The sequence below is a fragment of the Reyranella sp. genome, from assembly GCF_004297405.1.
Lineage (GTDB): Bacteria > Pseudomonadota > Alphaproteobacteria > Reyranellales > Reyranellaceae > Reyranella.
In genome coordinates this window covers 115,344-226,751 of the sequence record NZ_SCVC01000012.1, presented here as the reverse complement: position 1 = coordinate 226,751, position 111,408 = coordinate 115,344, and the positions used below count along the sequence as shown (strand labels likewise).

Sequence of the window (111,408 nt, the reverse complement as noted above, 5' to 3'; positions counted from 1 at the left end):
GAGCCCAGCGCTTTCGGAACTGCCTTGCTGGCATGGTCACAGAGCAACAGCAGCGGTGCCTTGCCCTTCTCATTCACGACGGAAAAGGGCGGCGGATCGCCGGGCCCCAGCAGTTGTTGCATCGAGCCCCTATAGTGCGAAGATCGCACAAATGAAAGATGCTGACGCCCGCGCCCTGCTGCGCGCCATGTTCGACGCCGCCCTGGACGTCGCCCGCCCCGAAACCTGTCTCGCCCCCTTCATCGCCAAGCTGCAGCCGCCGAAAGGCAGGACGATCGTCATTGGCGCCGGCAAGGCGAGCGCTGCCATGGCCAAGGCAGTCGAGGATCAATGGCCGCATCCGCTCGAGGGCCTCGTCGTGACGCGCTACGGCTATGGCGAATCCTGCAAGCGCATCGAGATCGTCGAAGCCTCGCATCCGGTGCCGGATGCGAAGGGACGCGAGGCGGCCCGTCGCATCCTCGAGCGCGTGCAGGGGCTCGGCGCCGACGATCGCGTGCTCTGCCTCATCTCCGGCGGGGCCTCGGCGTTGCTGTCCCTGCCCAGCCCCGGCCTCACCCTGGAAGACAAGCAGGAGGTCAATCGCGCGCTCCTGAAGTCGGGCGCCAACATCGTCGAGATGAACACGGTGCGAAAGCATCTCTCCATGATCAAGGGCGGACGGCTCGCCATCGCTGCGCAACCCGCGCAGGTGCTGTCATGGCTGATCTCCGACGTACCCAACGACGACCCCGGCGTGATCGGCTCCGGCCCGACTGTTGCCGACAAGACGAGCTTCGCAGATGCGCTCGCGGTCCTCGCCAAATACCGCCTCGATCCGCCAGCCTCGGTCCTCGCCCACCTGAAGGCGGGTGCAGCCGGCAAGGTCGATGAAACGCCCAAGCCCGGCGATCCTCGGCTGACCAACGTCGAGACCATCATGGTTGCCACGCCGAAGCGCTCGCTCGAAGCCGCCGCGACCGTCGCCCGTCAGCACGGCTGCGAAGTGATCATGCTGGGCGACAATCTCGAAGGCGAGGCGCGCGAGCTTGGGGCTGCTCACGCCAAACAGGCGGTCGACCTTTTGAAGCGCGGGGGCAAGCCGGTCGTGATCCTGTCCGGCGGCGAGACCACCGTGACGGTGCGTGGCAAGGGTCGCGGCGGACGCAATGTCGAGTATCTGATGGCCGAGGCCATCGCCGTGAGCGGCACGCCCGGTATCTGGGGCCTGGCCGCGGACACTGACGGCGTCGACGGTGCGGAAGATATTGCCGGTGCGATCTTCGCCCCCGACACGCTGGCCCGCGCGCGCGCCAAGGGCCATGATCCACAGGCGATGCTCGACGACAATGACGGCCACGGCTTCTTCGGCCTGTTAGGTGACAGTCTCGTCACCGGCCCCACCCGCACCAACGTCAATGACTTCAGAGTCACCTTGATCGCCCCATGACGACCTATCCCGGATCCTGCCATTGCGGCGCGGTGAAGATCACTTTCACGTCGGCCAAAAAGCCCGAGGAGATGCGGGTTGGTCGCTGCGCCTGCAGCTTCTGCCGTCGCCACGGTGCGCGCACGATGGGTGACCCCGCTGGATCGGTGGAATTCCGCGCGGCTCCCGATACCCTGTCGCGCTATCGCTTCGGCCTCGGCATCACGGACTATCTGCTGTGCGCGAAATGCGGTGCTTATGTCGGCGCCGTCATGCCCGACGACGGCAAGGCCATCGGCATCGTCAACGTCAATTCCCTCGATATTCGCGATACGTTCGATCCCGCCCCGCCATTGCACCACTATGATGGCGAGGACGAAGAGCGGCGCCGTGCACGGCGTCGAAAGTTCTGGATGCCAGTAACGATCATCGCCTAACGTCGGGCCATGGCTATTCTCGGAGTGATCGCCGACGATTTCACCGGCGCGACCGATATCGCGGGCATGCTGGTCAAGAACGGCATGCGCACCATCCAGACCATCGGCGTTCCTGCCAAGGGCACGATTCCCGACGATGTCGATGCCGTGGTCGTCGCGCTCAAAACGCGCTCCATCCCGGCGAAGGAAGCGGTTTCCCAATCGCTCGATGCGCTGAAGGCATTGCAGGCAGCGGGCTGTGTCCGCTTCTTCTTCAAATACTGCTCGACCTTCGACTCGACCGATGCCGGCAATATCGGCCCAGTGGGAGATGCGCTGCTCGATGCGCTGAAGGCCAAGCGGGCGATCTACTGTCCCGCCTTCCCCGAGAACAACCGAACCATTTTCTTCGGCCACCTCTTCGTCGGCGACGTGCTGCTGTCGGACTCGCACATGCGCCACCATCCGCTGACGCCGATGACGGACGCCAGCCTGGTCCGCGTGCTGGCGCGCCAGACCAAACACAAGGTTGGACTGACTCCGCTGAAGCAAGTGCAGGCAGGTTCCGCAAGTCTGCGCGCCGCGCTCGACAAGCTCGCCTCCGACGGCGTGCGCCACGTCGTTGTCGATGCCGTGGCTGACACGGACCTCGGCATCATCGGCGAGGCCATCGGCGACGATGTGCTGGTGACAGGCGGCTCGGGCGTAGCACTCGGCCTGCCTGCCGCCTATCGCCGCCGCGGCCTGCTAACCCACAAGGCCGGCGCCGATGCCCTGCCAAAGGTCGCGGGTGCCGCTGCGGTCCTTGCGGGCTCCTGCTCCGCCGCGACGCTGGGCCAGATCGCCGCCTTCAAGGGAGCGCATCTGGCACTCGACACCGACGCGATCTGCCGCGGCGAGGATGTCGCCGCCGCGGCGCTGGCCTGGGCCAAGGGCAAGCTCGGCAACGGGCCGATCCTGCTCTCGGCCAGTGACAAGCCCGAAGCCGTGAAGGCACTGCAAGCCAAGTACGGCATCGAGAAATCGAGCCACGCAATCGAGAAGACCATGGCGGCGCTGGCGCGTGGTCTGGTCGAGGCCGGAGTTGGTCGAATGGTCGTCGCGGGCGGCGAGACCTCGGGCGCGGTGGTCGGCGCTCTCGACGTCACCGCGCTGCGGATCGGCCCCGAGATCGATCCCGGCGTACCCTGGACCGCCTCGGTCGCCAAGAAGCCGATGCTGCTGGCCTTGAAGTCCGGCAATTTCGGCGCCCCCGATTTCTTCACCAAAGCCTTCGAGCGCCTATGAGCACTGCCGAAAGCAAGATGCGCGACGCCATTTGTGCGTTGGGCGCCAAGCTCGCCGCCCGCGGCCTCTGCCCCGGCACGTCGGGCAATATCAGCGCCCGTGTCGCAGACGGCTGGCTGATGACGCCGACCAACTCCTCGCTCGGCGAGCTCGAACCCGGCCAACTCTCCAAGCTCGACCTCTCGGGCAAGCATGTCGCTGGCGATCCGCCGACCAAGGAAGCCTTGCTCCATCGTTCGGTTTACGACGTGCGCCCCAAGGACGGGGCCATCGTGCACCTTCATTGCACGCACGCGGTGGCGATCTCCTGCCTCGATCCGTCGTGCCACCACAATCAGGAAAGCACACTGCCGCCCATCACCCCCTACTTCGTGATGCGGGTCGGCAAGTTGCCGCTCGTGCCCTACTACAAGCCGGGCGATCCCAAGCTCGCCGATGCCATCCGCGACTACGCCAAGGGCCATCGCGCCGTTCTGCTGGCCAATCACGGGCCGGTTGTCGCCGGGACCTCGCTGTCGGCAGCCTCCGCCTCAATCGAGGAGCTGGAGGAGACGGCAAAACTTCACTTGCTCCTGCAGGGCTTCAAAGTGCGCACCCTCTCGGACGGCCAGGTGCGCGACGTCGAAGAAGCCTTCCCCTCCTGACTGGATCAACAGAATGCCCAAGCTCGCCGCCAATCTTTCGTGGATCTACCAGGAGGTCCCGTTCCTGCAGCGCTTCGGCGCCGCCGCGGCGCATGGCTTCAAGGCCGTCGAGATCCTGTTTCCCTATGAAGCGCCGGCTGCCGATATCGCGGCCGAGCTCAAGAAGCACAAGCTGACACAGGCATTGTTCAACCTGCCGCCGGGCGATGCCAGCAAGGGCGAGCGCGGCCTGGCTGCCTTGCCCGGCCGCGAAGCCGAATTCGCAGCTGCACTCGAGAAGGCGCTCGACTACGCCCAGGTGCTGGAATGCCGGACCCTGCACGTCATGTCAGGCATGATTGCTCCGGGTGCGGATACCAAGGCGATGCACCGCACCTTCGTGTCGAACCTCAAAAAGGTCTGCGACCGCACGGCCAAGAGCGACATCACGATCGTTCTGGAGCCGATCAACCATCGCGATATTCCAGGCTACTTCACCAACACCACAGACCAGGTGAAAGCGATCATTGACGAGGTCGGTGCACCGCACCTTCGCCTGCAACTCGATCTCTATCACCTGCAGGTGACGGAAGGCGATCTGCAGAAGCGGACGGAACGGCTGTTCCCTATCACCTCCCACGTGCAGATCGCCGGCAACCCCGACCGCAACGAACCCGATATCGGCGAAGTGAACCACCTCTACCTGCTCGATGTGCTCGATCGGCTGGGTTACGACGGCTATGTCGGCCTGGAATACAAGCCCAAGACGACTACAGGGGCTGGTCTCGGCTGGGCTGCCAAATACGGCATCAAGGCCTGAATCATGGCGGACAAGAACACTCCCGTCGTTGCATTCGTGGGCCTGGGCTCGATGGGCCTCGGCATGGCCAAGAACCTGCTGAAGCATGGGCACAAGGTGATCGGCGTCGATCCCAGCGCCGCCGCACGCGAGGCCTTCGCCGCTGCCGGCGGCAGCATTGCCAGCACACCCGCCGAAGCCGCGAAGCAGGCCGATGTCGTCATCGTCGCTGTCGTGAACGCCCAGCAGGTCGAGACGGTGCTCTACGGCGACAGCGGTGCGGTAACGGCCCTGCGCAAGGGTGGCCTTGTCATGCAGTGCGCCAGCTGCCCCGCGGCCTTCATCCGCAAACTCGACGAACGCCTCACAGCGAGTGGCCACGACCTGCTGGATGCCCCGATGTCCGGTGGCCGAGCGAGAGCGGAGTCGGGTGAACTCACCTTCATGTCGTCGGGCAATGCCAAGGCCTTTGCCACGGCAGAATCGATCCTGTCGGCAACCTCCGCCAAGGTCTTTCGCCTCGGCGACAAGGCTGGCATCGGCTCGCTGGTGAAGACCGTGAACCAGCTCCTGGCGGGCGTGCACATCGCAACAGCCGCAGAGGCGATGGCACTCGCGGCCAAGGCCGGTGCCGATACGCGCGCCGTCTACGAGGTGATTTCGGCCAGCGCCGGCAATTCCTGGATGTTCGGCAATCGGGTGCCGCACATGCTGGACGACGACTACTCCCCGCTTTCAGCCGTAGAGATTTTCGTGAAGGACCTCGGCCTCGTCCTCGACACCGGCCACGAGCTGCGCCTGCCACTGCCGCTCGCAGCTGCGGCACATCAGCTTTTTATCGCGGCTGCGGGCGCGGGTTGGGGCAAGCTGGATGACGCCGCCGTCGTCAAGGTCTACGAACAAGCAGGCGACTTCAAAGTGTCGTCGCCGAAGAAGTAGACTGGGACCATGCATCGGGATCGCTTTACCAAGATCGTCGCCACGCTCGGCCCCGCCACATCGAGCCTCGAACGCCTCCGTACGCTGTTCGAAGCCGGCGCCGACGTCTTTCGCCTGAACTTCAGCCACGGCCAGCCCGAGGATCACCGGCAGCGGGTCGATCAACTGCGTGCCCTGGAGAAAGAGTTCAAGCACCCGATCGCCATCCTGATGGATCTGCAGGGACCCAAGCTCCGCCTCGGTACCTTTGCCAAGGGACCGATGGTCCTGAAGAAGGGCCAGAAGCTGCGCTTCGACATGGATCCTGCTCCGGGTACGGCCAAGCGCATCCCGCTGCTGCATCCGGAGATCTTCAAGGCTGCCGAGCCCGGCGGCGTACTGCTGGTCGACGACGGCAAGGTTCGCCTGCGCATCGTCGCGCACGATGCCGACACCATTGATGCCGAGGTCGAGGTCGCGGGCCCGATCAGCGATCGCAAGGGCGTCAACCTGCCCAACCTGATCCTGCCCGTCTCGGCGATGACGCCGAAGGATCACAAGGACCTGACCTTCGGCCTGTCGCTCGGCGTGGATTGGGTGGCACTGTCTTTCGTGCAGCGCGCACACGATATCGCCGAACTGAAGAAACTCGTAGCCGGCCGTGCCGCCGTCATGGCCAAGCTCGAGAAACCGCAGGCGATCGAGCATCTCGACGAGATCATCGAGCAGAGCGACGGCATCATGGTGGCGCGTGGCGATCTCGGCGTGGAAATGCCGCCCGAGGCCGTGCCGCCGCTACAGAAGCGCATCCTCGCTGCCTGCCGTGTCGCGGGGCGCCCCGCGATCGTGGCAACGCAGATGCTCGACTCGATGGTTCATTCGCCGACGCCGACGCGCGCCGAAGTCTCCGACGTGGCAACGGCCGTCTATGACGGCGCGGACGCGGTGATGCTCTCTGCCGAGTCGGCGTCGGGCGACTACCCAGTCGAGGCGGTCACGATCATGGATCGCATCCTGAAGAGCGTCGAAGCCGATCCGCTCTATCGCCGCCTGATGGATGCGAGTCGGCGCGAACCCGAGGCCACCACCGCCGACGCGATCAGCGCCGCCGCGCGGCAATGCGCCCACACGCTCTCCGCCGCAGCGATCGTCACCTACACCAACACCGGTTCGACCACCCTGCGCGCCGCGCGCGAGCGGCCCGACGTGCGCATTCTCTGCCTGACGCCCAATCTCGACACGGCGCGGCGCATGACGCTCACCTGGGGCGTCCACCCCGTGCAAACCGAGGACGCCCACAATTTTGCCGATATGGTGCAGCGCGCTGTCCGCGTCGCCCGCCAGGAGGAAATTGCCAAGGAAGGCGAGCGGCTGGTCATCACCGCAGGGGTCCCCTTCGGTACGCCGGGTGCCACAAACATTCTTCGAATTGCCTATGTCTAGCCTCTTCTGGGACGGAATGCGGAGGGAAGAAGGATCATTCCTTTCCGTAGATATTCCGGACCAGATTCGAGAGGCCAATCGTGGAAAACGGCCAGAACAGCACCCAGCGCAAGGCAGCAGCCGCCGTAGGCAAATTCCGTGGTAACCGGCTGACCTGGATTGATTATCTCGTCATCGCCGCGACGGTCCTGACCTTCGCCGTCGTCGCCGATGCCGCGCTGGGACGCGCCAAGGCATCCGTGCCGCCGAAGCCCACCAACACCGTTACGGCGATGGTCAGCCAGCTCCCCGACGATCCGGGCCTGATCAAGGCAAGATTGAGGCTGGCGGCCGGTCTCTAACCGCCGCCTCAGCCCTTCGGGCGCTTGTCGATCACGCGCCTCGCCTTGCCCAGCGAGCGTTCAATTGAGCCGGGCGGCATGACATCAACGGTGGCGGAGAGGCCACACATCCCCTTCAGACGCTGTATCAGCTCCCGAACTGACCGTGCTTCTGCCTGACCGCCGAGCGGCGAGCGCGCTTCGACCCTGACCAGAAGATCGTCGAGCGCCCCGGTTCGCGAAAGCTCGATGAGATAATGGCCGCTTAGCGCCGGGTCGCGCAGGATCTGCTCCTCGACTTGGCTCGGGAAGAGATTGACACCACGCACGATCAACATGTCGTCACTGCGTCCGGTGATCTTGGCCATCCGCCGCATCGCCGTCGCCGAGCCCGGAAGCAGCCGGGTGAGATCGCGCGTTCGATAGCGGATCACCGGCATCGCCTCTTTGGTCAACGTCGTGAAGACGAGTTCGCCGGGCTCGCCATCGGCCACCGGCGCGCCGGTCTCGGGATCGACGATCTCGGGATAGAAATGATCCTCCCAGATCGTCGGCCCGTCCTTGGTCTCGACGAACTCGCAGGCCACACCCGGCCCCATCACTTCGCTGAGACCGTAGATGTCGACGGCATCGATGCCCAGGCGACGCTCGATCTCGGCGCGCATGGCTTCGGTCCAGGGTTCGGCGCCAAAGATGCCGATGCGCATCGCCGTCTCGCGTGGGTCGATCCCCTGCCGCTCGAACTCCTCGGCGATCGCCAGCATGTAGGATGGCGTCATCAGCACGACCCGCGCACCGAATTCGCGGATGAGCTGGACCTGGCGCTCGCCGAAGCCGCCCGACATCGGCACGACCGTGCAGCCGAGTCGCTCCGCGCCGTAATGCGCGCCGAGGCCGCCGGTGAACAGACCGTAGCCATAGGCATTGTGGATGATGTCGCCCGGCCGGGCGCCGCCGGCATGGAGCGAGCGCGCCATCAGCTCGCCCCAGGTTGCGATGTCATGGGCCGAATAACCGACCACTGTCGGCCGACCTGTCGTGCCACTCGATGCATGCACGCGTACGCAGCGTTCGCGCGGTATCGCCAGCATTCCGTAGGGATAGGCGTCGCGCAGGTCGCTCTTGGCCGTGAAGGGAAAGCGCTTCAGATCGTCCAGCGTGCGCAGGTGATCGGGATGGACGCCTACGGCTTCGCACTTCGCGCGGTACGGCGCCTGATTGTCGTAGGCATGCCGCAGCGCCGTCCGCAGCCGCTCGAGCTGCGTTGCCCGCAAGGCGTCGAGCGACAGCTTCGTCTCGGGAAAGAGGTCGCTCGTCATTTGCTATCAAAGCCGAAGCGGCGATAGGCGTAGCCCAGACCGATCAGCGCCGCGCCGAGGCCCAGGAAGGAGAAGACGCGCAAGAGACCCTGCAGGCCCGCCATGTCGATCAGGAACACCTTGGCGACCACGATGCAGACCAGCACCATGCCAGCATGCCGGAACGCTGCGGCCTTGCGCACGAAACCCAAGGCCAGCAGGGCGACGCCGAACAGCAGCCAGACGATCGAATAGGTGTAGAGCTCCAGCCCATCTGCGTCGAAGCCAGGTCGCTCGAACGAGGGGTCGAAGAAGTGACGCACCTCGAACGAGACATAGACGAAGGCCAGGATCGAGGCCGTCACCTCGGTCAGGATGTCTGCCCGGCGGTCCGGCTCGACATCGATCCACTGTCGCGCCAGCCCTGCCATCACGGCAGGCACCGCATAGGCGAGCAGCAGACCGTTGGCGATGGGCAGATGGCCGACACCGGCAGGCTCGAACACGGGATTGGCGATCACGACCTGCACGACCAGCACGAGAAGCGCTGCCGCTACCCCACTCAGGCGCCAGGCCCATAGCGCCACCGGGTCGTGGCCACGGCGCGCCCACCATAGCGCCGCCAGCGCGAAGCCGCCCCAGACCAGCACGTAGAATGCCCGCTCCATGAAGCTGGAGCCGAGCATGTCCATCGCCGTGGGCTGGAAGATGCTCCTCACTTCCAAAGTCAGAAGGACGAAGACGAGGAGCGCCGTGGCGGCCTCGACGGCGCGCACGAGGCGAACGTCGCCCGTCGGGCGCAGGAAGCGCAGCGCAACCATCAGGGCGGCGATCGAGATGCCGTATCCCCAGAGGATCCAGTTGAGGATTGGCGTGAGTCCCAGCGGATACTTCAGGATCTCGGGGTTCAGCACGAAGCGTACGACCACGACCGCCAGCAGCGGCCAGCAAAGCTGGCGCAACGACACCAGACCGAGATGGGCCGCAATAGCGGCGACCGCTGCCAGTTCGATGGCATAGGCCACCGTGATCCACTCGCGATTGAGTTCGAGCGGGATCGCTGCACCGATGAAGAAGGCGACGCCGGCGGCGAGAAAACCCAAGGCCTCGGTTGCACCGGGCATGGTCTCGCGCCACCGCACCAGCCGCTCGGCCCCCACCAGGAACGGTGCAGCAAGCCCAATGCTGATCAAGCCCCAGGAGCCACTCGTCCCGCGCAGCACGTACCAGCTCAACAGGAAGTGCGAGAGCGCCGCGGCCACCGAAAGAGCAGCCCAGAATCCGGGCCGCGCCGCGTTCCACAAGAGAGCAAAGGCGCCGGCCGCATAGAGGCCGCCGAACCCGACCGCGAGCCAGCCAAAGCGTGCATCGCTCCATTCGGCCGGCACATCGTGCGAGGACAGCCACCACAGGGCCAACGCCGCCAGCGACAGGACCGGCGCCAAAACGGCTGCATACTGGAAGCGCGGCGTCCAACGGCCCAAGGCGAACGCGCCGACACCGTGCAGCGCAAGGGCTGCCCAGCCGGTCGTCTGCCGGCCGCCATCCTGCACGATCAGGGCGACGAGCAGCGCACCGGTGATGCCGATCGCCGACCAGACGAGTGCTGCAATATCTCGAGGAGAATTCTCGTCCTCGCCCATCCGCCGCCAGGTGGCCCAGACGAACAGTCCCGACACGCCCACCAGGAACAGGCCGACCCAATGGAGTTCCGACATGTCGGTCCCCATCAGCATCCAGGCGAACGTCCACAACACGGCGCCAGCCAGCACACCCCAGCCCAGGAGCCACCAGCCGCGCACGCGGATGACGCCCAGCGTGCCCGCTGCGATGGCAAACAGGTAACCAAACAACACCGGCGTATTGGGTTCCTGGCTGCCGATGACGGCGGGGCTCGCAAAACCGCCGACGAAGGCAAGCGCCGCGACCAGAATGCCGTGACGCAACGAGAGCCCCATGCCGAAGGCCGTGAGCGCCGCCGCCGCACCGCCTGCAGCAAACTTGGAAACCATGCCGTAGAGGGCAACGGCTGCGAACAGGGAGCCATAGAGGGCTGCCACACCGGCCGCCGCCAGTGCCTGCGCCACGCGATCGTCCTTGCTCCGCAGCTTTTCGGCACCGCCGATCAGCGCGAAGCCAAAGAGCGCGGCCAGGATTACCCGCACCTCGGGCGAGAGATAGCCCTCCTCGATCGAGTAGCGAACGAGGAAGATCGCCGCGAGCGCCAATGTGATCGCGCCGATCCACAGGAAGGCCCGCGCGCCCAGACGCTGTTCCCACCCCGCCGAAACAGGCGCGACAGCCGGCACGGGGGGTGACGGAGTGCTTTCGATGGTGACGGTTGCGGGCTCCGGTGGCGTCTCCGGCTCGAATGGTGCACCAGGCGGCGGTACCGCTTCGATGGGGACTGTCGGAGGTTCAATCGCCGGCGCGGCGAAGGGTGGCGGCAGAGCTTCGCCGGCGGCCAACTGGCGCCTGATCGTCGCCAGCTCAGAGGCCAGCCGTTCGTTCTGCGCGCGCAGGCCCGAGGTACGAACCAGCGCGATGATGGCGATCAGTGGCGTGCCAAGCGCCCAGGCGATCCCGATCAGGACGAGAAATATCTCTTCCACAAAAACCTCGGGATCGCCGTTGCCTGGATCCTACTCGGCCGCGACGCGAGTGGCCTGGGCGGCAAAGGCCGCGCGACTGTCCTTCGCGACAATGCCGCGCTTCACCACCATCCGGTGGTTCTCCTTGCGGGCCGCCCGCTTGATGTCGGCCAAGACATCGCCATCGCACACCACGAAGTCGGCAATGTTGCCTTCCTTGATGCGGCCATGGTCGCCGAGCCGCATCAGGTCGGCAGCGCTGGCGGTCGCAAAGAACAACGAATCGCGCGCCGAAATGCCGATGTCGCACATGAACTCGAGCTCGCGTGCATTCTCGCCGTGGCGATTGTGCGGCGTGCCCGCATCGGTGCCCATCGCGATACGGCCGCCGGCCGAATAGTACATCTTGGTCGCCTCGATGTGACGATCATAGACGCGCCGGCTCTTCTCGATCACATAGTCGGGAATCGAGCGGTCGCCCTCGTCGTAGCCCTTGAGGATGTTCTTCACTGCGGCGAGCGTCGGCACCAGCCACACGCCGCGCTCCTTCATTTCGCGACAGCATTCTTCGTCCATGAAGATGCCGTGCTCAATGGAATCGATGCCGCCCCGCACGGCATTCAGGATGCCGAGCGCGCCCTGGGCGTGGCTGGCGCAGCATTTATGGAAGCGATGTGCCTCGCTGATGCCGGCCTTCATCTCTTCGGGGCTGTAGTGTGCGTCTTCCGGATTGACGCCTGGCGTCATCACGCCGCCGGTCGCCATGATCTTCACCAGGTCGGAGCCGGCGTGGACCTGCTCGCGCACCGCCTTCACGACCTCGTCGACACCATCGGCGACGCGGCCAGTGCGATTGCCGTGACCACCGGTCATGCAGATCATGCGGCCGGCGCAGCGCATGGTCGGCCCCAGGAAGCGGCCGGCATTCATGGCGTCGCGAATCGCGAACTCGATGTAGTCCTTGCCGCCGCAATCACGTACCGCGGTGATGCCGCCTTCGAGCGTGCGCTGCATGAATTCCATGCCGCGCACCGCGATCTGCGCAGCGCTCAGCCGGTCCTGCACGGCGCCGGGATTGCCCTCGGCGCCGGACAGCGAGTGGACGTGGCAGTCGATCATGCCGGGAATGAGCGTACCGCCCGACGTATCGACCCGTTCGCCCGCAAAGCCCTTGAACTCGCCTGCAGCTGCAACGCGCTTGATGCGGCCACCCTCTTCCAGCACCGCCTGCCCGTCTTGCACCTTCTCGCCGTCGAACAGGCGTCCGCCGACATACAACGTGGCCATTTCCTACTCCTTCGGAGATTATGATCCGGCAATGTGCATCCGGGCCGATGACGCGGCAAGCGCGACGCTAATGGCCGGCCGTGCGTTGTCCGCAGTCCAGCGGATCTGACGGCGCGTCGCCACCCAACGCCCTGAGGCGCGCGATTTCACTGTCTATGCCCTGGATATGCGGATTGTACTTGCGCGCCAGTTCGAAGGCCGCAATCGCGCGACCGTTCTCGCCCATCTCCGCGCGGATCATGCCAAGGCCCGAGTAGGCACCGAAGTGACGCGGCTCGCGCTTCACCGTCTCGCAGATGTCGGCCAGCGATGCCGGAAAGTTACCCATCAACCAATGCACGGTGGCCCGCTTGTTCCAGGCTTCCGGCAAATCAGGAGCCACCGCGATCAGCCGCGTGAATGCGTCAACGGCGGTCTGGTATTCGCGCTGTTGCATCTCGGCCACGCCACGCAGCATCAGCTCGCGCTGACTCATATCCGGAACCATGGTCCACTGCTCCCAGATCGCCGCTTCCAGCGCCTGGACCGCCGACGGATCTGTAGCGGTTTGCAGCTTGGCGAACAGTGTGTCGAGCATGGTGTTGCTCCCAGGGTTCTGTGCCAGCGCGTTCACCCCCAGCATCAGGCCGATCAGGGCGGCGAGGCAAGGGCGAAGGAGCGTCACGGCGGCTCTGGCTGTTGGTTTCTAGCGAAAGGCCGCCGGCCTCGGTCCGCCGGTCGCCCAGTCGAGCAGCTCGACCGTGTGGGCAATCGGAATCCCGGTACCCGACGCGATATTTCCGATACAGCCGAAATTGCCGGCAGCGATCACGTCGGGCTTCATACTCTCGATGTTCGCCACCTTGCGGTCGCGCAAACGACGCGACAACTCGGGCTGCAGCACTTGATAGGTGCCGGCCCAGCCACAGCAGAGATGGCCTTCGGGTACGTCCTTCACGACGAAGCCCGCGTCGCGCAGCAGCTTCTTGGGTGGTTCGATGACCTTCTGCCCGTGCTGCATCGAGCAGGCCGCATGATAGGCGACGGTGAGTTTCTGCGGAGTCACGTTTACGAGACCAACCTCCGCCATGACCTCGCTCACATCCTTGGCAAGCCGGGCGACTTGCAGCGCCTTCTCATGCCACTCCGGCTCGTCGGCCAGCATGTTGCCATAGTCCTTCACCGTCGTGCCGCAGCCCGAGGCGTTGATCACAATGGCATCGAGGCCAGCGCCATCGATCTCACGCAGCCAGGCCGTGATGTTGCGCTTGGCGAGCTCGATCGCCTCTTCGTTGCGGCCGACATGCAGTACCGAGGAACCACAGCAGCCCGAACCCGCGACATTCACCACTTCGATGTCGTGGCGCGTCAGCAGCCGTACCGTTGCCTCGTTCACCTCGGGCGCCAGCACCTGCTGGCCGCATCCCGGCATCAAGGCCACCCGCTTGCGGCGCAGCCCCTTGGCCGGAAAAGTCTGCGGGCGATCTACCGACGACGGCGGCGCCAGCCGGTCCGGCACGGCTTCCAGCATGGCGCGCAGGCGGCGCAGGAAGGTGGCGCCCCCCGCATCAGTGCTCGTCGACGGCAGGATTGGCGCCAGTGGCTTGGCAAGCCGTCCCAGAATCATGGCCCAGCGGAAAAGACCGGGCCGCGGCATCAACCACGCCAGCACATTGCGCATCAGTCGGTCGGGTAATGACCGCTTGTAGCTTTCCTCGATGCGATGCCGGCCATGGTCGACCAGGTGCATGTAGTTCACACCCGAGGGACAGGTCGTCATGCACGACAGGCACGACAGGCAGCGATCGACGTGCCGCACTTCCTGTGCTGTCGGTGCACGATTCCCTTCGAGCATCGCCTTGATGAGATAGATGCGGCCACGCGGACTGTCGCGCTCGTCGCCTAGCAACACGAAGGTCGGACAGGTCGCCGTGCAGAAGCCGCAGTGGACGCACTTGCGCAGGATATGCTCGCTGCGGGCGGTCTCATGATCGGCAAGTTGGGCCAGAGTGAAGTTGGTCTGCATGGTCAGCCCATCCGCCCTGGATTGAAGAGCGCCTTGGGATCGAAGCTCTCCTTCACGCGCGCCGACAGGGCCGCCAGCGCCGGCGATTGCGGCTGGAAGACAGGAACCGCCGCACGCACCGCTTCCGGAGCACGAATAAGCGTCGCATGACCGCCGGATGCACCAATGGCGCCGCGCACAAGGACATGATCGGCATCGGCACTGGCCGGCAATGCTAACCAGATCATGCCGCCGGACCAATCATAGAAGGCTTCGGCTGCGCGGCATTCGACGCGGACTCTCGCCACGATGGCCGGTCCTTCGGTCGGCGGGCAGGAGATTTTCCAGACGACGTCGTTTGCCGCGGCCTTGAGCGGCGCCACATCGCGCACCTCGCGCCAGAAGGTGCGGCTTTCGAGCGTGCCGAGTTCCTCCATTCGCGTGCCGCTATCAGCCAACAGCTCGCGCAGGCCCCTGAGGCGCGCCTCGACCGAGGGTGCCACTCCTTCGATGCGCAGGGCCGTCTTGCCCGGCAGATGTGCGGCGCCCGAAACCTCGTGTGGGCTGCCCATGGCCACACACATCGCCTTCACGGCCGCCTCATCAGCGAGGCCCAGCAGAAGCAGCGTGCGGGTCTGGTCGGGCGCGGGCAACACCTTCACCGACACTTCGTCGAGCACGGCCAGAGTGCCCCAGGACCCGGCGATGATCTTGGAGAGGTCGTAGCCGGTGACGTTCTTCATCACCTTGCCGCCGGACTTGAAGCTCTCGCCGCGGCCGTTGACGCCGTTGAACCCGAGGAGGTGATCGCGTGCCGCACCGGCCGAAAGACGGCGCGGACCGGCAAGATTGCCCATCACGGCACCAACGAGCGTCCCCTCGCCGGCCGGTCGGCCCAACAGTGGCCCGAGGTCGGGTGGCTCGAAGGCCAGCATCTGGTTGCGTTGCGCCAACAGAGCCTCGACGTCCTTGAGGGGCGTGCCGGCGCGCAAGGTCACGACCAACTCCTCCGGCGCATAGTCGATCACGCCGGAGAGGCCGGACAGATCGAGCACCTGATCGCAGACCATCGGCTTGCCGAGCGCGAGCTTGGCGCCGCTCCCGCGAACGTCGAGCGTCGTCCCCTCGTTCAGCGCCCATTCCACCGCCTGCCGCAGCTCCTTCGCGTCGCGCGGCTTGATCGTACTTGCCATCTTTTAGAACCGCGGAATGTCGGGGAACGGTATCTTGTTCTGTGTCACGATCAGCCGACCAAGCTCGGCGCAACGCCGCAGCTTGGGGAACACCTTGCCGGGATTGAGCAGGTGGTCGGGATCGAAGGCGCATTTCACGCGCATCTGCTGATCGAGATCGATCTCGGTGAATTGCTCGCCCATCAGGTCGCGCTTCTCGATGCCCACTCCGTGCTCGCCGGTCAGGACGCCGCCGACCCGCACGCAGAGGCGCAGGATGTCCGCGCCGAACTCTTCGCAGCGGCGCAGCTCGTCGGGGTTGTTGGCGTCGAACAGGATGAGCGGATGGAGGTTGCCGTCGCCGGCATGGAAGACGTTGACGACGCGCAGGCCGTGCTGTTTCGACATCCGGCGCATCTCGCCCAGCACTTCGACCAGCTTGCCGCGCGGCACCGAGCCATCGAGACACATATAGTCCGGCGAGATCTGGCCGACAGCCGGGAAGGCCGCCTTGCGGCCCGCCCAGAACAGCACCCTCTCCTGCTCGTCGTTGCTGACGCGCACGGTCGTGGCGCCACGGCCGCGGGCGATTTCGGCAACGCGGTCGACCAAATGGTCGACCTCGACCGACGGACCATCGAGTTCGACGATCAGCAGCCCTTCGGCATCGAGCGGATAGCCGGCGCCGACATAGGCCTCGGCGCACTTCACCGCATCCTTGTCCATCATCTCCATGCCGCCGGGGATGATGCCGGATGCGATGACGGCAGCGACGCAATCGGCAGCACCGGCCTCGGTCGGAAAGCCCAGGAGCACGGCGCGCGCCGTCGCAGGCTTGCGCAGCAGGCGCACCGTCACTTCGGTAACGACGCCCAGCAGACCTTCGGACCCGGTCATCAGGCCCAGCATGTCATAGCCGCCGGCATCGAGATGCTTGCCGCCCAGCCGCACGACCTCGCCTGTCATCAGCACCATCTCGATGCCGAGCAGGTTGTTGGTGGTGAGGCCGTACTTCAGGCAGTGCACGCCGCCGGAATTCTCCGCGACGTTGCCGCCGATCGAGCAGGCGATCTGCGAGCTGGGATCGGGCGCGTAGTAGAAGCCCTCGTGCTCGACCGCCTTGGTGATGCCGAGGTTGGTGACGCCGGGCTGCACGCGGGCGCAGCGGTTAGCATAGTCGATCTCGAGCACGCGGTTGAACTTGCCGAGACCCAGCAGGATCGCATCACCCACCGGCATCGAGCCGCCGGACAGCGACGTCCCCGCGCCGCGCGGCACGACCTTGACCTTGTTGTCCTGACAATAACGCAGGATGGCGGAGACCTGCGCGACCGTCTCGGGCAGGACGACGACCAGCGGCATCTGGCGATAGGCCGACAGGGCGTCGCACTCGTAGGGACGCATGCCATCGAGATCGTCGATCACGCCCTCGCCGGGCACGATGGCTTGCAACGCCGAGACGATCTCTGAACGACGGGAAAGAATGGCAGGATCGAGCGGCGGCATCTGCATGCTTCGCTCATACGCCAAATGAAAAAGCGGCGGAAGCCAAAGGCCTCCGCCGCTTTGTTCATGAAGACGCGAACCGCGTTCAGCCGGCCAGTTAGCCCTGGCGAGCCTTGAAGCGCGGGTTGGTCTTGTTGATCACGTAAACGCGGCCCTTGCGGCGCACGATGCGGCAGTCCTTGTGACGGGCCTTCACCGACTTGAGAGAATGACGGATCTTCATGGTCCTAACTCAACAAAAAGCCCCGGCCGAGCCGGGGGAATTCCGAAAGCGGGCGGAAAATACGGACCGGCGCCCGATCCGTCAACCCGTTGTTTTCACATTGGTTTTCCACCCAACTTGCCCGCCATCCGGGACGGGCTTTCTACTCGCTCAAGGACAGATTCGTCAATATTTAGAGGGGCTTACGACTTGCCTTCTGGTTCCGGAGTTCCGTGACACAGGCCACGCTGAGTTCAAGGCTTCGGCTCAGGAAGTCGGCAACGACCTCGAGATCGGCCGCGCTGTACTGCGACCAGAGCCCGAACATGCGCTTCTGCAGGGGTGCGTAGACCTTCTCGATATCGCCGATCGAGCCCTTCCGGATGCGGACGAGGACGCGGCGGCGGTCGGCCGGATCGTCGACCCGCTCGACATAGCCTGCCCGCTCCATCCGGTCGATCAACGCCGTTACCGCCCCCGACGTCAGGCCGGTGGCGGCCGCAAGTTCGCCCGCCGAGACGCGACCCTGGAGCTGGATCAGATCGAGGCATTCGAGGTCTGTCGTGTTGAGACCAAACCGCGCCGCCACAGTCTGGCTGACGATGACGCTCTGCGCGCCCATGCGTCGGACCACGTCTCCGACCCGGCGCACCAGTTCGGCGTGGGCCTCGCCTTTCTTCTTCGCGGCCATCGCCTCAGCCCAACCGTGCCGCGGCAACGAAGGCCGTCAGCATGCCGCCACAGGTGATCAGGTCGAGCGGCAGGCGCAGCCGGCTGCGCCGCGTCCAGGCCACCGCTTTCGATTCGCTAACCGCGGCCGGATCAGCCTTCTCGAAGGCAAGCGCCTTGGGGATGAAGTCGAAGCCTGACCAGATGCGCATGATGGCATGGCTGGCGAGCGCGACCAACAGCGGGTCGCGGACAGCAGGCTGCGACCAGGCGAAAACGAGAGCGACGATCAGCGTGACCTCGAAGGCGACATGGATCGAAATCCAGAAGCGCTTGCGCGAGATACCACCGCGCGCCGGTTGGATAAGGTCCGGCCGCTTGGGCCAGAACGGATCGACCACCAGGAATTCATAAAGGCCGCCACCCACGCTCGCCAAGGCGAACGCAGCGGCCAGTGCCACGGCAATGAGCATGATCCTCTCGGGTTCGAGAGCTAATTAATTATCTTAATTATAAAGATACTTTATCATCAAATCATCGGCAATGACCTCATCGACGACGGTTCCTGATAGAGTGCGGTCACAGACAAGGAGACCATCATGCCGTCACTCACCCTCGCCCAGGCCAACAAGATCGTGGAAGCCGCCCTCGCCAAGGCGCGCGAGATGAAGATCAAGCCGCTGGCGGTGGCGGTGCTCGATTCCTCGGGCCACCTGAAGTCGCTGCAGCGCGAGGACGAGGCCAGCATGTTCCGGGTCGATGTCGCGATGGGCAAGGCCTGGGCCTCCGTCGGTATGGGTGCCTCCAGCCGCACCTTGCTGGGCCGCGCCAAGGAGAACCCGCAATTCTACGGCGCGCTGGCAGCGACGGCGCAGGGCAAGTTCCTGCCTCAGACCGGTGCCGTTCTGATCAAGGACGCAGCCGGCAACATTCTGGGCGCCGCGGGCGCCAGTGGCGGCACGGGCGACGAAGACGAGGGGGCCTGCATTGCCGGCGTCCAGGCTGCAGGACTGGTCGCAGGCTGAAAGTCAGCCCGCGCCATCGGCAAAGGCGATGAGGTTCTCATCAGGATCCTTCACGATGAAGACGCGCGCTCCCCAGGGCTCTGTCCGCAGACGCTGATGGAAGGGCGTTTCCGTTCTTTCGAACTCAAGAAACAACAGCTTGGCATCGTCGACCGTCAGCGTCGCCGACAATGCCTCGGGTTCGCCGGCGCGAAAGTCCTTGTCGAACACCGCGCCAGCGACCTTGCGGAGATTGAGGCGGCCGCCGTCGCGACAGACCTGAGCGTAGAAAAGCGGCTGCCCGTAGGAGAAAGCAAGCCGGAAGCCGAGCTTTTCGACATAGAAGCGGCACGACGTTTCCATGTCGGTCACGAAAAGCTGCGGCTCGGCGGCGAGGATGACGGACGTGCGGAGCGACGATTCTGCTGAAGCTGTCATGATTTCGATCTCTTTGATCAGCGCAGACCAGGTCTCGAACCCGTGTTTTCTGGCAACGAGTTCCTGAGCATCGTTCAGCTTGAAGCCGGCCCGCAGGATCTCGCTGTCGGTCAGATCTCGAAAGTGGGGCAACATCGACCTGATCTGCGCCGCGACGGGATAGTACCCTTCGCGGTGCCACTTCAGGTATCGCTTCGCCTGCTTCCTCAGATTCTCGATGTTCGGCATAGGCGCGCACTACGGTTGGTCTTATCGTAGGCGGGCAATGCCCCTCCGGCCCGTGGCCGATGCGCCCTACAGCAACACGAAGATGCTAACGGGAGGCGATCTCCAGCGTCAACAGACGACTAGGCTTTTCCAGGACGCAGGCGGATCAGCACGTCCAGCACCAGGATGAGCACGACCTTGCCTTCGGTATCGGTCAGCTCCGTCCTGAAGATTGCGACGGCATCGCGTCGTTCTGGCCTGAGCGTGATCTTTTGGATCTCCGACCGGCCGGTGAGCTTGGTGCCGGGACGAACCGGCGCGGGCAATCGGACCTCGATGCTACGCCCCACGATTGCCGCAACCTTGGACCAGACCGCTTCCACGATGAGCCGTTGGTAGATCGCAATCGTATTGAAGCCGCTGGCGATGAGCCCGCCGAAAGGTCCGGCCGCCGCAGCTTCGGAATCGGTATGGATCGGCACAGGATCGTACTGCCGCGCGAACTGCAGGATCTCCGCTTCGCTTATGGTGTACTCGCCGAGCTGGAATTGCTGACCTTCGGTGAGGTCTTCTGCGTACAGCATTGCTTCTTTTCTCTTCTGTGAGCTGCCGGTCGATAGTCCCCATCGTTCATCGCACGGCTTGCGAAGACAATAACCTTGCAGGTAATCCCAGGCTGCCGAGTTAGCGCAGTGCGGCACGCAATGCCGACGCGACTCCTCCAGGATTCTCGACGATCATTCCATGTCCGGCCTGCGGCACGACACCGATACCCACACCCTGCTGCGGCAGACGTTCGGTGTCGGGATCCGGCAGGGAGGCTTCGCCGAAAATGATCGTTCTCGGCATCTTCATCGCATAGAGCAGTTCGCGCCATGTCGGCGTGCCACCGGCGACGAGCGACGTCGCACTGCGATGCACGGCATATGGCGCACTAATGGACATCGAAGCGGCCCAGATTCCATTTCCCTCCGTCCGCGCGGCTTTCACCAGATCTCGATGCCCATACGCTACGTAGTCGGCTTCTGGCATGGCCGCCACCTTGCGGCTGAACGTGCCTCCACCTGGATCGAGGTTCGGTTCGCCCATCACGAGATGCCGGACGCAATCACCCAGCAGCGCAGCGGCGACGATCGCGACGGCGCCGCCCATGCTGTGGCCGTATAGATCCAGCGAGTCCGGCGCGAGATTGGTTACAAGTTCCGCTACCGTGCGCGCATGGTCCTCGACCGTATAGCCGAAGCCGTCGGGGCGATCGCTGAAGCCTGATCCCAAAAAGTCGAGAAGCACCATGCGCCGACCGGCCAGGGCGGGGTCGGACGCGATGCGCGGATAGTCGCTGGACGAGGCACAGCCCAGGCCATGGAGCATGATCAACGGGCGACCATCGCCGGGAATGTCATGGTAGCGAAGGCAGCTCCCGACGCTTTGCAGCACAAGCGATTTCATGGGCTTGCTCTCTTGCCTTTCACCCGATCGCAGGCCTGGAGATCCGCGGTCCGAATCAAGCCTACTCCTCCGGCTCGGTGCTGAACTCGAGGGGATGGCCGGCGCTGCGGCCCATGTCATTGGCTTCGGTTGTCTTCGACTCGGCGATGTCGCGCGTATAAGTCGCGACCACGCAGACGCCAAGTTGATGCGCCGTCATCATGACGCGATAGGACTGCTCCTCGGTCATGCGGAACACGGCCTTCAGCACCACAACGACGAACTCGCGCGGCGTGTAGTCGTCGTTGAGAAGGATCACCTTGTAGAGCGGCGGCTGCTTGGTCTTGGTCCGCTCCACGGCCTGCGGCTTGGTGTCGATATCGCTCATCGGCCCCTCCTCCGCCTTGTCTATTAATACTCCTCGTCGAGAAAGCGTTGCACCAGCCGGTCGGCACGGCTGCGGTCGGTGAACTGCAGGTGCCGTGCCAGGTTGCGTGTCGACGAGGCGAGGTAGAAGCGCTCGTACTGCTCATTGCGGCTGGCCAACGCACTGCCGGCAAAATCCCAGGCCAGCCGGAAGATGCGGATACGCTCCTCCGCCGCCATGCCCTTGGCACCCGGCAGGTAGCGGTCGATCAGCGGCCGCAGGCCGGGATCGGCGAGTTGGGCGGCCGTCGGCGCCGCCAGCAAATTGTGGGAGCCGATCAGGCGCAGGATCTCGTTCACTCGGGGGAACCAGAGCGGCAAGGCGGCCCGCAGGGCATGAAGCGGGCGGATGCCGCAGGTCCAGAGGCCGGTCGGCCATTCCTTCGCCTCGGCCTCCGCCGCCACGATCGCCGAGCGCGTGAACTCGGCATAGGTCCAGATCTCACCGATCAGACGTTGCGTCTCGGGATCGACCGCATTGATCGACGCCGCCATGCGCAGCGCTAGCCCCCAGGCGAAGTCGAGCTTGGTCCAAGCCCGGATCATGGTCTGCTGCATGATGTTGGGCTGCCAGCTCGAGGTCATCACCGTGTTGTAGGTGGTGAGGTTGCAATCGATGAACAGCCGGTCGCGCGGCACCTCCACGTCATCGAAGATCACGAAGGCATCCTGCTCGTCGAAGCGGCCCGAGAGCGGATGGTCGAAGCGATTGCCGGGCGCCGACATTGAATCGCGGCAGAGGAACTTAAGTCCTGGCGTGCCCATCGGCACGCAGAACGAAAGCGCATAGTCGTCGGCGCCCTGCGGCAGTGGTGCTGCGGGATAGACCGCAATCTCGTCCGCGAACGGTGCCAGCGTGGCCAGCACCCGCGCACCGCGGACGACGATGCCGTGCTCCGTCTCGCCGACCTTGCGCAACGCGTGTGCGTTGCCGGCCGAGGGCGCATCGCCGGTCGCCTTGTCGACAGTGGGCTGGACGATTGTGTGTGTCAGCGCGATGTCGCCGCGGCGCAGGACCTTCTGATAGGCGACCAGCCGCTCCGCGCCCGCTTCGTTGCCGTTGGTACTCCATTCGTCCGACCGGCCGGCGAAGCCAGCATAGGTGACGTTCATATAGTCGGGCGTCCGGCCCATCAGACCGACCGAATATTCGGCCACCTGCCGCAGCGCCTGGTGCCGCCGCGCCAGATCATCGCGCGATTGGGGAATCACGTGGCTTACAGGAATCGCCTCGCCTGTCTCGGGGTCGGAGGCGAGACAGATGTCGGAGTGCTCGTGATGGAGATCGTAGACGTCGGCCAAGGCATGGGCGGCGCCCCGCAGCTTGGGATGGTCGACGACATCGGCGATCCGCTCACCATCGACCCAGACTTCACGATGGCCGCGAAGCCCCTTCAGGAATTGCTCGCCCGTCCGTGCCGGCATGCCCGTCCCCCGACCTCACCCAATGCCGTCCCTACCTTGCGTCAGAATTTTCGCAGATATCAAGCGGGTTGAGACGAGGTCGGAGCTGCTGCTGCAGGCAGTCGGTCCGTCGCCAACTACCCTTTGGGCATCGTCTCGGCCAGTGGAGGCAGCTTCACGACCTTGGCGTACCAGGCTTCGAGTTGGGGATGGCCGGGCCGCCACGGCTCGTTAGCGAAGCGGAAGTCGAGATAGCCCAGCGCGCAGCCGACGGTGATCTCGCCGATCGTCTTCAGCTCACCGAACGACGCCGCTTCCTTCTCCAATGTGTCGATGGCACGGCTCACCTTGCCACGCTGCAGTTCGATGTACGCTTTACGGCCGTCATCCTGCGGCAGTGCGATCTCGCGGCGACGTGGCTGGCTCGCATCCATGATGCCATCGCCCAGCGCCTGCTGACGCAACGCATTCCAGCGCGCCGCCCCTGCAGCCGGAAAGAGCTTGGCCGCGCTGCCGACACTGTCGAGATACTCGCAGATCACCGGGCTGTCGTAGAGCATCAGGCCATCGTCGGTCACGAAGCTCGGCACCTTGGACAGCGGATTGAACGGCAGCAGAGCCGGATCGGTCGTGCCAACGGTCCAGCGCTCGATCTTGTCGTTGAGGCCGCGCGCAATTGCGCAAGCCATGACCTTGCGGACATACGGACTTGCAGCAGAGTAGGCGATCTTCATGGGGTTCCCTCTTGTCCTTGCTGGGATCGGCGCGCACGCTACCCGGCGCATGGGAGCAACGCCATGAATTTTCAGACCGAGAAGCTCGGCGGCCATATGGCGGCAGCGGTGAGCGGCGTCGATCTCAATCGCCTGCCGGATGTCGCGACGCAGCAAGCGCTGATCGATGTGCTGCACGACAATCTCGTGCTCTGCATTCGCGACCAGAATCTCAAGCCACCCGCCTTCCTCGACGCCATGTCGCGGTTCGGAACGCCGATGCTGCGAAAGCAGCTCGCCAGGACGCCCGAATGCGCCGAGGTCAACATCATCTCGAGTGAAGATCGCGACGTGCTGGGTGACGGCAAGAAGATCGTGAACGGCGCCAACTGGCATACCGACGACAGCTTCATGCGGGAGCCCTGCTCGCTCACCATGCTCTACGGCGTAGAGGTACCGTCCCGCGGCGGCGACACGCAGTTCACCAACATGTACGCCGCCTATAGCGACCTTCCGGCCGAAACCCGAGCACGCATTGATCCGCTGAAGGTGATCCACAAATACAGTTCGAGCCGTAAGCTCAGCCGTATTTCGACGCGGCCGGCCGAGGAGATGGCCGCCATGCCGGAGGCGACGCATCCCCTGGTGCGAACGCACCCCGAGACGAGGCGCAAGTCGCTCTATCTCAATCCCAACCGCATGGAACAGATCGTGGGGCTCGATCGCGCCGAAAGCGACCAGCTGCTCGACGAGCTGATCGCCCATGCCACGCAGCCGAAATACCAGTACCGCCATGTCTGGCGTCAGGGCGACATTGTGATCTGGGACAATCGCTGCACGATGCACAAGGCCAACGCCGACTATCCCGAAGGTGAGCGGCGTTTGATGCATCGGGTCATCGTCGCCGGTACGGAGCCGTTCTAGGCCTCCAGCAGGACGCAGTGCTCCGGTGAAAAGGAGAGCGTTACGGGGGCGCCCTCGGCCAAAAGATTCACCGGCGGACGGCGCACGATCAAAGCGCCCACGGCGCTGTCGATGACATACTGCACGAAATCGCCGTGAAACAGACGCTGGCGCACCTTGCCGGGCACATGGTTGTCGCCGGACCGCGGTTCGAGATCGATGTAGGCGGTGCGCACCGCGACTTCACTTTCGTTGCCATGCGGCTTGTGTGGCGCCATGACCTTCAGCGTCGGACCACCCTCGACGGCAAACAGCCCCTCGCCTACCGGTTTGCCTTTGATCAAGTTCGCCGAGCCTACGAAATCGGCGACGAAGCGGCTGCGCGGCTTGTTGTAGATCTCCTCCGGCGTGCCGATCTGCTCGATCACGCCCACGTTCATCACGATGACGCGGTCGGAAATGGCGAGCGCTTCCTCCTGGTCGTGGGTGACATAAACAGACGTGATGCCGAGCCGCCGCTGCAGTTCACGCAGCTCGACCCGCATCTCGGCACGCAACTTGGCGTCGAGATTGGAGAGCGGCTCGTCGAACAGCACGACCGTCGGCGAGAAGGCAATGGCGCGGGCCAGCGCCACCCTCTGCTGCTGGCCGCCCGACAGTTTTGAGGCACCGCGGTCGGCAAGATGGCGCATCTGCACCAGGTCGAGGGCGCGCTCGACGTTGGCCTTGATCTCGTCGGCGCCGAGTTTTCGCACGCGCAGGCCGTAGGCGACGTTGTCGAACACGCTCATGTGCGGCCACACGGCGTAGGACTGGAACACCATGGAGACGCCGCGCTGCTCGGTCTGGACGTTCTTGCGCTGCGAGGAGTCGTACATCGTCTGGCCGTCGATGCTGATGCGGCCACCCGACGGCTGCTCGAGGCCTGCGACAGCGCGCAAGGTCGTGGTCTTGCCGCAGCCCGACGGACCGAGGAGCGTCAGATGCTCACCGCGGCCGACCGTGAAGCTCACGCCATTCACTGCCACCTGGTCGCCGTAGCGCACGACCAGGTCCTTCACTTCGATACGCGTCACGCTCACTGCAGCTCCTTGGTCATGCCGCGCGCCACGCGGAACAGGATGATCAACGCCACGATCACGGTGAAGGTCTGGATCAACGCCATCGCTGCCGTGAGTTCCGTACCGCTGGTGGCAAAGGCGTTGACGATCGACGGCGCGATCACCTTGGCGTTGGGTCCCATCAGGAAGGCCGAGGCGCCGAGTTCACGCACGCAGGCCATGAAGATCAGCAGCCATGCCGCCAGGATGCCGGGCTTGAGCAGCGGCAAGGTGACGGTGCGCATCTGATAGCCCCATGAGGCGCCGCAGACACGTGCGCATTCCTCCAGACTCTTGTCGATCTGCAGCACCACGCCGGCCAGCGTACGCACGCCGAGCGGCAGCATGACCGTGAAGTAGGCCAGCGCCAGAAGCCACAGGGTGCCGTAGAGGCCGACCGGGATGTTGAGCCATGCCCATAGCAGCGCTAGGCCGAACACGAGGCGCGGCACGGCCTGCGGGAACATGACGAGATACTCGATCGCCCCGCGGCCGCGCAGGTTGGAGCGATAGATGATCCATACCAGCACCGACATGATCGCCACCCCCACCGTGGCGACGCCCAAGCCCAGCATGATGCTGTTGAACAGCGCCGTACGCACTGGACCCAGTGACAGCGCGATCTCGTAGTTGGCGAGGGTCCACTGCGCCTGGTGCAGGAGCACGGTGGCGAAGCGCTGCAGCGAGGTCATGAGGAGGGCTGCGATCGGGAACACCACTGCCAGCGCCACGTAGAGCGCGCAAACGCTGAACAGCACCCAGGCGAGCCGCCCCATGTCCATCGGCCGGGGCCGGAACGCCTTGCCGGTGATGGTGGCAAAGCTGCCGCGGGCGATCACACGGCGATAGAAGGTCAGCATGCCGAACATGACGACGAACAGCGAGAGCCCCATGGCCGAGGCGCGGCCGTAGTCCGGCGGATAGGCGAGCGTCGAATCCCAGATCGCCGTGGTGATGACGTAGATGCGGCCGGGAATGCCGAGCACCAGGGCTGCGGCGAACGAGCCCAGCATCTCGGCGAAGACGAACAGCATGGCGCCCAGTACGCCCGGCATGACCAGCGGCAAGGTCACGGTCAGCGTGGTGCGAAGCTTGGAAGCGCCCATGACGCGCGCCGACTCCTCGAGCGCCGGATCCATCGACTTCATCGAGGCCGAGATCATGACGAAGGCCACGGTGCCCTCGAACAGCGCCATGACCCAGGCGATACCGAAGTGGGTGTAGATGTCGGCGATGTCGCCGGTGCCGCCAACTGCCTTCCACAACTGGTTGATGAAGCCGCTCTTGGGTCCAGCGATCACCGCCCAGGCGAGCGCACCCACGAGCGGCGTCATGTAATAGGGCAACTCCATCAGCCGTTCGAGCTTCTCGCGTCCCGGCACGTTGGTGCGGGTCAGGATCCAGGCGAGCGTGAAGCCGATCAGGATGGCCATCACCGTGGCCATCACGGCGATGACGACCGTGTTCCACACGGTCTTGAAGTCCTCCTTGAAGATCGAGACGTAGTTGGCGAAGCCGAATTCGACCGGCGGAAATGCCATGGGGTCGCCGACGTTCAGCGACTCCTCGACCAGGAAGACCATCGGCAGCAGGACCAGGAAGCCCACGATCCCAAGAACCGCGAGCGTCGTCAGGGCCTGCCCGTTGATGCGCGGGCGCAGAACGCCCCTCAATCCGTCAGCCAATGCCTAGCGCCCGGTACCGACGATGCGGTTCCACTCCTTGGCGAAGGACGGACGGTCCTTCTCGAAGGCGTTCCAGTCGGCCGGTGAGAGCAGTTTCATCTTGCTCAGCGGCACGGTATCGCTGCCACCCGGCGGCGGCACGTCGGCCCGTGGCGAGTGGAGCAGCAGGGCTTCGGCCAGCGCCTTCTGGCCGATCGGCGAGAGGAACCAGTCCATGAACAGTTCGGCAGCGTTGGGATGCGGCGCCTGATCGACGATGCCGTAGGTCTCGGGCACGGCCGGCACGCCGGTATCCGGGAACACGAAGGCGAGTGGCGCCCCCTTGGCCTTGAACTCGATGTAACCCGAATACTGCGCGCCCATGATGATCTTGTCCTGGCCGTCGACCAGGCGGCCGTACTGCTGGACGTAGGAGTCGAAGGCGCGCGGCTTCTGGTCACCGAACTTCTTGAAGTAGTCCATGCCGAGGATCGGCAGCAGCATGTACCACACGCCATGCTGCAGGCCGGAGTTCGACACCTTGACGTTGATCGAGTCCTTCCACTTCGGATCGAGCAGGTCTTCCCACTTCTTCGGCGCGTCTGCCGCCGACACCTGGTTGGGGTTGTAGGCGATGCCGGCCATGATGACCGAGCCCCAGGTCCAGAACCCCTCGGGCTGGCTCTTCGCCTCCTTCGGGAAGAACTGCATCTCGGGCGAGACGTACTGGCGGAAGCCGCCCTTGCGCTGGAAGTCCAGGATCATGCCCATGTCGGAGATCTGGATGACGTCGACGAGATACGACTTGGCCTGACGCTCAGACAGCACCTTGGCATAGAGCGCGCCCGCCTGCAGTCGGACGTAGCTCGTCTTGATCTTGGGAAACATCTTGTTGAAGGCGGCGAGCAGCTTGACCTGGCCCTGCTCCGGATCGGTCGAGTAAAGGGTGAAGGCGCCTTCGGCTTCCGCCTTGCCGATGTCGGCGCAGGTCTTGAAGCCTTCCATCTGTTGCGGCTTCTCGCAAACTTTGGGCTTGGCCTGGGCTTGAGCATTGGCGGGCGACCATCCGGCCCAGGCGACGGCACAAAGCACCGCAGCCATGGCAGCAAGCGTCTTCATAATATCCTCCCGATGCACTCTTGTTACTTGGAGCGTAACGGTGGCTGTCTGGAGGTTCAATCGTTCGATTCAGTCATCGCTTGCATAGGCTGACGTGTCCGTCACGTAACCTGCAGCGATATCAGCAGCGAGCGCTTTACGATCACGCTTCCCTGGATCGCCGTGGCCACCACCGCCCGGCGTGCCTAGCGAAACAGTATCGCCTTTGTTCAACACATACTGTTTCTTGGGATCGGTCCGCACATCATTGATCCGCAGTTCGCCCGGCGCACCGTCCTTGCCGCCTTCGATGCCAAAGGCCGGAAAGACTGTCCGCTCCGCGAGAAAGGACACTGCAATCGGCGTCTCGCTGCGGCTCTCGATCAGGATTTCCTGCCCCAGCCCGCCGCGATGACGTCCCGCACCTCCTGAATCGGTGCGCAGTTTCTTGTGATGAAAGCGCAAGGGCGCGATGTGTTCGCTGATCTCGATCGACGTGGACGATACGTTCGATGGCCAACTGAGACAGGTCACGCCGTCGCCGCGCGTGTTGCCCCCCATGCCGCCATTGTAGAAGAACATGTTGGCGTAAGGCTTGCCGCCGCCCTGCCCGTTTGCATCCCGCACGCCGGACTGGTTCATACCCCACATCGGCGAACCGCAGGCCGCCATCACGCGCTCCGGCACGATCTGGCCCAGGCAACCAAACACCAGCATTGGCACATAGTGGCCGATCAGCATGCGCGAGCCGCCGGGAGCTGGAAACTGCGGATTGACGATACAGCCCGGTGGCGCCTTGAGCGTGATCGGTCGCCACGCGCCTTCGTTGTTGGGCAAGTTGGGACTGGTGCAGACCTTCACCCCATACATCGCCATCGCATTCGTGTAGCAGAGCGCACAGTTGATCGCCCGATCGACCTGCGCGTCGGTGCCGGCGAAATCCATCTCGATCTCGTCGCCCGTGATCGTCAGGGCGAGTTTCATCGTGATGGGCTTGTCGTGCACGCCGTCCGTCTTGAGTTCGCTGTGGTAGGTGCCGTCCGGCAGCTCGCGGATCGCCGCCCGCATCGCCGTCTCGCAGCGGCCCTGAATCTCCCGCGCGAGATCCGTGAGATCAGGCAGGCCATAGCTCTCCATCAGCACGTGCAGCCGGTCTTCCATCAGGTCGAGCGCCACGACCTGCGCCCAGAGGTCGCCCATCGTCTGATCGGGGGTTCGCACGTTCTTGCGGATGATGGTGACCAGGGTCTCGTCGGTCTTACCGGCCGCAATCATCTTCATGGGGGGAATCTGCAACCCCTCCTCGAAGACCTCACGCGGCTCCGGACTTCTGATCTTGCCACCGATGTCCGGCGCATGCGCGGTGGTGGCACTGAAGGCCACCAACCTGCCGTCGCGGAAGATCGGCTTGGCCAAGGTGATGTCGGGCAGATGTCCGGTGCCCAGCCAGATGTCATTGGTGATCAGCACATCGCCCGGTTCAAGCTTGTCGGGCGGAAAGAACCTCAGGAAGTGTTTCACCGTTTCCGGCAGAGTGCCGATGAAGCTCGGAATGCTCTCGCTTGCCTGCACGAGCGACTGGCCCGCAGCATCGGTGATGACGCAGGAAAAGTCGTAGCTCTCCCGCACCAGGGTCGAGAAGCTGGTGCGCACCATCGCGGCGGCCGCCTCGTCGACCATGGAGATCAGACGCCGCCACAAGAGTTCGAGTTCGATCGGATCAAACGTGCGCGCCATCACACGACCTCCGCCAGGATCGACCCATCAGGCAGCAGGCGCGCCGTGGCGCCCGGTCCGACGATGAAAGTGCTCTCATTTTCCTCGAAGACGGCCGGCCCATCGATGCGTACCCCGGGCTCCAGGGCGTAGCGATCCCAGACCTGCGTCGAGAGAGACTTTCCGACATCGGGGAAGAAGACCGGTCGCATGCCCTTGCGCGCCGACGCGGAGGGATGCCGCGGCAGTTCGAGTGCGCCGCCGCTGCCCGGCATCAGCGCACTGACGGAAAGGCGCAGAGCGACGAACTGAATGGCGGCGCCCGGAGGCGTTCGAGCGAACAACGCCTTGTAGGCCGCTTCAAAGGCCGTCTTTACGCTGGACGCATCCAGCCTGTCGGGCAGCACAACGGTGATCTCGCTGCCTTGGCCGATGTAGCGCATGTCGGCCAGACGTCGACTGTTGCGGCTGTCGACATCCGCACCTGTTAGGCGCAACACGTCGAGCGCTTCCTTTTCCAGAGCCGCAAAGGTGTGGTCGGCAGTCGAGAGGTCTGCACCGGCAAGAGCAACGTTGAAGCTCGTCACGCGATCGACGCGTGCCGGCGCCATGAGCATGCCGATCGTGCTGCCGGCCCCGGCTCCGGGCGGACAGACCACGCGGGTCACACCAAGCTTGCGCGCAACATGCCAGGCGTGGACCGGCCCGGCACCACCAGTGGCCAGCAAAGCGTATTCGGCCGGCACTCGACCGCGTTCGGCAATGGCAACGCGCGCGGCGCCGGCCATGTTCTCGTTCACGACGTCGTGCACACCGAACGCCGCGCGGCTCTCTTCGACGCCAAGTGCGGCGGCGAGCCTGCCGAATGCAGCCGTGGTGGCTGCATTGTCGATCTCCATGGCGCCGCCCAGGAAGAAGCCAGCATTGAGATAGCCAAGGCTCAAGTCCGCGTCGGTGACTGTCGCCTCCGTGCCGCCACGTCCGTAGCAAGCGGGGCCCGGCTGGGCGCCACTGCTCTCCGGCCCCACGTTCAAAGTTCCGAGATCACTCTTGTGCGCGATCGAGCCGCCACCGGCGCCGATCTCGATCAGCTCGACGGTCGCGATCTGAATCGGCAGACCTGAGCCGCGCAAGAAGCGCTTCTCGCGGGCCGCTTCGAAGCCGTAGGCGACCAGCGGTTCGCCGTCATCGACCAGAGCAAGCTTGGCGGTCGTGCCGCCCATGTCGAAGGCCAGCACGCGGTCGAGGCCGGCATTTCGACCAAACCAGGCGCCCGCCAACGCGCCGGCAGCGGGGCCGCTCTCCAGAAGCTGCACCGGCGCCCGCCGCGCTTCGGCCACGTGAGTAAGCCCGCCATTGGACAACATGAGGAACAGGCCACCCGGAATGCCCTCGCCGCGCAGCGCCTGCTCCAGCCGATCGAGGTAGATTTCTGCCAGCGGCCGAACATAGGCGTTGGCCACCGTGGTGCTGGCCCGCGAATACTCGCGGATCTCGGGCGCGATATCGGACGACAGTGAGATCGACAGGTGCTGGAACCGCTCGGCGACCGCCGCCGCAATCGCCCGTTCGTGTGCCGGATTGGCATAGGAATGCAGGAAGCAGATCGCCAGGCTCTCGATGCCCTGCTCAACCAGTGCCGCCACCTCGCCGAGCGCTGCCTCGACATCGAGCGCTTTCTCGACACTGCCATCCGGCGCCAGTCGCTCCATCGCCTCGCGCCGCCACGGTCGGGGCACGATCGGCTTGGGCATCTCGATGAAGAGATCGTAGAGCTCGTACTTTCGCTCGCGCGCGATCTCCAGAACGTCGGCGAAGCCTGCCGTTGTGAGCAACGCGGTCTTCGCCCCCTTGCGCTCGATCAGTGCATTGGTGAAGAGCGTCGTGGCGTGTACGACGCGCCCGATCTGATCTGGCCTCGCTCCCGCTTTCTCGAGCACGCGCCGCGTCCCTTCGAGCGCTCCACGCGCCGGATCGTCGGGCGTCGTGCTCTCCTTCCAGATGATGGCGCGGCCATTCCGCGGATCGTGAATGACGAGATCGGTGAAGGTTCCCCCAATGTCGATCCCGAGGGACAGCGGCGCACTCATTACTCGTCCTTTACTACTGGGCTCTGACATTGCCTTCCTTGGCGACCTTACCCCAGCGCTCACGGTCCTTCAGGATATAAGCGGCGAAAGCTTCCGGGCCCTGCCCTATCGGCTCGAGCCCTTGCTTGGCCAAAGCTTCGGCATTCTTCGGGTCCGACATCGCCTCGAGGAAGAGCTTGGCAAGCGCATTCTTGATATCGGCCGGCAATCCAGCAGGGCCCATCAGGCCGAACCAGTTGTTGATGTCGAGCGCAGGAATGTCCTTCGTCAGCAGCGGCAGTTCGGGCGCCAGCGCAGAGGGCTTGGTCGAAGCCAGTGCCAGCACGCGGACCTTGCCGCCACGCGCCTGACCAATCAGCTCCGATATGTTGCCGAAGAAAAGGTCGACCTGCCCGGCGGCGACATCGGCGATTGCCGGCGCACCGCCGCGATAGGGAATGTGATTGAGCTTCAGGCCACCCGCTTCGGCGGCCAGGAATTCCGCGCCGAGCTGGTTGGTAGAGCCGAGTCCTGTCGACGCGTACGTAACCTTGCCCGGACTAGCCTTGGCATAGGCAACCAGCTCGGGAACGGTCTTGAAGGGCGCATCGACGCGCACGATCAGCGCCATCGGCACGCCGACCAGATTGCAGATGGGAACCAGCTCCTTGTCCAGATCGAGCGGGATCTGCGAGCCCGGCACGACCGGCCCGACGGCGAGCTGCCCCATGATCCCGATACCGACCGTATAGCCATCGGGCGGCGACTGGGCGACGGCTTTCAGGGCAATGAATCCACCGGCGCCTGTCTTGTTGTCGACGACGACCGTATAGCCATGCAGCCGCTGGATCGCATCGGCCGCCAGCCGTGCAGCAATGTCGGCGGTACCGCCGGGTGCGTAGCCCACCAGGATTTTGATCGGGTGCTTGGGCACCCATTGCTGCGCATGGGCAGAAGCGGCAGCAAGAACGAGCGGAGCGGCCAGCAGACTTCGGCGGTACATCGCGATCCCCCAAATCTCCGAGCTGAGCGTCGAGCAAGCCTCGTGCCGGGTCAAGTTTATGAGGCTTGAGATGAAACGCTCTTCCGCTAGTCTCCGCGCCGCATGTCCCTTACCCATCCCGCTGCCGACTTGTGGACGCTGATCTCCGGCATCGCCGACGAGACGCCCCAGGCTCCGGCCTTTGTTCATGGCGATCGCGTGCTGAGCTTCGCGGAGCTGGTCGACTGCGCCAAGCGGGCCGCCCAGGGCCTGGCCGATCTGGGCGTCGGCCCGGGCGACCGGGTGGCGCTTTGGCTACCCAATACGCCTGCCTACCCTGTTCTCTTGTTCGCTTGCTCACGGTTGGGCGCCATCGCCGTTGCCGTGAACACACGTTATCGCGCGGTCGAAGTGGCGGACATCGTGGACCGCTCAGGAGCCAAGGTGCTGGCCTGCGCACCGGGCTTCCGCAGCATCGACTTTCTCGCGATCCTGGCTGACATCGAACCCAATGCGCTCGACAGGCTCTCTGCCCTCGTGACGGTTGGCGACGAGCCCACATCGATACCACCGGCGATCGAACGTCTGCGGCGCGTGCCCTTCGAGCGGTTGTTGTCGCGGCCCCGGCTTGGCGTGAACCATGCGCGAGCAAGCGCGCCCTGCAACATCTTCACCACGTCGGGCACGACGAGCGCGCCGAAGTTCGTGCTGCATCGTCAGGGTGCCATCGCCGGTCACGCCCAGCAGGTCGCGCGGAGCTTCGGCTTCGCTGCACCGGGAACGGTGTCGCTTTCCGTTCTGCCGCTGTGCGGCGTCTTCGGCTTCAATCAGACAATGGCGACTTTGGCCGCCGGCAGGCCCAGTGTTTTGGTGGAGTCCTATGAAATCGCCGAGATCGCCCGCCTCGTCGAGCGGCACAGGCCGACGACCATGTTTGGCAGCGACGATATGTACGCTCGCCTGCTCGATGCCGTGCCTGGCGATCGCCCTTTCCCGTCGATCAAATGGGCCGGCTATGCCGCCTTCAATGCAGCGCTCGACGATCTGCCGGAAAAAGCCGAACAACGCGGCCTCGTGCTCTGCGGCCTCTATGGAATGAGCGAGGTACAGGCGCTCTATTCCGTGCAGCCGGTAGACGCCACCGTGGCCCGGCGCAAGAAAGGTGGCGGCGTGCCGACCTCGCCGTTGGCGCACATACGGGTGCGCGATCCCGACAATGGCGAGCTGTTGGGTGTCGGCCAACCTGGCGCGCTGGAATGTGCGGGGCCATCGTTGATGGCCGGTTACTATGGCAACGATAAAGCCACCGCCGAAACCGTCACGGCCGACGGCTATGTCAGGACCGGCGATCTTGCCGAGCTCGACGGCCACGGTGGCTTCACGTTCCTCAGTCGTATGGGCGACGTGCTACGGCTCTCGGGCTTCCTGGTGAACCCGCTCGAGATCGAGACCCATCTGCAGAAGTTGCCGGGCATCACGGGATGCCAAACCATCGCCGTCGCCCGTCCCGATGGCGTGCGCGCCGTCTCCTTCGTGATCCTGGCGCCCGGCACGAGCCTCGACGAAGCCGCCGCGATCGCACACTGCAAGCGCGGGCTCGCCAACTACAAAGTGCCGCTGCGCATCTTCGCGATCGACGATTTCCCCAAGACGCCATCGCCCAACGGCTTCAAGATCCAGCGCAACCGGCTGCGCGACATGGCGCTGGAACGGCTGAAGAGCTGAAGCGACACTCGTTCAGAACGACAATTCGAGGGAGAGAACGATGGCCAAGCGCAAGAGCGTCAACTACCCGGGCTATACCCACCAGAACCCGATCCCCAATGCCAGCCGGATCGGCAACATCTTGATGTCGAGCATCATGAACGGCACCGAGCCCGGAACGCGCAACGTGCCGCCGGATCTCGCGAGCCAGGTCGTCAACATCTTCAAGCACATCAAGCTCTGCGTCGAAGCCGCTGGCGGCACGCCCGACGACATCATCAAGATCAACTTCTGGATGAAGCAGCCTTCGACCGGACGCGGCGCGCTGAACGACGAATGGGTAAAGATGTTCCCCGACGAGGCGTCGCGGCCGGCGCGTCACACCCTGCAACTCTCTGGTGACAGCCCGCATCAGGTGACCTGCGACTTCACCGCTGTGATCGGCGGTTAGTCCCAGGCCTACCGGCCGGGGATCCGCAGGTCGGCAACAGATGAGCCGACGAAGGTCTGCGGCTGCGACGGCTGGCGAACGCCCATGCGTTGCTCCAGCCCCGTCACACAGGCGCGCGTTGCCTGGGCAAGCTGGCCCCAGGTCGACGCACCGTCGAACTGCTGCAACAGGCACTGATCATAATAGGTGAAACGATCGCCCGCGCCGCAGCCGAAGCTCACGCGATCGGCTGCTGCTGCGGTCAGCACGACGCGATTGGGTTGGCGCATCGCTGGCGTCAGGAAGACGCCGCTGTGGCAGGCTGAGACGACGACGACCGTCGGCCGCGTGCCGCAGCCGGCATCGAGTGCATTGTCCAAGGTGCCGGCGCCCAGCATGCCATTGGCCGCCTTGAGCACGACGCCGCGCTCGTCACCATGACTGGTGATGAACACCAGGCAGGCCTCGCCGCCCCCGCTCCGCAGCGCTGAAGATATATTGGCCGCACTCGCCACCTGCGCCGATGGATTGCGCCGGGGGTCGGAGGTGAGCACGCGGATGTCGCGTACGCCTCGTGCCGTCAACTTATCGCGCAGTGCATCGATGCCGTTGTCGAAGGCCGGGCTGTTGTTGTCCCCGGCGATCAGGACGGCACGCCAGCGCGACGCAGGCACGGAGCTGGTCTCTGGCGCGGCGGCGATCGCAGTGCCTCGGGTCGACGGTGGCGGCCCGCCGCTCGCCTCCGGCGTGCAGGCAGCGATCGTTCCGACAATGGCGATCAAAGCCGCAATGCGCAGCGTCATGCCCGGGACTCCCTGATCAGACTTATCGAACTCACGCCGGCCGGGTTGGTTGCGCGCCCACCATGCGCAAGGCCATGTCGGCGTAGAGATTGGCCATCTGCTCCTCGGTCAGATCGCCGCCAGGACCGTACCATTTGGAAACGTGAGTGCACTGGTCGAGGAGTGCCATGGCGATCGCCTTGAAATCGTTGCGGCCATCGACCTGGGGAGGATCGAAGACGCCGCGCTTCACGCCTTCGACAAAAATCGCGACGACAATGTCGCGTATGGCTCGACGGCTGCGGCGAATATCGGCGACACGCTCAGCGTCCAACCAGCCGATCTCGCGATTGGCGACCAGCGCTTCGATCCTGAGGCGGCAGTGCCGCACAACATAGACGCGCACGAAGGCCGCGAGCTGGGCACGCGGGTCGTCGCCGGCCCCTGCCACGGCCTGCTTGCACTGACGCTCCAGCTCCCCCTGTGTCGAGGTGATGATGTCGTGCAGCAGCTCGTCTTTCGACTTGAAGTGGTTGTAGAGCGCCCCCTGGGTCAGGCCGCAGGCCTTCATGATGTCGCGAACCGTCACCACCGGGTAACCGCGCTCGGCGAACTGGGCAAAGGCCGCGGCACGGATCGCCTCGACCGGTGCTCGTGACTCGCGCTCGGCAACGGCAGGCGCCTCGGCCTCCTCCCGCACCGGCTTGCGCTTGGTCATCGGGCACCTCCGGCCATTTGTTCGACGATGCGCCATGCCAGCTCGGCGGGAGGACGCACCATCTTGCCCGATTCGGCGGCCCGAACATTGGAGGCCGTGCCGTCGAGTGAGCGAGCGTAGACTCCCTGGCGGATACAGGAGACGCGGAAAAGATTGTAGGCCATGTAGAAATCCCAGAGCGCGGTCGCCGGCACCGGCCGTTTCGAGAGGCTGCAGTAGTAGGCCACCATCTCGGCCTCGGTCGGCAGGCCAAGGTCAGCGAGATCGTGCCCCAACAGGCCCCCCCAATCCTTGGGCGTGCGCCAGAGCATGCAGAGATAGGACAGCTCGGCCAGCGGATCACCGAGGGTCGAGATCTCCCAGTCGATGATGCCCAGCACCCGCGGCTCGCTGGCATGGAAGATCATGTTGTCGAGCCGGTAGTCGCCATGGACCAGCACTGTCTCGTCGTTCGGCGGCAGGTTCGCCGGTAGCCAGTCAAGCAATCGGTCCATCGCTTCGATCTGCTCGGTTTCGGAGGCTTTGTACTGCTTGCCCCAGCGTGAAATCTGGCGGGCGACGTAGCTGCCCGGCCGGCCGAAATCGCCAAGGCCCAGCGCCACATGATCGACAGCGTGCAGGCGGGCCAGGGTCTCGAACTTGGCGCGATAGATCGCCAGCCGCCCCTCCTTGGGAACATCCGGCAGCAGTGGATCCCACAGCACGCGGCCGTCGCAATACTCCATGATGTAGAAGGCCGTTCCGACGACGCTCTCGTCCTCGCAGAGCGCATAGGCCCGTGGCGTCGGCACATTGGTCCGGTTCAGGGCCGAGATGACGCGGAATTCACGGTCGACGGCATGGGCCGACGGCAGGAGCTTGCCCGGCGGCTTGCGGCGCAGGACATAACGGCGGCCGCCGCCGTCTGTCAGCCGGTAAGTCGGATTGGACTGGCCGCCCTTGAACTGTTCGACACGGACCGGCGCCACGAAGCCTTCGACGTTGGCGGACATGAAGCGGCCAAGCGACTGTTCGTCGAAGCGATGCTTCTCCTGCACTTCCATCGTGCCGATGTATTCCGCGCCTTTTCTTGCCACCCTGATGCCCCTGAACAGTCATTCATATTGGCCAGGAGTTTGCTCGTCTGGCGAGGTGCATGCAATATCGACCAACGGGGACAGGGTGCGCCCGAGCTGATTTCGGCTTATCCACCAGGCATTTGGCTGGCACCGCTGGCCACCGGCGTGGCAGAAACCTGATCGATTTCACTGGCCGTCGGTACCGCTCAGGCCACGATCCTCGTCACATCGCCTACCACAGCCGCCGCCACTGGCGCGCAGGCACCATCGACTGGGTTCTCTTTCGCGCTTGGCTACCGGCGCTGCTCGCTGGAATTGCAGTCGGCCTGATTCTAGTTCCCTTCGCGGCGGCCAGAGTGGTCACGATGTTGTTCGCCGTCGTGTCAGCAAGGCTTGCGCTCAAAAATGGCAATCGGTGACAGGTTCGTCATCGCGCGAAGCCTGCCGAGAGGAGTTCTTTCTCAAGCTGCACCGACCGTGGTCGGCGGACTCGCGGCTGCCGTAGGCGTGGGTGGTGGAACTTTAAGCACGCCAGTGCTTGCTCTTTTCTCCGTTCCCCTCAAACGCGCCATCGGCGCGGGAGCGCTCTTCAATCTCGTGATTTCCTTGCCGGACACGATCGTCTTTCTAACCATCGACCGTCCGGCTGAGGATCGTCCGGTCGACGCGCTGGGCGATGTGGCATTGTTTTGCGTTGCGGCCTTGTCGATCCCTGCGCTCTTTGTCGCGCCTGCAGTGGCGAGCTGGTCGACACGCGCGCCGGTCGCGCTTCTGCGGTGCTTGTTTGCACTTTGTCTGGCCGTCATCGCAGCTCGAGTGATGTTTCGATAACCAACTTGCCACTTGATCTGCACTTGGCACTTGGGCAAAGCGGCCGAATTGTGTTTATCTGTTGGCGTAACGGCCCTGTGGGTTCGGGCCCAACATCACAATGAAGACTACGCGTTTCTGGGAGGCGTCGTTGAATCGATTCCTAAGCAAGGACTTTTTGTCCGGGCTGATGTTCATTGGCTTCGGCTTGCTGGCTTTGTATTTCGGCCAGAAGCTCGCCTTGGGCACGCCTGTCCGCATGGGCCCGGGCTATGTCCCGCGCATGCTCTCACTCGTCCTTGTCGGGCTGGGTGTTCTGATCTGCATCGTTGCCATGGTCTCAGGCAGCGACCCTGTCGAGAAGCCGAAGTGGAAGCCTATCACTCTGGTGACCATTGGCATCGTCTGCTTCGCGCTCCTTTTCGAGCGGGCCGGCCTGATCCCGGCGCTGATCGTGCTGATCCTGATCGCCTCGCTGGCCAATGAGGAATTCAAGCTCGTCGAGGTGATCGGCAATATGGTGGCCCTCTCCGTGTTGTGCACTCTCGTCTTCAAAGTGGGACTCGGGATGAATATCTCCATCCTGCGTGGGGTGTGGTGACATGGAACTGTTCGACAACCTCGCGCTGGGTTTTAGCGTCGCTTTCTCCTTTCAGAATCTGGCTTATGCACTGCTAGGCTGCCTCCTCGGCACGCTGATCGGCGTGCTGCCGGGTATCGGTCCCGTGGCGACCATCGCCATGCTGCTGCCGATCACCTTCCACCTGCCGCCGACAGCCTCGCTGATTATGCTGGCTGGCATCTACTACGGTGCTTCATACGGCGGCTCGACGACGTCGATCCTGGTCAACCTGCCCGGTGAATCGGCCTCGGTGGTAACCTGTCTCGACGGCTATCAGATGGCGCGCAACGGTCGTGCCGGTGCAGCCTTGTCGATCTCGGCAGTCGGTTCCTTCTTTGCCGGCACCGTCGGCACGGCCATCATCGTGATGTTCGCCGAACCACTCACCCGGATGGCGCAGAAGTTCGGTCCGGCCGATTACTGTTCGCTGATGGCACTGGGTCTTGTCGCCGCCGTCATCCTGGCCAGCGGCTCGGTGATCAAGGCCATCGCCATGATCTTCCTCGGCCTGCTGTTCGGCCTGGTCGGTACCGACGTCAACACCGGTGCTCAGCGCTTCACCCTCGACATGCCTGAGCTCAGCGACGGCATCGACTTCGCACCGATCGCCATGGGAATCTTCGGCATCGCCGAGATCGTAGTAAACCTCGAACGACATCTGACGCGCACCGGCGGTGCCATCAAGGTGAACTCGCTGTGGCCGACGGCAGAGGAAATCCGGCGTGCCATCCCGGCGGCGCTGCGTGGTACCTTCCTCGGCGCGGCGCTCGGCGTACTGCCCGGTGGTGGCCCGACGCTCGGCGCCTTCTCCTCGTATACCCTGGAGAAGAAGATCTCGAAGAACCCTAGCAAGTTCGGCAAGGGTGCAGTCGAAGGCGTGGCGGCGCCCGAAGCGGCCAACAATGCCGCGGCGCAAACGTCGTTCATCCCCATGCTGACCCTCGGCATCCCGTCCAATGCGGTGATGGCCTTGATGGTCGGCGCCATGATCATCCAGGGCATCCAGCCGGGCCCCGAGGTCATGACCAAGAAGCCGGACCTCTTCTGGGGCATGATCGCCTCGATGTGGATCGGCAACGCCATGCTGGTCGTTATCAACCTGCCGATGATCGGCATTTGGGTGAAGCTGCTGACGGTGCCGTACCGCTTCCTGGCGCCGGCGATCCTGCTCTTCTGCTGCATCGGCGCCTACAGCCTGCAGAACAGTACCTTCCACGTGATGCAGGTCGCCGTCTTCGGCGTGCTGGGCTACATCTTCGTGCGCTTGGGCTGCGAGGGCGCGCCGTTCCTGCTGGGACTGGTGCTGGGACCGCAGATGGAGGAATACTTCCGGCGTGCCATGCTGCTGTCGCGTGGTGATCCGATGGTCTTCCTCGAACGTCCGATCAGCCTCGGCCTGCTCATCACCACGGCCCTGCTGCTGATCCTGATGGCCTTGCCCAGCTTCAAGAAAGCGCGCGAGGAGGCCTTCCAGGAAGAGGGTTGATCCCTCTTCCCCTAACGGGAGTAGTAGATGTCCGACCTGCCCAAGCGAGTGTCGATCGACGAGGAAGGCCCTCGCGAGGGCTTCCAGTCGGAGAAGAAGGCGATCCCGGTCGCCGACAAGGTCCGCCTCATCGAGGCACTGGCGGACGCAGGTCTCAAACGCATCGCCTGCGTCTCCTACGTCAATCCAAAGCGTGTACCGACCATGGCCGACGCCGAAGAAGTGGCGACGGCGATCCGGCAGAAGCCCGGCGTGCAGTACGCCGCCCTGTGGCTGAATCAGCAGGGCCTGGAGCGGGCGCTGCGTGGGCCGCTGCATGTTGACGGCGGCGTCAGGGTCACGGCCTCCGACACCTTCTCGCTGAAGAACATCGGCAAATCGGTTCCCGACGCGATGGTCGAGCAGCGTATGTCGCTCAAGACCTTCAAGGACCGCGGCATGCCCGTCGAATGGGGCATCATCCTCGGCGCCTTCGGCTGCAACTACGAGGGCGAGCTTTCGTCCGACCTGATCCTGCAGCGTGTCCAGCTCGCCCTCGACGAGGCCGAACTGGCGGGCTTCAAGCTCAAGGGCATCAAGCTCACCGACGCGATGGGCTGGGCAACGCCACAATCCGTCGAACGCCTGATCGGTGCCATCCGCAGCAAGTGGCCGGAACTCGAAATCGCCCTCCATCTCCACGACACGCGCGGCACTGGCATGGCCGCGGCCTATGCGGGCCTGCGCCTCGGCGTCACTAAGTTCGATGCCTCGATCGCCGGCCTGGGCGGCTGCCCCTTCGCCGCAACCGACGGCGCCGTCGGCAATATCTGCACCGAGGACTTCGCCTACATGTGCGAGGAGATGGGTGTCGACACCGGCCTCGATGTCGAGAAGCTGATCGAGGTCGCCAAGATCGCCGAGGACGTCGTTGGTCGTCCCCTGCCCGGTCATGTCATGCGCGGCGGCACGCTCAAGGCCGCCAAGGCGCGCGGCCGCCAGAGGGCCGCTGCGTGACCACCCGCGCGGAAGGTGCGACCGTCCCCGACTCGACTTATGTCGATGTCGCGGACGTGCCATGGCAGCCGACGCGCTTTGCCGGGATCGACTCCAAGGTCCTGATGGAGAACAAAGAGACCGGCCTGTCGACCGTGCTGATGCGTTGGGCGCCAGGCACGCGCCTTCCAAAACATGAACATGTCGCCATCGAACAGACTTTTGTGCTCGAAGGCTCCTTCGCCGATCATGCCGGTGTCTGCCGTGCCGGCAACTATGTCTGGCGTCGCGCCGGCAGCCGTCACGATGCCTGGACGGACGAAGGCTGCCTCATGCTTGCAATCTTCCTGAAGCCCAACACCTTCTTCGATTGAACACCTCCCCCCGAGTTGGCAACATGCTCGGGTGATCGACGCCGGAAACAAGGTGCGACACAGGGAGGAAAAATCATGAACCGTCGCACCGTCGTTACGGGCGCCGCATTGGCGCTGCTCATCTCCAGTCCGGCGTTTAGCCAGGCATTACCCAAGGAAATGTCCTGGACCGCCTATGATACAGGCTCTTCGGGCTTCAATATCGCTGTCGCCATCGGCCAGCAGTTCAAACAGAAACTAGGAACCGACGTCCGCGTGCTGCCCTCGGGCAACGACACGGGCCGCCTCGCCCCTGTCAAAGCCAACCGCGCCATCATCTCGCAGATGGGAATCGGCACCTACTTCGCCCAGGAAGGCGTCTTCGAGTTCGGCGCCAAAAGCTGGGGCCCGCAAGCCAGCCGGCTGTTGATGGCCGCCACGGCCTGCAATGGCCTCAGCCTCGCCGTCGCCAAGGATACTGGCGCAAAGGAAATCAAGGATCTCAAGGGCAAGCGGCTCGGCGTCGTTGTCGGCTCGCCGGCGCTAACGCAGGGGGCAATCGCCCTGCTCGCCTTCGGCAACCTCACCGAGAAGGACGTCACGCTCGTCCAGTTTTCGTCTAACAATGCGATGTGGAAAGGCTTCATCAACAACGAAGCCGATATCGCCCTCTCGTCGACGATCTCCGGTCAGTCGAAGGAGGCCGATTCCTCGCCGCGTGGCGTGATCTTCCCGGCCATGCCGGCCGATGACAAGGCAGGATGGGCGCGCGTTCACAAGAAGGCGCCCTACTTCGTCGCCCACAAGGCGACGTGCGGCGTCGGCGGTCCGTCGCCGCAGACACCCGTCACGATGGCAAGTTACGCCTATCCGATCTTCATGACCTATGCAGATCGGCCGGCCGACACGATCTACGCGATCACCAAGGCGATGATCGACACCTACGACGACTACAAGACCGGTGCACCCGGTGCCGAAGGCATGGCGCTGTCGTTGCAGAACCTGACCTGGGTCGTGCCCTATCACGACGGCACCATCCGCGCCTTCAAGGAGAAAGGCGTCTGGACCGATGCCGCGCAGAAGCACAACGATAATCTGGTGAAGCGTCAGCAGGTCATGATGGATGCCTGGAAGGCCTATTCGGCCAACGGCCCGTCCGACGACAAGGCTTTTCTCGAAGGCTGGATGAAGGCGCGCGCGGCTGCACTTCAGAAAGCTGGCATGGATGTGATTTTCGAACAGTAGTCCGGGAGTTGAGAGTGATGGCGTATGGGTTCCGTGGCGCTGCCGTAGTGGCGGCAGTGGCGATGGCGTGTGTCGGCAGTGCAGTGGCGCAGGACGCCAAGCTCCCCGGAACACTTACGATGACGGCTTACGAGACCGGCTCCAATGCCTTCAATCAGGCAGTGGCCGTCGGCCAGATGCTGAAGAACAAGTACGGTACCGACCTGCGGATACTGCCTGCCGGTAACGATGTGGCCCGGCTGGGCCCGTTGCGTGCTGGCCGGGCGCAGGCCTCTGCCATGGGCGTCGGCGTCTACTATGCGCAGGAAGGCGTGCTCGAGTTCGCCACCAAGGAATGGGGGCCGCAAAGCCTGCAACTCCTGTTGTCGGCGACGACCTGCAGCGGCCAGGCTTTGGCCATCGCCAGGGATCTCGGCGTCACCCAGGTCAAAGATCTCAAGGGCAGGCGCATGGGCTGGGTGGTCGGCTCGCCCGCCGTCAACCAGAGCCTGCTCGGCCTGATCGCCTTCGGCGGTCTCACGAAGGCCGACGTGAAGCCCGTCGAATATTCGAGTTACGGCGCGATGATGAAGGGCCTGGTGAACAACGAAGTCGATATCGTCTTCGCGTCGACCATCTCCGGTCAGGCCAAGGAAGCCGAGAATTCGCCGCGCGGCATCATGTGGCCGGCAATGCCCGCCTCCGATACGGCGGGATGGGAGCGCCTGCAGAAGCTTGCGCCCTACTTCTATCCGCACAAATCGACCTGTGGCGCCGGCTATGCCAAGGGCGAGACCATCGAGGTGGCGGTCTATCCCTACCCGATCTTCATGGCCTACGCCTCGCAACCCGCCGATCTGGTGCATGCGCTGACCAAGGCGATGATCGTGAACTACGATTCCTACAAGGACTCCGTAGTCGGCGTCGACGGCCTCGAAGCCAAGCGCCAGAACCAGAAGTGGATTGTGCCCTACCATCCGGGCGCCGTCCGCGCCCTGAAGGAAGCCGGCGTCTGGACCGACGAGGGACAGAAGAACAACGACACGCTGATCGCCCGCCAGAAGGTCCTGGCCGAGGCCTGGGCGGCCTATCTCAAAACCAATCCGCCCGACGACAAGGAAGCCTTCCGCAAGGGCTGGATGGAGACTCGGCGGACGGCACTCACGAAGGCCGGCCAGCCCGTAGGGTTCGACGAATAAGGAAAGCATTTCATGACCGATCAGGTGACGCGGGTCGTTTTCGACGACCCGCATCAGGCGGCCCCGACTGAAGCCGAGACGATGCGGGTCCGCCCCCTGGTCGGCGTATGGCGATGGGCTCTGGTCGTCCTGACGGCGATTACGATCTTCCTCTGCATCAACCAGCAGTTCGCGTTGCGCTTCTTCGTAGGCTTCACGCCACTCAACACGGAGTATTTCTACCTCCTGATCCTCTGCATGCTGCCTTTCACGTTCGTGATCTTCCCCGGCAGCTCCAGGGCATCTCTCGATCGTATTGCCTGGTACGACGTCGTGCTGTTCCTGGGCACAGCGGCGGCATCGTTCTACCTGATGCTGAACGTCCGCAAGGCAGCCGAACTCGGTTGGGAGTTTGGCGACCCGCCGCAGTCGATCATCTGGACCGGCTTCTTCATGTGGGCGGTGCTGATGGAGGCACTGCGCCGCACCGGTGGTTGGGGCCTGCTGCTGAGTGTCTTCCCGTTCACCGTCTATCCGATGTTCGCAGGGGCATGGTGGCTGGGACCGCTCAAGGGTAACCAGTCGACGCTCGACCAGACCACCGCCTATCACATGTTGTCGACCGAAAGCCTGCTCGGGATTCCCGTTCAGGCGTTCGCCGACACCGTGATCGGCTTCCTGGTGTTCGGCACGGCGCTGATGGTGACCGGCGCCGGCAAGTTCTTCATCAACCTGTCTTTCGCCATTTGCGGCACTCTGCGCGGAGGCGCCGCCAAAGTATGCATCGTGGCGTCGGGCCTGCTCGGCATGATGTCGGGAAGCATCGTCAGCAACGTCCTGACGGCCGGCACCATGACCATTCCCACGATGAAGCGCACAGGCTTCACGCCGAGCTATGCCGGCGCCATCGAAGCGTGCGCCTCGACCGGTGCCGTGCTGTCGCCGCCGTTGCTGGGCGCCACTGCTTTCGTCATGGCCCAGTTCATGGGAACCACCTACGCCGAAGTTGCGTTGGCGGCGGTCATTCCGACGGCGCTGTTCTATATCGGTCTTTATTTCCAGGTCGATTCGTACGCGGCGAGGCGCGGTCTCAAGGGCCTGGACAAGAGCGAGCTTCCCAATGCGTGGGATGCGATCAAGGAAGGTTGGTACTACGTCTTCGTCGTCGGCCTGCTGGTCGTCATGCTGCTTTACTTCAAGCGCGAGAGCCACGCGCCGTTCTATGCCACCGCACTCCTTCTGGTGCTCAACCAGTGGACCCAACCGGGCAAGTGGCGGATCGCCAACACCATCAATCTGATTTTGGCCGTGGCCGCGACGGTCGTATTCGCGATGATGGGCGAGCACTACGCCAAGGCGCTCGCTGCCACGCCGGAAACCGCCATCGACGCCTGGCTGAACGCCATTCTCCTGCCGCTGCTCGGCGGCATGATGGTGCTGGTGGTGCTCAACGAGATCTGGGGCGAAAAGCGCTGGGGCTTCAGCCGGTACGTCACCTTCCTGGAGGTGAACGGCCGGACATTCGTTGAACTGATCGGCATTCTGGCGGGCTGCGGCCTGCTGATCGGCGCCTTCTCGCTGACCGGCGTCATCGCTTCACTGGCTAACGACCTCCTCAGTCTGGCCGGCAACAACGCGCTGCTGCTGCTGGTGATGTGCGCCATCACCAGCATGATCCTCGGACTGGGGCTCACGACCACCGCTTGCTACATCTTCCTCGCCATCCTGGTCGGCCCGGCACTGGAGAAGCTCGGCCTCAACAAGATGGCCGTGCATATGTTCATCTTCTACTGGGGTATGCTGTCGTCGATCACGCCGCCGGTCGCCATCGCCTCCTTCGCAGCCGCCGGGATCGCGGGTGCGCCGGCCATGAAGACGGCTTGGGAATCGATGTGGGTGGGAAGCATCATCTACTTCATCCCCTTCTTCTTCGTGCTCAATCCTGCGCTCGTCCTGCAGGGTGCAGCGCCTGGCGATCCCACTCCCTGGCTCGAGGCGGGCTACCTGACGATCACGGCGGGGATCGGCATCGTGTTCATCTGCGGTGGCATCCAGGGCTACCAGGCCGGCGTCGGCGATCTGCGGAGCACAGGCGCGCTCGAATGGCCCTTGCGCGTGCTCTTCATCATCGGTGGCCTGGTCCTGGCCACGCCCGGTGGCGGAATCATGCCGCTCAGCAATGCACAGATGGAGCTACTCGCGGCAGCCTTGCTCGTTCCCACAGTGCTGCTGGCTCTGCTAATGGTCCGTCGCAATCGGCCGGCAGGAGACGCGGCCGCAGGGTAACCAAGGGCGGAGGCAGAGACATATTATGGCTGGGGTTCTGGAAGGCATTCGCGTACTCGATTTCGGCCGTTACATCGCAGGTCCGTTCTGCGGCACGATGCTGGGAGACCTCGGCGCCGAGGTGATCCGCATCGAGAAACTCGAAGGCAGCGAGGATCGCTGGGTGACCCCGGTGGCCGAAGGTGGCGAAGGCGCCATGTTCCTCCAGATGGGCCGCAACAAGCTCGGCCTCACGCTCAATCCCATGAAGCCCGCGGGCCGCGAGATCGTGAAGAAACTGGTCGCCGCCTCGGACGTGGTGATCGCCAATCTGCCCTACGAAGACCTGCAGAAGATGGGCATCGACTACGAGACCATCTCCGCCATCAACCCCAAGATCATTCTCGCCACGACCTCGACCTTCGGCTCGGAAGGCCCCTACGCCACGCGCGTCGGCTTCGACACGATCGGCCAGGCGATGTCGGGTGCCATGTACCTCTCCGGCGACGGCGAGGTGCCGACCCGCGTGAACGCCCCGGTCATCGATTTCGGCACGGCGCTGCTCAACACCGTGGGCGTGCTGGCGGCACTTCTCGACCGCGCCAAGAGCGGCAAGGGCCAGAAGGTCGAGACGGCGCTGCTGCGCACGGCCATCAACATCACCAACAGCCATCTGATCGAGCAGGCGATGCTCAACCTCAACCGTATCGCCACGCTCAACCGCGGCTTCACGGCCGGTCCCTCCGACACGTTCAAGTGCAAGGACGGTTGGATCTACGCCATGACGATCGGCCAGCCGCTGTTCGTGCGCTGGTGCAAGCTGATGGGCGACGAGAACCTCGCCAAGGATCCGCGCTTCAAGGATGATCTGGCGCGCGGCGACAATGGCGAGGCGCTGTCGGAGATCATGCAGAAGTGGTGCGACGCTCGCACTGTCGCCGAAGCGCTGGTGGCCCTCGAAGCCAGCCGCATTCCCGCAGGCCCCGTCTACTCGCCGCAGCAGGCGCTCGACGACAAGCACGTGCAGGAAGCGAAGTTCCTGTATCCGATGGAGTATCCCGGCGCGGCCAAGCCGGTGCCCGTGCTGCAGGAGCCGGTCAAGCTCTCGCGCACGCCGCTTAGCATCCGCCGCCGTGCGCCCAAGCTCGGCGAACACACGGACCAGATCCTGCAGGAGCTGGGCTACGAGGCAGACGCTATTGCCAAGCTCAAGGCCGACCGCGTCGTCTAAGGCGGCTTTCGAGGCTTCCGGCGGATCGACGATCGAGTACATTCTGCAGGGATGACACCTGCGGATCGCTTCGCTCGTCTTCCCGACCTTCTTTCCGCCGACGACGATCTCCGTCGTCGCGGCCGATGGCTCACCGTCGAATGCCGGGTCGATATCGGCAATGAGCCCTTTCACCTTTCTCTGAGCGACGGCGCCCTCGTCGCGCTCGACCGCGGACCGCAGCTGATGCGGTCCATGACGTTCACGGTGCGCGGCACCGACGAGGCCTGGCAAAAGCATTGGGAGACGGTTCCCGCGCCGGGCTGGCACGATCTCTTCGCCCTCACCAAGCGAGGCGCCGCCTCGTTCGACGGCGACCTGCGGCCGCTGCTGCAGAACCTGCAATACTTCAAGGACCTCCTCGCGTTACCGCGAAAAGTACAATAATTTCAGTATGATAACGACGCTCATGCCGGCGCGCGTTCGCACCCCGTAAGCACCACAATTGGCCCGCAGTGGGCCACCTTCGTCAGCCGCGAGCGTAACCCGTCGCCCGACGAACGCGAGGCATTCGCCGGCTGAGCCGATGACCTACCCGGTAGGAGGGAATCAGCGAACGACCGGCGCCGCCGAGTGCCTGAGCGTGCGGACTGAAAAATTCCGAGTTTCCCAAATCTACGGCGAACTTTAGGCATCTCCACAATATATGGTTTCGTGATGGCCAACCGAACAAAATAGGCCACTTGGCATTGAAAAAGGGCAGCCCGTTTTTTATATATACTCCAACGAGAGGGGCATTCTATGGACGGCGCAACTAAGGGCGAAAGCCCGTTGAAACCGGAAGAGAGCGTTCGGCAGGCCACTATCAAGCGGCTGCTTCAGTTGGGGTGGCATGAGGGTCAACTGCGCTGGAAGCCCGAATGGCCGGTCCCTCATGCGCCCCATGACCTGACCAAACGGGAGCGAGGCCAAAAATACGACACTTGTGGTACTGCCGATCTCGTCGCGTTCGCCGATACCAGTGGCGAACCTCATGCATTGCAAATCATCTTCGAGTTCAAAGCACCGGACATTGACGCCGGTAAGGCGCAGCTCATTCGTTACTTGAGCAGCGAACCGTTGGTGAAGATGGGCTTCTGGACCAATGGCAGCCAGACGCTCGCAATATACAAGTGCCACTCATCCGAATGGGTCGAGGTCACCGGGGCCCCCCTGCCGAATCCTGGAGACGATCTGACTCAGGCCCCGGCCAAGCCGCCGACATGGAAGACACTAAAGGTACCAAGCGAAGCGGAGCTATCCGCCGTCCTGCGGCGGATCGTGGCTACCGTCGTTATCGCAGATCCAGTCGTAACGCGACGCGAGGATCAGCTTCGCGAGCTGCTTCACCTTATGCTGGTTAAGCTCGAGAGCGATGCGGTCTTTAGTCGGTCTGCCCATCAAGACGAGCCAGTCAGTTTCCGCCTGTATGGCGGGGACGCGGACCGTATGCCACGAACTGTCGCGAAGATTCGCGAGCTGTTCAAAGACTACTTTACGAAGCAGCGAACACGAATCTTTCTTCCCCACGATCGCGATGTCCTCCTACTGAGCGACAGCACCGTGTATTCGGTTGTGTCAGAGCTTTGGCCATATCGCATCTTGGGTGATGAAATTGACCTACTCGCCAAGGCATTCCAAATCTTTCGGACTACTGCACTGAAGAGCGGTGAAGGACAGTATCTCACCCCGTTGCGCGTCGTGCGGCCCGCCATCATGGCGTTGGATATCACCTCGTCAGACAAGGTGATTGACCCGGCATGTGGCACGGGCGGATTCCTGATCGAGGCACTGCGTCAGGTTGCGTCGAAAGAGTTTCCCAAACCGGAGGAGGCTTGGAATCTAATCAAATGGGCCAATGACAGCCTCTACGGTGTCGACAAGGACGACATCGGCATCAAGCTGACACGCGCAATGATGGTCGCGATGCGCGACGGCTCAACGCACGCACTGCTTGGCGATTCAATTCGCGCCAACGACTGGTCAACGAAGTACACCAAGCTGCGCGACGAACTTGGAACAAGCGCCGCACCCTTTATCCACGAGCAGTTTACGGTGGTGGTGACCAATCCCCCCTTTGGCGAAGAGTTGAAAGTCAAAGCGTCTGACTGCAAGGCTGCGGGCTATACGATAGCAAATGCAGCCGCAATGAAGGGGCCCACGCACTACGTCGATCTTGAGATTGGACTTGTTTTCTTGGAGCTATGCTATCGCCTCCTTGTACCAGGCGGTCGCGTCGGCATCGTCCTGCCGGAGACGTACTTCTTCAGCAAGAAGTACCGCTGGCTCTCCGATTGGTTGGCGAGCCGTCTAAAGCTACGCGGCATGATGAACATTCCGATGGAAGCGTTCGAAGAATTTTGCCGCGCCAAGACTAACTTTTACATCTTCGAGAAGCTGCCGCCACCAACCGCAAAGAGTGCAGAGGAGTAATCCACCATGGCCGTATACAAGCCCAAGTGGTTTTCCGATGACTTCATAATGGTATCGACTGCGCCGACCTGCGGCCTCACCAAGGGTGGGCGGCTTCTCAAAAAGGTGGACGCAGCGACCGGCCAGCGAGTGCAGATCAAAGACCCCGACACGGGGGCAATGGTAGACGCGATCAACGACCGTCTACTGGAGGATATGCAGGCGCTCTCAAAGTTGAAGGCGGTGCCAAAGAGCAATACCGGCCTTCCCGACACGCTGAGCTTTGTGCCATCGGAGAAGGTCAATGTCAGCTGCGCCGTACCGGCGTACTACGATCATCGCTTCGATGATCACTTCAACAGCACGCTTGTCGCCGACCCCGAGCTATCTGGATTCTCTGCCAGCACCCTTCACGATCTCGAAAAGGATGGATACATAACGATTCGAGGTGGCCACGGCTCGCCTTCGCAGGAGCAACGTATCGGCGATGTACCGTACATCAAGGTGTCGGACCTCCGGGCTGGGCATGTGAACATCAATCCCACCAACCGTGTCCCCCGCGCAATTGCGGAGCATTTTTGGCGTGGACCGACCTCCGGCTTGCAGGCCTTCGACTTGGTCTGCCCCGAGCGAACATCAAAGAACATCGGTGACTTCTGCGTGCTGATGCCGGGCCAGGAAAGAGTCATGATGACAAGGGAAGTCATAGTCCTGCGCCCGGGCCCGGAGGCCAAGTTCGACGCGTTCTACTTGCTCTGGGCAATGACGTTGAAGATTGTTCGCGATCAGTGGCGGCGGGTAGTATTCATGCAGACGAACCGGGAAGACGTTGGAAAGCGCTACCTAGAGATTTCTATACCTGTCGCTCCCGATGCCAAGCGTGCGGCACAGGTCTCCCAGCCGTTCCGCGACTATTACACGAAGATTGCAGACGCGCGGGTGGCACTACAGGGGTATCTCGCGGCAGACTCGAAGCATCATTTCTTCGTGTCGGGCGCTGAGGAAGCTGTAGAGGCCGAAGGAGAAGCGTAAAGCGCGAGCCACATCTGGCGGCTCGAAATTTTCCAGAAAACCCGTTCTATGGTCTTCAAACTAGGGTCGGCTACAGCTCCGGCATAATCCAACGGCGGACGATGTGCGCGAGATACAAGAAATCAAAAATCTGCTGGCGCTGCCGCGCTGGTTGCCGGGAGTAAACTGAGCATGCCCCCAGCACTCGACCCGATGATCGGCCGCTACCTTCGGCTCGAGATCGATTGCGTTCCCCATCGCCTCTACTTCGAGGAGGCAGGCCCGGCGAACGGCATCCCCCTCGTCTGCCTGCACACCGCCGGCGCGGACAACCGGCAGTTCCGCCATCTGCTCGCCGATCCGCAAGTGACGAAGCGCTTTCGGGTGCTGGCGTTCGACATGCCCTGGCATGGCAAGTCGACGCCACCCGATGGCTGGGAGAAGAGCGAGTATCGCTTGACGACCGCGTCCTACACCGCCGCCATCCGCGCTTTCTGCCAAACCATGGAGCTCGACAGGCCGGTCGTCATGGGCTGCTCGATCGGCGGCCGCATCGTCCTCAACCTCGCGATCGCGCATGCGGCGGAGTTCCGCGCCCTGATCGCCCTGGAGGCAGCCGACTTCCAGCAGCCCTGGTATGACACGGCATGGCTGCACCGGCCGGACGTGCATGGCGGCGAGGTCTGTGCGGCGTTGATCTCGGGACTGATCGCCCCGCAAAGCCCGCCGGTCAACCGTCACGAAACGCTTTGGATGTACATGCAGGGCGGCCCCGGCATCTTCAAAGGCGATCTCTATTTCTACCGGGTCGACGGCGACCTGCGCGAGAAGGTGAAGGTGATCGACACCAAGGTCTGCCCGCTTTACCTGCTGACCGGCGAGTACGATTTCTCCTGCACCGCCGAAGACACGCTGCGCACCGCCTCGCACATCAAGGGCGTCGAGGTCCAGATTATGAAGGAGCTCGGCCACTTCCCGATGAGCGAGAATCCGGCAAAGTTCCGCGAATACATTCTGCCGGTACTGGACAAGATCGCCACGCAAGACCGCGGCTAACCACCATGAGCGCCTGGCCCTTCGCGTCGCTGCGGGGTTATCGGCGGTCGTGGCTGCTGAGCGACGCCATGGCAGGACTGATGCTGGTGGCAATCGCGCTGCCGGGGCAATTGGCAACAGCCCGCCTTGCTGGAATGCCTGCAGAGGCCGGTTTGATCGCATTCGCCGCGGGCTCGATTGCCTTTGCGGCCTTCGGCGGCAATCGCTTCATCTCGGCGGGCGCTGACTCGACCATCGCGCCGATCTTCGCCGGCGTCATTGCGGCCATGGCGGTCAGCGATCCGTCACGTCACATCCAGCTCGCAGCGATGCTTGCCTTGCTGGTCGGAGCGATCCTGGTGATTGCCGGAAGTCTGAAGGCAGGCTGGCTGGCCGACCTGCTTTCCGTGCCCGTGACCACCGGCTTCCTGGCGGGCATCGCCATTCACATTGTCGTCGGGCAATTACCCGCGATCCTCGGTGTCCCGGCTCCCAATCCCGAGGAGCATCTGCTGATACGGCTCGTCGACGTCCTTCAGCGGATCCCGGAGGCCAACCTTTACGCCACGACGATCGGGATCGCGGTCCTGGCGATGACCATCGGCGCCCATTGGCTTGGCCCTCGAATTCCCGGTGCCCTGCTCGGCCTCGCCCTTGCAGGCCTGGCAACTTGGCATTTCCGATTGACCGAGCGCGGCGTGGAGACGCTGGGAGCCCTGTCGGCGATAGCGCCGACGATCTCCTTTCCCATTGTCGGACCGGGCGATGTGATCGGGCTTCTGCCGCTGGCGGGCACGGTCGCTCTCGTCTGCATGATGCAGACCGCGGCAGTCGCGCGGTCCTTTCCCTCGACAAAGGGCGTCGCCGACGATGTCAGCCGCGATTTCGTCGGAGTCGGCGCCGGGAGCCTGATCGCGGGCGTCACCGGGGCCTTTGCCGTCAATGCCAGTCCGCCAAGCACCGCCGTCGTGGTCGAGGCGGGTGGACGCTCACAAGCGGCGCAGTTGCTTGCCGTCGCCGTCATCGCCTTGCTGGCCGCGACGGCCGGAGCGGCGGCGGCCTACGTGCCGCGGGCCGCGCTCGATGCCGTACTGGTCTACATCGCGCTCCGCATCTTCCGCCTGGGCGACATGATCAGGATCACCCGCAAGAGCGCCGGCGAGATCGTTCTGGTCGCCGCTTCGATCCTGCTGGTCGTCCTCCTGCCCATCCAGCTCGGTGTCGGCCTGGCAATCGTGCTCTCTCTCCTGCACAACACTTATCTGCTGGCCCGCCCCCTCTCCACCCGTCTGGAACGGCTGAAGGGCACGACGATATGGTGGCCGCCGACGAGCCGAGAAGCGAGCGAGAGCATTCCGGGCGTGCTGGTATTTGCCCCCGCCGCGCCGATCACCTTCATCAACGCCGAGTATATTCACGGCCAGCTCGACAAGGCGCTGGCGGAAGCTAAGGGCGTACGGCTCGTCGTGATTGAGGCGAACGGCGTCACCCTGATCGATTACACGGGCGCCGAGTCATTCATCGACAAGATCGCGCGGCTGCGGAGCAATGGAATCGATGTGGCGCTGGCCCGCCTCGAGTCCAGCCGCGCCACGTCGGCGGCTCAGCGCAGCGGCCTGCTCGACGCCCTGGGCGCCGATCACGTCTTTCATTCCGTCGAGGAAGCGGTGCGCAGCCTCAGCGCCGATCGTCCCAAACCAGCCTGACAGCAAGGCCTGCGAAGACTGTGCCCAGCAGATACTGCGGCAACCGGCGCAGGCGGCCCGTTCCAGCAAAGATCCCGCGCAGGCGGCTCGCCGCCAGGATGACGGCGCCGTTGACCACAATGCCGATCAGATTGAGCACCGTGGCCAGCAGCATGATCTGCACGGCCACCGAGCCCGCCTCCGGGCGGACGAACTGCGGAAACAGAGCCAGGACGAACAGTGCCATCTTCGGATTGAGCAGGTTGGTGAACAGCCCTTGCCGGAACGCCGCGCCGACCGGATAGGCACGCAATCCGCCGTCCGGCCTGAACGTCTCGCCCGTCGACCTGAAAGTCTTCCACGCCAGATAGAGCAGGTAAGCCGCGCCAGCGTAGCGCACGACGTCGTAGGCTACCGGCACCACGAGAAAGAGCTGCGACAGGCCGAGCGCCGCAGCCAGCGCATGACAGTAAGTGCCCGCCTGAATGCCGGCGAGCGTGGCGAAGCCCGATGCCCTGCCCTGGCTCATGCTCCGCGACGCAATGAGCAGCATGTCCGGGCCGGGCGTCGCCGTCAGGACCAGGCACGCCATCGCAAAGAGCGCCAGTGTGGGAAGGTCGAGCACGGACGCCTCGATAAACTACAGGATATGGAAGACGTCGTAGACGGGCCCTGCTGGTTCGCGGCGGCCGGTGGCGACGCAGACGATACGATTGAGGAAGCGGTACTTCTCCGACGAGGTCTCGAACCACGGCGTCGTGCGGAAATAGTACTGGCTGGGATCGACCTTCTCGCCCTTGTTGAGCTGCTCGATCACCCACGCCGGACCGTGTCGCATGCCGCGGTAGCTCATGTAGACGAGATGACCGTCGTCGGTCTTGAGCGTGAGCCGCACATCGAGCTGAAGGATGCCGTCGCGGCGCAGCAGCAGCCAGTCCCCGCCCGGAGCCGGTAGTACCGTTCCCCTCAGCTCCTCACCCTCGAAGGTCCCGCCCGTCACCGTGGCGATGCGCCGGCGGCCATAAGGCGTCTCGCCGACGTCCGTCACATTCGGATCGACCTGCAGGGTCAGCGTAAAGAGATGAATGGAACGCAGTGTCGGTTCAGTCATGCAAACCCTCAGATCTTGGCGGCCCGGCCTTCCCAATAAGGCGCCCGCAACTCTCGCTTCATGATCTTGCCGATGGTGCTGCGCGGAAGCGAGTCCCGGAACTCCACAGCGACCAATCGTTGCGTCTTGCTGAGTTGGCCGTTCGCCCATTCGCGCACGGCTTCTTCCGATACGGTCGAGCTGTCACGTCGAACACAGAGCGCCATTGCCGATTCGCCCCACTGGTCACTCGGCACGCCAATCACCGCGGTGTCGACGATGTCGGGGTGTTTCAACAACAGCACTTCGATGTCGGCGGCATAGACGTTGAAGCCACCGGAAATGATCATGTCCTTCTTGCGATCGAGCAGCACGACGAAACCGTCCTCGTCGATCTTGCCCATATCGCCGGACTTGAAGAACAGCCGCCCATCCTTGTCGTACCAGAAGAGCTCGCGGGTCTTGGCGTCCTGCTTGTAGTAGCCCTTCATCATCATCTCGGCCCGGCCGACGATTTCGCCGACCTCGCCCTGGGGCAGCTCGTTGCCCTGCTCATCGAGGATCTTCAGTTCGACGCCGAAACCTGGCTTGCCGACGGTATGGAGCTTGTCGGGATGGAGGTTGGCTTCGAGCATGCAGCTTCCGCCGCCTTCGGTCAGGCCATAGATCTCGATCAGCCGGCCCGGCCAACGCTTCAGCGCATCAGCCTTCACCTGTGCACGCAGGGGTGCGCTGGTCGACATCTTGGTCTTGAACGCACTGAGGTCGTACTTGTCGAAATCGGGATGGGCCAGGATGCGCTGGTACTGCACCGGCACCAGCATGGCATGCGTTACCTTCTCAGCCTGGGCAAGTTCGAGGAACTTCACCACGTCCGACTTGCGCATCAGGATCGTCGTGCCACCGACACCGACTGTGGCCAGCAGCGAAACCAGCGTTGTGTTGGAGTAGAGCGGCGTGGAAACCAGCGAGATCGTCTCGAGGCCATAGTCGAAGGCCGTGAAACGGACGGGAAGCTGGCTACGCAGCGCATGCGAATGGAGGATGCCCTTGGGCAGTCCGGTCGTGCCCGAGCTGTAGATGATGTTGAAATCGTCCAGCGGCTGAAGCTCGACCGCAAACGGCGCGTCGCTCGCAGGCGACAGCCAGGCCTCGAAGCCCTGCCAGCCTGCTCGCGCAAAGTCGTAGGCAATGCGGCCGCCCGGCACGAGCTTGGTAAGCCGATCCTCGTAGGGCTCGACCAGTGCACGATACTGGTCCGACAGGAACAGGACCTTGGCATCGCAGTCGTCGAGCATCTTCTCGAGCGCATCGGCGGCCGCCATGGTCGAAAGCGGCACGACGCACACACCGACGCGCAAGGCGCCCATGAACGTCTCGAGATATTCGATGGAGTTGGCGGCCAGCACGGCGACCTTGTCGCCGCGCCCCAGGCCCATCTCCGAAAGCCGCCGGGCGATCTTGTTCAGGCGCTTGTCGAAGGCTGCCCAGCTCCGCACCACGCCGTCGCATTTGACCGCCGCCTTGTCGGGATGGGCGGCGGCGTGACTCGCGATCAGGTGCGGGATGGAAACGAAGTTCGGAATGTCCTCGACCGCAGGCTGCGGCACGATCGGTTCCGGCAGCACATGCTGGTCGGGGCTCATCTCCGTCCCTCTCCTGCCTTTGGGGCTTACTTCTTCTGTTCGACTGTCTCGACCGCGCCGCCGGCCTTCTTCCAGGCGCCGAAGCCGCCTTCGAAATGCGCCACCGGCGTCAGGCCCATATCCTGGGCCGTCTTGGTCGCCAGCGCCGAGCGCCAGGCGCCTGCACAGAAGAAGACAAACTTGTTGCCGGTCTGGAAATAGTCCTTGGCGTAGGGGCTCTTGGGATCGATCCACATTTCCAGCATGCCGCGTGTCACGTTGATGGCGCCGGGAATCGTGCCGTCACGCCACAGCTCGCGCGGATCGCGGATGTCGATGAAGGTGACGCCCGACTGGCCGTGCGCCTTCATGGCGTCGGCGAGCGACATGGTCTCGATCTGGCTGTTCGCCTCGTCGACCATCTGTTGCACGGTCTTCTTGATCTCGAGCGGCATCGAACCCTCCCTACGCAGTGCTCCGGGCCTTGGTAGCATTTTGGCCCGGGCACGCAAGAGAAGGCGGCGCTTACTTGCCCTTCGTCTCGGGAATGGCTTTCAGCTCGGCCAACCAGACATCGGGGCTGCCATCGGAGGGTGCCCGCCAGTCGCCGCGCGGCGACAATGAACCGCCGGACGAAATCTTCGGCCCGTTGGGCACTGCCGAGCGCTTGAACTGGTTGGTGAAGAACCGCCGCAGGAACAGCGCCAGCCAATGCCGGATCTCCGCCAGCGTGTAGGCACGACGTGCGTCGCCATCGAGGTTCGCCGGCCACGCGCCCTTCTCGACATCGTGCCAGGCATTCCAGGCGAGAAAGGCAATCTTCGACGGCCGGTAACCAAGCCGCGTCAGGTAGTAGAGATTGAAGTCCTGCAGCGCATAGGGGCCGACCGACTGCTCGGTCGACTGGATGACGCCACCGGCACCGATCGGAATGAGCTCGGGCGATATCTCGGTGTTCAGGATGTCGTGCAGGATCTCGGCAGTCTCCTCGCCTACGTCGCCGGACGCGGCAACGAAGCGGATCAGATGCTGGATCAGCGTCTTGGAAACCGAGCCGTTGGGATTGTAGTGCGACATGTGATCGCCAACGCCATAGGTGCACCAGCCGAGGCCGAGCTCGGAAAGGTCGCCCGTGCCGACCACCAGGCCGCGATGCTGGTTGGCCAGCCGGAACAGATAGTCGGTGCGCAGGCCCGCCTGCACATTCTCGAAGGTGACGTCGTAGACCTTCTTGCCCTTGGCGAAAGGATGGCCGATGTCGGCCAGCATCTGCGTCGCCGCCGGCTTGATGTCGATTTCGTCGGCCGTGACGCCCAGTGCCTTCATCAGCCGCCAGGCATTCTTGTGGGTCTTATCCGAGGTGCCGAAGCCCGGCATGGTGTAGGCAAAGACGTTCTTGCGGCCGAGCCCGAGCATGTCCATGGCGCGGCAGGTCACGATCAGCGCATGCGTCGAGTCGAGACCACCCGACACGCCAATGATCGCGTTCTCCGTACGGCTCGACTGCAGGCGCTGCGCCAGGCCCTGGACCTGAATGTTGTAGGCCTCGTAGCAATTGTCGCGCAGCTTGGCCGGATCGGACGGTACATAGGGGAAGCGCTCGACGGGTCGTTCCAGTGCGACGCGGTTCTTTGGCGGTTCCAAGGTGAAGGGAATGCGCCGGAAGCGCCCGACCCGCTCGCGTTCCTGCAGCGCGCAGTCGGCGAAGCCGCCATAGCGCAGGCGCTCCTGGCGGATACGGCCGAGATCGACGTCGGCCTGTACGAGCGTCGAGTCCTTCTCGAAACGAGTCGACTCGACGAGCTGGTCACCCAGCTCATAGACAGCGGCATGGCCATCCCAGGCGAGATCGGTCGTCGACTCGCCCGGCCCGGCGGCCGAATAGGCATAGGCTGCGACCGCGCGCATCGACTGGCTGCCGCACAGCAGGCGCCGCGCCTCGGCCTTGCCGATGGTGATGTTGCTGGCCGACAGGTTCACCAGCAGCTCGGCGCCCGCGAGAGCCGCATGGCTCGATGGCGGAATCGGCACCCACACGTCCTCGCAGATCTCGACGTGGAAGGTGAGATCGACGCCACTCGCCTGGAACAGGAGATCGGTGCCGAACGGCACGGTCTGTCCCGCCAGCTCGAGTTCGTGGGTGATGACATTGGCGCCGGAGACGAAATGGCGCTTCTCGTAGAACTCGCGATAGTTCGGCAGGTAGATCTTGGGAACGACGCCCAGGATTTCGCCGCGATGAATGACGACGGCGCAGTTGTAGAGCCGGCTGGACACCCGCAGCGGCGCCCCGACGATCAACACCGGAAAGAGCTTGCGGCTCGCGGCCACGACCTCGGCGATCGAGGCCTCGACCTGGTCGAGCAGCGCATCCTGCAGCAGCAGGTCTTCGATCGAGTAGGACGAAAGGCCGAGTTCGGGGAACACCATGACCGCGGCACGGGCTTTGTCGCCCCGGGCCGCGAGCTTCAGCGTCTCGGCAAGATTGTAGGCCGTGTCGGCGACTTTGGTGCGCGGCACACAGCAGGCCACACGCACGAACTCATGGGAATAGAGCGAATAGAAATCGGACATCGGGACTCCAGTGATCCTCTACGGTCCGATAGCACTCGTTTCCGATCAAGGGCTGGTGGTTAGGCGGTGGTGGGCGCGACAGGGATTGAACCTGTGAGCGTCACCATGTCAAGACTGCCAGCAAAATCTAAACAATTGATGAAGAGGAAACGCAGTGCTGGACTTGTTCCGCATGGGCGTCGTCGATGCTGGCAAGCGGATCAAGGGGGCGGAATGGACTGGACGTGGGTGCATCTCGCCCTGGCAGCCCTGGCTGGGCTGGTCGGTGGCGGCGTCAATTCGCTCGCCGGCGGCGGCACATTGATCACCTTCCCTGCCCTAACAGCGCTCGGCGTGCCGGCGCTGCAGGCCAACGTGACAAACACGATGGCCCTGATTCCGGGTTATCTCAGCGGCGCCTTCGCCCAACGTGGGGCCCTGATCAGCCAGCGCCGTAAGGTCCTGATTTCGGTTCCTGCGGCGGCAGTGGGTGGTTTGCTGGGCGGCTGGATTCTCCTGCGAACAGATGCGGGAACGTTCGAAAAACTCGTTCCCTGGCTGGTCCTGCTCGCGACGCTGCTGTTGGCGTTCGAGGCCCGGATCAAGCAAGCCGTCACTCGCCTGTCGCACCGGCAATCCACGGCTGAGGGCTCCGGCAACGACCTTGCGCTGGCCGGTGTCGTGTTCCTTGGCGCGTTCTATGGCGGGTTCTTTGGCGCCGGCCTAGGGATCGTCGTGCTGGCACTCATGGGATTGGTCATGTCCGAAACGCTGACGCGCATCAACGCGGTCAAGCAGACGGTCAGCCTGCTCTCGAACTGTGCCGCCGCCGTCCTCTTCTACGGGTCCGGGCTGGTCGAATGGCCCGCCGCGATTGCTCTGGGAATCGGGGCTTTCATAGGTGGCGAGTTCGGTGGCCTGTTTGCATCGAAGGTCAATCCGCACGTGCTGCGGATCGTCGTGGTGCTGCTGGGCCTCGCGATCTCGATCGCCTTCTTCATAAAGCACTACTGACGACGTTAGGATCCGGCAAACCAAATCCAGGAGCAAAGAGACATGTCCTCGCTTGTTGCCCTCGATTCGCTGACAGTTGATGTCATCACCGACAATATGAGTGATACGTATGCGAGCAAGCCCGCCTTCGCCGTGTCGGAAATGGCGAACATCTTGCTGGCTGGCGCGAAGGAAATTTCCGGCGAGACACTGCTGGTCGCCAATCTGGGTTACGGGCTGCGGCTCAGGTCCCGCCTCGGTGAGAAAGAACATGTGATTCTCTTCGACACCGGCACCGAGGGTGCGGCCTTCATCCGGAACTGTCGCAACCTCGCGATCGACCTGGGCGAGGTCGAGGATATCGCAGTGACCCATGGCCACTGGGACCATATGGGTGCCCTGCCCGCCGCCCTCGATGCCATCGCTGCCCGTCGCGGCCGCAACAGCGTCTCGGTCCACGTCAATCCCGGCATGTTCAACGAGCGCGGCGTCCTGCTGAAAGATGGCACGATCTTTCCCGCAGCGCGCGTTCCCACGCCCGCACAAATGGAGGCGCGCGGCGCCCGTGTCGTTAACGACAGCAAGGCGCGCGCCCTTCTCGACGGCCACTTCTATTACAGCGGCGAAATTCCGAGGGTCAGCGCCTTCGAAAAGGGCCGAGAGGATCACCTCTGTCGTAGCGACAACGAAGAGGATTGGCGGCCCGATCCTTTCCTGATGGACGAGCGCATGCTCGTCGTGAACGTGCGCGATCTCGGCCTGATCGTGTTCAGCGCCTGCTCGCATGCCGGCATCGTCAATGTCTGCACCGAAGTCCGGCGCCTCTTCCCCGATACGCCGATCCACACGGTGATGGGCGGACTGCATCTCGGCGGCGTCATGGAGCACCTGATCCCGCAGACCGTCGAAGCTCTCAGGCCGTTCGACATTCGTTATTTCATCACGGGGCATTGCACCGGATGGCATGCACTGCATGCGTTGGCGAACGCTTACGGCGACCGGGTCAGCCAGTCCGCCGTCGGCACCACATATAAATTCAGCGCCGAAACACCGCCTGACGAACGCGTTTCGCATGCGGCCACGAGCTTCTCGCCCAAGCCGTCCTGGTAGGAAACAATTCGCAGCAGCAAGGAGCACTTGCTCCAGGAGAGCGACGTCGAGCCGAGGTGACTTGGTGCTCTGGAAGCCGGCTCCTCGACGAGGGGCCGGGCGATGGTGGGCGCGACAGGGATCGAACCTGTGGCCACTGCCATGTCAAGACAGTGCTCTACCGCTGAGCTACGCGCCCATCGCCTGAGGTTGCTGGGGTGCCTGAGCACCGGCAACGCGGAAGCCCGGTCGTCTACATCGCGGATCGAAGATTGGCAAGAGCGTGACACGTGACGCGCTTCGTCGCGCGGGCTATTAGCAGGGGATGGACAATCTCCCGGCCCTTCCCGACCACGAGGCCCTGGATTGCCGCCTTCCGGCGCGGCAGATGGTCCCCGTGGTGGTGGCGTCGCCGCACAGCGGATCGTTCTATCCGCCCGCCTTCCTCGACCAGGCAGCCGTGCCGCTCGCCGCGTTGCGCCGCGCGGAAGATGCCTTCGTCGACGACCTCTTCAGCGCTGCCCCTACCCTTGGCATGCCGTTCCTGGCGGCGCGCTTCCCGCGCTCCTACGTCGATGCCAATCGCGAGCCCTACGAGCTCGATCCAGGCATGTTCGAAGGCCCGTTGCCGCGGGCGCTCAACCATCGCACGACGCGCGTGGCCGCCGGCCTCGGCATGATCCCGCGGGTCGCCGCCAGCGGCGAAGCGATCTATCGCGGGCGCGTGCCATCGGAAACGATCGAGCAGCGGCTCGAAACCTGCTGGCGCCCCTATCACACGGCGCTGTCGCTGCTGGTCGAGCGGACCTACAGCACCTTTGGCGGGGCACTGCTGATCGATGCCCATTCCATGCCCTCTTCGGCCTCGAACATCGGCTCGCGCGATCGCGACAGCCGCGTCGATATCGTGCTGGGCGACAATCACGGGGAGTCCTGTGCGCCGGAACTCGTGGCTTGCGCCGAGACCTGGTTTCGCGCGCGAGGCCTGCGCGTTCTGCGCAACCAGCCCTACGCCGGCGGCTTCACGACCCAATGCTACGGCCGCCCGTCGCTGGCGCGTCACGCGCTACAGATCGAGATCAATCGCGCGCTCTACATGGACGAAGCGCGCCACGAACGACTGCCCACGATCGGGGTGTTCACCAAACTGATCACCGGGTTTCTGCAGGAAGCGGGCAGCCAGGCGCTCGAGATACTGCTGCCTCAGCGACTCGCCGCCGAGTAACAGGCGTCGAGCAAAAAAAAGGGCCGTGACAAGCACGGCCCGAGTTTAGGGAGGAAACGCCCAAGACGGGCATACAGCAAACAAAGAGGCCACCGAGGTGGCGTTTGCTGCCCCATTAGAATGGTGCACCTGCGAAGGGATTTCAAGAACAAAAAAGAGCCCTGAATTCACATGTTTAGCGTTCGTCTATGTGCGCAAAGAGGTGTGGCTTTTCTGCAACGCACAATAATCCTGGGACGCAGCTTTGCACCGCATGCATCACTTCTGCACAAGCAGATGTCGTGCAGTTTTGTAGGGTATTCAAAGACTTGAGTTGGGATGGAGGAAGAGTTGGCTAAGAAATTTGTCGTTGCGATGATGATGCATGAAACGAACACCTTCTCTCCTCTACCCACCCCCATAGAGTCCTTTGCCCGCGCAGGGTCGTTGAGCGGGCCGGTAGCCATCAAGGAGGCCGAGGGCACCAACACTTCCCTGGGTGGCTTTATCGACGTGGCGCGTAAGGCTGGCGCCGAGTTCGTCGTCCCCATGGCGGCGTCGGCCCATCCCTCGGGACTGGTCACCAAGGCCGCCTACGAGCAGATGACGACGGCGATCGTCGACGAGGTGAAGAAGGGCTGCGACGCGGTCCTGCTCGCCCTGCACGGCGCCATGGTTGCCGAACACTACGACGACGGCGAAGGCGAGCTGCTGAACCGCATCCGCAAGATCGCGCCCGATGTGCCGATCGCCGTTGCGCTCGATTTCCACACCCAGATGACCGACGCCATGATCAACGGCGCCAGCATCATCACGGGCTACCGCACCTACCCGCATATCGACATGGCCGACACCGCGCAGCGTGCCGGTCGTACCCTGATCCGGATGCTGGCCGGTGAAATCGAGCCGAAGATGGTGTGGGGCAACCGGCCGATCATGAGCAGCTCGCTGGTCCATACGCCGTCGCGCGAACCGATGAAGACCCTGATGGGCATGGCCAACCAGGCCGAGGACACCGGCCAGGTGCTGAATGCCTCGGTGTTCGGCGGCTTCCCGCAGGCCGACATCCCTCACCTCGCCCTCTCCTCCGTCATTGTCTGCGACAAGCGCACGGCCGAAGGCGAGATCCTGCTGAACAAGATCCTCGATACGGCCTGGGAGAAGCGCGAGGGCTTCCTGTTCCATCCCGAACCGCTCTCCGTCCAGGTGGCGCGCGCCAAGTCGTACGACGGCGGCCCTGTCGTCATGGCCGATCACGGCGACAACACCGCTTCGGGCGGCACGCAGGACGTGATGAGCGTCATCGAGGAAGCCATGAAACAGGACCTCGAGGATGCCTGTGCCGGGCCGATCTGTGATCCGGCTTGCGTCGAGCAGATGATCAAGGCCGGCGTCGGTGCCGAAGTGACCTTGGAACTCGGCGGCAAAATCGACATGCCGGCCATGGGATTGAAGGGCAAGCCGCTCAAGGTCACCGGCAAGGTGAAGGCGATCACCGACGGGCAGTTCGTCGTCACCGGTCCGATGGCGACCGGCACCACGGTGCGCATGGGCCGCACCGCCGTACTCGACACCGGCAAGATGCAGATCGTGATCTCCGAGAAGCGTGCGGAGCCCTACGACCTCGGTGTCTTCACCCATTGCGGCATCGATCCGCGACGCAAGAAATACGTGCTGATCAAGTCGCGCCAGCATTTCCGCGCAGGCTTCGAGCCGATCGCCAAGCATATCGTCATGTGCGACGGTGACGGTTGCACGGCATCCGATCTCAAGCTGTTCAAGTACACGCGGGTCAAGCGGCCGCTCTATCCGTTCGACCTCGACATGCGGCTCGGCCGCAACGAAGCCTAGGAGTTCCGCCATGGCTGCTTATGACGTCGTCATCCGCAATGGCCAGGTGGCCGACGGGACCGGCAAGAAGCTGTTCGCTGCCGATGTCGCCCTGAAGGGCGATCGCATCGCCGCGGTCGAGGCGCCGGGCACCCTGAAGGGTGACAACGAGATCGACGCCAGGGGCAAGGTCGTGGCGCCAGGCTTCATCGACGTGCACACCCACGACGACACGGCGCTGATCGACAATCCCACCATGGCGATGAAGGCGAGCCAGGGCGTGACCACCGTCGTGTGCGGCAACTGCGGCGCTTCAGCCGCACCGTTTACGCGCGACGATATCGGTCACTTCCTGACCCTGATCGTGAAGAAGCCGGAGAATGTCGCGAAGAGCTTCGGGGAGTTCGCGGGCAAGGTCCAAGCAGCCAAGCCCGCCATCAACGGCGCCTTCCTGATCGGCCACTCCACCCTGCGCATGAACGCCATGGGTGACAATCTCGCGCGCCAGGCAACGGGCCCCGAGATCGGCGTCATGCGCGACCTGCTCGACCAGAGCCTGGAGCAAGGCGCCATCGGCATGTCGAGCGGGCTTTTCTACCCACCGGCAATGGCCGCCTCGACCGACGAAGTCGCCGAGATCGCCAAGCCGCTCGGCAAGTGGGGCGGCGTCTACACCGCCCACATGCGCGACGAAGGCGACGACATCCTGAAGTCGATGGACGAGACCTTCGAGATCGGCCGCCGCGCCGGCGCCGAGGTCATCGTCTCGCACCACAAGTGCTCGGGCCGCACGAACTTCGGCCGCATGAGGGAGACGCTGCCCAAGTTCACCGAAGCGATGAAGCAGCAGCAGATCGCCTTCGACGTTTATCCCTACGTCGCCGGCTCGACGATCCTGCGCAAGGAGATGCTGGACCGTGCCGACAAGGTGCTGATCACCTGGTCCGATACGGTGAAGAACGTGAGCGGCCGCGACCTCAAGGAGATCGCACAGGAGATGGGCTGCTCGATCCACGAAGCGGCCGACCGGTTGCAGCCTGCCGGCGCCATCTACTTCATGATGGACGAGAAGGACGTGCAGAGCGCGATGGCCCATCCCGGCGCGATGATCGGCTCCGACGGCATCCCCTTCGACACCCATCCGCACCCGCGACTCTGGGGTACCTTCCCCCGAGTGTTGGGCCACTATTCGCGCGAGCTGAAGCTCTTCCCGCTGGAAGACGCCGTGCGCCGCATGACGTCCTACTCGGCGCAGCGCTTCCACCTCACCAAGCGTGGTGAAGTGAAGCCGGGCTTCTATGCCGACATCTGTATCTTCGATCCGGCTACGGTGATCGACACCGCGACCTTCGAGAAGCCGATCTCGCCCGCCAAGGGCATCGACACGGTGCTCTGCAACGGCGAGATCGTGTGGCGCGACGGCAAGGTCGGCAGCGGCCGCGCTGGCCGCGCACTGCTGCGACAGGATCTCCAGAAGGAGGCGAAGGCCTAACGGCCTTCGCTCTCTTCCAGAAGATCAGCCTTCGTCACGGCGTGTGCGCTCCATGCGTTCGTGGCGCTCCTGCGCCTCGACGGAGAGCGTGGCGATCGGGCGGGCTTCGAGACGCTTGAGCGAGATCGGCTCGCCGGTCTCCTCACAGAAGCCATAGGTCCCTTCCTCGATCGACTTCATCGCCTGGTCGATCTTGGAAATCAGCTTACGGAAGCGATCGCGGGTCCTGAGTTCAAGAGAGCGGTCGGTCTCGGCGGTGGCGCGATCGGCAAGATCGGGCTGCGCCAGGCTCTCTTCCTGCATGTTCTGTAACGTCTGATTCGATTCCTCGATCAGCTCGCCCTTCCACTTCAGCAGCTTCTGACGGAAGTATTCCTGCTGCATCGGGTTCATAAAAGGCTCACGCTCAGTCGGCCGATAATTCTGCGGCAACGTAATCGACATCGTCGGCAACTCCACTCGCAGCGACTACTCGTCCGCCGGGGGGACGGCGGACCCTTGAGGCGCGCGGAGTATAGGGACGGACTTTCGCGCCGCAAGAAGGTTCAGTGCCGTTGACCGATTCTAGCCGTGCACTGCAGCATAGGTCACGATTTCGTCAACTGCGATTCTAAGGGGCTTTTGAAGCACTTTTGGCAACCCCATGCTGCAATGCAGCAAATGCCTGCAAAGCGAGCAGGCGACCAAACGTCGTAGATGGGTTGAAAGCACCATCAACTTGAAACCCGGCCTGGGCGGCACTCTCCAAGGTTGAGCCCTGCTGCACGGCAGACAGGAAGGCCATTTCAGCGTCACTGATTCCAACGAAGGCGGCGTCGTCCTCCCGTCGCAGGATCAGGAGGTTTACCCCTCCGGCATCTAGGTCGATCGTCTCGCCTGCGGTGCCCGGTTGGGAGATCTGCCAAATCCGATCGATGGGATAGTCCGAATGGAAGACGGCTCCCCCCGGCGCCAAGGTAAGCGACAGACCTGCAATGCCCTCAGCCGGCAATGACGAGAGGTCAGCAGCCGTCAGACGCACTCCCACCGGACTATGGAAAGCGAGATTCAGTGCCCAATCGAGGCGAGCCACATCGGCGAGATAAGGCAGGGACGCTGCAGGTTCATAACCTGCAATGAACTCCGGGAAGCCTGCGCCGTATTCGGTCAACACTGGCTGGCGTGGCAGATGCTCGACGACATAGCGCCTGGCCATCGCCCGGAAGAACTCCTCACCAACAACCGCCTGCACAGTTGGAAACGTTGCCGCCAACGCGGCGGCGAGGCTCTGCTCGACATGATGACGATAAACACGAAGCCGAGCGGCGGCAGGGATTGCATCCCCTACTACGGCCGCCTCCAGTCGCGACTGGTCCTCGCCCCTGATATGGTTGGCGAAGGCCCCTTGCAAATCACGCAGCGCGAACATCTGTTCCTGTCCAGGCCTTCAAGGCGCGATCAGCGCGTACCGCCTCGTCGAGAAGGATCGTAAGCGCGGGGACGTCAGTGTCCCATTCGACCAGCGTCGGTCGCGGCCCGTAGCGTTGGAGGACCGAATCGAACAACGACCACACGCCCTCGCTCACCCGGCTGCCGTGATCGTCGATCAGGATCGGCTCGCCATCGGCGTCGTTCACCGCATGACCAGCCAGATGATACTCACCAATGGCCGCGGCCGGCAGGTCTGCAAGCCAGGCCAATGGATCGAGCCTGAGATTGTGTGCGGTCACCGCGATGTTGTTCACGTCCAGCAGCAGGCCGCAGCCGCTCCGTCGTACGAGCTCGCCGAGGAACGTCGGTTCCGATAACGTCGAATGCTTGAAGCCTAGATAGCAGGACGGATTCTCGACCAGGACCTGTCGCTTCAGCCGATCCTGTAACCGTTGAATGTTGCGCACGACAACCTCGAGCGCTTCTTCCGTGTAGGGTAGCGGCAGCAGGTCATTGAAATAGTGACCGCCACTCACGCTCCAGGAGAGATGATCGGAGACCAGTACCGGTTCGAGACGCTCTGCGAGAGCTGCGACGCGCGCGAGGTGGGCCTCGTCCAGCCCCTCCACAGAACCGAGCGATAGTCCGACGGCATGTAGGGAAAACTCGTAATCGCCGCGCAGCCGTTCGACGGCCTGCAGCGCTGGTGATCCTGCGAGATAGTTCTCGGCATGAATCTCCAGGAAGCCCGTCGCCGGCCGGTCACGCGCGATCTCCGCAAGATGCGGAGCGCGCAGGCCGATACCAGCGACGGTGCGCATCCTCGGAAGGCGATCAGCCGGCGGTCAGCTTGCCGCCAACGATCTTATCGCACGTGCCCTTGGGAACGGAGATCCAGGCGTCATTCTGATGGTCCGTCTTCGACGTACCTGCGCAGGAGGACTTCGCCGTCTGGCAGTCGTTCTTGCCGGCCTTGGCCACGCCGTAGCATTTCTCCATGTTGCCTTGCGCCTGGACAGTGGCCGGCAGCGCAAGAGCAGCGGCGAGAGCCGTAGCGATGGCGATGCGGGTCGTGTTCATGAATTTCTCCCTGACATAGCGGCATGGAACATATAGGCCAGCTTGAGTTCACCGGCCCTCACACGCGGGCTATCGTAGCCACGGCCTGGAGTCACGCAAACTTGTTCGACAAGCCCGGCAATGCCTTACTTTCGCCCGGAGATTTCGTACGCCACGCCGGCAAGCCGGACTGGGGGCTGGGCCAGATCCAGTCGATTGCCGGCCACCGCATCACCGTGAATTTCGAGAATGCCGGCAAGGTCGTCATCGACGGGAACGTGATCGAACTCCAGCCAGCCGACCTGCCGCAACCTTGAGTTCGGCGGGCGTATTCACGTTGAGAAAGGACCCGGCCCCACCGCCTGGCCAGACCAGCTCTTCGAAAACATAGCGTCGGGCGAACTCGTCGACCCGACGCACCCCCTCCTCCAGCACGGCCTTTCTGAGATCGGCAGCAAGCTTCACCGACCAGACGGCGAGCGTGTGCTCGCGCCGCTTGCCGTGCCTGACCATCAGGACATCCGGCTCCGGCACATGCATCAGCCCGCACAGCCGTACGGTGAGGTCGAGCGGCAGGAAAGGTACGTCAGCCGGCGCGGTCAGAATCCAGCCGGCGTGCGGATGCTCGCGCAGCGACCATTCCATGCCGGCCAGGATGCCGGCCAGCGGCCCCAACCGCCGTCCCTCACGTCGCGCCGCGCGCTGGATGTCGGGCGGATCGGCAATCACCGGCACCTTGAGCTTGCGAAAGGCAGGTGATGGATCGTTGGCCACGACGACCAGATCCATGACCTGCGGCCGGAGCCGTTCGACCACATGCGCCACCATCGGCCGGCCAGCCAGTGGCCGCAGCGGCTTCAGCGGTCCCGGTCCCATACGCCGGCCCTCACCGCCCGCCAGAACGACACCAACCAGGGCTCCGGCGCGTACCGCGCCAAAATGTTTCGCCGCTTTTGCCATCATGGTGGCACTATGCGGGCCGCCTGAAATCAAGCAAGGGGAGGAACGCATGGCGCTCAGCATCGCCAAGGTCGCGAACTGGCTGCACCAAGTCGACAAGTCGCGTGCCGTCGTCGGCTGGTGGCCCGAACATTTCATGCCAGCGGACGAGCGCACGGCCTACAAGATCCAGGATGCGTTCCTGAAGAAACAGGTGGTCAAGCAAGGCCCCTGTGTCGGTTACAAGATAGCGCTGACCTCGCCGCAGATCTGGGAGCAGACCGGCCTGCGCGGCCCCGCCTACGGACCAATCCGCAAGAAGCGTGTGTTCGAGCACAAGGCTGCGGTCCGCGCCGATCGTTGGACCCGCCTTGGCGTCGAGCTCGAGATCATCCTCACCGTGAATGCCGATGTGCCGAAGCCGAAGGGCAAAGGCTACGACAAGGATTCAATTGCGCCGTACGTCGGCGATGCGCGCGCGGGCTTCGAGCTGATCGAGGATCGTGGCGCCGACTACAGCCGCCTCACCGTCAATGCCCTGGTCATGGACGCGGGCTGGAACGGTGGCTCCCTGCTTGCCAAGCCGAACAAGGATTGGCGCAAGCTCGACCTTGCGAACCTCGACGGCTCGATCTCCTTCGACGGCAAGGTCGTGCGCACCGGTCATTCCGGCGACGTGCTGGGCCATTGCTACAATTCGCTCGCCTGGCTCGCTAACAAGCTCGGCGAGCACGGCAAGCGTCTCAGGAAGGGCATGATTGTCTCGAGCGGCAGCATGGTCGCTTGCCAGTTCGTGCCGCCCGGCAGCACGGCGACGGGCCGCATCGAGGGCCTGGGTGAGGTTACGCTGAAGTACGAGCTGCCGAAGTAGCTAGAGCGGCTTCCGCTCAATTGGAACCGCGTAGCGGTTCTAATTGAGTGGAAACGCGTTGCTTCGGGTATCTCCGCCTTCGGCATCGTGCGTTCGACTGATTCCAGTCGAACGCACGATGCTCTAGCCGAGCGTCGCATCCGGCCGTAGCTGCCGCCAGGAGAGGCGGCGCACGGCATCTCGGCCGACGACAAGGGCATCGTAGTCGTCGGGAAAGAGTTGGGCGATCGCGGGATCGAGCGCGTTGAGGCCACCGGCGTAGGCGCCGAAAGCCGGCAGGATCAGGCGCCTGCCATCGGTCAGGAAGCAGCGCCGCCGCAGGCCACGACCACGCACCGTGAGCGCCGCCACGGGATGGTAGTGCCCAGAAATCTCGCCGTCGGCCGGGCCGAAATGCGCCTCGTGACGGAACACGAGGGGGCCGTGGTCAATCTCTTCCGCGACATCGCCCCATCCGGCCGGCGGTGGTGCCGGATCGTGGTTGCCCGCAATCCACACGAAGCGGACCCGCGCGGCGAGGCGCTGAATCTCGGCGCGCTCCTCCTCAGGCAAGCGGGCGATGGCGTCGCGATCGTGGAAGGAATCGCCGAGGCAAACCACGGTCAGCGGCTGCATGGCGTCGATCAGGGTGGCGAGCGCGCTCAGGGTCTGGCGTGTGTCATGCCGTGGCAGCAGCTTGCGCGCATTGACGGCATAGGAGGAGCCTTTCTCCAGATGCAGGTCGGCAACCGCCAGCAGCCGCTCCGTTGGCCAGTAGAGGGCGCCCATCGGCAGCGCCAGTAACGTCTCGCTGGCGCAGGTGAACTCCAGCCCTTTCATGGCCGGCGTCATGGATAGATCACGACCTGCGCGCCCGTCGGCACCAGGGACCAGATCTCGCGAATCTCCGGATCGGTGACGGCGACGCATCCGGTCGTCCAGTCACGGCGAGGATGTGGTGTGCGAAGCTTGCGCCAGCCGTTGGGCAGGCCGTGGATGTAGATGTCGCCACCCGGCGGGACGTCGAGCGCCGCGGCGTGCGCCTTATCGCTGTCGCCGGGATAGGAGACGCGCAGTGAGAGATGAAAGGAGCTGCGCGGGTTGCGGGCATCGATCGTGTAGCTGCCTTCGGGCGTGCGGCCATCGCCCTCCCGTTCCTTGTGCTGTTCCGGCGCGAACCCCAAGGCAACGCGATACTCTTTCAGAACCCTACCGTGCCGCTTCAACACCATTCGACGCTCGCCCTTGTAGACTTCCACGAGGTCGGCCTGCTCCGCCTCGGGCGCCATCGCGGGCGCCACCGCCGGCGGCGCGAAGCCGCGCCAGAATCCCGCCACGATCTCCCGCCAATTCATGGCGCGCACGATTGACCGGTCATAGCCCCGTGCGCAAGGTGGTCCGATGCGCCGACTTGTGTGTTTCGTCCTCGCGGCCCTTGCCGTCGCGCCTTCCGGGGCTTTTGCCCAGATGCAGCCGCATCGCGCCGAATACGCGCTGCGGCTCGGCACGGCTGCCAACGCGCCACGCATCGGTACGGCGGTACAGGACCTGACGCAGGATTGCGCCGGCTGGCACCTCAAGCGCGACATCCTCACGGAGATCGCCCTCACCGCCTCCTGGAAGATCAACCTCTCCTCCAAGCTCGACGCCGAGGAGCAGCGCGCCGGCAACGCCCTGCGCTATCGCACCGTGCAGGTTCAGAACGGCAACACACGCGAGACCAAGGGGCGTGTGCAGCGCTCCGACAAGGAGGTCCGCGCCGAGATCACCTACCCGGAAGGGCCGCCTGCGCAGTTCACCCTGCCGCCACCGACCCTGATGCCGGTCGCTGCCATCGATCACCTGATCGAGCGGCTGCGGGCCAAGGCCGCCGCCTTCCCGGCTCTCATGTTCGACGCTGAAGTGATGGGCGATGTCTTCCTGATCGACGTGACGGAACTGGAGGACGGGCGGCTGCGCGGCCCCCGGCCTGTCGACACGCCCGTCGCCCTCCCGAAGGTCAAATCCTGGCCTGTCTACATGACGTTCACACGCGGCCGCCAGCAGGCGCAGAAGCCGCTGTTCGCAGCCTCCGCACAGATCCTCGAAAACGGCGTGCTGGACCGGCTCACGGTCGAGACCGGCCTGGTGACGGTCACCGCCGACCTGCAATCCCTGGAGATGCGGCCGGCCGCGACCTGCCCCCGGTCCTGACCGGCGGAGGGTGCACCCTCTCGTGCAATCGATTGCACAAGCAAAACTCACCGCAGCCTGAGGAGGTCTGAGCGCCCCGGGTCTTGCATCTGTAACGGAAGCGGGCGAGATTTTTGTCGCTATGCCGCTCGCTGCCCGATTCGTCCTGAAAGCCTTGGATCGACTGTCCTTTGGCCGCCTCACCATGCGGCTCCCCAATGGCCGTGTGCATGTCTTCGGCGGCCCACAGGCCGATCCCCATGCCGAGATCGACGTCCGGGACTGGCGCTTCTTCCGCCATGTGCTGGTCGACGGCGATATGGGTTTTGCCGAGGCCTATATGGAAGGCTTCTGCGACTCGCCCGACCTTCCGGCCCTGATCCGCCTGCTCGCGGCCAACGAAAACACGCTCGGCAAGGTGACCCGGACCAACGTGTTGCACAACATGGTGCGCAAGCTGCTGCACCGCCGGAACGCCAATACGCGCGAAGGCTCGAAGAAGAACATCCACGCCCACTACGATCTCGGCAACGAGTTCTACAGCCTGTGGCTCGACCCTTCGATGACCTACTCCTCCGCACTCTACGAGGGCGAGGACGGCAAGCCCCTGGAAGTCGCGCAGATCGCCAAGTACGAGCGCATTCTCGATCGACTGGGTGCCCATCAGGGCGACAGCATCCTCGAGATCGGCTGCGGCTGGGGAGGTTTTGCCGAGGTGGCGGCACGCCGTGGGCTGAAGGTCACCGGCGTGACGATCTCCAAGGAGCAGCTCGACTATGCCCGCGCCCGCCTGGAACGAGCTGGGCTCACCGACCAGGTCGACCTGCAGTTTTGTGACTATCGCGACATCCAGGGGCGCTACGACCATATCGTCTCGATCGAGATGATCGAGGCGGTGGGCGAGCGTTTCTGGCCCGACTACTTCGCGGCGCTGAAGCGGCATGTGGCGCCGGGCGGCTCGGCGATCGTCCAGGCGATCGTCATCGCCGACGACTTCTTCGAGCGCTACCGCCACCATCCGGACTTCATCCAGACCTACGTCTTCCCCGGCGGCATGCTTCTGTCCCCAACCAGCCTGCGGGAGCAGTGTCGCCAGGCCGGGCTGAAGGTCGCCGAACTGTATAGTTTCGGCCTGGACTATGCGCGAACCCTGGAAACCTGGCTGGGGCGGTTCGACCGGGTAGCCGACCAGGTCGGCCGGATGGGGTTCGACGACCGTTTCCGCCGGATGTGGCGGTACTATCTGGCCTACTGTGCCGCAGGCTTCTCGACCCGCCGCACAGACGTTTTGCAGGCGCATTTCAGGCATATATAACTGTCGGCAACAAAAGGGCCCGCCGCTCGAAGGTGTGCCGAACAGGAAGGCAAAACCCGCGTGCATGCGCCCAAGTCCGGCATCGCTTCGATGACGACGTCTGTGAGATTGAGTTTCGACCGCCTGGTCGCCTACTCCACCAATCAGCTCCCCCTGAACATGGCCGCCCTGCCGGTCGTGCTGAACGTCAGCCATTTCTATGGCGAGGTGCTCAAGGTGCCGTTGGGCATCATGGGCCTGATCTTCATCGCGACGCGCGTGATCGACGCCGTCCAGGACCCGGTCATCGGCCTGATCAGCGACAAGTTCACCCATCGCGGCCCACGCGGGCGACTGACCTTCGTGGCGCTGATGCTGCCGCTGATGATCGGCGGCTTCTACATGCTGTTTCATCCGCCCGAGTCGCTGTTCACCCAGCCGGTCCTGCTCGCGAGCTGGCTGTTCGTTGCCCTGTTCGTGGTTCATCTCGGCTATGCCGGCGTCTCGATCAGCTATCACGCTCATGGCGCCGAACTGACCGACGACTACAACGAGCGCACACGGGTCACCGTCGGCCGCGAGGTCTTCGGCTTGCTGGGCATGACCCTGGCCGTCGTCCTGCCCACCTATTTCACGGCAAAGCTCGGCGACCATGCGGGCTACGTCTACATGGGGCTGATCTTCATCCCCATCGCCATTCTCTTCGCCCTGCCGACCCTCATCTGGTCGCCGCCGTCAGTGCATCCGCCGGTGGTGCGCGAGGAGCCCGAGATCCACGTCCGCTACTTCCGGAACTGGCTGATCGGCATGATGCCGTGGCTCGCCCGGCCGACGCAGAACATGGACAAGAGCTTCACGCTCAAGACCCTCGTGCCGTTCTTTGCGCCCATGAAGAACAAGCTGTTCCGCCGCCTGCTCCTGGTCTTCATCGTCAACGGCTCGGCACTGGGCGTCGCCGTTTCAGTGATGCTGTTCTACGTCGAGCACGTACTGAAGGGCGGCAAGCTGCAGGCCGGCATTATCCTGCTGGTCTATTTCGGCTCCGCCGCCGCCAGCGTGCCACTGTGGCTGCTGCTGTCGCGCCGGCTCAGCAAGACCGCGGCCTGGTTCATCGCCATGGTGATGACCGCCGCCGCGATGCTGCTCGCCGTCTTCCTTGGTGCCGGTGATTTCATCTGGTTCGTGCCCATCGCCATCATCACCGGCCTGGGCATCGGCGCCGACTATGGCCTGCCCCCTTCGGTCCTGGCCGACATCATCAATTCCGACGAAGGCAAGGACACGCGCGGGGACACCGGCGCCTATTTCGGCCTCTGGGCACTGTCGACCAAGCTGGCGACCGCCATCGGCGCAGCGGGTTCGCTGCCGGTGGCGGCCATCCTGGGCTTCAATCCGGGCATGGGCCAGTACAGCAGCACGGCGCTGATCGTGGTCTATATCGCCCTGCCGGTGGCGATCAAAATCATCGCCGCCTTGCTGATCTGGTACATCCGCATCGAAGCCGAGCGCGGCTCGGTGCGCGATGAAATCATGGGCCACCGCGCCGGCGCAGTGGCCTGACCAGGCTCAGGCGAGGAAGCCGAGCTTCTGGGGCTGGCGCAGTCCGTAATCGCGCTGCAGGCCCCAGCAGCCCTGCGCCACGGTGGCGAAGACGCTGCGGAAATCGACCGTGTGCTTGAGATCGCCGTCCTGCAGGTCGTGCAGCGACGGATAGGCGCCATGCAGGCCGCCCTTCACGCCGCCGCCCATGACGAACTGCGGCGCGGCCGTACCATGGTCGGTGCCGGCGCTGGCGTTCTGTTTGGCGCGCCGGCCGAACTCCGAATAGGTCATCACCACCACGTCGTTCCAGCGATCGGCCGCCATCAGGTTGTGCCGTAAGGTGGCGAGGCTCGACGCCAGGTAGGCCAGCAACCGCTCCTGCGTCGGCGCCTGGTTGGCATGCGTATCGAAGCCGCCCAGAGCCACCTTGATCGCCACCACGGGCACCTTCGAGGTGATCACCCTCGTCGCAACGTCGAGCTGCCGGCCGAGAAGAAACTCCTGGCCATAGGCCTCGGCGGGCGCCGCTGCCGCGCGCAGCTTGTCGCGCAGGCCCGCCGCCGCGGCATTGATCTCCTGCCGCACAGCCAGCAGATGACGCAGAGCGGGATTGCCGCCATCGCCCATGCCCTTCGGATCTTTGAGGTTCTGTGCCTGACGCAGGAAGTTCTCGGCATCCTGCATGACGATGGTACGCAGTTCCGGACCGGTCGAGGGCAGCGCATTGGTGTCGGCCACGATGCAATCTACCCCGGCTCCTTTTGGCAGGCTGACGCCCTGGAAGGACTGCGCAATCCAGCCTTCGTTCAGTGTCTGGCTCGAGGCCGAGGCCGTGTCCCAGATCTCGATCGAACGAAAGTGCGAGCGGTTAGGATAGGGATAGCCCACGCCCTGCAAGATCGCGAGATCGCCCGCCTTCCACGAGTCCATCAGCGGCTGCATTTTCTCGTGCAGGCCGACCTTCTCGTCGAGTTGGATTACCCGTTCGCGTGGCACACCGATCGCCGGCCGCAGTTCGCGATACTTGGCATCGGCATAGGGCACCAGCGTGTTAAGTCCGTCGTTGCCGCCCTTCAGTTCGACCAGGAGCAGGATCCGGCTCATCGTCCCCTCCTCACTTGAGCTGATAGGCCGTGTCGAGCATTGCCGAGGCAACGGCAACGCCCGGCGTGCCGGAGATATCGACCGAATCGATCGGCTGACGTGGCAACAGCGTACGCACGAGCGCAGCACTGTCGACGCCGCTCAGGGTGGGGCCGAGTCGCACTTCGACGCCGGCATTGCGCAGGCTCCGACCCTCGACCGGCCGGCGCTCGGCCATTTGCATCTGCATAGTGCTGTCATCGGCGGGGAGCTGCTGTTTGCGATCGGCGCGGCGATTGGGTCGCTGCGCCATCATCATGCCGCCCTCCATCGACGCCACCGTCGTGGCTTCGATCATACGGCGCAGGAACTGCTGGCGGAGCAGCAGGGTATAGGTGGTGATCCAGCTTTCACCGCCCAGCCAGCCCTTCACATTGGGGGGGTCGAATGGCACCTGCCCCAGCCCCTGCAGCATGCGCACCAGACCAGTCTTCTCCGGCACCGGCAGGCCCAGCACATGGACGCTCCCCACGATCAAGTCGATCGGCGACTTGATCAGGGCGCCACGGTTGGCCGGATCACGGAACGCCGGAGACAGCAGCATCGCGCGCACCAACGGCTTGATCTCGTAGCCACCGCGGCGGAAGTCGGCCGCCAGCCGCTTGACCTCGGCGGGGTCGGGCTTCAGCGACACGAATTCCAGCCACATCTTCTGGACAATGGTTTCGGCCGTCCGCGGGTGCGCGAGCAGGATCGCCAAGATCTCCTCGCCGCCGAAGCGGCCGGTCTTGCCGAGGAAGGTCTTTTCGCCATCGTCGTGCTGGCCGGGGCGCTCGACGAACTGTCCGGTCTCGCGATTCACCGACCAGCCGGTGAAGGCGCGCGCCGCAGCCTTGATATCGGCCTCGGTGTAGTGGCCCTCGCCCAGGGTGAAGAGTTCCAGAAGCTCGCGCGCAAAATTCTCGTTGGGCTGCCGCGCCACCGAGCGCATGCCGTCGAGGTAGATCAGCATCGCCGGATCGCGCGCCACCTCCTTCAGGAGGGTCGCGTAGTTGCCCAGCGCCTCACGACGGAACAGGGCGTTCTGCCGGAACAGGGCGGGCGCGTAGCGCACCTTCAGCATCGAGGAGGTGAAATGGTTGTGCCAGAACAGCACCATGCGCTCGACCAGCGGCTGGTCGGTGGCGAGCATTTCCTCGATCCACCAGTTCTTGAGTTCGCGTCCCTGCTCCTGGATTGGCCGCACGATCTCGAGCTTCTTGCCGTCGACACCGTCCTTGCGCTGCGCCTCGGCGGCTTGCTGTTGGCGGCGAACCTCGGCCGGTCCCTGATTCAGCCACTCCGGGGCCGGCGTCCCGGCCGTGCGCCGGACATTGCCGAGCAAACGGTCGACGGCAACGGCGTAGTCGAATTGCTCAAAGGCGTGGATCTCAGCCGGCGTGGCGCCAAACGACGTGCGCGACAGCAGATGCCGCGCTTCGTCGAAGTCCATCGCCGCCGCTGCACGAAGCGGTGATGCCGACCACAGACCGGTGGAGAGGGCGGCAATGCCGCCCACGAACCCACGACGACCAAGATGGACGGCCATGCGGTGCCTCCTGTTACTGGGGCGGACGCGGTGACGCCGGCTCGCGCGGACGCTGCGGCACGCCGGCGAAGCGGTCGGCGAAGATGACATACATGCGCTCGCGTTGTTCGGGGCGCAGCTTCGGCTCGAACAAGGCAAGCGTGCGCAGGTTCTCCTTGATCAATTCGCTGCGCAGCTCGCTCACATGGTCGATCAGCCCTTCAACCTTCGCGAAGTCCGGCTGCGGGCGGCGCATTTCGGCGGCGACTCGCTCGCGGTCCCGATGGATTTCCTGCAAGCGTTCGCGGCGTTTGGCGGCGTGTTGGTCGATCAAGCCCCGAAGCGCCTCACGCTGGCCTTCATCGAGATTTAGCTCGCGCGTCATGACCTCGACAGGGCCTGGTCGCGGCGCGACTGCCGGTGTTCCTCCCGGTGGTGGTGGAGGCGGCGGTGGCAGCGCCATCGCTTCCGGCGGCGGCACGATCCAGCTTCGATAGACGAAGCCCGCGATGACGAAGCTGTTCAGCAGCAGCGAGAAGATCAGCAGGAGCTGGAGCAGGCGCGAGCTCATGTCAGATCCCGTCGGATGCGAAGAATTCGTTGATGTCGCTGGAGACTTCGGACGTCGAGCTGGCCTTTTGGATGCCGCTCGCACCGTATTGCTGCTGCGCGAACGACGCGCCGAGTCCGCCGCCCATCGTGAAGCCGCCAGCCGCGATGACGATGGCCGCCATCGTCACGATCGCCGGCCGCACCGCCAACGGTGTCATCCAGTTCAACCACCCGCTCAGGGAACCCCGGGCGGCCTTGCGCTCGGCCTCGAAACCGACAAGCGCGCGCGCCCGGACGGCCATACGCTCAGGCGCTGCTGGTAAGGGTTTGCCCAGGACATCGGCAATATCGAGCGCTGCCCGCCGCATTTCGGGATCAGCTGCCACCGACGCCTCGATTTGGGCAGCCTCGGCCTCGCCCAGCCGACCTTCGATCCAGGCGGCGAAGTCCATGGCATCGACCGGCCGCGGCTCAGCGACGCCGATGGCAAGGCTTTGCCACAGCTCCTTGTCGCTCGCGGACAGGTCGTTACGTTGCGGGCTCATCGCGCTCTCCTGCCTCAGAATACGTTAGAAAATCCCGTTTCATCCCCGGCCTATCCAGTCCCTTCGCGGAAATATGCGCGCAACCGGACCAAAGCCCTATGCTGCGTGCTGCGGACCGTCTGGGGGTCGACCTTCAGAAGCTGCGCAATGTCGGCGACCTCGCGCTCCTCGTCGTAGAGATATTTCAGGATCAGGGTCTGGCGTTCGGTTAGAAGTCCTTGAGGAATCTTGAGTTTTTCGACATGGCGATCCTCGACGCCCAGGGCGGCTTCGGGAACCTCGTCGATTGGCTGGGTGGGGCGACGCCGACGGCGGGCATGGTCGATGGCAGCCGACCGGGCCACCACAGCCAGCCATGTGGACAATCCGGCGCGGGCTGGATCGTAGGTCTTGAGCAGCCGGAAATCCTGGGCGCAAAGCCGGACGAAGACGTCCTGGGCGGCGTCCATGACATCGTCCTCGCCCAGCCCATGGGGAGCGAGTGCGCGGCGCACCATGGCGTTGATCAGCGGCGCGGCGGCGCCGACAAAAGCGTCCCAGCTACGCTTGTCGCCTCTGGCGAGCGCCTGCAGGTCGATCTGGTTGAGGTCCGCCACCTGCACTCTTTCTCGCCGGTCCGCCCTGCAGTCTAACAGGCTTTGTGGCCAAAAGCGGTCCAGCTAAAGTCCCGCCTCCATTCGGGGAGCGTTGTTGATGAGCGAATCGCTGACACGGCAGTTGAAATTCACCAAGCACGCGGTTCGCGGCAAGGGCGTGGTCGTTGCACAGAACGTGAAGGCGGCCGAAGTCGGCGCCGCGATCCTGCGCAAGGGTGGCAATGCCATCGACGCGGCCGTCGCCACCGGCATGGCCATCGGCGCACTCGAACCCTGGATGAGCGGCATCGGTGGTGTCGGCTTCATGACGATCTGGAGTGCCAAGGAAGGCCGCGCCTGGACGATCGACTATGGCCCGGTCTCGGCCAAGAAGCTCGATCCGTCGGTCTACAAGATCGTGGGCCCCGGCCCCGCTAACCCCTTCGCGTGGCCCGACATCGAGGAGCAGCGCAACGAGGTCGGCTATCACTCGATCGCCGTGCCCGGCATGGTCGCGGGCCTCGCCAAGGCGCTGGAGCGTTTCGGCTCGCTCAAATGGAAGGACGTGTTGCAGCCCGGCGTCGAGCTTGCCCAGCGCGGCATGGAACTCGACTGGTACATGCAGGTGATGATCGCCAACGGCGCCAAGAACCTCGCCAAGTTCCCGGCCTCGCGCGAAAACTACCTCTGCGACGACGGCCGCGTCCCCGCCCACGACTGGGCCGGCACGCAACGCTTCATCAAGCTCGGCAATCTCGGCGAGACGATGCGGCGGCTGGCCGAGGGTGGCCCGCGTGAATTCTACGAAGGCAGCCTGGCGCGCGATATCGCGGCCGACCTGCAGGCCGGCGGCTCCACCATCTCCTACGACGATCTCAAGTCCTTCGAGGCGAAGATCGTCGAGCCGCTGTCGTTCGAGCACAATGGCGTGACGATCAATGTCGCGGGCGGCCTCACGGCAGGCCCGACCTTGCGCCGGACCATCGAACTTGCGGGCGCCGGAACCAAGGGCAAGGGCGCACCCGATGCGGCGTTCTTCGCCGCCATCGCCGAAGGCATGCACAAGGCTTACGACGAGCGCCTGAAGACCCTGGGTGACAAGCCGACCAACACCTGCACCACGCATTTCTGCGCCGCCGACTCCGAAGGCAACATGGTGGCGCTGACGCAGACATTGATGTCGCTGTTCGGCTCGTGCGTGATGCTGCCCAAGACCGGCATCACCATGAACAACGGCATGCTGTGGTTCGACCCGGAACCGAATCGGCCGAACTCGATCGCGCCGGGCAAGAAGCCGCTTTGCAACATCTGCCCGGTGGTCGTGGCGAAAGACGGCAAGCCGTGGTTCTGCATCGGCGCTTCGGGCGGCCGGCGCATCGTGCCGGCTGTGACGCAGCTTTCGTTGATGATGGTCGATCGCGGCCTGGACGTCGAAGCGGCCTTCCATCAGCCGCGTATCGACGTTTCCGGCGTCGGCCCGATCCGGGTCAATCGCGACCTACCGGATGCGGTGAAGAAGGCGATTGCGGCCAAGCTGCCGATGGTCGAAGTCGACAATCCGGTCTCGCCTCTGGGCTTTGCCAACCCGTCCTGCATCGTGCGCGATCCCAAGACCGGCGAACTGACGGGTATGAACGAGGTCATGTCGCCATGGGCCGGCGGCGCGGCGCAGTAGCCGCGGCACTCGTGTCTTTTGCGCTCGCAGCTCCGGCTGCGGCGCAAAAGACCGACGTTTCGCTGCCCGTGCTCGTGCCGCTCACGGGCTTCGTGGCGCTGGAAGGTACGAGCCAACGGAACGGCGCGATCCTGGCCGAGCGCCAGATCCGCGACGTCAAGATCGAGACGCGCGTGCTCGATACGCAGGCGACCCCCGAAGCCGCTGTGACGGCCTGGGAACGGGCCGTCGGCCGCACGCCGCCGCCCGCCGTCATCGGCCCGATCCTCGGCACTCAGATGCTGGCTTTGATGCCGCTCGCGCAGACCGTCGGCGTGCCCCTGCTGACCGTCTCCGGAACGGCGCGGCTGTCGGAAATGGGCAACCCCTACTTCTTCCGCTTCTTCCCGAGCGACTCCACTGTGAAGGTTGCTCACGCCCGCTACGTGGTCGAGAAGCTCGGCGCCAAGCGGCCCGCGGTGATCTACCAGAGCACCGCCTACGGCCAGTCGGGCCGCGAGCAGCTTGCCAAGACGTTCACCGATCTGAAGGCGCCGCCTGTCCTCGAAGAGAGCGTGGCACCGACCGCCAACGATCTGACCGCAGCGCTCACTCGTGCCAAAGGCGCTAATGCCGACGTGATCGTGCTGCACCTGCATGCCGCCTCGACGGTATTGGCCGTCCGGCAGGCGCGGCAGCTCTTCCCCGATCTACCGGTCGTCGCTGGTTCAGCGATGCACCAGCCCGCCACCGCGGCCTTGCTGGACCCCGCCGAGCTGAAAAGCGTGTGTGCCGAAACCGCGGCCTCGCCGATCTCGGCGACCAGCGGCCCGATGAAGGCTTTCACCGACGCCTACCGCGTCGCTTTCAAGACCGAGCCCGACGCTTTCGCGGCCGCCCAATACGACGCCGTTGGGATGCTGGGCACGATCGTCGCCGACCTCAAGAAGGCCAAGCAGTCCATCACGCCAAGCGCCGTCCGCGGCGCGCTCAGTCGTGACAGCTACAAGGGACTGGTCACGACTTACAAGTCGGACGGCAAGGGCAACATGGCCCACGAAGCCGAAATCGTCTGCTTCGACGGTACGAGCCGCGTGCCCAAGGTCGTCGAGCGCTACACGATCAAGTAGCGCTCAGTGTTTGCCGTTGGGCGACTGGCTCAGCTTGTCGACGTAGGCAATACCGACGGCGGACAGGATGAACAGGCCGTGGATGATGGTCTGCCACATGATGCCGGCCTCGGTGTAGGCCGAGTCCGCCTTGCCGAGCGAGCCGGCCTCGATGAACGTCCGCAGCAGATGGATCGAGGAAATGCCGATGATTGCCATGGCGAGCTTGATCTTGAGCACGCTGGCATTGACATGGCTCAGCCACTCCGGCTGATCGGGATGGCGATTTAGCTGCATGCGCGACACGAAGGTCTCGTAGCCACCGACGATCACCATGATCAGCAAGTTGGAGATCATCACCACGTCGATCAGGCCCAGCACGATCAGCATGGCCTGCTGTTCGGTGACGCTGGGGCTGTGCAGTACCAGGTGAACGAGTTCCTTGAGGAACAGAAAGACATAGACGCACTGGGCGACGATCAGGCCCAGATAGAGTGGAAGCTGCAGCCATCGCGAAGCGAAGATCAGGCGCGGGATCGGACGCAGGCTTCGTGGGTCGCGGGGCGTCTCAATGGCCTCGGCAGGCGTCATGGGGGGGATTCCGTCAGTAAGGAGGTGAGTCGGGGGACCGGATATGGCCAATCCCGGCCCACGTTGCAACCGATGTGCAACGCCGTCCACAAACCTTAATTTCGACACCTGTGGAACCGCCCCTGCCCCTTGGACCTCAGTCGAAGGCCGCCTTGACCGCCCAGGCTCTCGCCTTGAACGGGATCGCGCCATCGGCCCGCAGCGGGACGCTTTCCTGCAGTTTCTGCCTCAACTTCTCCCGGGCGACTGGCTCCAACTTCACACAGTAGCCCGGCGCTGGTCCCGCGCCCAAGGTGAACGGCTGCCAGTAGTCGTCGAAGTCGTTGAAGACCGTCGACACCTCGATCGGCGCGCAGCTCACCAGTCCGAGACCGGCATCTGCCGCCAGCTCAGCCAACCCTTCCGGCGTGCAGAAAGGGAAGCGCTTGTCTTCGGTAAGGTCCTGCGCCGCGGGATCGAGCGATACCGCGGCACGCCAGAAGGCCCGCACAAACTCCACGCCACCGCCGGGATAGTCCCAGACATAGAAACCGATTGTACCGTTGGGCCGCACGATGCGTTTCATCTCTGCAAGCGCTTTGCGCCGATCCGATACGAAGTTCAGCACCAGCGCCGATACGACGATATCGCGGCTGTCCGTTTCCACCTCCACTGCCTGGGCGTCACCCACCCGGAACCTGGCGCGCTTGTCGGTAATGCTTGCCCGGACCGCATCGACGAAACCATCGGAAGGGTCGATGGCCAACAGGCTGGCGGGCTTGCACTGCGCCAGAATGGCCGCCGAGAGTGCCCCAGTCCCGCAGCCGATATCCAGCCAGTCGCGGTCCTCCGGCGCAGCGAGCCAGTCGAGGAAGCGAGGTGCGACCTTGCGGCTCCACCTGCCCATATAGGCATCGTAGCTTTCGCCCACCTGCCATGCATCGTGACGCGAGGCTTCAACCATGGGTCGCCCTCCCGATCCGAACCAATGTCATTGAAGCACCGCGCTCTCGCAGAAAGCCAGAACGCGGCACGCACGCAGCCGATGAATTTCCCGTTAAGGCGCCAGCGTAATCCTGGCTGGCGGCAGCGCCAAGCCCGCAACGTCGACCCTCGTCCGGAAGATGCTGCCGCAATTCTCGCTCGGGCCGCCACGAGAACCCGTGACGACATAGAGGTCGCGCAGGTCATCGCCGCCAAAGCAGACGCTGGTGACCATCGGCAGAGGCACGTGGAGATCCTGGCGATGGGCGCCGTCGGCATCGAAGACCGCGACGCGGCCGCCATGGGCATCCGCGACCCAGACCGAACCGTCACCTGCCACCTTCAATCCGTCGGGAACGCCGCCGTCGCCCATCGAGGCGAATTGCCGCCATGGCCCGACGCCACCATCTGCCACCACGTCGTACACACGGACGATCCCGGCACGCGCGTCGCTGTGATAGAGGCGCTTCCCGTCGGGTGAGAAGCCCAACCCATTGGTCAGCAGCACGCCGTCGGACACGGTCCGCATCGAGCCATCCACGTCGATCAGGTGCAGATGCCCAGGCTTCGGCCTTTCGCCGCCGAGTACCTTGAAGGCCAGCGAACCCACGTAGATGCGTCCAGCTTTGTCGGTCGTGAGATCGTTGAAGCCGGTGGCGCCGGGGATGGCGTCGAGCGCCAGCAGCGTCTTCGTGCCCTCCTTAGCCAGCGAGACGTGCGCGATGTCGCGCCCGCCCACGACCAGCCCACCCTTCTCATGCAGTGCCATGCCGCCGATGCCACGCCGTTTTGGCACGACCTGGGTCACCGCGCCGGCGCGATCCAACAGGTAAACCCCGCCGTTGATGACGTCGCTGAAATAGAGGCCCTGGGCCGGATCCCAGACGGGACCCTCGATCAGGCCGTAGCCTGTGGCGACCTGTTGCATCACCTCTCCACCTATCGAGGCGCCAGCCCCGCTTCCTGCGCCTTGATCTGCAGCGCAAGATACTTGGAATACATGCGGCACTGCGCGAAGGAGCCCCCGGTGAACCAGAGGCCGGGCTGCGCCGTCGGCACCCACATGTTGTTCAGCTCCTGCGTGGCCGGGTCGAAGCCCCAGACCGGGCCGACTTTCTCGGCGATCTCCGGACCGAACAATTGCCCGACCAGGTGATCCTGGCCCTTGTAGCCGGTGGCCAGCACCAGCAGATCGGCGGGACTTTCGCTCCCGTCGTTCATCTTCATCCCGGTCGGCGTGAACTCGGCGATATCGGCATACTGGATGAGTCCGACCTCACCGCGCGCGACAAGATCAGAGGCGCCGACATTGAAATAATAGCCGCCGCCTCTGGAACGGTACTTCAGCGGCCAGCCGGTGCCGCCTTCACCAAACTCCAGTTTGAAGCCCACCTTCTCCAACCCCTCGAGCAGCGCGGCATCGTGCCGGCGCGATTCGTCGGTCAGGATCTTGTGCGCCACCTTCATCATGCGCAGCGGCACCGAGACATTGATCAGGTCGCGATCTTCATAGGCCGGACCCTTGCCATAATAGACGCCGTCGTAGAGCTGCGCGCTGGGCTCGACATTGGTGATCAGGGTCGGGCTGCGCTGCACGATGGTCGTATGAGCGCCATTGCCGTGCAGATCCTGCGCAATGTCATGTGCGCTGGTCCCCGTGCCGAACACATAGACGTTCTTGTCCCGCCACGCCGCACCGTCGGTGAACTTGCTCGAATGAACAACCGGCCCCCTAAAGCGGTCGAGGGTCGGGATGTTGGGCAGGTTCGGCGTGCCGCTGACGCTGGTCGCCATCACGATATGGCGCGGATGGAGCGTACGTCCCACACCGTCGGCGACATCGAGGGCTAGTTGCGCCGTCCAACGCTTCTTGGCTGCGTCCCAAGTCGCGCCCTGGAAGGTCGTGCGCGTCCAGAAGTCGATTTCCATGGTCTCGACGTAGGACTCGATCCAGTTCGCGATCTTGTCCTTGGGGATGTACTTCGGCCAGGTCCTGGGAAACGGCAGATACGGGAAGTGATTGCTGTGCTTCTGATTATGCAGCTTCAGCCCGTGATAGCGCTTGCGCCAGTTGTCGCCGATGCGCGCCATGCGGTCGACGACCAGCGCATCGATACCCAGCGCCTTGAAGCGCGCCGCCGCTGTGACGCCGGCATGGCCACCGCCCACGATCAGCACCACGGGGTCGCGATCTTCGTAGCGCGACGACTGCTGCCGACGGTCGAGCCAGTTGGGGCCATGGAAATCGCGCTCGAAGGCAGGTTCTTCCGAGGCTTCGAGGATCACCTCTTCCTCGTAGCCGGCGAGCTCGTCGAGCGCGGTCATCAAGGTCCAGGCCACGGCGGAACCGGCGCGACAGTCGCTGCGCTTCAGCCGAACGATCCCGGCGCCACGGCCTATTTTTGTCTCGAAAGTAAGAATTGCCTCGACGCAGGTCTCGCTAGCACGCTCGACGTCGCGCGGCGGATGGCGCTCAGGATCGACGGCAAAGTTGCGAGCGCCCATGGCGGCCGCTGCCTCGACGAGGCGCCGCGCGACCGGCTCGCGATCGCTCACCGTTTCGATGGTCCAGGTGAGCGCCACGATATCGCGCCAATCGCAATCGCTCCGGAACAGGGCGCCGACAGCGGCAGCGTCCTTCGCCTCGAGAGCGGCGTTCAGGCCTTCCAGCCAGTCGCCAACGACCTGTTTCGCATCACGGCTGAGTTCGACATCCATGGAAACAAGCCTAGAGCGTAACGCGCGTCCTTGTCATCCTGACCGCCAACAACACCACGGGAGATCGAAATGTCACTCTACGAGCTCAGGACCTACACGCTTTACGTCGGCAAGATGGGTGAAGCGGTGAAGCTCTATCAGGAGTTCGGTTTCCCGGCGCTCGACAAGGGTGGGCATGCCAAGAATCTTGTCGGCTATTTCCAGGGCGACACGGGCACCATCAATCAGCTCGTTCATCTCTGGAAGTTCAACGACGATGCTCATCGGCGCAGCCACTGGGCGGCGGTCTTCTCCGACCCCGCCTTCATGGACGGCTTCGCCGTCAAGTTCCGGCCGCTGGTGATGAGTCAGGAAGTGAAACTGTTGAACGCAGCGCCGTGGGGGCCGCATCCGTAAGGATATTGTAACCCACCCGCATCCTCTAGAAAGACGGCTGCGGCGATTAGCAGGGCGTAACGCGCTCGCCCGACGCGACGGCAGCGGCTAGTGTGCCGTCGGGTGTTCAACGGGAAATGATCTACAATCTGACTCTGGTCCACCTGCTGCTCGCATTGGGGGCGAGCGGCTGTGTGTACTTCGCGCTTCGCGAGATCCGACGCCGCTACGTGTCGATCTGGCGCTTGTTTGTGCCTGCCGCACTGGCGACGCTCGTGGCCAGCGGCATGTTCCTGCTCCAGGTCGTCGCCCACCGACCTCCCTGGGTCTTCGAGGCAGCACTACTCGCAGGATTGTCGATCGGCGCTGTCCGCGGCTTCATGACGATGCTGCGCGTCGACCTCTACATGTCGATGTTGCAGGAGCGCTCCGCCGCCAAGCGCGCGCTGCTCTGGATCCCCATTGTCCTCGCCATCGCTGTCGCTGCCGAAATCGTAGGCGCAGTCATGACTCCTGCCCTCGAAAGCCTTCAGCTTGGCGCCGCACTCCTCGCAACGAGCTGCGCAGGCATGCTGGTTGGCCGTGCGGTTGTGCTGTCGGCGCGGCTGGCAGCATCCCTGATGGCGCCCGCTTCGGGCAGTCGAGGGCGGACGGAAGCCAAACAGTCATCTTCCGGATAGGCCTGTGCTTTCGACGACTTTCAATCCCGCCAAGACATCGCTGGATTGAGTGGTGGCAAGACGCCTACCTGCCTCTGCCGGATCGCCGTATGGCGCAGCCTCTCAGCCTTCTTGGCAAACGCTTCGGCCCGGTTGAGCGACCAGGGCGCACCGGCAAACAGCACGGCTTCGATCTCCTCGGCGAGCGCCGCGCCATCCGCCGGCCGCGGCAGACGCCGCCGCCACACGACAAATGCGCCATAGGTGATCTCCGGCTTATTTTGCCGACAGGAGGCCTTGAGATCGCCAAAGGCCTTCGCCTCAGAGGCCAGCCAGTGGGCGTGACGGGTGGCCCGCCACCTCGCGATGCGCGGCCAGATCCATATTGCGAGCGTCACCATTCCCAATGCAGTGACGGCAGCGAATATCCAGCGTCCAGTGCGCTCCAAGGGCGATACCGTAACCGGCGCCGCTGTTACCGCGATCGTGGCACCCCCACCTACTGCACGCCGAAGGCGGTTCGCGGACAGGTCCCACCAGGGTTGCACCAACTCCGGGATCACGAATGATCCATCGACCTCGAACACGTAGGTCACACGGTCGGTCCGCCGGCCGGTAACGACCCCGCGACTGATCTGATCGTCGCTCTGAGGCGGATCGACATAGACACGTACGCCCGGCGGCGCCGTGAACAAGAGATCGAGCATCGCCATACCCGGCACGTCGGCGGCGGCACGGGTGATCGTACGTACGATGGCATCGCCTGCCTTGAAGGGACTCGACGGCGCGGGCTGCCATTGCTCGTCGAGCGTGAGTGAGTCCGTGGCGACGACGGGCCGCGAGGGATCGACGCCCGGCGGGACAGCGATCTGCACATCAGTCGCCTTGCCCTGGACATGGCCTGCGACATCACCGTTGCTAGTCAGCAACGTCACTGTCGCCGCGGGTATCGCAAGCCGGCCGCCGCGCCGCGCATAAAGGGCGAATTCGAAACGCTGGCCGGTATAGGTCTTGCCGTCGATCGTGTCGCTCATCGTCGTCGCCTGCGTTTCGTAACGCACGATCTGCGCGCCCGGCATCTCACCCAGGGCGACCTGCGGCGGCCGTGGCATCTCGCCGGGAAACAGCACGTCCACGAAGACGCTGACATGCTGGCCGAGCACCGCACCTTGCTCCGGCTTGACCGTGGTCCGCACGATCACTCCCTCGGTCTGAGCCAAGGCCGGCATCGGCAGCAACAGGGCCATGAGAAGGAGCAGCGCTCTCATGGCGTCTTGCTCTCGAGCTGGCTGACGAAGCGGGCTTTCAGGAAGTCGGCGGGTCGGCTCTGCAGGCGTTTCAGCCATACGGCGCGGGACGCCTCGTCAGTCATCACCGCGCCCGTCACATCCGTCTTTTGCCCCTGCTCGTCCTTCTTGTCTTTGTCGTAGACGATCTGGTCGGCGCCCTCACGCTGGTCACCGGCATCGCCGCCCTTCTGCCGCATCCTCTCCGCCCGGAGCTTGGCCAAGGTGCGGTTTGCTTCGGCATCGGCCCAGCCGGGCCGCAAAACGAGGGCGCGATCGTAGCGGGCGACGGCATCGTCATACTTGCCCAGCATCACCAGCGCGTTTCCCTGATCGTAAGCCGCCGCCGCGGTGCCCAGGCCACCGAAGGTCTCGGCGGCTTCCTTGAATTCACCGGCCCGAAAGCGCGCGACGCCCGCCCACATGGGATTTGCGAAGGCGCTGGCGGCGCCCCGATAGTTCTGCTCGGCCATCAGTCGACGGCCGCGCTGGTCCGGCGTCATCCAGAGATCGGCCCAACCGATCTGCCAGGCGCCAATTGCCAGGGCGGCGACGACGAGCGCCATCACTGCGGTGAGGAGAGTGCCCGACCGCTTCATGTCGCGATGACCCAGCCGCGCCGAAACCAGAGCAATACAAGAAGCGCGATGAGCGGCGTCAGCCACCATCCTGCTTCCTGCCAGCGGACGACTTCACCGGCCGCCACCGAGGCGCCGGGCGCATCCGCCAACCGGCGCGCGATCGTCGTCACGTCCTGATTGTCCACGGTGGCGACGACTTCGCGGGCGTCGAGCGCCGATACAGCGGCCGCTAGGCTGGCGTCGGCGGCAACGAACTGCGGCGGCGCCACGGCAAACAGGATCACCGGTGGGCCTCCGGCGAGCGGCTTCAACACCACCGCCTGTCCCGGCGCGACATTGTCGGCGACGACCAGGATCGAACCGCCCTGCCCGCCATCGCGCAGTACCTGGGTCGCGAGCTTCACGGCATCGGCCAGACTGTCACCCTCTCGCGGCATGATTGCCGGAGACAGCGCCGCGGCCATGCCGGTCACCACGTCGCGATCGGGTGTCGGCGGCAACACGAGATGGGCGGAGCCGCTGTAGGCGATGAGGCCGGCCGGCATGCCGTCGCGGAGCTTGAGCAAATCGGCGATCTTCTGACGGGCACGATCGAGCCGCGTCGGCGCCAGGTCGGGCGTCATCATCGACGGCGTCACCTTGAGGACGATCATCGCCGGTGCCGCTTGCTCGGCAAAAGGCGACGGCTGGCGCTGCCAGGTTGGCCCCGCGACAGCGAAGATCGCCACGATCGCTCCAACCAGCAGCAGATGATGCGGGCGCAAGGCCCGGCGTGCCCTGTCGCCAACAGTGAGATGCTTCAGCAACTCAGGATCGATCACCTGTCGCCACCGCCGCATCGTGTCGCTGGCCCGATGGCTCGCCCACCACAGAGCCACTGCCAGGAGGAGGAGCAGCAACGCCCAGGGACGCAGCAGGTGAAAGTTCTCGAAGAAGGCGGTCACGATGCCACCTTCGGCGTACGGCCCCATCGCGGCCAGGGCATAACCATCAGCGCCTGCGACAGCAACGCCAGCACGATCATGGCAAGCAGTGGCATCCAGTAGAGATCGCTGCGCGGCTGATAGGTCACGATGTCGACCTTGCGCGTCTCGACCTGATCGAGCCGCGTGTAGATGCCCTCCAGTTCGGCCCGGTCGAGAGCGCGATAGAAGCCGCCGCCAGTCGCACTGGCGATATCCTTCAGCGCCGCTTCGTCGAGCTTCTCCTCTCCCGCGGCCGTCGGATCGCCGATCGCCACGGTATGGATCACGATCTTCTTGTCATGGGCGATGCGCGCCGCTTCAGCGGGCGGCACGCTGCTGGCCGTGTCGTTGCCGTCGGTCAGGGCGATCATGGTCTTGGCCGGCGCCGTCGAACGGGCGAACAGGTTGATGCCGAGCCCGATCGCGTCCCCCAGGACAGTGCGCGGACCGGCCATGCCGACCTGCATCTCCTGCAGCAACGCTCGCGCCAGCTTGAGGTCGGTCGTGAAGGGCACCAGCGTGAAGGCCGAGTTACCGAACACCACGACGCCCACCCGGTCGCCTTGGCGCTTGGCCAGGAAGTCGTCGAGCACCTGCTTCGCGGCCGTCAGGCGATCGACCTTAGTGCCGGACGCATCGGTGAAGTCCTTGGTATCCATCGAACCCGAGAGGTCGACCAGCAACAACAAATCTCGCGCCGGCTTTTCCCGATGGATCGGTGGCTCGAGCCATTGCGGCCACATCAGCGCCAGAAGCGCGAGCACCCAGCACAGCACCAAACTCAGCGTCCGCCAGAAGCCACGCTGACGCGTCACGACACCTTCGCGCGGCTGCAAGCCGGTGACGGAGACGAGCCGCGCGAAGAACGGGACACGCACACCAAGCCTGCTCTCCCCGTACGCTGGCAGCAGCCACCAGACCAGCGCCGGCAAAGGCAGGAGAAGGGCGAACCACGGTTCAGCGAAGGTCAGCATCGGTGCCGCCTGACCCAGCTGCGCGCCGCCGTCAGCACCGCCTGCTTGTCGCCGGCACCCCCAAACGCCATGGCTTCGAGATCACGACCGGCACCTTGGGTGAACACATTGGTGCGCGCGGTACGGTCGAGAAAGGCGAGCCAGTCGGTGCCCGTCAGCGAGGCGACTTCGGTGCGTGGCCAGGCGGCCAGTGCCGCTCGTTTCAGGATGGTGGAGATATCGCCCGGCTCGGCGTTATCGAGGGCAGCGAGAGCGGCCCGTCGATAGGCGTTGCGTCGGTACCGGGCGATGATCATGCCTGCGAAGATCACCGCCATGGCAACAGCGCCGGCCAACAGAATCCACCAACCCGGAGCCGGCGGCCACAGAGCCACCTCGGGCGGCATGACGATGTCGCGCAGGTTGGAAAGATCGGCCGGATCGCTCATGGCCGTCGCTCAGGCCGCCGGACGGCGCGAAAGCCGCCGGCCGAGTTGTTCGCGGAACTGATCGGATACGTCTCGGCCGGTGACCAGGGGCAGTACTGGAATGGCCCTTTGAAGCGAGAAGCGGGCGGCATTGGTCCGGCGTTCGGCAAAGCCTGCCGCAAACTGTCGGCGCAGGTCACGAGCCGAAAGATCGACTTCGATCTGATGGCTGCCATCGGCCAGGACGGCGTTCCCGATATCCGGCAGTTCGGCTTCCAAGGGGTCCGAGATGAACACGGAGAGCGCATCGTTGTGCGCGGTGAGGCGCGTTACCTGCTTCACGCTTTCGGCATCGGCCCCCGTCGTATCGGAAATCAGGACGATCAGCCAATCATGATGAGCAAGAAGGACCGCGCGACGCAGCGCTTCGTTGAGCAGCGCAGGATCGGATGGCTTCTCCGTCGCCGCTGACAGCAAACGGTTGTGGCGCACCACCTCGGCCAGGATTCTCTGCACACCCGCCTCGCGCGCCTGCGGCTTGATCTCGACCACGCCCCCAGCTTCCGAAAAGACGATGGCGCCGATCCTGTCGCCCAGCGACGCGACGCGAAAGGCCGAGAGGGCCGCCGCTTCGGCGGCAACGACGGATTTCATGGCGAGCCGGCTGCCAAAGAACATCGATTGCCGTTGATCGACCAACAGCAGGACATTGCGGTCGCGTTCCTCGGTGTAAACGCGAAGATGCGGCGTCCCGAGCCGGGCGGTCGCAGCCCAATCCATGGCCCGCGTATCGTCGCCCTCGGCATAGTGGCGCAGCTCCTCGAAATCGAGGCCACGACCACGCAGTCGCGAGGCATGGCGGCCGGTCAACAGGCTGTGCACCGGCTGGCGCGGCAGGAAGCTGAAACCTTTGGCGCGATGGCGCAGGTGCAGCAGCTCGTCGAGGGTCACATAGGCGCGCGCCTCGGTCATCCGCCCTCCTCTCGCGTCACGCCGCGACGGCCACCTGCTTCAGGATCTCGTCGACGACGCCATCCTTGCCGACGCCTGCAGCGGCCGCTTCGTAGGAGAGCGTCAGCCGATGGCGCAGGCAGTCGTGCGCCACCGCGCGTACATCCTCCGGCAGGACATGATCGCGCCCCTTCAACCAGGCATGGACACGCGAACAGCGATCCAGCGCCAGCGAACCGCGCGGACTGGCGCCGATCGAAATCCAGTCCTTGAGCTGGTCGCCATATTCTGACGGCCGGCGGGTCGCGGCAATCAACGCCACGATGTAGGTCTCGACAGCCGCGACGCTCTTCACGCGATCGATCTCGCTGCGGGCCGCGAAGATCTCCTTCTGTGCCACAGGTGGTGGCGTGGCAGCCTGCGCACCTTGCGCCTCCTCGCCGCGCACGAGCTGCAGCACCTTCACTTCGTCGGCGTCATTCGGATAGTCGATGCGGATATGCATCAGAAAGCGATCCATCTGCGCTTCGGGCAATGGATAGGTGCCTTCCTGCTCGATCGGGTTCTGGGTCGCCAGCACCATGAACAGGTCGGGCAGCTTGTAGCGCTTGCCTGAAACCGTGACCTGGCGCTCTTCCATCGCTTCCAGCAGCGCCGACTGGACCTTGGCCGGTGCGCGGTTGATCTCGTCAGCCAGCACCAGGTTGCCGAACACCGGTCCCTGGCGGAACTGGAAGGTACCCGCCCCTGCTCCCTGGCTGAGATAGATCTCGCCACCCGTCACGTCGGACGGCAGCAGGTCGGGCGTGAACTGGATGCGGCTGAACTCCGACTCCAAGGCCTTCGACAGGCTCTTGATCGCGCGCGTCTTGGCGAGCCCCGGCAATCCTTCGATCAACACGTTGCCGTTGGCCAGCAGAGCGATCACCAGCCGTTCGACCACCCTTTCCTGGCCGATGACCGATGCGTTCACGCGGCGTTCGATCTCAGCGACCTGCTCGCGCGCGCTCATCGTGAACACGTCCCGGCAAAGTAGGCGTCGGCGTCGCAGGACTTACCGCCAGGCAGAGAGCACACGCCCTTTTCAACGGCTGCGGTCGGCGGCGACGACACGGTGTAGCGGCCGCCGGTGATGGCGCAGAACCGGCCAGCGGGCGTCACATAGCCGGTCACGCGCAATCCACCTTTAGGACATTCGCCTCGAAACAAGGCCCACTCCTCGCACTGGTAATTGTCGACGAAGACGCAGACGCCGTACTGACCGCCATCGGGACGCTTTTCGATCTTGAGCGTCCCGCCCTGCTCGGCACAACGCACCGAGGCAGGGTTCGCGAGTTGCGGCGAGGGTAGCGTTTGAGCTGAGACGTTGCCGGCCATACCCAGCAACAGGACACTGAAGATTACCGCTCGCAGCAAAGCTCCGCTCCTATTTGTGCATCGAGCTCAGCGATTTCTGCATGCCCTCCACGATCTGGTCGATCGAGAAGCTCGAGGCTCGCTGACTGGGCGGATACTCCTTGAACGTCGCCAGGAACTTGCCGACCACCTCTTGCGCCGCAAAGATGACGTAAGGTTGAGAGACGAACCAGTCGTAATAGGTGTTCGAGGTGATGTCCGCCCGCTCGTAGGGGTCGGCACGAAGATCGAACAGCTTCGGCAAGCGCAGCTTGGTGAACGGCTCTGCCCACACCCGCATCGTTCCAGGAGCGCGTTGCTCCTCGAAGACGATCTTCCAGTTTTCATAGCGCAAGCCGACAAGGTCGCCATCGTCGTTGAAGTAGACGAATTCCTTACGGGCGCTGTTCGGCTCCTTGGCCGTCAGATAAGGAATCTGGTTGTAACCGTCGAGATGGACTTTGTAGGTCTTGCCGCCGGTCTGAAAGCCTTTCAGCAGCTTGTCCTTGATGCCGGGATCGCCGGCCGCAGCCACCAGCGTGGGGAACCAGTCGAGCCCGCTCACGATCCCGTTGAAGACGGTTCCAGGTTGAACCTGGCCCGGCCAGCGGATGAAACAAGGCACGCGAAAGGCACCCTCCCAGTTGGTGTTCTTCTCACTACGGAAAGGCGTCGTGGCACCATCCGGCCAGGAGTTGGCGTGCGGGCCGTTATCGGTCGTGTAGATCACCAGCGTGTCGTTGGCGATACCGAGATCGTCGAGCTTCTTCAGGACTTGGCCGACATGGCCGTCATGCTCGACCATGCCATCGGCATACTCCGTGAGGGCCGTAAGGCCGGCCGGGCTGCGCCGATCCTCTTTCACGTGCGTGCGGAAATGCATGCGTGTGGAGTTGAACCAGCAGAAGAACGGCTTGTTGGCCTTCACCTGCCGATCCATGAAATCCATGGCGGCGGCCGACGTCTCGTCGTCGATCGTCTCCATGCGCTTCTTGGTGAGCGGGCCGGTATCCTGAATACGGCCATCGGCATAGGAGCGGATGACACCGCGCGGCCCATACTTCTTGCGGAACTCCGGATCCTTCGGATAGGTGCGCTGCTCCGGCTCTTCTTCGGCGTTGAGATGGTAGAGATTACCGAAGAACTCGTCGAAACCGTGGTTGGTCGGCAAAAACTCGTCACGATCGCCGAGATGGTTCTTGCCGAACTGGCCAGTCGCGTAGCCCATCGGTTTCAGAATTTCGGCGATGGTCACATCGCGTGCCTGCAGACCCTCGGTGGCGCCCGGCACACCAACCTTGCTGAGACCTGTGCGCAGGGTGCATTGCCCCGTAATGAAGGTCGAGCGACCTGCTGTGCAGCTCTGCTCGGCATAATAGTCGGTGAACATCGCGCCTTCTTTAGCGAGACGATCGATGTTCGGCGTCTTGTAGCCCATCAAGCCGAACGTATAGGCGCTGATGTTCGATTGCCCGACATCGTCACCGAAGATGACGAGGATGTTGAGGCGACGCCCACCGGCCGGCGGCTGCTGCGCTTGCGCCTGTTGTACTTTCCCGACAAGCCCCACAGTGCCCAGCACTGAAAGGGCGGTACCACCCAGCAGAAGCTTACGCCGGTTTGATCCGTTGTTCGCGTCGTCGGCCATGCCGCCCTCCTTGTCGATAACAAGGTTGAACTCTACGTCCGGCGGTCGCTGCCGGTAAATCTCGGATTGCGCATAGGTGTACGCGCCCGCCCGATCACCCGGTGTGAACGGCAGAAATGCATTTGTGATCTGGACGTTGATGCCAGCTCCAGCCTAGGGTGTACCGGCAGCCGCAATTCTGGACGCAGGAGACAGACATGGATCGGCGTAAATTGCTGCTGGGTGCCTTGGCGATATCCGCGCTCGGATCGTTAAGTTCCATGCCTTGTTTTGCCCAGGCTTCTCCTCCCGCGCCTGCGGCGCCCCAGGATGACAAGAAGACATTGAAGCCCGAGGAACTCGACCAGATCCTCGCACCGATTGCACTCTATCCCGATTCGCTGCTGTCGCAGGTTCTGATGGCAACGGGGTATCCGCTGGAGATCGTCGAGGCTGCTCGCTGGTCGAAAGCAAACCCGGCGCTGAAGGGCGATGCGGCCGTCACGGCTGTGAAGGACAAGACCTGGGATGTCAGCGTGAAGTCGCTGGTGGCCTTCCCTTCCGTGCTGACGCAGCTCAGCGATCATCTCGAATGGACGCAGAAGCTCGGCGACGCAATGATTTCCCAGCAGCAGGATGTTGCAGACTCGATCCAGCGGCTGCGCGCCAAGGCGGCGGATGCCGGTAATCTCAAGAGCGGCCAGCAGCAGACTGTGACGAGCCAGGGTTCGGGCGCCGACCGCACGATCGTCATCGAGCCGGCCAATCCCGAAGTCATCTATGTTCCCTCCTACAATCCGTCATGGGCCTACGGCGCGTGGCCCTATCCCGCCTATCCGCCGACCTACTATCCGCCGCCTCCCGGCTACGGCTATGGAGCGGCCCTGGCAACCGGCCTGCTGTGGGGCGTCGGCATTGCGGCAGCCGGTTCGATGTTCTCGAGCTGGAACTGGGGTCGTGGCAACTCCTACGTCAACGTGAACGTCAATCGCGCGGTGAACATCGACAACCACTTCGACCGCAACCGCTACGTCAACAACAACAACCGCTGGCAGCACGATCCCGGCCACCGCCGCGGCGTCGCCTATCGCGATCCGGCGACCCGCCAGCAGTTCGGCCAGCACAAGCCCGCCGGCGCCGCCGATCGTCAGCAGTTCCGCGGCCAGCTCGCCGGACGCACGCCGGCCCATACGCCAGGCCAAGCGCCGCACTTGCCGCAGGGTGGTGCCAATCGACCACACGCCGGCACGCATCCCCAGATCCAGAACCGCGGCAACTTCGCTCACGGCGATAGGCCGTCGGCGCTGAGCGGTGTCAATCGCGGCCAGCAGGTTAATCGTGAAGCGATGAGAGGCCGTGCACAGCAAGGGCGAGCCAACTCGCATCCGAACTTCCAACGACCATCCGGTGGCGCCCATGGCGGAGGCGGTGGCTTCCATGGCGGTGGCGGAGCGAGAGGAGGCCGGCGATGAGTGCGTCCATCCGAATGCTCCTCGGGAGCCTGGGCCTTGCCCTGTTGCTTGTTGCGTCGCTTGCGGGCGTGGCCTCCGCGCAGACCGACAAGCAGGAACGCTTCGCCACTCCCGATGTCGCCGCGGACACGCTCACCGAGGCGATTCGCAAGAACGACGACAAGAAGGTCGAAGCGATCCTCGGCACCGGCTGGCGCAACCTGATCCCCGGCAACACCGCACACGAGGACGACGTGCGTGCCCGCTTCCTCGCTGCCTGGGACGAAAACCACAAGGTCGTGATGCAGGGCGACGACAAGGCGCTCATCGAAGCGGGCAAGACCGGCTGGAGCATGCCGATCCCGCTGGTCAAGGACGCTGGCGGCTGGCGTTACGACGTGGTGGCGGGAAAGGCCGAGATTGAAGCTCGCGAAATCGGCCGCGATGAGATCACCGTCATCCAGACCCTGCTCGCCATTGTCGACGCACAGCACGATTATGCGACGCTCGACCCGATGAAAGTCGGGGTCGCGACCTATGCCCGGCGCCTGCTCAGCTCGCCCGGCGAGAAGAATGGACTCTACTGGGACACGAAACCCGGTGAACCGCAGAGCCCGCTCGGCGCGCTCGTGGCCAAGGCGCAACCCGGCGACGGGCCTGGGCAGGGCTATTTCGGCTACCATTTCCGCCTGCTCTACGGTCAGGGGGCTGCGGCCCAAGGCGGAGCCTACAACTATCTCGTCAACAATCGCATGGTCGGCGGCTTCGGCGTCATCGCCTGGCCGGTGAGCTACGGCGAGACCGGCGTCATGACCTTCATCGTGAACCAGGACGGTGTGGTGTACGAACGCGATCTCGGCCCGAAAACCAGTGAGCGGGCGGCGGCCATCGCGCTGTTCGATCCCGACAAGGACTGGGACAAAGCCGACATGACTCCGCCATAGGGCGAGCGTAATACGGTTGACGGCTACGCCCGTCGGCGACGGCCCGACGGTAGTGCCCGATTGGTGATGCCCGACCCCTCTTCCGCTCTGCCCAGCGATTCCATAAAGCGGCTGCTGCCCTGGCTGGTAGCCGTCGCATTCTTCATGCAGTCGCTCGACACGACGATCCTGAACACCGCTGTTCCAGCGATCGCCAGAGCGATGGAGGTCACGCCACTCAATATGAAGGCGGTGCTGGCGAGCTACACTCTGAGCCTTGCCGTCTTCATTCCGATCAGCGGCTGGATGGCCGATCGTTTCGGCACCCGCCGTGTCTTCGCCTCGGCCATTGGCTTCTTCACCGTGGGCTCAATCCTGTGCGGCCTCGCGACCAGCATCGAAATGCTGGTCGCCTGCCGCGTCATACAAGGTGTGGGCGGCGCGATGATGATGCCGGTCGGCCGCATGACCTTGGCGCGCACCTTCGGAAAGGCCGATCTCGTGCGCGCCATGAGCTTCGTCGCCATCCCGAGCCTGGTCGGCCCGATGATCGGCCCGGTCGCGGGCGGCCTGATCGTGGCCTACCTCCACTGGAGCATCGTGTTCTTCGTGAACATCCCGGTAGGCCTGCTCGGCCTGTACTTCGTGCAGCGCTATTTGCCGGACTATCGCGAGACGCAGACCCATCCCCTCGACGTCGTGGGACTGGTGCTTTTTGGTGGTGGCATCGCCCTTCTCTCCTACGTTCTGGAGGTCTTCGGCGACCACAGGCTCAGCCTGGCGGAGATATTCGGACTGCTGGGCATCGCGCTTGCTCTGCTGGCGGGGTACGGCATCCGAGCCACCCTGACTGCCTTTCCGCTGCTCAACCTCGGCCTGTTCAAGCTGCGTACCTTCCGCGCGGCGGTGAGCGGCGGGTTCTTCACGCGCCTGGGCCTGGGCGGTATCCCTTTCCTGTTTCCGCTGCTCTACCAGATCGGGCTTGGCTTCTCGCCGATCCAGTCGGGTCTACTGGTGCTGCCTCAGGCCATCGCCTCGATCGGGCTCAAGACCTTCATGCCGACGATCCTGGCAAAGCTCGGCTACCGTAACGTGCTGGTCGGCAACACGATCATCGTCGGCATCATGATCATGTCGTTCGCCACGGTGGGTGCCCACACGCCGATCTGGCTGATCGTCATGCAGGCCTTCATCCTCGGTTTCTTCACCTCGATGCAGTACACCAGCATGAACACGCTGGTGTATGCCGACGTCAGCGCCTCGCAGACCAGTAGTGCCAGCACCATCGCCGCGACTGGCCAGCAACTGGCCATCAGCTTCGGCGTCGCAGGCGCCGGTCTCATCGCTGCCTTCTTCGTGCCGCCGGAGCTGCATTCGCATCCCGATGCGCTGATCCACGGTGTGCAGCAGTCCTTTCTGGCATTGGGTATCCTGACGGTCGTATCGTCGGTCGTCTTCATGGAGCTTCGCAAGGATGATGGTGAAGCCATCAGCCAGCACGACTCCCAAAAACATCGCGCCGCCCAGCCCGAGAGCGCGGAGCATTAGGAGGAAATGAATGCTGCTTCCGCTTGCCGATGTGCCGCGCTGGTATGCCGACCATAAGCCGAGCAACACCGTCGCCGTTCGGCACGATGGACAAGAGCTCACCTGGGAGGCGCTCGAGCGCGGCGCCAACCGGCGCGCCCGTGCTTTTGCGGATCGAGGGGTAAAAGCCGGCGACTTCGTCGCCATCGGACTGCCCAACAGCAATGCGTTCTACGAGACGAGCTTTGCGATCTGGAAACTGGGCGCGACACCGACCTCGCTGTCGCATCGGCTGCCGCGCGGCGAAGTGGCTGCCATTCTCGACGTCCTGAAGCCTGCCTTGGTTGTCGGTGGTGAGCCGGACTGGAACGCCCCGAACGCCCTGCCCCAGAACTTCGAGCCCGAAGGTGTTTCGGACGAGCCGCTCGACCGCCCGGTCGCGCGCTATTGGAAGGCGATGACCAGCGGCGGCTCCACTGGGCGCCCCAAGATCATCCTCGACCACCAACCGGCCGTCATCGAGCTCACTTCACCGACGCCGCTGGGCATCGTGCCCGGCGTGGCACTGCTCAATCCCGGCCCGCTCTATCACAACGCCCCATTCCTCGTGACCCACTACGCCCTGTTTGCGGGTGGCAGCGTCACCGGCCTGAAGAAGTTCGATGCCGAAGAAGCGCTGCGGCTGATCGAGGCGCATAGGCTCGAATGGGTGAACTTCGTTCCGACGATGATGCACCGCATCTGGGCGCTGCCGGAGAGCGTTCGCAACCGCTACGACCTCTCGAGCCTCAAGGTCGTCTTCCATATGGCTGCGCCCATGCCGCCATGGCTGAAGGAGAAGTGGATCGAATGGCTCGGGCCTGAGCGTATTTTTGAACTCTATGGCGGTACCGAACGCCAGGGGAGCACCGTGATTTCAGGCACCGAATGGCTCGCCCACAAGGGATCGGTCGGCCGGCCGGACCCTGCCGTTTGCCAGATCCGGATCATCGGCGAGGACGGCAAGGACGTGGCACCCGGCGAAACCGGTGAGATCTACTTCCTGCCCGCCTCCGGTTCCGGCAGCACCTACCATTATCTCGGCGCGAATCCGAAGCGACGGGAGGATGGCTGGGAATCGATCGGTGACGTCGGACGATTCGATGCCGATGGCTACCTCTATCTCGGCGACCGCCTGAGCGACATGATCCTGCGCGGCGGCGCAAACATCTATCCGGCGGAGGTTGAAGCGGCCGTGGTGGCGCATCCGGATGTGCGTTCCAGCATCGTCGTCGGCCTGCCCGACGCCGAACTCGGCAACCGCCTCCACGCCATCATCGAGATCAAGGAAGATGCCGATCCGCGGGACGTCATCGATGGCATGAACGCGGTGCTGTCGGACCTGCTCAGCCGCAACAAGCACCCCGAGAGTTACGAGATCGCCACCGCGAGCCTGCGCGACGATTCCGGCAAGGCGCGACGGACCTTGCTGCGGGATGAGCGGCTGGCCTGGCTTAAAGACGGCCGCGACTTCCGATTGTCTCCACGTCGCTAGATCAGGCTCGCGCCGACATTGATGGTGAGCGCCAGGATCGCCGTGTTGAAAGCGAAGGCGACGATGCCATGGATGAGGCTCAGCCGACGCATCGTGCGCGACTCGGTCTCGACGTCGCCGGTCTGGGCCGCGCAGCCGATGACGAACGAGTAGTAAAGAAAGTCGCGGTAATCCGGCGGCCGGTCACCCGGAAAGCGAAGTCCGCCGGGACCATCATCGTCCGGCCGGTAGTAGATGTTGGCGTAGTGCAGCGCGAACACCATGTGCGTGAACGACCATGACAGCGCCACGGTGCCACCAGAGATCAGCAACGCCAGCCAGAGCGAGCCGTGCGGTGTCTTGAGCAAGGCTAACTCGGCGAAGATCGCAGCGAAGCTCGCCGCCCCGCTCACGACCACGACCAGGATGATCACCCAGTCGCCCTCGTCATAGAGTTCGGCGCGCGTCCTGCAGGTCGTGACCGTCGACGTTTCGATCATCTGCAGGGTGGTGCCGATGTAAAGCAACGCCATCAGGTCCCAACCGAGGAGGCATCTCGTTTCGATCCGCATGCCGTGAGGCAACAACAGAAACAATGCGAGCCCCGCCACGAAGGACAGCAGCAACCTGGGATGGGCATGGAGGAAGCGAGGCGCTCGGACTTTCATGCCCCCACTCTGCCATCTCGGCAGTGAAGGGTAATCGTTGTAATGTCGCTGCGATGCTCTTCACCGCGATGGACCTCGCCGCAACCTTCGTGTTCGCCATCAGCGGTGCAACGCGGGGGGTCCACAAGCGCCTCGACCTGTTCGGCGTCCTCGTCGTTGCCTGGGCCGCGGCGGTCGCGGGCGGCATCGCACGCGACCTTCTGATCGGCGCCATACCGCCGGCCGCCATCGCCAACTGGCCCTACCTCGCCGCAGCCCTCGCAGCCGGCTTGCTAGGCTTCTTTGCTTCGGACTGGATCGACCGGCTCCGCACCCCGGTCATGCTCTTCGACGCTGCGGGCCTTTGCCTCTTTGCCGTGACCGGCACCCAGAAAGCGCTGGCCTATGGGCTGAACCCGGTCATGGCGGCGGCCCTGGGGGTCGTGACCTGTGTAGGCGGTGGTGTGGCGCGCGACCTGCTCACCCTGCAGGTGCCAACCGTGCTACGGTCGGAGCTCTACGCCGTGGCAGCCCTCGCCGGCGCGGGTACGGTTGCACTCGGCACATGGCTAGGCCTCCCCAGCCTGCCAGTAACCCTTGCCGGCGCAGGGCTTTGCCTCTTCCTGCGCCTGATGTCGATCTATCGGGGCTGGCATTTGCCCATCGCGATGGCCAAAAAGCGGTCTTCCGACAAAACCGACTAGATTCTGATCTCTGAATCTTCGCCGCGCCCTTGCCGGTCTTGTGGAGGGACGCTAAACAACCGCCCGTCATTTTGTCGCAAGCGGCGTGGGGGAAAAGCAGCATGGCGACGAAGAAGAAAGCATCATCGCCTGGAACTGCACCTGCGGACAAGGCGGCCAAGGACTTGAACGGTAAGGCTATTCCGGACCGCACCAGCGGTACGGCGGAAGCCCGGGACACCGCGCGTCTCCTTCTGGAGATCGAGGCGATCCACTGCCGACCCGACAACCCGTACATCTTCACGTCAGGACGGGCGAGCCCGGTCTACATCGACTGTCGCAAGATCATCTCCTTCCCGGAGGCCCGCGCCAAGATTATGACGCACGCGCTGAAGGCGATCGAAAAGTCGATCGGCTGGAGCAAGATCGACGTGGTGGCCGGCGGTGAGACCGCTGGCATCCCTTTCGCAGCCTTCCTGGCTGCACTGGCTAAGAAGCCAATGATCTATGTGCGCAAGCAGCCCAAGGGCTTTGGGCGCATGGCGCAGATCGAGGGCGAGCTGAAGCCGGGCAAGCGTGTCCTGCTGGTCGAGGATCTCGCCACCGACGGCGGGAGCAAGCTGGTCTTCATCGAGGCACTTCGGAAAGCCGAGGCCAAGGTCTCTGACTGCTTCGTGATCTTCCACTACGGCATATTTCCGCAGAGCATCGAGATGCTGTCTTCCACCGGCGTGAAGCTGCATGCGCTTGCCACCTGGTGGGACGCGCTGGAAGCCGCGCAGAAGCACAAATACTTCGACGAGAAGGGCCTCACCGAGACCCGCGCCTTCCTCGAAGCGCCAGAGCAGTGGTCGGCCAGCCATGGCGGCCGCCCGCCCGCGCCACGTCCGACACTCGGACGGTGAAAAAGGGACGCTGATAAACTCTTTTGCTACGGTGCGGCGGACATGATCCGCCGTTTCCTTGCCAGTCTCCTGGCTTTCGCCGTCCTTGCCGCAGCTCCTGCTCACGCCAAGGATGAGCTGGTTCTGGCCCTGACTCAGATGCCGGGGACCTGGAATCCGGTCATCAGCTCGATGCTGGCCAAATCGCTGATTGCCAACATGACGGCCCGTCCGCTCACGGCCTTCGACGCGGACTGGAAGCTCGTCTGCCTTGCCTGCACCGAGCTGCCGACGGTCGAGAATGGCAAGGCGCGGGTGATCGACCTGCCCGACGGCAAGAAGGGCATGGAGATCGACATCGAGCTGCGCGACTTGCGCTGGGGTGACGGCGTGCCGGTGACGACCAAGGACGTCGCCTTCACTCTCGAGGTCGGCAAACATCCGCTGTCAGGCGTCGCCTCCTCGGAGGGCTACAAGCGGGTCCTGAAGCTCGATGTCAAAGACGATCGCCGTTTCACCATGACGATTGATCGAGTGACCTTCGACTACAACAGCAGCGCGTTGCTTCTGCTGCCGGCGCACATCGAGAAGCCGATCTTCGAGGCGAACCCGGCCGAGTACCGCAACAAGACCGCCTACGACACGCAATCGACCAATCCGGGCTTGGCCTTCGGTCCCTACCGCATCGTCGAGATCGTGCCCGGCAGCAGGGTCACCCTGGAGCAGAACCCGACCTGGACGGGCGAGAAACCGCATTTCAAACGGATCGTCGTCAAGATCATCGAGAACACGGCGGCACTGGAAGCCAATCTTCTCTCGGGTGGCGTCGACTATGTGCTGGGCGAGCTTGGCCTCTCGCTCGATCAGGCGATCGCCTTCGAGAAGCGCCACGGCGCCAAGTACAACGTCATCTACAAGCCGGCACTGATCTGGGAACACATCGACGTCAACCTCGACAACAAGCTGCTGGCCGACAAGCGCGTGCGACAGGCGATGCTGCTCGCCATCGATCGCAAGGCCATTTCGGAGAAGCTGTTCGACGGCAAGCAGCCGATCGCGCATGGCGGCATCAGCGACCTCGACCCGATGTTCAGCCCGATGGCGCGGCAATACAACTATGACCCGGCTGCCGCGAAGAAGCTGCTCGACGAGGCAGGCTTCTCGACCATCCGCAACAACGTGCGCCAGAACGCAGCGGGTGAGCGGCTGTCGATCGAGCTTGGAACGACCGCGGGCAATCGCGTGCGCGAGCTCGTGGCGCAGGTCATCCAGAGCCAGCTCCGGCAGGTCGGCATCGAGGTCCGCATCAAGGCCGACCCGCCGCGCCTCTTTTTCGAGGTGATGAACCGGAGGAACTACAACGCGCTCGGCATGTATGCCTGGGTGCAGCGCCCCGGCGGCGTGCCACGCTCGACCCTGCATTCCAAGGAGATCCCCACGGCCGAGAATGGCTGGAGTGGCCAGAACTATCCGGGCTACGCCAACCCGCAGATGGACAAGGCGCTCGACGATGCCGAACGCGAACTCGACGTCGATAAGCGCCGCGCTTTCTTCGCCGAAATTCAGAAGCTCGCAGCCGACGATCTGCCGTCCCTGCCGCTATTCTTCCGCGTCGATCCCTTCGTGATCCCCAAGGCGCTAAAGGGTGTCACTCCCACCGGCACACTGAACAGCTCGACGCTCTGGATCGAGCAGTGGCGGTGGGAAGGCCAGTGAGCCGCTACTTCGCTTCGCGAGCCGTCCAGACGATCATCACGCTCGCCGTGATGAGCCTGGTTGTCTTCCTGCTGATCGGGCTGATGCCGGGCGATCCGATCGATCTGATGATCTCGGGCGACCCCAACATGAGGAGCGAGGACGCGGCCCGGCTGCGCGCCGCCTACGGGCTCGATAAGCCGCTGCTCGAACGCTACCTCACCTGGGCAGGCGAAGCGGTGCAGGGCAACTTCGGCTACTCGCGTTCCTTCGGCCAACCGGTGCTCACCATCCTCTGGCCGCGCCTCCTCAACACCCTGCTTCTGGCGGGTTCAGCCTTCGTGCTGTCGGTGGCGATCGCCCTGCCCCTCGGCATCTGGGCCGCCGCCCATCCCCGCAGCCGCGCCGATTACCTGATCAATCTCTTCTGCTTCGCCGGTATCTCGACGCCACCTTTCTGGCTGGCGCTGCTGCTGATCACCTTGTTTGCGGTCTTCCTGGGCTGGCTGCCAGCCGGTGGCATGGCGTATCCGCGGCCCGGCACGCCCTGGAACATCGCGCTTGCCGAGCAACTTCGCCATCTCGTGCTGCCGGTGGTGACGCTGACCCTGATCCAGCTCGGGCCGTACACGCGTTTCATGCGCGGCGCGATGATCGAAGCGCTGCGCCAGGACTATGTCCGCACGGCACGCGCCAAGGGCGCCCCGGAACGGACCGTTCTGTGGCGGCATGCCTTCGCCAACGCGCTGGCCCCTGTCCTCACGATCCTGGCCCTGTCGTTCGGCGGGCTCTTCTCCGGCGCGGTGATCACCGAGACCATGTTCGCCTGGCCGGGCATGGGCAAGGCGATCTATCAGGCCATCCTCGAAAACGACTACAACCTCGCCCTCGTCGGCCTGCTGCTGGCGACGGCGGCAACCATCGCCGGCAATCTGCTGGCCGATCTCGGCTATGCCTGGGTCGATCCGCGCGTCTCGCTGGCGGCGGACCAGCCATGACCCGCGGCTGGAGCCGATTGCGGCGCCATCATCTGGCACGCGCCTCGCTGATCTTCCTGATCGTCATCATGGTGCTGTCGCTCGCCGCCCCGTTGATCGCGGAGCTTCGTGGCGTCGATCCCACGCAGACCGACCTCTTCCGCCGTTTCGAGCCGCCCTCGGCCGCGTACTGGCTGGGCACCGACGATGTCGGCCGCGATCTCTTCCAGCGCCTGCTCGATGGCGGCCGGGTGTCGCTGCTGGTCGGCCTTGCGGGCGCCCTTCTCTCGGGCCTGCTCGGCGCCCTGATCGGCGTGGCGGCCGGCTACCTCGGCGGTCGGCTCGACGCCTTCCTGATGCGCTTCACCGACGGCGTGATCGCCTTGCCGCTGCTGCCGCTGCTGATCGTCGTGGCCGCCGTCGATCCGCGAAAGCTCGGCGTGCCGGCCGAGCTGGCACAATCGGAAGCCTTCTCGCTCTATCGCATCGTGGTGATCATCGCGCTCACCGGCTGGACCACGGTCGCCCGGCTGGTGCGCGCCGAGACACTGTCTCTCAAGGCGCGCGACTTCACGCGGGCGGCGAAGGCACTGGGCGCGCAACCCGTTCGAATCATGCTGCGCCACATCCTGCCCAACACGGCGGGGTCCCTGATCGTCGCCACGACGATCTCGATGGGCACCTTGATCCTGCTGGAATCGACCCTGTCCTTCCTCGGCCTCGGCATCCAGCCGCCGGCCGCGAGCTGGGGCAACATGCTGACCGGCGCGCAGGAACTTTTACAGGAAGCGCCGGTGCTGGCGCTGTGGCCCGGCCTTCTCATTTTCCTGACCGTGATCGCCTTCAATTTCCTGGGGGACGGTCTGCAGGATGCCCTCGATCCCCGAAGCGAGAGACGCTGATGACCGATGCAACGTTGAAATCTGCCGAATTCACCGCGCTCAGCAGGCTAACCGCCGACATCGACCTCAATGGAGAGGGAAAGGCCACGGGCTTCGTGCGCGTGCCGCATTCGGTGCATCGTTCCGCCTATGGCTGGATTCCGATCCCCATCGTGCGCATCAAGAACGGGGACGGCCCGAACGTGTTGATGCAGGCCGGCAACCACGGCGATGAATGGGAAGGCCAGATCGGACTCGGCAACCTGATCCGCAGCATCGAACCCAAGGATATCAAGGGCCGGCTGGTGATCCTGCCCTCCGCGAACTTTCCTGCCGCGATGGAAGGCCGACGCACCTCGCCGATCGACGAGGGTAACTTGAACCGCTCCTTCCCCGGCGATGCCGAAGGCACGATCACGCAACAGATCGCCTATTGGATCGAGCATGCCCTGTTGCCGGGCTTCGATTACGCCTTCGACTTCCACTCCGGCGGCAGCTCCCTCACCTACATCCCGAGCGCGCTGGCACCGCGCCATCAGGATGCCGTGCGCATGGAGAAGGTCACCGGCCTGCTGAAGGCCTTCGGGGCTCCGGTGAGCTACATCTCTGCCGCGCCCCAGGGCGGTGGCCGCACCTTCACCTCGGCCGCGTATCGCGCGGGTGTGATCGCGATGGGCACGGAGCTGGGCGGCGGCGGTCTGGTGACGCCGGGTTCCCTCAAGGTCGCCGAAAGCGGCATGCGGCGCGTGCTGGCCCATGTTGGCCTGCTGCAAGGCTCTGTCCCTGCGCCGTCGGCCACGCGGCTCACCGAGATCGGCGGCGATGACTATTACGTCTACGCGACCGACGGCGGGTTGTTCGAGCCCCTGGTCGAACTGGGCGATGAGGTGAAAGCAGGCCAACCCGCCGCACGTATCCACTTCCACCATACGCCATGGCGTGAACCCGAAATCGTGCCATTCAAGCGCGCAGGCCTCGTACTTTGCAAGCGCGTGCCGGCGCGCTGCGAACGCGGCGATTGCCTCTTCCACCTCGCGACGGATATCGCAGGTTAAACGGCCGCCTCCGGAAACCGCGCGGCACCCTCCTCCAGCTAGGTGGGATCGTTTTCATTTTTGGAAACGTTTCCAATTTTTCTTGCCATTCCCGATGTCGAGGTCAATATTCATCTAAAGAACGGGTAGGAAATCGTTTCCAGATGGGTCGAATAACGATCCGCGACGTGGCGCAGGCTGCCGGGGTTTCCCTGGGCTCGGCCTCGCGGGCATTGAACGGCGGCAAGCATGTCAGCGCACGCATTGCGCGCGACGTAACGGCTGCTGCCGAACAGCTCGGCTATGAACCCGATTTCCTCGCCCGCAGCCTGCGGACGCGCTCCAGCGGCATGATCGGCTGCCTGGTGTCCGACGTGGCCAACCCGCTCTACGCCAGCATCGTCCAGGCAGCGGAGGCGCGGTTGCGCGATGCCGGCTATCTGCTGGTCGTCGCCAATACCGCCAACGAGCCGGCGCGTGAACGCGCCGCCGCCGCAGAGTTCCGCGGCCGCCGCCTCGATGGCGTCCTCGTCGCCCCTGGCAGCGATGCCAACGACGAAACCTGGCGCGGTCTCGTTGCCGGCGGCGCGGCCGTCGTCATCCTCGACCGCGACGTGCCAGATGCGGACGGTGACGATTGGCCTGCGGTGCTGGTCGATCATCGCGGCGGCGCGCAGGCTGCGACCCGATATCTGATCGGCCTTGGCCATCGCCGTATTGCCCTGCTCACCCCTGGCACGCGGATGCGGCCGGGCCGCGAACGCATTGCGGGCTTTCAGGCTGCCTTCGCCGAGGCCGGACTCGATCCCATAGGCGCGATCGTCTCGGCGCAGGAAACGTCGATGGATTTCGCCCATGGCGATGCGCTGGCGCTGTTGGGTGCCGCCGATCGGCCAACGGCCCTGATCGCCCTCGGCACGCGCATACTGGCGGGCGCACTGCGGGCCGCCCGCGACCTCAATCTCTCCCTGCCGCGCGATCTCTCCGTCCTGTCAGTCGGCGATACCGATCTCGCGGCCGTCCATGCGCCCGCCATCACGGCGCTGCGCTGGAGCCTGGAAGATGTCGGCCGAGCCGCCGCCGAGTTGCTGCTGCAACGCCTGCGTGGCGGCGACGCAGGCGCCGCAGCACGCGCGCTGCTGCCGGTCGATCTCGTGCTGCGCGAGTCCTGCGCCGCACCTGCCAAAAGCTGAAATACACCGAGGGGAAGGAAACGATGAATATGCTCCGCAGAACAATGGCGTTTGCCCTGGCCGCGGGCTTTGCCGTGCCGGCGTTCGGTCAAAGCGCCGACGCCAACTGGCCGAGCGCCAAGCCCATCAAGATGATCGTGCCCTTCGCCGCGGGCGGCGGCACCGACCTGGTGGCACGCTCGCTGGCCGAAAAGCTCGGGACTGCCCTCGGCCAGACGATCATCGTCGACAACAAGCCCGGCGCCTCGGGCGTCATCGCCATGGAGGCAGCGGCCAAGTCGGCACCCGACGGCTACACACTGGTCCTGGGCTCGGCCAGCACCGTCGTCGTCAATCCGGCGGTGCTGCCCGACCTGCCCTACGATCCAGTGAACGGCTTCGAACATCTGGGCGATGTCGGCTCCGCGTCCGTCGTGCTGGTCGCCCACCCCGACTTCCCGGCCAAGGATCTGCGCGACGTGATCGCCATGGCCAAGGCCAAGCCCGGCGAGCTGAACTACGGCACCTGGGGCAACGGCTCGACCGGCCACATGTGTGCCGAGATGGTGCGTGCCGCCACCGGCGTGCAGATGACGCACGTGCCCTACAAGGGCGCGGCGCTGGTGCTGAACGACATCGCCGCAGGCCACATCAAGCTGGGCTATGCCGACGTGCAGTCGGTGGTGCCGATGGCCAAGTCGGGCAAGGTGAAGGTCGTGGCCTCCTGCGCCCGCCGCTCCATCAACTTCCCCGACGTGCCGGGCTATGCCGAGCAGGGTGTGCCGTTCGACTTCGTGTGGCGTTACGACCTGATGGTGCCGGCCAAGACGCCCAAGCCGATCGTCGACCGCCTGCACGCCGAACTGATGAAGGTGTTGGCAATGCCCGACATCAAGGAACGCTGGACCGAGTTCGGCATGACGGCCTCGACCATCAGCCCGGCCGACCTCAAGGCGCAGACCGGCCGCGATGTCGCCGCCCTCACCAAGCTGGCGCGCGACGCGGGGATCCGCCAATGAGCCGGCTGCTCGGGCCTGTCCGCCAGAACGGCTATGTCGTCCGCGACATCGAAAAGGCCATGAAATACTGGTCTGAGACCATGGGCGTCGGTCCGTGGTTCTATATCGAGAAGCCGCCGATCGAAGCCTTCGAATACAAGGGCCAGCCCTCACAGCCCGACATCTCGATTGCTCTCGCAAACTCGGGGCCATTGCAGATCGAATTGATCCAGCAGCGCAACGACGCGCCGTCAATGTATCGCGACTTCCTGCAGGCGGGTCACGAGGGCCTGCAGCATGTCGCCTACTGGACCACCGACTTCGACGGTACGTTGGCCAAATGCCTCGCCGCGGGCTGGCGCATCGGCCATCGCGGCCAGATCGGCGCGCGCGGGCGCTTCCTCTACTTCGAAAGCACCGGCCATCCGGGGACGGTGATCGAGCTGTCGGAGATATCGGGCAACAAAGGCAAGTTCTTCGAGAAGATCGCCCGCGAGGCCGAGAGCTGGGATGGCAGCAACGCGATCCGCAGGCTTTGATCGCCATGACCGCATCTGCTCTCGCTCCGTCCCGGTCGTTGTCCGGGCAAGTAGCTGTCGTCACGGGCGCAGCGTCGGGCCTGGGGTTCGCCATCGCCGAGCGATTGACCGAGGAAGGTGTGCGCGTGGCCCTGTGGGATCGCGATCCCGACGGCCTAGACCGTGCCAGAGAGAAGATCGGCTCGACCTCCGCCGCAATCGTCGCGGACGTTACCGATACAAAGGCCGTACGCTCGGCCTGGATTGAAACGAAGCAAGCGCTCGGCACACCGGCCATCCTGATCAGCAGCGCCGGTATCCTGGGCCCGAGTGCCGCCTTCGCCGACTATCCAGAAGAAACGTGGCAGCGGGTGCTCGACGTCAATCTCAACGGCACGTTCCGTTGCTGTCAGGCGGCCGTGCCGGACATGGTCGCGGCAGGCTATGGCCGCATCGTCAACATCGCTTCGGTTGCAGGCAAGGACGGCAATCCGTACGTCGCGGGCTATGTCGCGTCGAAGGCAGCGGTGATCGGGCTCACGAAGTCGATGGGCAAGGAACTCGCGACCCGTGGCGTCCTGGTCAACGCCATCGCGCCGTCGGCATCGGAGACGGCGATCTTCGGTGAACTGACCGACGCCTATCGCGCCCGCCTGATCGCCAATGTACCGATGAACCGTTTCGTGGCGCCGCGCGAAATCGCCGAGATGGCGT

Annotated in this window: 111 protein-coding genes and 1 tRNA gene (2 of these 112 running past the window's edge); 54 read left to right on the top strand and 58 right to left on the bottom strand. The window is 64.1% G+C overall.

Features of this window, described 5'->3' with window-relative positions; all coding sequences use genetic code 11:
• Positions 1-122: the start of an N-formylglutamate amidohydrolase gene (locus tag EPO50_RS10875; RefSeq protein WP_296343813.1), read on the bottom strand. It extends 646 nt beyond the left edge of the window; only the first 122 of its 768 coding nucleotides appear in the window; its start codon is at positions 120-122; the stop codon falls past the left edge of the window.
• 29 nt (positions 123-151) lie between these two features.
• Here EPO50_RS10875 and EPO50_RS10870 point away from each other — a divergent pair, with 29 nt between their 5' ends.
• The 8 genes from EPO50_RS10870 (at position 152) to EPO50_RS10835 (ending at position 7,235) form a co-directional block, all read left to right on the top strand.
• On the top strand, positions 152-1,429 hold the full coding sequence (locus tag EPO50_RS10870; RefSeq protein ID WP_296343811.1) for a glycerate kinase: 1,278 nt from the start codon (positions 152-154) through the stop codon (positions 1,427-1,429).
• Entirely contained in the window at positions 1,426-1,845 is a 420-nt protein-coding gene (locus EPO50_RS10865; RefSeq protein ID WP_296343808.1) for a hypothetical protein, read from the top strand. The genes EPO50_RS10870 and EPO50_RS10865 overlap by 4 nt, the downstream gene beginning before the upstream one ends.
• A 9-nt stretch (positions 1,846-1,854) precedes the next feature.
• Positions 1,855-3,111 carry a 3-oxo-tetronate kinase gene (gene otnK, locus EPO50_RS10860; protein WP_296343807.1) on the top strand — a complete coding sequence of 419 codons (1,257 nt, stop codon included), beginning with the start codon at positions 1,855-1,857 and terminating at the stop codon, positions 3,109-3,111.
• Positions 3,108-3,755: a 3-oxo-tetronate 4-phosphate decarboxylase gene (gene otnC, locus EPO50_RS10855; RefSeq protein WP_296343805.1), complete on the top strand. Its 648-nt coding sequence runs from the start codon at positions 3,108-3,110 to the stop codon at positions 3,753-3,755. The genes otnK and otnC overlap by 4 nt, the downstream gene beginning before the upstream one ends.
• A 13-nt stretch (positions 3,756-3,768) precedes the next feature.
• Positions 3,769-4,554 (top strand): 2-oxo-tetronate isomerase, encoded by a 786-nt coding sequence (otnI, locus tag EPO50_RS10850; protein WP_296343803.1) that lies wholly within the window; start codon positions 3,769-3,771, stop codon positions 4,552-4,554.
• A 3-nt stretch (positions 4,555-4,557) separates the two neighbouring features.
• On the top strand, positions 4,558-5,472 hold the full coding sequence (ltnD, locus tag EPO50_RS10845; protein WP_296343801.1) for an L-threonate dehydrogenase: 915 nt from the start codon (positions 4,558-4,560) through the stop codon (positions 5,470-5,472).
• Between the two features lie 9 nt (positions 5,473-5,481).
• Complete coding sequence (pyk, locus tag EPO50_RS10840) at positions 5,482-6,894, top strand: pyruvate kinase (protein ID WP_296343799.1); 1,413 nt, start codon at positions 5,482-5,484, stop codon at positions 6,892-6,894.
• 80 nt (positions 6,895-6,974) lie between these two features.
• Positions 6,975-7,235 carry a hypothetical protein gene (locus tag EPO50_RS10835; protein ID WP_296343798.1) on the top strand — a complete coding sequence of 87 codons (261 nt, stop codon included), beginning with the start codon at positions 6,975-6,977 and terminating at the stop codon, positions 7,233-7,235.
• A gap of 8 nt (positions 7,236-7,243) precedes the next feature.
• On the opposite strand, the gene paaK is transcribed toward EPO50_RS10835, so the two are convergent.
• The 10 genes from paaK to EPO50_RS10785 all read right to left on the bottom strand — a co-directional run bounded on the left by paaK (position 7,244) and on the right by EPO50_RS10785 (position 18,396).
• Positions 7,244-8,533: a phenylacetate--CoA ligase PaaK gene (paaK, locus tag EPO50_RS10830; protein ID WP_296343795.1), complete on the bottom strand. Its 1,290-nt coding sequence runs from the start codon at positions 8,531-8,533 to the stop codon at positions 7,244-7,246.
• Positions 8,530-11,124 (bottom strand): DUF2339 domain-containing protein, encoded by a 2,595-nt coding sequence (locus EPO50_RS10825; protein WP_296343793.1) that lies wholly within the window; start codon positions 11,122-11,124, stop codon positions 8,530-8,532. Before EPO50_RS10825 ends, paaK begins: the two co-directional genes overlap by 4 nt.
• Positions 11,125-11,154: 30 nt before the next feature.
• Positions 11,155-12,390, bottom strand: a complete 1,236-nt coding sequence (locus EPO50_RS10820; RefSeq protein ID WP_296343791.1) for an amidohydrolase family protein — start codon at positions 12,388-12,390, stop codon at positions 11,155-11,157.
• Between the two features lie 67 nt (positions 12,391-12,457).
• Positions 12,458-12,967, bottom strand: a complete 510-nt coding sequence (locus EPO50_RS10815) for a tetratricopeptide repeat protein (protein WP_296343789.1) — start codon at positions 12,965-12,967, stop codon at positions 12,458-12,460.
• A gap of 108 nt (positions 12,968-13,075) precedes the next feature.
• A complete protein-coding gene (gene glcF, locus EPO50_RS10810; protein ID WP_296343787.1) occupies positions 13,076-14,395 on the bottom strand; it encodes a glycolate oxidase subunit GlcF in 1,320 nt (439 codons plus the stop codon).
• A 2-nt stretch (positions 14,396-14,397) separates the two neighbouring features.
• Positions 14,398-15,567 (bottom strand): glycolate oxidase subunit GlcE, encoded by a 1,170-nt coding sequence (glcE, locus tag EPO50_RS10805; protein ID WP_296343785.1) that lies wholly within the window; start codon positions 15,565-15,567, stop codon positions 14,398-14,400.
• Positions 15,568-15,570: 3 nt separating this feature from the next.
• Positions 15,571-17,058: an FAD-linked oxidase C-terminal domain-containing protein gene (locus EPO50_RS10800; RefSeq protein WP_296343783.1), complete on the bottom strand. Its 1,488-nt coding sequence runs from the start codon at positions 17,056-17,058 to the stop codon at positions 15,571-15,573.
• A gap of 91 nt (positions 17,059-17,149) precedes the next feature.
• A complete protein-coding gene (ykgO, locus tag EPO50_RS10795) occupies positions 17,150-17,275 on the bottom strand; it encodes a type B 50S ribosomal protein L36 (RefSeq protein ID WP_020695336.1) in 126 nt (41 codons plus the stop codon).
• A gap of 172 nt (positions 17,276-17,447) precedes the next feature.
• Entirely contained in the window at positions 17,448-17,945 is a 498-nt protein-coding gene (locus EPO50_RS10790) for a MarR family winged helix-turn-helix transcriptional regulator (protein ID WP_296343782.1), read from the bottom strand.
• A 4-nt stretch (positions 17,946-17,949) separates the two neighbouring features.
• Complete coding sequence (locus EPO50_RS10785; RefSeq protein ID WP_296343780.1) at positions 17,950-18,396, bottom strand: hypothetical protein; 447 nt, start codon at positions 18,394-18,396, stop codon at positions 17,950-17,952.
• A 126-nt stretch (positions 18,397-18,522) separates the two neighbouring features.
• Between EPO50_RS10785 and EPO50_RS10780 the strand changes: the two genes are divergently transcribed.
• Positions 18,523-18,948, top strand: a complete 426-nt coding sequence (locus EPO50_RS10780) for a heme-binding protein (protein WP_296343778.1) — start codon at positions 18,523-18,525, stop codon at positions 18,946-18,948.
• Positions 18,949-18,951: 3 nt separating this feature from the next.
• Here the strand turns inward: EPO50_RS10780 and EPO50_RS10775 are convergent, their stop codons facing one another.
• From EPO50_RS10775 to EPO50_RS10750, 6 genes are all read right to left on the bottom strand, one after another.
• Positions 18,952-19,593 (bottom strand): VOC family protein, encoded by a 642-nt coding sequence (locus EPO50_RS10775; protein WP_296343776.1) that lies wholly within the window; start codon positions 19,591-19,593, stop codon positions 18,952-18,954.
• Positions 19,594-19,712: 119 nt separating this feature from the next.
• Complete coding sequence (locus EPO50_RS10770) at positions 19,713-20,156, bottom strand: MaoC/PaaZ C-terminal domain-containing protein (RefSeq protein WP_296343774.1); 444 nt, start codon at positions 20,154-20,156, stop codon at positions 19,713-19,715.
• A gap of 100 nt (positions 20,157-20,256) precedes the next feature.
• Positions 20,257-21,021, bottom strand: a complete 765-nt coding sequence (locus tag EPO50_RS10765) for an alpha/beta hydrolase (RefSeq protein WP_296343772.1) — start codon at positions 21,019-21,021, stop codon at positions 20,257-20,259.
• Positions 21,022-21,082: 61 nt separating this feature from the next.
• Positions 21,083-21,388, bottom strand: coding sequence for an ATP-dependent Clp protease adapter ClpS (clpS, locus tag EPO50_RS10760; protein WP_296343770.1), 306 nt, complete (start codon positions 21,386-21,388; stop codon positions 21,083-21,085).
• Between the two features lie 23 nt (positions 21,389-21,411).
• Positions 21,412-22,851 (bottom strand): 4-hydroxyphenylacetate 3-hydroxylase family protein, encoded by a 1,440-nt coding sequence (locus EPO50_RS10755; protein ID WP_296343768.1) that lies wholly within the window; start codon positions 22,849-22,851, stop codon positions 21,412-21,414.
• A gap of 116 nt (positions 22,852-22,967) precedes the next feature.
• A complete protein-coding gene (locus EPO50_RS10750; RefSeq protein ID WP_296343766.1) occupies positions 22,968-23,564 on the bottom strand; it encodes a glutathione S-transferase N-terminal domain-containing protein in 597 nt (198 codons plus the stop codon).
• 63 nt (positions 23,565-23,627) lie between these two features.
• Here EPO50_RS10750 and EPO50_RS10745 point away from each other — a divergent pair, with 63 nt between their 5' ends.
• Positions 23,628-24,467: a TauD/TfdA family dioxygenase gene (locus tag EPO50_RS10745; RefSeq protein WP_296343764.1), complete on the top strand. Its 840-nt coding sequence runs from the start codon at positions 23,628-23,630 to the stop codon at positions 24,465-24,467.
• On the opposite strand, the gene EPO50_RS10740 is transcribed toward EPO50_RS10745, so the two are convergent.
• The 6 genes from EPO50_RS10740 to EPO50_RS10715 form a co-directional block, all read right to left on the bottom strand.
• On the bottom strand, positions 24,464-25,528 hold the full coding sequence (locus EPO50_RS10740; protein WP_296343762.1) for an ABC transporter ATP-binding protein: 1,065 nt from the start codon (positions 25,526-25,528) through the stop codon (positions 24,464-24,466). The two genes, EPO50_RS10745 and EPO50_RS10740, sit on opposite strands and share 4 nt — an antisense overlap.
• Positions 25,525-27,231 (bottom strand): iron ABC transporter permease, encoded by a 1,707-nt coding sequence (locus EPO50_RS10735; protein ID WP_296343760.1) that lies wholly within the window; start codon positions 27,229-27,231, stop codon positions 25,525-25,527. Before EPO50_RS10735 ends, EPO50_RS10740 begins: the two co-directional genes overlap by 4 nt.
• 3 nt (positions 27,232-27,234) lie before the next feature.
• Positions 27,235-28,329, bottom strand: coding sequence for an extracellular solute-binding protein (locus tag EPO50_RS10730; protein ID WP_296343758.1), 1,095 nt, complete (start codon positions 28,327-28,329; stop codon positions 27,235-27,237).
• Between the two features lie 69 nt (positions 28,330-28,398).
• A complete protein-coding gene (locus tag EPO50_RS10725; protein WP_296343756.1) occupies positions 28,399-30,045 on the bottom strand; it encodes a hydantoinase B/oxoprolinase family protein in 1,647 nt (548 codons plus the stop codon).
• Positions 30,045-32,114: a hydantoinase/oxoprolinase family protein gene (locus EPO50_RS10720; protein WP_296343754.1), complete on the bottom strand. Its 2,070-nt coding sequence runs from the start codon at positions 32,112-32,114 to the stop codon at positions 30,045-30,047. The genes EPO50_RS10725 and EPO50_RS10720 overlap by 1 nt, the downstream gene beginning before the upstream one ends.
• 13 nt (positions 32,115-32,127) lie before the next feature.
• Entirely contained in the window at positions 32,128-33,096 is a 969-nt protein-coding gene (locus EPO50_RS10715; RefSeq protein ID WP_296343752.1) for a tripartite tricarboxylate transporter substrate binding protein, read from the bottom strand.
• Positions 33,097-33,198: 102 nt separating this feature from the next.
• On the opposite strand from EPO50_RS10715, the gene EPO50_RS10710 reads away from it, so the two are divergent.
• Together EPO50_RS10710 and EPO50_RS10705 are read left to right on the top strand one after the other, a co-directional pair.
• A complete protein-coding gene (locus EPO50_RS10710; RefSeq protein ID WP_296343751.1) occupies positions 33,199-34,800 on the top strand; it encodes an AMP-binding protein in 1,602 nt (533 codons plus the stop codon).
• A gap of 40 nt (positions 34,801-34,840) precedes the next feature.
• Positions 34,841-35,230, top strand: a complete 390-nt coding sequence (locus EPO50_RS10705) for a Rid family hydrolase (protein ID WP_296343749.1) — start codon at positions 34,841-34,843, stop codon at positions 35,228-35,230.
• Positions 35,231-35,238: 8 nt separating this feature from the next.
• Here EPO50_RS10705 and EPO50_RS10700 read toward each other — a convergent pair whose 3' ends face one another.
• Genes EPO50_RS10700 through EPO50_RS10690 form a run of 3 tightly spaced genes read right to left on the bottom strand, consistent with a single transcriptional unit; the run spans position 35,239 to position 37,752 of the window.
• Positions 35,239-36,012 carry a C13 family peptidase gene (locus EPO50_RS10700; protein ID WP_296343746.1) on the bottom strand — a complete coding sequence of 258 codons (774 nt, stop codon included), beginning with the start codon at positions 36,010-36,012 and terminating at the stop codon, positions 35,239-35,241.
• A gap of 31 nt (positions 36,013-36,043) precedes the next feature.
• Positions 36,044-36,709 (bottom strand): TetR/AcrR family transcriptional regulator, encoded by a 666-nt coding sequence (locus tag EPO50_RS10695; RefSeq protein WP_296343744.1) that lies wholly within the window; start codon positions 36,707-36,709, stop codon positions 36,044-36,046.
• The gene (locus tag EPO50_RS10690; RefSeq protein ID WP_296344195.1) at positions 36,706-37,752 is read right to left on the bottom strand and encodes a phosphotransferase; all 1,047 of its coding nucleotides are present in this window, start codon (positions 37,750-37,752) and stop codon (positions 36,706-36,708) included. Before EPO50_RS10690 ends, EPO50_RS10695 begins: the two co-directional genes overlap by 4 nt.
• A gap of 420 nt (positions 37,753-38,172) precedes the next feature.
• Between EPO50_RS10690 and EPO50_RS10685 the strand changes: the two genes are divergently transcribed.
• The 14 genes from EPO50_RS10685 (at position 38,173) to EPO50_RS10620 (ending at position 54,093) form a co-directional block, all read left to right on the top strand.
• Positions 38,173-38,598 (top strand): TSUP family transporter, encoded by a 426-nt coding sequence (locus EPO50_RS10685; RefSeq protein WP_296343742.1) that lies wholly within the window; start codon positions 38,173-38,175, stop codon positions 38,596-38,598.
• A 130-nt stretch (positions 38,599-38,728) separates the two neighbouring features.
• On the top strand, positions 38,729-39,178 hold the full coding sequence (locus EPO50_RS10680) for a tripartite tricarboxylate transporter TctB family protein (protein ID WP_296343740.1): 450 nt from the start codon (positions 38,729-38,731) through the stop codon (positions 39,176-39,178).
• Position 39,179: 1 nt separating this feature from the next.
• Positions 39,180-40,685 carry a tripartite tricarboxylate transporter permease gene (locus EPO50_RS10675; RefSeq protein ID WP_296343738.1) on the top strand — a complete coding sequence of 502 codons (1,506 nt, stop codon included), beginning with the start codon at positions 39,180-39,182 and terminating at the stop codon, positions 40,683-40,685.
• A 27-nt stretch (positions 40,686-40,712) separates the two neighbouring features.
• Positions 40,713-41,681 carry a hydroxymethylglutaryl-CoA lyase gene (locus tag EPO50_RS10670; protein ID WP_296343736.1) on the top strand — a complete coding sequence of 323 codons (969 nt, stop codon included), beginning with the start codon at positions 40,713-40,715 and terminating at the stop codon, positions 41,679-41,681.
• Positions 41,678-42,034 (top strand): cupin domain-containing protein, encoded by a 357-nt coding sequence (locus tag EPO50_RS10665; protein ID WP_296343734.1) that lies wholly within the window; start codon positions 41,678-41,680, stop codon positions 42,032-42,034. The genes EPO50_RS10670 and EPO50_RS10665 overlap by 4 nt, the downstream gene beginning before the upstream one ends.
• A 75-nt stretch (positions 42,035-42,109) precedes the next feature.
• The gene (locus tag EPO50_RS10660) at positions 42,110-43,258 is read left to right on the top strand and encodes a TAXI family TRAP transporter solute-binding subunit (protein ID WP_296343733.1); all 1,149 of its coding nucleotides are present in this window, start codon (positions 42,110-42,112) and stop codon (positions 43,256-43,258) included.
• Positions 43,259-43,275: 17 nt separating this feature from the next.
• Positions 43,276-44,436 (top strand): TAXI family TRAP transporter solute-binding subunit, encoded by a 1,161-nt coding sequence (locus tag EPO50_RS10655; protein ID WP_296343731.1) that lies wholly within the window; start codon positions 43,276-43,278, stop codon positions 44,434-44,436.
• 12 nt (positions 44,437-44,448) lie between these two features.
• The gene (locus tag EPO50_RS10650) at positions 44,449-46,701 is read left to right on the top strand and encodes a TRAP transporter permease (protein ID WP_296343730.1); all 2,253 of its coding nucleotides are present in this window, start codon (positions 44,449-44,451) and stop codon (positions 46,699-46,701) included.
• A 25-nt stretch (positions 46,702-46,726) separates the two neighbouring features.
• The gene (locus tag EPO50_RS10645; protein WP_296343728.1) at positions 46,727-47,911 is read left to right on the top strand and encodes a CaiB/BaiF CoA-transferase family protein; all 1,185 of its coding nucleotides are present in this window, start codon (positions 46,727-46,729) and stop codon (positions 47,909-47,911) included.
• Between the two features lie 51 nt (positions 47,912-47,962).
• Positions 47,963-48,337, top strand: coding sequence for a hypothetical protein (locus tag EPO50_RS10640; protein ID WP_296343726.1), 375 nt, complete (start codon positions 47,963-47,965; stop codon positions 48,335-48,337).
• A gap of 354 nt (positions 48,338-48,691) precedes the next feature.
• Positions 48,692-50,362 carry an N-6 DNA methylase gene (locus EPO50_RS10635; RefSeq protein ID WP_296343723.1) on the top strand — a complete coding sequence of 557 codons (1,671 nt, stop codon included), beginning with the start codon at positions 48,692-48,694 and terminating at the stop codon, positions 50,360-50,362.
• A 6-nt stretch (positions 50,363-50,368) separates the two neighbouring features.
• A complete protein-coding gene (locus EPO50_RS10630) occupies positions 50,369-51,373 on the top strand; it encodes a hypothetical protein (RefSeq protein WP_296343721.1) in 1,005 nt (334 codons plus the stop codon).
• Positions 51,374-51,544: 171 nt separating this feature from the next.
• On the top strand, positions 51,545-52,408 hold the full coding sequence (locus tag EPO50_RS10625; protein WP_296343719.1) for an alpha/beta hydrolase: 864 nt from the start codon (positions 51,545-51,547) through the stop codon (positions 52,406-52,408).
• A gap of 5 nt (positions 52,409-52,413) precedes the next feature.
• The gene (locus EPO50_RS10620; protein ID WP_296343716.1) at positions 52,414-54,093 is read left to right on the top strand and encodes a SulP family inorganic anion transporter; all 1,680 of its coding nucleotides are present in this window, start codon (positions 52,414-52,416) and stop codon (positions 54,091-54,093) included.
• On the opposite strand, the gene EPO50_RS10615 is transcribed toward EPO50_RS10620, so the two are convergent.
• The 5 genes from EPO50_RS10615 to EPO50_RS10595 all read right to left on the bottom strand — a co-directional run bounded on the left by EPO50_RS10615 (position 54,065) and on the right by EPO50_RS10595 (position 59,361).
• Positions 54,065-54,697 carry a LysE family translocator gene (locus tag EPO50_RS10615; protein WP_296343714.1) on the bottom strand — a complete coding sequence of 211 codons (633 nt, stop codon included), beginning with the start codon at positions 54,695-54,697 and terminating at the stop codon, positions 54,065-54,067. The genes EPO50_RS10620 and EPO50_RS10615 overlap by 29 nt on opposite strands.
• 15 nt (positions 54,698-54,712) lie before the next feature.
• Complete coding sequence (locus EPO50_RS10610) at positions 54,713-55,183, bottom strand: DUF3237 domain-containing protein (RefSeq protein WP_296343713.1); 471 nt, start codon at positions 55,181-55,183, stop codon at positions 54,713-54,715.
• Between the two features lie 8 nt (positions 55,184-55,191).
• Entirely contained in the window at positions 55,192-56,808 is a 1,617-nt protein-coding gene (locus tag EPO50_RS10605; RefSeq protein WP_296343711.1) for a class I adenylate-forming enzyme family protein, read from the bottom strand.
• A gap of 26 nt (positions 56,809-56,834) precedes the next feature.
• Entirely contained in the window at positions 56,835-57,242 is a 408-nt protein-coding gene (locus EPO50_RS10600; protein WP_296343709.1) for a rhodanese-like domain-containing protein, read from the bottom strand.
• Between the two features lie 70 nt (positions 57,243-57,312).
• Positions 57,313-59,361 carry an NAD(+) synthase gene (locus EPO50_RS10595; RefSeq protein WP_296343707.1) on the bottom strand — a complete coding sequence of 683 codons (2,049 nt, stop codon included), beginning with the start codon at positions 59,359-59,361 and terminating at the stop codon, positions 57,313-57,315.
• 213 nt (positions 59,362-59,574) lie between these two features.
• Between EPO50_RS10595 and EPO50_RS10590 the strand changes: the two genes are divergently transcribed.
• Together EPO50_RS10590 and EPO50_RS10585 are read left to right on the top strand one after the other, a co-directional pair.
• Entirely contained in the window at positions 59,575-60,354 is a 780-nt protein-coding gene (locus tag EPO50_RS10590) for a sulfite exporter TauE/SafE family protein (protein ID WP_296343706.1), read from the top strand.
• Positions 60,355-60,396: 42 nt separating this feature from the next.
• Positions 60,397-61,443, top strand: coding sequence for an MBL fold metallo-hydrolase (locus tag EPO50_RS10585; protein ID WP_296343703.1), 1,047 nt, complete (start codon positions 60,397-60,399; stop codon positions 61,441-61,443).
• A 103-nt stretch (positions 61,444-61,546) separates the two neighbouring features.
• Here the strand turns inward: EPO50_RS10585 and EPO50_RS10580 are convergent.
• Positions 61,547-61,621, bottom strand: a tRNA-Val gene (locus EPO50_RS10580).
• Between the two features lie 126 nt (positions 61,622-61,747).
• Here EPO50_RS10580 and EPO50_RS10575 point away from each other — a divergent pair.
• The 3 genes from EPO50_RS10575 to EPO50_RS10565 all read left to right on the top strand — a co-directional run bounded on the left by EPO50_RS10575 (position 61,748) and on the right by EPO50_RS10565 (position 65,948).
• Positions 61,748-62,647, top strand: a complete 900-nt coding sequence (locus EPO50_RS10575) for an N-formylglutamate amidohydrolase (RefSeq protein ID WP_296343701.1) — start codon at positions 61,748-61,750, stop codon at positions 62,645-62,647.
• A 330-nt stretch (positions 62,648-62,977) separates the two neighbouring features.
• A complete protein-coding gene (locus EPO50_RS10570) occupies positions 62,978-64,477 on the top strand; it encodes a M81 family metallopeptidase (protein WP_296343698.1) in 1,500 nt (499 codons plus the stop codon).
• A gap of 10 nt (positions 64,478-64,487) precedes the next feature.
• Positions 64,488-65,948, top strand: a complete 1,461-nt coding sequence (locus tag EPO50_RS10565; protein WP_296343696.1) for an amidohydrolase family protein — start codon at positions 64,488-64,490, stop codon at positions 65,946-65,948.
• Positions 65,949-65,972: 24 nt separating this feature from the next.
• Here the strand turns inward: EPO50_RS10565 and dksA are convergent, their stop codons facing one another.
• The 4 genes from dksA to EPO50_RS10545 form a co-directional block, all read right to left on the bottom strand.
• Positions 65,973-66,392, bottom strand: a complete 420-nt coding sequence (dksA, locus tag EPO50_RS10560) for an RNA polymerase-binding protein DksA (RefSeq protein ID WP_296343694.1) — start codon at positions 66,390-66,392, stop codon at positions 65,973-65,975.
• 166 nt (positions 66,393-66,558) lie between these two features.
• The gene (locus EPO50_RS10555) at positions 66,559-67,356 is read right to left on the bottom strand and encodes a DUF2063 domain-containing protein (RefSeq protein ID WP_296343692.1); all 798 of its coding nucleotides are present in this window, start codon (positions 67,354-67,356) and stop codon (positions 66,559-66,561) included.
• Positions 67,340-68,179: a DUF692 domain-containing protein gene (locus EPO50_RS10550; RefSeq protein ID WP_296343690.1), complete on the bottom strand. Its 840-nt coding sequence runs from the start codon at positions 68,177-68,179 to the stop codon at positions 67,340-67,342. Before EPO50_RS10550 ends, EPO50_RS10555 begins: the two co-directional genes overlap by 17 nt.
• 13 nt (positions 68,180-68,192) lie before the next feature.
• Complete coding sequence (locus EPO50_RS10545; RefSeq protein ID WP_296343688.1) at positions 68,193-68,438, bottom strand: DUF2282 domain-containing protein; 246 nt, start codon at positions 68,436-68,438, stop codon at positions 68,193-68,195.
• Positions 68,439-68,539: 101 nt separating this feature from the next.
• Here EPO50_RS10545 and EPO50_RS10540 point away from each other — a divergent pair, with 101 nt between their 5' ends.
• A complete protein-coding gene (locus EPO50_RS10540; protein ID WP_296343686.1) occupies positions 68,540-68,734 on the top strand; it encodes a DUF3553 domain-containing protein in 195 nt (64 codons plus the stop codon).
• Here EPO50_RS10540 and mobA read toward each other — a convergent pair.
• The gene (gene mobA / locus EPO50_RS10535) at positions 68,682-69,380 is read right to left on the bottom strand and encodes a molybdenum cofactor guanylyltransferase (RefSeq protein ID WP_296343682.1); all 699 of its coding nucleotides are present in this window, start codon (positions 69,378-69,380) and stop codon (positions 68,682-68,684) included. The two genes, EPO50_RS10540 and mobA, sit on opposite strands and share 53 nt — an antisense overlap.
• Before the next feature lie 46 nt (positions 69,381-69,426).
• Here mobA and EPO50_RS10530 point away from each other — a divergent pair, with 46 nt between their 5' ends.
• Positions 69,427-70,227: a hypothetical protein gene (locus EPO50_RS10530; protein ID WP_296343680.1), complete on the top strand. Its 801-nt coding sequence runs from the start codon at positions 69,427-69,429 to the stop codon at positions 70,225-70,227.
• Between the two features lie 123 nt (positions 70,228-70,350).
• Here the strand turns inward: EPO50_RS10530 and pdeM are convergent, their stop codons facing one another.
• On the bottom strand, positions 70,351-71,058 hold the full coding sequence (gene pdeM / locus EPO50_RS10525; protein ID WP_296343678.1) for a ligase-associated DNA damage response endonuclease PdeM: 708 nt from the start codon (positions 71,056-71,058) through the stop codon (positions 70,351-70,353).
• On the bottom strand, positions 71,055-71,561 hold the full coding sequence (locus EPO50_RS10520) for a L,D-transpeptidase family protein (protein ID WP_296343676.1): 507 nt from the start codon (positions 71,559-71,561) through the stop codon (positions 71,055-71,057). The genes pdeM and EPO50_RS10520 overlap by 4 nt, the downstream gene beginning before the upstream one ends.
• A gap of 46 nt (positions 71,562-71,607) precedes the next feature.
• Here EPO50_RS10520 and EPO50_RS10515 point away from each other — a divergent pair, with 46 nt between their 5' ends.
• From EPO50_RS10515 to EPO50_RS10505, 3 genes are all read left to right on the top strand, one after another.
• A complete protein-coding gene (locus EPO50_RS10515) occupies positions 71,608-72,399 on the top strand; it encodes a DUF1849 family protein (protein ID WP_296343675.1) in 792 nt (263 codons plus the stop codon).
• A gap of 121 nt (positions 72,400-72,520) precedes the next feature.
• A complete protein-coding gene (locus EPO50_RS10510) occupies positions 72,521-73,693 on the top strand; it encodes a cyclopropane-fatty-acyl-phospholipid synthase family protein (protein WP_296343673.1) in 1,173 nt (390 codons plus the stop codon).
• A gap of 90 nt (positions 73,694-73,783) precedes the next feature.
• Positions 73,784-75,232 (top strand): MFS transporter, encoded by a 1,449-nt coding sequence (locus tag EPO50_RS10505; RefSeq protein WP_296343671.1) that lies wholly within the window; start codon positions 73,784-73,786, stop codon positions 75,230-75,232.
• Between the two features lie 6 nt (positions 75,233-75,238).
• On the opposite strand, the gene EPO50_RS10500 is transcribed toward EPO50_RS10505, so the two are convergent.
• From EPO50_RS10500 to EPO50_RS10480, 5 genes are read right to left on the bottom strand one after another with little or no spacing between them, the layout of a single operon-like run.
• The gene (locus tag EPO50_RS10500) at positions 75,239-76,318 is read right to left on the bottom strand and encodes a DUF1501 domain-containing protein (protein ID WP_296343669.1); all 1,080 of its coding nucleotides are present in this window, start codon (positions 76,316-76,318) and stop codon (positions 75,239-75,241) included.
• 10 nt (positions 76,319-76,328) lie between these two features.
• Positions 76,329-77,885: a DUF1800 domain-containing protein gene (locus tag EPO50_RS10495; RefSeq protein WP_296343668.1), complete on the bottom strand. Its 1,557-nt coding sequence runs from the start codon at positions 77,883-77,885 to the stop codon at positions 76,329-76,331.
• A 13-nt stretch (positions 77,886-77,898) separates the two neighbouring features.
• Positions 77,899-78,435: a periplasmic heavy metal sensor gene (locus EPO50_RS10490; RefSeq protein ID WP_296343666.1), complete on the bottom strand. Its 537-nt coding sequence runs from the start codon at positions 78,433-78,435 to the stop codon at positions 77,899-77,901.
• Position 78,436: 1 nt separating this feature from the next.
• Positions 78,437-78,961: a hypothetical protein gene (locus tag EPO50_RS10485; protein ID WP_296343663.1), complete on the bottom strand. Its 525-nt coding sequence runs from the start codon at positions 78,959-78,961 to the stop codon at positions 78,437-78,439.
• Positions 78,962-79,011: 50 nt separating this feature from the next.
• A complete protein-coding gene (locus EPO50_RS10480; RefSeq protein WP_296343661.1) occupies positions 79,012-79,557 on the bottom strand; it encodes a sigma-70 family RNA polymerase sigma factor in 546 nt (181 codons plus the stop codon).
• 97 nt (positions 79,558-79,654) lie between these two features.
• On the opposite strand from EPO50_RS10480, the gene EPO50_RS10475 reads away from it, so the two are divergent.
• Both EPO50_RS10475 and EPO50_RS10470 read left to right on the top strand, forming a co-directional pair.
• Positions 79,655-81,211, top strand: a complete 1,557-nt coding sequence (locus EPO50_RS10475; protein WP_296343659.1) for a gamma-glutamyltransferase family protein — start codon at positions 79,655-79,657, stop codon at positions 81,209-81,211.
• Positions 81,187-82,320 (top strand): penicillin-binding protein activator, encoded by a 1,134-nt coding sequence (locus EPO50_RS10470; protein WP_296343657.1) that lies wholly within the window; start codon positions 81,187-81,189, stop codon positions 82,318-82,320. Before EPO50_RS10475 ends, EPO50_RS10470 begins: the two co-directional genes overlap by 25 nt.
• 3 nt (positions 82,321-82,323) lie before the next feature.
• Here EPO50_RS10470 and EPO50_RS10465 read toward each other — a convergent pair whose 3' ends face one another.
• The 4 genes from EPO50_RS10465 to EPO50_RS10450 all read right to left on the bottom strand — a co-directional run bounded on the left by EPO50_RS10465 (position 82,324) and on the right by EPO50_RS10450 (position 86,571).
• On the bottom strand, positions 82,324-82,890 hold the full coding sequence (locus tag EPO50_RS10465) for a TIGR00645 family protein (RefSeq protein WP_296343655.1): 567 nt from the start codon (positions 82,888-82,890) through the stop codon (positions 82,324-82,326).
• A gap of 136 nt (positions 82,891-83,026) precedes the next feature.
• On the bottom strand, positions 83,027-83,833 hold the full coding sequence (locus EPO50_RS10460; RefSeq protein WP_296343653.1) for a class I SAM-dependent methyltransferase: 807 nt from the start codon (positions 83,831-83,833) through the stop codon (positions 83,027-83,029).
• Between the two features lie 93 nt (positions 83,834-83,926).
• Positions 83,927-84,781, bottom strand: a complete 855-nt coding sequence (locus EPO50_RS10455; protein WP_296343651.1) for an SMP-30/gluconolactonase/LRE family protein — start codon at positions 84,779-84,781, stop codon at positions 83,927-83,929.
• An 11-nt stretch (positions 84,782-84,792) separates the two neighbouring features.
• The gene (locus EPO50_RS10450; protein WP_296343649.1) at positions 84,793-86,571 is read right to left on the bottom strand and encodes an NAD(P)/FAD-dependent oxidoreductase; all 1,779 of its coding nucleotides are present in this window, start codon (positions 86,569-86,571) and stop codon (positions 84,793-84,795) included.
• Positions 86,572-86,640: 69 nt separating this feature from the next.
• Here EPO50_RS10450 and EPO50_RS10445 point away from each other — a divergent pair, with 69 nt between their 5' ends.
• Together EPO50_RS10445 and EPO50_RS10440 are read left to right on the top strand one after the other, a co-directional pair.
• The gene (locus EPO50_RS10445) at positions 86,641-86,967 is read left to right on the top strand and encodes an NIPSNAP family protein (protein ID WP_296343648.1); all 327 of its coding nucleotides are present in this window, start codon (positions 86,641-86,643) and stop codon (positions 86,965-86,967) included.
• A 116-nt stretch (positions 86,968-87,083) separates the two neighbouring features.
• Positions 87,084-87,626 (top strand): hypothetical protein, encoded by a 543-nt coding sequence (locus EPO50_RS10440; RefSeq protein WP_296343646.1) that lies wholly within the window; start codon positions 87,084-87,086, stop codon positions 87,624-87,626.
• A gap of 20 nt (positions 87,627-87,646) precedes the next feature.
• On the opposite strand, the gene EPO50_RS10435 is transcribed toward EPO50_RS10440, so the two are convergent.
• Genes EPO50_RS10435 through EPO50_RS10395 form a run of 9 tightly spaced genes read right to left on the bottom strand, consistent with a single transcriptional unit; the run spans position 87,647 to position 95,812 of the window.
• Positions 87,647-88,873, bottom strand: coding sequence for a hypothetical protein (locus tag EPO50_RS10435; protein ID WP_296343644.1), 1,227 nt, complete (start codon positions 88,871-88,873; stop codon positions 87,647-87,649).
• The gene (locus tag EPO50_RS10430; protein ID WP_296343643.1) at positions 88,870-89,490 is read right to left on the bottom strand and encodes a hypothetical protein; all 621 of its coding nucleotides are present in this window, start codon (positions 89,488-89,490) and stop codon (positions 88,870-88,872) included. The genes EPO50_RS10435 and EPO50_RS10430 overlap by 4 nt, the downstream gene beginning before the upstream one ends.
• The gene (locus EPO50_RS10425; RefSeq protein ID WP_296343641.1) at positions 89,487-90,443 is read right to left on the bottom strand and encodes a VWA domain-containing protein; all 957 of its coding nucleotides are present in this window, start codon (positions 90,441-90,443) and stop codon (positions 89,487-89,489) included. The genes EPO50_RS10430 and EPO50_RS10425 overlap by 4 nt, the downstream gene beginning before the upstream one ends.
• Positions 90,413-91,411, bottom strand: a complete 999-nt coding sequence (locus tag EPO50_RS10420) for a VWA domain-containing protein (protein ID WP_296343639.1) — start codon at positions 91,409-91,411, stop codon at positions 90,413-90,415. Before EPO50_RS10420 ends, EPO50_RS10425 begins: the two co-directional genes overlap by 31 nt.
• Positions 91,405-91,839: a DUF4381 domain-containing protein gene (locus EPO50_RS10415; RefSeq protein WP_296343637.1), complete on the bottom strand. Its 435-nt coding sequence runs from the start codon at positions 91,837-91,839 to the stop codon at positions 91,405-91,407. Before EPO50_RS10415 ends, EPO50_RS10420 begins: the two co-directional genes overlap by 7 nt.
• Positions 91,840-91,848: 9 nt before the next feature.
• The gene (locus EPO50_RS10410; protein WP_296343635.1) at positions 91,849-92,790 is read right to left on the bottom strand and encodes a DUF58 domain-containing protein; all 942 of its coding nucleotides are present in this window, start codon (positions 92,788-92,790) and stop codon (positions 91,849-91,851) included.
• Positions 92,791-92,806: 16 nt separating this feature from the next.
• Entirely contained in the window at positions 92,807-93,781 is a 975-nt protein-coding gene (locus EPO50_RS10405) for a MoxR family ATPase (protein WP_296343633.1), read from the bottom strand.
• On the bottom strand, positions 93,778-94,185 hold the full coding sequence (locus EPO50_RS10400) for a DUF333 domain-containing protein (RefSeq protein ID WP_296343632.1): 408 nt from the start codon (positions 94,183-94,185) through the stop codon (positions 93,778-93,780). Before EPO50_RS10400 ends, EPO50_RS10405 begins: the two co-directional genes overlap by 4 nt.
• Before the next feature lie 10 nt (positions 94,186-94,195).
• A complete protein-coding gene (locus EPO50_RS10395; protein WP_296343630.1) occupies positions 94,196-95,812 on the bottom strand; it encodes an arylsulfatase in 1,617 nt (538 codons plus the stop codon).
• A gap of 197 nt (positions 95,813-96,009) precedes the next feature.
• On the opposite strand from EPO50_RS10395, the gene EPO50_RS10390 reads away from it, so the two are divergent.
• The 4 genes from EPO50_RS10390 (at position 96,010) to EPO50_RS10375 (ending at position 101,226) form a co-directional block, all read left to right on the top strand.
• Positions 96,010-97,263, top strand: coding sequence for a DUF3300 domain-containing protein (locus tag EPO50_RS10390; protein WP_296343628.1), 1,254 nt, complete (start codon positions 96,010-96,012; stop codon positions 97,261-97,263).
• Positions 97,260-98,186: a DUF2950 domain-containing protein gene (locus EPO50_RS10385; protein WP_296343626.1), complete on the top strand. Its 927-nt coding sequence runs from the start codon at positions 97,260-97,262 to the stop codon at positions 98,184-98,186. The genes EPO50_RS10390 and EPO50_RS10385 overlap by 4 nt, the downstream gene beginning before the upstream one ends.
• Positions 98,187-98,252: 66 nt before the next feature.
• Positions 98,253-99,713 (top strand): MFS transporter, encoded by a 1,461-nt coding sequence (locus EPO50_RS10380; RefSeq protein WP_296343624.1) that lies wholly within the window; start codon positions 98,253-98,255, stop codon positions 99,711-99,713.
• Positions 99,714-99,723: 10 nt separating this feature from the next.
• Positions 99,724-101,226, top strand: a complete 1,503-nt coding sequence (locus EPO50_RS10375; RefSeq protein WP_296343622.1) for an AMP-binding protein — start codon at positions 99,724-99,726, stop codon at positions 101,224-101,226.
• On the opposite strand, the gene EPO50_RS10370 is transcribed toward EPO50_RS10375, so the two are convergent.
• Positions 101,223-101,873 carry a DUF1345 domain-containing protein gene (locus tag EPO50_RS10370; RefSeq protein ID WP_296343620.1) on the bottom strand — a complete coding sequence of 217 codons (651 nt, stop codon included), beginning with the start codon at positions 101,871-101,873 and terminating at the stop codon, positions 101,223-101,225. The two genes, EPO50_RS10375 and EPO50_RS10370, sit on opposite strands and share 4 nt — an antisense overlap.
• Before the next feature lie 53 nt (positions 101,874-101,926).
• On the opposite strand from EPO50_RS10370, the gene EPO50_RS10365 reads away from it, so the two are divergent.
• From EPO50_RS10365 to EPO50_RS10320, 10 genes are all read left to right on the top strand, one after another.
• Positions 101,927-102,556 (top strand): TRIC cation channel family protein, encoded by a 630-nt coding sequence (locus EPO50_RS10365; protein ID WP_296343618.1) that lies wholly within the window; start codon positions 101,927-101,929, stop codon positions 102,554-102,556.
• A 101-nt stretch (positions 102,557-102,657) separates the two neighbouring features.
• The gene (locus EPO50_RS10360; protein ID WP_296343616.1) at positions 102,658-103,440 is read left to right on the top strand and encodes an orotate phosphoribosyltransferase; all 783 of its coding nucleotides are present in this window, start codon (positions 102,658-102,660) and stop codon (positions 103,438-103,440) included.
• Positions 103,441-103,482: 42 nt separating this feature from the next.
• The gene (locus EPO50_RS10355; RefSeq protein WP_296343615.1) at positions 103,483-105,135 is read left to right on the top strand and encodes a peptide ABC transporter substrate-binding protein; all 1,653 of its coding nucleotides are present in this window, start codon (positions 103,483-103,485) and stop codon (positions 105,133-105,135) included.
• The gene (locus tag EPO50_RS10350) at positions 105,132-106,112 is read left to right on the top strand and encodes an ABC transporter permease (RefSeq protein ID WP_296343613.1); all 981 of its coding nucleotides are present in this window, start codon (positions 105,132-105,134) and stop codon (positions 106,110-106,112) included. The genes EPO50_RS10355 and EPO50_RS10350 overlap by 4 nt, the downstream gene beginning before the upstream one ends.
• Positions 106,109-106,993, top strand: coding sequence for an ABC transporter permease (locus EPO50_RS10345; RefSeq protein ID WP_296343611.1), 885 nt, complete (start codon positions 106,109-106,111; stop codon positions 106,991-106,993). Before EPO50_RS10350 ends, EPO50_RS10345 begins: the two co-directional genes overlap by 4 nt.
• Positions 106,993-108,027: a succinylglutamate desuccinylase/aspartoacylase family protein gene (locus tag EPO50_RS10340; RefSeq protein ID WP_296343610.1), complete on the top strand. Its 1,035-nt coding sequence runs from the start codon at positions 106,993-106,995 to the stop codon at positions 108,025-108,027. Before EPO50_RS10345 ends, EPO50_RS10340 begins: the two co-directional genes overlap by 1 nt.
• A 143-nt stretch (positions 108,028-108,170) precedes the next feature.
• Positions 108,171-109,199, top strand: a complete 1,029-nt coding sequence (locus EPO50_RS10335; protein ID WP_296343608.1) for a substrate-binding domain-containing protein — start codon at positions 108,171-108,173, stop codon at positions 109,197-109,199.
• Positions 109,200-109,228: 29 nt separating this feature from the next.
• Complete coding sequence (locus EPO50_RS10330) at positions 109,229-110,197, top strand: tripartite tricarboxylate transporter substrate binding protein (protein WP_296343606.1); 969 nt, start codon at positions 109,229-109,231, stop codon at positions 110,195-110,197.
• Positions 110,194-110,715: a VOC family protein gene (locus tag EPO50_RS10325; RefSeq protein ID WP_296343605.1), complete on the top strand. Its 522-nt coding sequence runs from the start codon at positions 110,194-110,196 to the stop codon at positions 110,713-110,715. The genes EPO50_RS10330 and EPO50_RS10325 overlap by 4 nt, the downstream gene beginning before the upstream one ends.
• A gap of 38 nt (positions 110,716-110,753) precedes the next feature.
• Positions 110,754-111,408, top strand: partial view of an SDR family NAD(P)-dependent oxidoreductase gene (locus EPO50_RS10320; RefSeq protein ID WP_296343603.1) — the 5' portion only. Its footprint extends 77 nt past the window's final position; only the first 655 of its 732 coding nucleotides appear in the window; it begins with the start codon at positions 110,754-110,756; the stop codon falls past the right edge of the window.

What these genes read in the sequence shown, in the direction of transcription:
- EPO50_RS10870 (WP_296343811.1), top strand. Translation starts at nt 152, where the DNA reads ATGAAAGATGCTGACGCCCGCGCCCTGCTGCGCGCCATGTTCGACGCC.
- EPO50_RS10865 (WP_296343808.1), top strand. Translation starts at nt 1,426, where the DNA reads ATGACGACCTATCCCGGATCCTGCCATTGCGGCGCGGTGAAGATCACT.
- otnK (WP_296343807.1), top strand. Translation starts at nt 1,855, where the DNA reads ATGGCTATTCTCGGAGTGATCGCCGACGATTTCACCGGCGCGACCGAT.
- otnC (WP_296343805.1), top strand. Translation starts at nt 3,108, where the DNA reads ATGAGCACTGCCGAAAGCAAGATGCGCGACGCCATTTGTGCGTTGGGC.
- otnI (WP_296343803.1), top strand. Translation starts at nt 3,769, where the DNA reads ATGCCCAAGCTCGCCGCCAATCTTTCGTGGATCTACCAGGAGGTCCCG.
- ltnD (WP_296343801.1), top strand. Translation starts at nt 4,558, where the DNA reads ATGGCGGACAAGAACACTCCCGTCGTTGCATTCGTGGGCCTGGGCTCG.
- pyk (WP_296343799.1), top strand. Translation starts at nt 5,482, where the DNA reads ATGCATCGGGATCGCTTTACCAAGATCGTCGCCACGCTCGGCCCCGCC.
- paaK (WP_296343795.1), bottom strand. Translation starts at nt 8,533, where the DNA reads ATGACGAGCGACCTCTTTCCCGAGACGAAGCTGTCGCTCGACGCCTTG.
- EPO50_RS10820 (WP_296343791.1), bottom strand. Translation starts at nt 12,390, where the DNA reads ATGGCCACGTTGTATGTCGGCGGACGCCTGTTCGACGGCGAGAAGGTG.
- EPO50_RS10815 (WP_296343789.1), bottom strand. Translation starts at nt 12,967, where the DNA reads ATGCTCGACACACTGTTCGCCAAGCTGCAAACCGCTACAGATCCGTCG.
- glcF (WP_296343787.1), bottom strand. Translation starts at nt 14,395, where the DNA reads ATGCAGACCAACTTCACTCTGGCCCAACTTGCCGATCATGAGACCGCC.
- glcE (WP_296343785.1), bottom strand. Translation starts at nt 15,567, where the DNA reads ATGGCAAGTACGATCAAGCCGCGCGACGCGAAGGAGCTGCGGCAGGCG.
- EPO50_RS10800 (WP_296343783.1), bottom strand. Translation starts at nt 17,058, where the DNA reads ATGCAGATGCCGCCGCTCGATCCTGCCATTCTTTCCCGTCGTTCAGAG.
- ykgO (WP_020695336.1), bottom strand. Translation starts at nt 17,275, where the DNA reads ATGAAGATCCGTCATTCTCTCAAGTCGGTGAAGGCCCGTCACAAGGAC.
- EPO50_RS10790 (WP_296343782.1), bottom strand. Translation starts at nt 17,945, where the DNA reads ATGGCCGCGAAGAAGAAAGGCGAGGCCCACGCCGAACTGGTGCGCCGG.
- EPO50_RS10785 (WP_296343780.1), bottom strand. Translation starts at nt 18,396, where the DNA reads ATGCTCATTGCCGTGGCACTGGCCGCTGCGTTCGCCTTGGCGAGCGTG.
- EPO50_RS10780 (WP_296343778.1), top strand. Translation starts at nt 18,523, where the DNA reads ATGCCGTCACTCACCCTCGCCCAGGCCAACAAGATCGTGGAAGCCGCC.
- EPO50_RS10775 (WP_296343776.1), bottom strand. Translation starts at nt 19,593, where the DNA reads ATGCCGAACATCGAGAATCTGAGGAAGCAGGCGAAGCGATACCTGAAG.
- EPO50_RS10770 (WP_296343774.1), bottom strand. Translation starts at nt 20,156, where the DNA reads ATGCTGTACGCAGAAGACCTCACCGAAGGTCAGCAATTCCAGCTCGGC.
- EPO50_RS10765 (WP_296343772.1), bottom strand. Translation starts at nt 21,021, where the DNA reads ATGAAATCGCTTGTGCTGCAAAGCGTCGGGAGCTGCCTTCGCTACCAT.
- clpS (WP_296343770.1), bottom strand. Translation starts at nt 21,388, where the DNA reads ATGAGCGATATCGACACCAAGCCGCAGGCCGTGGAGCGGACCAAGACC.
- EPO50_RS10755 (WP_296343768.1), bottom strand. Translation starts at nt 22,851, where the DNA reads ATGCCGGCACGGACGGGCGAGCAATTCCTGAAGGGGCTTCGCGGCCAT.
- EPO50_RS10750 (WP_296343766.1), bottom strand. Translation starts at nt 23,564, where the DNA reads ATGAAGATCGCCTACTCTGCTGCAAGTCCGTATGTCCGCAAGGTCATG.
- EPO50_RS10745 (WP_296343764.1), top strand. Translation starts at nt 23,628, where the DNA reads ATGAATTTTCAGACCGAGAAGCTCGGCGGCCATATGGCGGCAGCGGTG.
- EPO50_RS10730 (WP_296343758.1), bottom strand. Translation starts at nt 28,329, where the DNA reads ATGAAGACGCTTGCTGCCATGGCTGCGGTGCTTTGTGCCGTCGCCTGG.
- EPO50_RS10725 (WP_296343756.1), bottom strand. Translation starts at nt 30,045, where the DNA reads ATGGCGCGCACGTTTGATCCGATCGAACTCGAACTCTTGTGGCGGCGT.
- EPO50_RS10720 (WP_296343754.1), bottom strand. Translation starts at nt 32,114, where the DNA reads ATGAGTGCGCCGCTGTCCCTCGGGATCGACATTGGGGGAACCTTCACC.
- EPO50_RS10715 (WP_296343752.1), bottom strand. Translation starts at nt 33,096, where the DNA reads ATGTACCGCCGAAGTCTGCTGGCCGCTCCGCTCGTTCTTGCTGCCGCT.
- EPO50_RS10710 (WP_296343751.1), top strand. Translation starts at nt 33,199, where the DNA reads ATGTCCCTTACCCATCCCGCTGCCGACTTGTGGACGCTGATCTCCGGC.
- EPO50_RS10705 (WP_296343749.1), top strand. Translation starts at nt 34,841, where the DNA reads ATGGCCAAGCGCAAGAGCGTCAACTACCCGGGCTATACCCACCAGAAC.
- EPO50_RS10700 (WP_296343746.1), bottom strand. Translation starts at nt 36,012, where the DNA reads ATGACGCTGCGCATTGCGGCTTTGATCGCCATTGTCGGAACGATCGCT.
- EPO50_RS10695 (WP_296343744.1), bottom strand. Translation starts at nt 36,709, where the DNA reads ATGACCAAGCGCAAGCCGGTGCGGGAGGAGGCCGAGGCGCCTGCCGTT.
- EPO50_RS10690 (WP_296344195.1), bottom strand. Translation starts at nt 37,752, where the DNA reads ATGGAAGTGCAGGAGAAGCATCGCTTCGACGAACAGTCGCTTGGCCGC.
- EPO50_RS10685 (WP_296343742.1), top strand. Translation starts at nt 38,173, where the DNA reads ATGGCAATCGGTGACAGGTTCGTCATCGCGCGAAGCCTGCCGAGAGGA.
- EPO50_RS10675 (WP_296343738.1), top strand. Translation starts at nt 39,180, where the DNA reads ATGGAACTGTTCGACAACCTCGCGCTGGGTTTTAGCGTCGCTTTCTCC.
- EPO50_RS10670 (WP_296343736.1), top strand. Translation starts at nt 40,713, where the DNA reads ATGTCCGACCTGCCCAAGCGAGTGTCGATCGACGAGGAAGGCCCTCGC.
- EPO50_RS10660 (WP_296343733.1), top strand. Translation starts at nt 42,110, where the DNA reads ATGAACCGTCGCACCGTCGTTACGGGCGCCGCATTGGCGCTGCTCATC.
- EPO50_RS10655 (WP_296343731.1), top strand. Translation starts at nt 43,276, where the DNA reads ATGGCGTATGGGTTCCGTGGCGCTGCCGTAGTGGCGGCAGTGGCGATG.
- EPO50_RS10650 (WP_296343730.1), top strand. Translation starts at nt 44,449, where the DNA reads ATGACCGATCAGGTGACGCGGGTCGTTTTCGACGACCCGCATCAGGCG.
- EPO50_RS10645 (WP_296343728.1), top strand. Translation starts at nt 46,727, where the DNA reads ATGGCTGGGGTTCTGGAAGGCATTCGCGTACTCGATTTCGGCCGTTAC.
- EPO50_RS10640 (WP_296343726.1), top strand. Translation starts at nt 47,963, where the DNA reads ATGACACCTGCGGATCGCTTCGCTCGTCTTCCCGACCTTCTTTCCGCC.
- EPO50_RS10635 (WP_296343723.1), top strand. Translation starts at nt 48,692, where the DNA reads ATGGACGGCGCAACTAAGGGCGAAAGCCCGTTGAAACCGGAAGAGAGC.
- EPO50_RS10630 (WP_296343721.1), top strand. Translation starts at nt 50,369, where the DNA reads ATGGCCGTATACAAGCCCAAGTGGTTTTCCGATGACTTCATAATGGTA.
- EPO50_RS10625 (WP_296343719.1), top strand. Translation starts at nt 51,545, where the DNA reads ATGCCCCCAGCACTCGACCCGATGATCGGCCGCTACCTTCGGCTCGAG.
- EPO50_RS10620 (WP_296343716.1), top strand. Translation starts at nt 52,414, where the DNA reads ATGAGCGCCTGGCCCTTCGCGTCGCTGCGGGGTTATCGGCGGTCGTGG.
- EPO50_RS10610 (WP_296343713.1), bottom strand. Translation starts at nt 55,183, where the DNA reads ATGACTGAACCGACACTGCGTTCCATTCATCTCTTTACGCTGACCCTG.
- EPO50_RS10605 (WP_296343711.1), bottom strand. Translation starts at nt 56,808, where the DNA reads ATGAGCCCCGACCAGCATGTGCTGCCGGAACCGATCGTGCCGCAGCCT.
- EPO50_RS10600 (WP_296343709.1), bottom strand. Translation starts at nt 57,242, where the DNA reads ATGCCGCTCGAGATCAAGAAGACCGTGCAACAGATGGTCGACGAGGCG.
- EPO50_RS10595 (WP_296343707.1), bottom strand. Translation starts at nt 59,361, where the DNA reads ATGTCCGATTTCTATTCGCTCTATTCCCATGAGTTCGTGCGTGTGGCC.
- EPO50_RS10590 (WP_296343706.1), top strand. Translation starts at nt 59,575, where the DNA reads ATGGACTGGACGTGGGTGCATCTCGCCCTGGCAGCCCTGGCTGGGCTG.
- EPO50_RS10585 (WP_296343703.1), top strand. Translation starts at nt 60,397, where the DNA reads ATGTCCTCGCTTGTTGCCCTCGATTCGCTGACAGTTGATGTCATCACC.
- EPO50_RS10575 (WP_296343701.1), top strand. Translation starts at nt 61,748, where the DNA reads ATGGACAATCTCCCGGCCCTTCCCGACCACGAGGCCCTGGATTGCCGC.
- EPO50_RS10565 (WP_296343696.1), top strand. Translation starts at nt 64,488, where the DNA reads ATGGCTGCTTATGACGTCGTCATCCGCAATGGCCAGGTGGCCGACGGG.
- dksA (WP_296343694.1), bottom strand. Translation starts at nt 66,392, where the DNA reads ATGTCGATTACGTTGCCGCAGAATTATCGGCCGACTGAGCGTGAGCCT.
- EPO50_RS10555 (WP_296343692.1), bottom strand. Translation starts at nt 67,356, where the DNA reads ATGTTCGCGCTGCGTGATTTGCAAGGGGCCTTCGCCAACCATATCAGG.
- EPO50_RS10550 (WP_296343690.1), bottom strand. Translation starts at nt 68,179, where the DNA reads ATGCGCACCGTCGCTGGTATCGGCCTGCGCGCTCCGCATCTTGCGGAG.
- EPO50_RS10545 (WP_296343688.1), bottom strand. Translation starts at nt 68,438, where the DNA reads ATGAACACGACCCGCATCGCCATCGCTACGGCTCTCGCCGCTGCTCTT.
- mobA (WP_296343682.1), bottom strand. Translation starts at nt 69,380, where the DNA reads ATGATGGCAAAAGCGGCGAAACATTTTGGCGCGGTACGCGCCGGAGCC.
- EPO50_RS10530 (WP_296343680.1), top strand. Translation starts at nt 69,427, where the DNA reads ATGGCGCTCAGCATCGCCAAGGTCGCGAACTGGCTGCACCAAGTCGAC.
- pdeM (WP_296343678.1), bottom strand. Translation starts at nt 71,058, where the DNA reads ATGACGCCGGCCATGAAAGGGCTGGAGTTCACCTGCGCCAGCGAGACG.
- EPO50_RS10520 (WP_296343676.1), bottom strand. Translation starts at nt 71,561, where the DNA reads ATGAATTGGCGGGAGATCGTGGCGGGATTCTGGCGCGGCTTCGCGCCG.
- EPO50_RS10515 (WP_296343675.1), top strand. Translation starts at nt 71,608, where the DNA reads ATGCGCCGACTTGTGTGTTTCGTCCTCGCGGCCCTTGCCGTCGCGCCT.
- EPO50_RS10510 (WP_296343673.1), top strand. Translation starts at nt 72,521, where the DNA reads ATGCCGCTCGCTGCCCGATTCGTCCTGAAAGCCTTGGATCGACTGTCC.
- EPO50_RS10505 (WP_296343671.1), top strand. Translation starts at nt 73,784, where the DNA reads ATGACGACGTCTGTGAGATTGAGTTTCGACCGCCTGGTCGCCTACTCC.
- EPO50_RS10500 (WP_296343669.1), bottom strand. Translation starts at nt 76,318, where the DNA reads ATGAGCCGGATCCTGCTCCTGGTCGAACTGAAGGGCGGCAACGACGGA.
- EPO50_RS10495 (WP_296343668.1), bottom strand. Translation starts at nt 77,885, where the DNA reads ATGGCCGTCCATCTTGGTCGTCGTGGGTTCGTGGGCGGCATTGCCGCC.
- EPO50_RS10490 (WP_296343666.1), bottom strand. Translation starts at nt 78,435, where the DNA reads ATGAGCTCGCGCCTGCTCCAGCTCCTGCTGATCTTCTCGCTGCTGCTG.
- EPO50_RS10485 (WP_296343663.1), bottom strand. Translation starts at nt 78,961, where the DNA reads ATGAGCCCGCAACGTAACGACCTGTCCGCGAGCGACAAGGAGCTGTGG.
- EPO50_RS10475 (WP_296343659.1), top strand. Translation starts at nt 79,655, where the DNA reads ATGAGCGAATCGCTGACACGGCAGTTGAAATTCACCAAGCACGCGGTT.
- EPO50_RS10470 (WP_296343657.1), top strand. Translation starts at nt 81,187, where the DNA reads ATGGGCCGGCGGCGCGGCGCAGTAGCCGCGGCACTCGTGTCTTTTGCG.
- EPO50_RS10465 (WP_296343655.1), bottom strand. Translation starts at nt 82,890, where the DNA reads ATGACGCCTGCCGAGGCCATTGAGACGCCCCGCGACCCACGAAGCCTG.
- EPO50_RS10460 (WP_296343653.1), bottom strand. Translation starts at nt 83,833, where the DNA reads ATGGTTGAAGCCTCGCGTCACGATGCATGGCAGGTGGGCGAAAGCTAC.
- EPO50_RS10455 (WP_296343651.1), bottom strand. Translation starts at nt 84,781, where the DNA reads ATGCAACAGGTCGCCACAGGCTACGGCCTGATCGAGGGTCCCGTCTGG.
- EPO50_RS10450 (WP_296343649.1), bottom strand. Translation starts at nt 86,571, where the DNA reads ATGGATGTCGAACTCAGCCGTGATGCGAAACAGGTCGTTGGCGACTGG.
- EPO50_RS10445 (WP_296343648.1), top strand. Translation starts at nt 86,641, where the DNA reads ATGTCACTCTACGAGCTCAGGACCTACACGCTTTACGTCGGCAAGATG.
- EPO50_RS10440 (WP_296343646.1), top strand. Translation starts at nt 87,084, where the DNA reads ATGATCTACAATCTGACTCTGGTCCACCTGCTGCTCGCATTGGGGGCG.
- EPO50_RS10435 (WP_296343644.1), bottom strand. Translation starts at nt 88,873, where the DNA reads ATGAGAGCGCTGCTCCTTCTCATGGCCCTGTTGCTGCCGATGCCGGCC.
- EPO50_RS10430 (WP_296343643.1), bottom strand. Translation starts at nt 89,490, where the DNA reads ATGAAGCGGTCGGGCACTCTCCTCACCGCAGTGATGGCGCTCGTCGTC.
- EPO50_RS10425 (WP_296343641.1), bottom strand. Translation starts at nt 90,443, where the DNA reads ATGGGGCCGTACGCCGAAGGTGGCATCGTGACCGCCTTCTTCGAGAAC.
- EPO50_RS10420 (WP_296343639.1), bottom strand. Translation starts at nt 91,411, where the DNA reads ATGCTGACCTTCGCTGAACCGTGGTTCGCCCTTCTCCTGCCTTTGCCG.
- EPO50_RS10415 (WP_296343637.1), bottom strand. Translation starts at nt 91,839, where the DNA reads ATGAGCGATCCGGCCGATCTTTCCAACCTGCGCGACATCGTCATGCCG.
- EPO50_RS10410 (WP_296343635.1), bottom strand. Translation starts at nt 92,790, where the DNA reads ATGACCGAGGCGCGCGCCTATGTGACCCTCGACGAGCTGCTGCACCTG.
- EPO50_RS10405 (WP_296343633.1), bottom strand. Translation starts at nt 93,781, where the DNA reads ATGAGCGCGCGCGAGCAGGTCGCTGAGATCGAACGCCGCGTGAACGCA.
- EPO50_RS10395 (WP_296343630.1), bottom strand. Translation starts at nt 95,812, where the DNA reads ATGGCCGACGACGCGAACAACGGATCAAACCGGCGTAAGCTTCTGCTG.
- EPO50_RS10390 (WP_296343628.1), top strand. Translation starts at nt 96,010, where the DNA reads ATGGATCGGCGTAAATTGCTGCTGGGTGCCTTGGCGATATCCGCGCTC.
- EPO50_RS10385 (WP_296343626.1), top strand. Translation starts at nt 97,260, where the DNA reads ATGAGTGCGTCCATCCGAATGCTCCTCGGGAGCCTGGGCCTTGCCCTG.
- EPO50_RS10380 (WP_296343624.1), top strand. Translation starts at nt 98,253, where the DNA reads ATGCCCGACCCCTCTTCCGCTCTGCCCAGCGATTCCATAAAGCGGCTG.
- EPO50_RS10375 (WP_296343622.1), top strand. Translation starts at nt 99,724, where the DNA reads ATGCTGCTTCCGCTTGCCGATGTGCCGCGCTGGTATGCCGACCATAAG.
- EPO50_RS10370 (WP_296343620.1), bottom strand. Translation starts at nt 101,873, where the DNA reads ATGAAAGTCCGAGCGCCTCGCTTCCTCCATGCCCATCCCAGGTTGCTG.
- EPO50_RS10365 (WP_296343618.1), top strand. Translation starts at nt 101,927, where the DNA reads ATGCTCTTCACCGCGATGGACCTCGCCGCAACCTTCGTGTTCGCCATC.
- EPO50_RS10360 (WP_296343616.1), top strand. Translation starts at nt 102,658, where the DNA reads ATGGCGACGAAGAAGAAAGCATCATCGCCTGGAACTGCACCTGCGGAC.
- EPO50_RS10355 (WP_296343615.1), top strand. Translation starts at nt 103,483, where the DNA reads ATGATCCGCCGTTTCCTTGCCAGTCTCCTGGCTTTCGCCGTCCTTGCC.
- EPO50_RS10345 (WP_296343611.1), top strand. Translation starts at nt 106,109, where the DNA reads ATGACCCGCGGCTGGAGCCGATTGCGGCGCCATCATCTGGCACGCGCC.
- EPO50_RS10340 (WP_296343610.1), top strand. Translation starts at nt 106,993, where the DNA reads ATGACCGATGCAACGTTGAAATCTGCCGAATTCACCGCGCTCAGCAGG.
- EPO50_RS10335 (WP_296343608.1), top strand. Translation starts at nt 108,171, where the DNA reads ATGGGTCGAATAACGATCCGCGACGTGGCGCAGGCTGCCGGGGTTTCC.
- EPO50_RS10330 (WP_296343606.1), top strand. Translation starts at nt 109,229, where the DNA reads ATGCTCCGCAGAACAATGGCGTTTGCCCTGGCCGCGGGCTTTGCCGTG.
- EPO50_RS10325 (WP_296343605.1), top strand. Translation starts at nt 110,194, where the DNA reads ATGAGCCGGCTGCTCGGGCCTGTCCGCCAGAACGGCTATGTCGTCCGC.